The sequence below is a fragment of the Candidimonas sp. SYP-B2681 genome, from assembly GCF_003971065.1.
Classification (GTDB): domain Bacteria; phylum Pseudomonadota; class Gammaproteobacteria; order Burkholderiales; family Burkholderiaceae_B; genus Pollutimonas.
Genome location: NZ_RYDV01000004.1, coordinates 224,832 through 340,174, shown reverse-complemented (window position 1 = coordinate 340,174; position 115,343 = coordinate 224,832). Strand labels below are relative to the sequence as shown.

At 56.9% G+C, this 115,343-nt stretch carries 101 protein-coding genes (1 of these 101 only partly in view); 37 read left to right on the top strand and 64 right to left on the bottom strand.

Annotation, left to right across the window (positions count from 1 at the left end):
- Positions 1-455, bottom strand: partial view of a LysR substrate-binding domain-containing protein gene (locus tag EKL30_RS11065; RefSeq protein ID WP_126707278.1) — the start only. 460 nt of this gene lie to the left of the window's left edge; the window shows 455 of its 915 coding nt (coding positions 1-455); its start codon is at positions 453-455; its stop codon lies beyond the left edge, outside the window.
- A 103-nt stretch (positions 456-558) separates the two neighbouring features.
- Here EKL30_RS11065 and EKL30_RS11060 point away from each other — a divergent pair, with 103 nt between their 5' ends.
- Both EKL30_RS11060 and EKL30_RS11055 read left to right on the top strand, forming a co-directional pair.
- Positions 559-1,725 (top strand): mandelate racemase/muconate lactonizing enzyme family protein, encoded by a 1,167-nt coding sequence (locus EKL30_RS11060; RefSeq protein ID WP_126707277.1) that lies wholly within the window; start codon positions 559-561, stop codon positions 1,723-1,725.
- Between the two features lie 30 nt (positions 1,726-1,755).
- Complete coding sequence (locus EKL30_RS11055; RefSeq protein WP_126707276.1) at positions 1,756-2,730, top strand: tripartite tricarboxylate transporter substrate-binding protein; 975 nt, start codon at positions 1,756-1,758, stop codon at positions 2,728-2,730.
- Positions 2,731-3,039: 309 nt separating this feature from the next.
- Here the strand turns inward: EKL30_RS11055 and EKL30_RS11050 are convergent, their stop codons facing one another.
- Genes EKL30_RS11050 through EKL30_RS11020 form a run of 7 tightly spaced genes read right to left on the bottom strand, consistent with a single transcriptional unit; the run spans position 3,040 to position 9,522 of the window.
- Complete coding sequence (locus EKL30_RS11050) at positions 3,040-4,041, bottom strand: NADPH:quinone reductase (RefSeq protein WP_126707275.1); 1,002 nt, start codon at positions 4,039-4,041, stop codon at positions 3,040-3,042.
- Positions 4,038-4,808, bottom strand: coding sequence for a fumarylacetoacetate hydrolase family protein (locus EKL30_RS11045; RefSeq protein ID WP_126707274.1), 771 nt, complete (start codon positions 4,806-4,808; stop codon positions 4,038-4,040). The genes EKL30_RS11050 and EKL30_RS11045 overlap by 4 nt, the downstream gene beginning before the upstream one ends.
- Before the next feature lie 12 nt (positions 4,809-4,820).
- Positions 4,821-5,240 (bottom strand): nuclear transport factor 2 family protein, encoded by a 420-nt coding sequence (locus EKL30_RS11040; protein ID WP_126707273.1) that lies wholly within the window; start codon positions 5,238-5,240, stop codon positions 4,821-4,823.
- Positions 5,237-6,409: an alpha-hydroxy acid oxidase gene (locus tag EKL30_RS11035; protein ID WP_233583018.1), complete on the bottom strand. Its 1,173-nt coding sequence runs from the start codon at positions 6,407-6,409 to the stop codon at positions 5,237-5,239. The genes EKL30_RS11040 and EKL30_RS11035 overlap by 4 nt, the downstream gene beginning before the upstream one ends.
- A gap of 27 nt (positions 6,410-6,436) precedes the next feature.
- Positions 6,437-7,414, bottom strand: coding sequence for a tripartite tricarboxylate transporter substrate binding protein (locus EKL30_RS11030; RefSeq protein WP_126707271.1), 978 nt, complete (start codon positions 7,412-7,414; stop codon positions 6,437-6,439).
- Positions 7,415-7,470: 56 nt separating this feature from the next.
- Positions 7,471-8,346: a TauD/TfdA family dioxygenase gene (locus EKL30_RS11025; protein ID WP_126707270.1), complete on the bottom strand. Its 876-nt coding sequence runs from the start codon at positions 8,344-8,346 to the stop codon at positions 7,471-7,473.
- Between the two features lie 21 nt (positions 8,347-8,367).
- Entirely contained in the window at positions 8,368-9,522 is a 1,155-nt protein-coding gene (locus EKL30_RS11020; protein WP_126707269.1) for an iron-containing alcohol dehydrogenase family protein, read from the bottom strand.
- 115 nt (positions 9,523-9,637) lie between these two features.
- Between EKL30_RS11020 and EKL30_RS11015 the strand changes: the two genes are divergently transcribed.
- Positions 9,638-10,558 (top strand): LysR family transcriptional regulator, encoded by a 921-nt coding sequence (locus EKL30_RS11015; RefSeq protein WP_126707268.1) that lies wholly within the window; start codon positions 9,638-9,640, stop codon positions 10,556-10,558.
- 204 nt (positions 10,559-10,762) lie between these two features.
- Here EKL30_RS11015 and EKL30_RS11010 read toward each other — a convergent pair whose 3' ends face one another.
- From EKL30_RS11010 to EKL30_RS10975, 8 genes are read right to left on the bottom strand one after another with little or no spacing between them, the layout of a single operon-like run.
- Complete coding sequence (locus tag EKL30_RS11010; protein ID WP_126707267.1) at positions 10,763-11,737, bottom strand: ABC transporter ATP-binding protein; 975 nt, start codon at positions 11,735-11,737, stop codon at positions 10,763-10,765.
- Positions 11,734-12,732: an ABC transporter ATP-binding protein gene (locus EKL30_RS11005; RefSeq protein WP_126707266.1), complete on the bottom strand. Its 999-nt coding sequence runs from the start codon at positions 12,730-12,732 to the stop codon at positions 11,734-11,736. Before EKL30_RS11005 ends, EKL30_RS11010 begins: the two co-directional genes overlap by 4 nt.
- Before the next feature lie 2 nt (positions 12,733-12,734).
- Positions 12,735-13,598, bottom strand: coding sequence for an ABC transporter permease (locus EKL30_RS11000; protein WP_126707265.1), 864 nt, complete (start codon positions 13,596-13,598; stop codon positions 12,735-12,737).
- The gene (locus tag EKL30_RS10995; protein WP_126707264.1) at positions 13,595-14,536 is read right to left on the bottom strand and encodes an ABC transporter permease; all 942 of its coding nucleotides are present in this window, start codon (positions 14,534-14,536) and stop codon (positions 13,595-13,597) included. The genes EKL30_RS11000 and EKL30_RS10995 overlap by 4 nt, the downstream gene beginning before the upstream one ends.
- Positions 14,533-15,687, bottom strand: coding sequence for an FAD-binding oxidoreductase (locus EKL30_RS10990; RefSeq protein ID WP_126707263.1), 1,155 nt, complete (start codon positions 15,685-15,687; stop codon positions 14,533-14,535). Before EKL30_RS10990 ends, EKL30_RS10995 begins: the two co-directional genes overlap by 4 nt.
- Positions 15,684-17,084: an FAD/NAD(P)-binding oxidoreductase gene (locus EKL30_RS10985; RefSeq protein WP_126707262.1), complete on the bottom strand. Its 1,401-nt coding sequence runs from the start codon at positions 17,082-17,084 to the stop codon at positions 15,684-15,686. The genes EKL30_RS10990 and EKL30_RS10985 overlap by 4 nt, the downstream gene beginning before the upstream one ends.
- Complete coding sequence (locus EKL30_RS10980) at positions 17,081-17,377, bottom strand: (2Fe-2S)-binding protein (protein ID WP_126707261.1); 297 nt, start codon at positions 17,375-17,377, stop codon at positions 17,081-17,083. The genes EKL30_RS10985 and EKL30_RS10980 overlap by 4 nt, the downstream gene beginning before the upstream one ends.
- Positions 17,358-18,491, bottom strand: a complete 1,134-nt coding sequence (locus tag EKL30_RS10975) for an FAD-binding oxidoreductase (protein WP_126707260.1) — start codon at positions 18,489-18,491, stop codon at positions 17,358-17,360. Before EKL30_RS10975 ends, EKL30_RS10980 begins: the two co-directional genes overlap by 20 nt.
- A gap of 19 nt (positions 18,492-18,510) precedes the next feature.
- On the opposite strand from EKL30_RS10975, the gene EKL30_RS10970 reads away from it, so the two are divergent.
- On the top strand, positions 18,511-19,428 hold the full coding sequence (locus EKL30_RS10970) for a LysR substrate-binding domain-containing protein (protein ID WP_126707259.1): 918 nt from the start codon (positions 18,511-18,513) through the stop codon (positions 19,426-19,428).
- Between the two features lie 15 nt (positions 19,429-19,443).
- Here the strand turns inward: EKL30_RS10970 and EKL30_RS10965 are convergent, their stop codons facing one another.
- Positions 19,444-21,012, bottom strand: a complete 1,569-nt coding sequence (locus EKL30_RS10965) for an ABC transporter substrate-binding protein (RefSeq protein ID WP_126707258.1) — start codon at positions 21,010-21,012, stop codon at positions 19,444-19,446.
- 382 nt (positions 21,013-21,394) lie between these two features.
- On the opposite strand from EKL30_RS10965, the gene EKL30_RS10960 reads away from it, so the two are divergent.
- The gene (locus tag EKL30_RS10960; RefSeq protein WP_126707331.1) at positions 21,395-22,807 is read left to right on the top strand and encodes a 3-deoxy-D-arabino-heptulosonate 7-phosphate synthase; all 1,413 of its coding nucleotides are present in this window, start codon (positions 21,395-21,397) and stop codon (positions 22,805-22,807) included.
- A 76-nt stretch (positions 22,808-22,883) separates the two neighbouring features.
- Here the strand turns inward: EKL30_RS10960 and EKL30_RS10955 are convergent, their stop codons facing one another.
- The 7 genes from EKL30_RS10955 to tcuA form a co-directional block, all read right to left on the bottom strand.
- Positions 22,884-23,936, bottom strand: coding sequence for a substrate-binding domain-containing protein (locus EKL30_RS10955; protein WP_126707257.1), 1,053 nt, complete (start codon positions 23,934-23,936; stop codon positions 22,884-22,886).
- A gap of 69 nt (positions 23,937-24,005) precedes the next feature.
- Entirely contained in the window at positions 24,006-25,169 is a 1,164-nt protein-coding gene (locus EKL30_RS10950; protein WP_233583017.1) for an iron-containing alcohol dehydrogenase, read from the bottom strand.
- 23 nt (positions 25,170-25,192) lie between these two features.
- Positions 25,193-26,164, bottom strand: coding sequence for a tripartite tricarboxylate transporter substrate binding protein (locus tag EKL30_RS10945; protein WP_233583015.1), 972 nt, complete (start codon positions 26,162-26,164; stop codon positions 25,193-25,195).
- Between the two features lie 75 nt (positions 26,165-26,239).
- On the bottom strand, positions 26,240-27,232 hold the full coding sequence (locus EKL30_RS10940) for a tripartite tricarboxylate transporter substrate binding protein (protein ID WP_233583013.1): 993 nt from the start codon (positions 27,230-27,232) through the stop codon (positions 26,240-26,242).
- Positions 27,233-27,291: 59 nt separating this feature from the next.
- Positions 27,292-28,740, bottom strand: coding sequence for an aldehyde dehydrogenase family protein (locus EKL30_RS10935; protein ID WP_126707256.1), 1,449 nt, complete (start codon positions 28,738-28,740; stop codon positions 27,292-27,294).
- A gap of 407 nt (positions 28,741-29,147) precedes the next feature.
- Positions 29,148-30,296 carry a tricarballylate utilization 4Fe-4S protein TcuB gene (gene tcuB, locus EKL30_RS10930; protein ID WP_233583030.1) on the bottom strand — a complete coding sequence of 383 codons (1,149 nt, stop codon included), beginning with the start codon at positions 30,294-30,296 and terminating at the stop codon, positions 29,148-29,150.
- 64 nt (positions 30,297-30,360) lie between these two features.
- Positions 30,361-31,779 (bottom strand): FAD-dependent tricarballylate dehydrogenase TcuA, encoded by a 1,419-nt coding sequence (gene tcuA, locus EKL30_RS10925; RefSeq protein ID WP_126707326.1) that lies wholly within the window; start codon positions 31,777-31,779, stop codon positions 30,361-30,363.
- A gap of 191 nt (positions 31,780-31,970) precedes the next feature.
- Between tcuA and EKL30_RS10920 the strand changes: the two genes are divergently transcribed.
- Positions 31,971-32,696: a GntR family transcriptional regulator gene (locus EKL30_RS10920; RefSeq protein WP_126707255.1), complete on the top strand. Its 726-nt coding sequence runs from the start codon at positions 31,971-31,973 to the stop codon at positions 32,694-32,696.
- 28 nt (positions 32,697-32,724) lie between these two features.
- On the opposite strand, the gene EKL30_RS10915 is transcribed toward EKL30_RS10920, so the two are convergent.
- Positions 32,725-33,417: a GntR family transcriptional regulator gene (locus EKL30_RS10915; RefSeq protein ID WP_126707254.1), complete on the bottom strand. Its 693-nt coding sequence runs from the start codon at positions 33,415-33,417 to the stop codon at positions 32,725-32,727.
- A gap of 248 nt (positions 33,418-33,665) precedes the next feature.
- On the opposite strand from EKL30_RS10915, the gene EKL30_RS10910 reads away from it, so the two are divergent.
- Together EKL30_RS10910 and EKL30_RS10905 are read left to right on the top strand one after the other, a co-directional pair.
- A complete protein-coding gene (locus EKL30_RS10910; RefSeq protein WP_126707253.1) occupies positions 33,666-35,360 on the top strand; it encodes a thiamine pyrophosphate-binding protein in 1,695 nt (564 codons plus the stop codon).
- Between the two features lie 73 nt (positions 35,361-35,433).
- Positions 35,434-36,549, top strand: coding sequence for a PLP-dependent cysteine synthase family protein (locus tag EKL30_RS10905; protein WP_126707252.1), 1,116 nt, complete (start codon positions 35,434-35,436; stop codon positions 36,547-36,549).
- A gap of 339 nt (positions 36,550-36,888) precedes the next feature.
- On the opposite strand, the gene EKL30_RS10900 is transcribed toward EKL30_RS10905, so the two are convergent.
- The 4 genes from EKL30_RS10900 to yfcF form a co-directional block, all read right to left on the bottom strand.
- Positions 36,889-37,611: a TerC family protein gene (locus EKL30_RS10900; protein WP_126707251.1), complete on the bottom strand. Its 723-nt coding sequence runs from the start codon at positions 37,609-37,611 to the stop codon at positions 36,889-36,891.
- A 139-nt stretch (positions 37,612-37,750) separates the two neighbouring features.
- Positions 37,751-39,667: a diguanylate cyclase gene (locus EKL30_RS10895; protein ID WP_126707250.1), complete on the bottom strand. Its 1,917-nt coding sequence runs from the start codon at positions 39,665-39,667 to the stop codon at positions 37,751-37,753.
- Between the two features lie 88 nt (positions 39,668-39,755).
- Positions 39,756-40,439 (bottom strand): DNA-3-methyladenine glycosylase I, encoded by a 684-nt coding sequence (locus EKL30_RS10890; protein ID WP_126707249.1) that lies wholly within the window; start codon positions 40,437-40,439, stop codon positions 39,756-39,758.
- A gap of 85 nt (positions 40,440-40,524) precedes the next feature.
- Entirely contained in the window at positions 40,525-41,169 is a 645-nt protein-coding gene (yfcF, locus tag EKL30_RS10880) for a glutathione transferase (protein ID WP_126707248.1), read from the bottom strand.
- 226 nt (positions 41,170-41,395) lie between these two features.
- On the opposite strand from yfcF, the gene dinB reads away from it, so the two are divergent.
- The 3 genes from dinB to EKL30_RS10865 all read left to right on the top strand — a co-directional run bounded on the left by dinB (position 41,396) and on the right by EKL30_RS10865 (position 44,306).
- A complete protein-coding gene (gene dinB, locus EKL30_RS10875) occupies positions 41,396-42,574 on the top strand; it encodes a DNA polymerase IV (RefSeq protein ID WP_126707247.1) in 1,179 nt (392 codons plus the stop codon).
- Positions 42,575-42,833: 259 nt separating this feature from the next.
- Positions 42,834-43,643, top strand: a complete 810-nt coding sequence (locus tag EKL30_RS10870; protein WP_126707246.1) for a transporter substrate-binding domain-containing protein — start codon at positions 42,834-42,836, stop codon at positions 43,641-43,643.
- A gap of 3 nt (positions 43,644-43,646) precedes the next feature.
- Entirely contained in the window at positions 43,647-44,306 is a 660-nt protein-coding gene (locus EKL30_RS10865; protein ID WP_126707245.1) for an amino acid ABC transporter permease, read from the top strand.
- A gap of 9 nt (positions 44,307-44,315) precedes the next feature.
- Here the strand turns inward: EKL30_RS10865 and EKL30_RS10860 are convergent, their stop codons facing one another.
- On the bottom strand, positions 44,316-45,188 hold the full coding sequence (locus EKL30_RS10860; protein WP_126707244.1) for an MOSC domain-containing protein: 873 nt from the start codon (positions 45,186-45,188) through the stop codon (positions 44,316-44,318).
- A gap of 89 nt (positions 45,189-45,277) precedes the next feature.
- Between EKL30_RS10860 and EKL30_RS10855 the strand changes: the two genes are divergently transcribed.
- From EKL30_RS10855 to EKL30_RS10845, 3 genes are all read left to right on the top strand, one after another.
- Positions 45,278-46,162 carry an EamA family transporter gene (locus EKL30_RS10855; protein ID WP_126707243.1) on the top strand — a complete coding sequence of 295 codons (885 nt, stop codon included), beginning with the start codon at positions 45,278-45,280 and terminating at the stop codon, positions 46,160-46,162.
- A gap of 69 nt (positions 46,163-46,231) precedes the next feature.
- Positions 46,232-47,422, top strand: a complete 1,191-nt coding sequence (locus tag EKL30_RS10850; protein WP_126707242.1) for an acetylornithine transaminase — start codon at positions 46,232-46,234, stop codon at positions 47,420-47,422.
- 64 nt (positions 47,423-47,486) lie between these two features.
- The gene (locus EKL30_RS10845; RefSeq protein ID WP_126707241.1) at positions 47,487-48,194 is read left to right on the top strand and encodes a GntR family transcriptional regulator; all 708 of its coding nucleotides are present in this window, start codon (positions 47,487-47,489) and stop codon (positions 48,192-48,194) included.
- A gap of 58 nt (positions 48,195-48,252) precedes the next feature.
- Here the strand turns inward: EKL30_RS10845 and EKL30_RS10840 are convergent, their stop codons facing one another.
- The gene (locus EKL30_RS10840; protein WP_126707240.1) at positions 48,253-50,412 is read right to left on the bottom strand and encodes a malate synthase G; all 2,160 of its coding nucleotides are present in this window, start codon (positions 50,410-50,412) and stop codon (positions 48,253-48,255) included.
- Positions 50,413-50,739: 327 nt separating this feature from the next.
- Here EKL30_RS10840 and EKL30_RS10835 point away from each other — a divergent pair, with 327 nt between their 5' ends.
- Positions 50,740-51,027 (top strand): 4a-hydroxytetrahydrobiopterin dehydratase, encoded by a 288-nt coding sequence (locus EKL30_RS10835; protein ID WP_126707239.1) that lies wholly within the window; start codon positions 50,740-50,742, stop codon positions 51,025-51,027.
- A 15-nt stretch (positions 51,028-51,042) separates the two neighbouring features.
- Positions 51,043-51,774, top strand: a complete 732-nt coding sequence (locus tag EKL30_RS10830; protein ID WP_126707238.1) for an ABC transporter substrate-binding protein — start codon at positions 51,043-51,045, stop codon at positions 51,772-51,774.
- 27 nt (positions 51,775-51,801) lie between these two features.
- On the opposite strand, the gene EKL30_RS10825 is transcribed toward EKL30_RS10830, so the two are convergent.
- Positions 51,802-52,746, bottom strand: coding sequence for an AEC family transporter (locus tag EKL30_RS10825; protein WP_126707237.1), 945 nt, complete (start codon positions 52,744-52,746; stop codon positions 51,802-51,804).
- Between the two features lie 196 nt (positions 52,747-52,942).
- Here EKL30_RS10825 and EKL30_RS10820 point away from each other — a divergent pair, with 196 nt between their 5' ends.
- Together EKL30_RS10820 and EKL30_RS10815 are read left to right on the top strand one after the other, a co-directional pair.
- Positions 52,943-54,394: an AMP nucleosidase gene (locus EKL30_RS10820; protein WP_370246260.1), complete on the top strand. Its 1,452-nt coding sequence runs from the start codon at positions 52,943-52,945 to the stop codon at positions 54,392-54,394.
- Positions 54,395-54,404: 10 nt separating this feature from the next.
- Positions 54,405-54,899 (top strand): nucleoside 2-deoxyribosyltransferase, encoded by a 495-nt coding sequence (locus tag EKL30_RS10815; protein ID WP_126707235.1) that lies wholly within the window; start codon positions 54,405-54,407, stop codon positions 54,897-54,899.
- 25 nt (positions 54,900-54,924) lie between these two features.
- On the opposite strand, the gene EKL30_RS10810 is transcribed toward EKL30_RS10815, so the two are convergent.
- The 4 genes from EKL30_RS10810 to EKL30_RS10795 form a co-directional block, all read right to left on the bottom strand.
- Positions 54,925-55,956, bottom strand: coding sequence for a DctP family TRAP transporter solute-binding subunit (locus EKL30_RS10810; RefSeq protein ID WP_126707234.1), 1,032 nt, complete (start codon positions 55,954-55,956; stop codon positions 54,925-54,927).
- Positions 55,957-56,137: 181 nt separating this feature from the next.
- Positions 56,138-57,436, bottom strand: a complete 1,299-nt coding sequence (locus EKL30_RS10805; RefSeq protein ID WP_126707233.1) for a TRAP transporter large permease — start codon at positions 57,434-57,436, stop codon at positions 56,138-56,140.
- Entirely contained in the window at positions 57,433-57,963 is a 531-nt protein-coding gene (locus EKL30_RS10800) for a TRAP transporter small permease (protein ID WP_126707232.1), read from the bottom strand. Before EKL30_RS10800 ends, EKL30_RS10805 begins: the two co-directional genes overlap by 4 nt.
- A gap of 71 nt (positions 57,964-58,034) precedes the next feature.
- Positions 58,035-58,538: an SET domain-containing protein gene (locus EKL30_RS10795; protein WP_126707231.1), complete on the bottom strand. Its 504-nt coding sequence runs from the start codon at positions 58,536-58,538 to the stop codon at positions 58,035-58,037.
- 76 nt (positions 58,539-58,614) lie between these two features.
- On the opposite strand from EKL30_RS10795, the gene ilvB reads away from it, so the two are divergent.
- The 4 genes from ilvB to EKL30_RS10775 all read left to right on the top strand — a co-directional run bounded on the left by ilvB (position 58,615) and on the right by EKL30_RS10775 (position 63,389).
- Positions 58,615-60,360: a biosynthetic-type acetolactate synthase large subunit gene (gene ilvB / locus EKL30_RS10790; RefSeq protein ID WP_126707230.1), complete on the top strand. Its 1,746-nt coding sequence runs from the start codon at positions 58,615-58,617 to the stop codon at positions 60,358-60,360.
- A gap of 98 nt (positions 60,361-60,458) precedes the next feature.
- The gene (locus tag EKL30_RS10785) at positions 60,459-61,439 is read left to right on the top strand and encodes a TRAP transporter substrate-binding protein (protein ID WP_126707229.1); all 981 of its coding nucleotides are present in this window, start codon (positions 60,459-60,461) and stop codon (positions 61,437-61,439) included.
- Positions 61,440-61,560: 121 nt separating this feature from the next.
- Positions 61,561-62,055 (top strand): TRAP transporter small permease, encoded by a 495-nt coding sequence (locus tag EKL30_RS10780; protein ID WP_370246254.1) that lies wholly within the window; start codon positions 61,561-61,563, stop codon positions 62,053-62,055.
- 56 nt (positions 62,056-62,111) lie between these two features.
- Complete coding sequence (locus EKL30_RS10775; RefSeq protein WP_126707228.1) at positions 62,112-63,389, top strand: TRAP transporter large permease; 1,278 nt, start codon at positions 62,112-62,114, stop codon at positions 63,387-63,389.
- Between the two features lie 739 nt (positions 63,390-64,128).
- Here the strand turns inward: EKL30_RS10775 and EKL30_RS10770 are convergent.
- Positions 64,129-65,298, bottom strand: a complete 1,170-nt coding sequence (locus EKL30_RS10770; RefSeq protein ID WP_126707227.1) for a DSD1 family PLP-dependent enzyme — start codon at positions 65,296-65,298, stop codon at positions 64,129-64,131.
- A gap of 201 nt (positions 65,299-65,499) precedes the next feature.
- Here EKL30_RS10770 and EKL30_RS10765 point away from each other — a divergent pair, with 201 nt between their 5' ends.
- The 3 genes from EKL30_RS10765 (at position 65,500) to EKL30_RS10755 (ending at position 69,669) form a co-directional block, all read left to right on the top strand.
- Positions 65,500-65,961 (top strand): DUF494 family protein, encoded by a 462-nt coding sequence (locus EKL30_RS10765; protein WP_126707226.1) that lies wholly within the window; start codon positions 65,500-65,502, stop codon positions 65,959-65,961.
- 14 nt (positions 65,962-65,975) lie between these two features.
- Positions 65,976-66,839, top strand: a complete 864-nt coding sequence (gene gluQRS / locus EKL30_RS10760) for a tRNA glutamyl-Q(34) synthetase GluQRS (RefSeq protein WP_126707225.1) — start codon at positions 65,976-65,978, stop codon at positions 66,837-66,839.
- A 100-nt stretch (positions 66,840-66,939) separates the two neighbouring features.
- On the top strand, positions 66,940-69,669 hold the full coding sequence (locus EKL30_RS10755) for a DNA topoisomerase III (RefSeq protein ID WP_126707224.1): 2,730 nt from the start codon (positions 66,940-66,942) through the stop codon (positions 69,667-69,669).
- Positions 69,670-70,913: 1,244 nt separating this feature from the next.
- Here EKL30_RS10755 and EKL30_RS10750 read toward each other — a convergent pair.
- The 6 genes from EKL30_RS10750 to EKL30_RS10725 form a co-directional block, all read right to left on the bottom strand.
- Positions 70,914-72,932 (bottom strand): acetyl/propionyl/methylcrotonyl-CoA carboxylase subunit alpha, encoded by a 2,019-nt coding sequence (locus EKL30_RS10750; protein ID WP_126707223.1) that lies wholly within the window; start codon positions 72,930-72,932, stop codon positions 70,914-70,916.
- Between the two features lie 15 nt (positions 72,933-72,947).
- Positions 72,948-74,555, bottom strand: coding sequence for a carboxyl transferase domain-containing protein (locus EKL30_RS10745; RefSeq protein ID WP_126707222.1), 1,608 nt, complete (start codon positions 74,553-74,555; stop codon positions 72,948-72,950).
- A gap of 62 nt (positions 74,556-74,617) precedes the next feature.
- Complete coding sequence (locus EKL30_RS10740; protein WP_126707221.1) at positions 74,618-75,799, bottom strand: acetyl-CoA C-acetyltransferase; 1,182 nt, start codon at positions 75,797-75,799, stop codon at positions 74,618-74,620.
- A complete protein-coding gene (aceK, locus tag EKL30_RS10735) occupies positions 75,792-77,675 on the bottom strand; it encodes a bifunctional isocitrate dehydrogenase kinase/phosphatase (RefSeq protein ID WP_126707220.1) in 1,884 nt (627 codons plus the stop codon). The genes EKL30_RS10740 and aceK overlap by 8 nt, the downstream gene beginning before the upstream one ends.
- Positions 77,676-77,746: 71 nt before the next feature.
- The gene (locus EKL30_RS10730; RefSeq protein ID WP_126707219.1) at positions 77,747-78,925 is read right to left on the bottom strand and encodes an isovaleryl-CoA dehydrogenase; all 1,179 of its coding nucleotides are present in this window, start codon (positions 78,923-78,925) and stop codon (positions 77,747-77,749) included.
- A gap of 143 nt (positions 78,926-79,068) precedes the next feature.
- Positions 79,069-79,455, bottom strand: a complete 387-nt coding sequence (locus EKL30_RS10725) for a MerR family DNA-binding transcriptional regulator (RefSeq protein ID WP_126707218.1) — start codon at positions 79,453-79,455, stop codon at positions 79,069-79,071.
- 113 nt (positions 79,456-79,568) lie between these two features.
- On the opposite strand from EKL30_RS10725, the gene EKL30_RS10720 reads away from it, so the two are divergent.
- Complete coding sequence (locus tag EKL30_RS10720; protein WP_126707217.1) at positions 79,569-80,639, top strand: MBL fold metallo-hydrolase; 1,071 nt, start codon at positions 79,569-79,571, stop codon at positions 80,637-80,639.
- Positions 80,640-80,641: 2 nt separating this feature from the next.
- Here the strand turns inward: EKL30_RS10720 and EKL30_RS10715 are convergent, their stop codons facing one another.
- Positions 80,642-81,268: a LysE family translocator gene (locus EKL30_RS10715; protein ID WP_126707216.1), complete on the bottom strand. Its 627-nt coding sequence runs from the start codon at positions 81,266-81,268 to the stop codon at positions 80,642-80,644.
- A 173-nt stretch (positions 81,269-81,441) separates the two neighbouring features.
- Between EKL30_RS10715 and EKL30_RS10710 the strand changes: the two genes are divergently transcribed.
- On the top strand, positions 81,442-82,641 hold the full coding sequence (locus EKL30_RS10710) for a PLP-dependent aspartate aminotransferase family protein (RefSeq protein ID WP_126707215.1): 1,200 nt from the start codon (positions 81,442-81,444) through the stop codon (positions 82,639-82,641).
- A 77-nt stretch (positions 82,642-82,718) separates the two neighbouring features.
- On the opposite strand, the gene EKL30_RS10705 is transcribed toward EKL30_RS10710, so the two are convergent.
- The 4 genes from EKL30_RS10705 to EKL30_RS10690 form a co-directional block, all read right to left on the bottom strand.
- Positions 82,719-83,354, bottom strand: coding sequence for a thiol:disulfide interchange protein DsbA/DsbL (locus EKL30_RS10705; protein WP_126707214.1), 636 nt, complete (start codon positions 83,352-83,354; stop codon positions 82,719-82,721).
- A 109-nt stretch (positions 83,355-83,463) separates the two neighbouring features.
- Positions 83,464-84,159: an SPOR domain-containing protein gene (locus EKL30_RS10700; RefSeq protein WP_126707213.1), complete on the bottom strand. Its 696-nt coding sequence runs from the start codon at positions 84,157-84,159 to the stop codon at positions 83,464-83,466.
- A gap of 8 nt (positions 84,160-84,167) precedes the next feature.
- Positions 84,168-85,853, bottom strand: a complete 1,686-nt coding sequence (argS, locus tag EKL30_RS10695; RefSeq protein WP_126707212.1) for an arginine--tRNA ligase — start codon at positions 85,851-85,853, stop codon at positions 84,168-84,170.
- Positions 85,854-86,027: 174 nt separating this feature from the next.
- Complete coding sequence (locus EKL30_RS10690) at positions 86,028-89,783, bottom strand: phospholipase effector Tle1 domain-containing protein (protein ID WP_126707211.1); 3,756 nt, start codon at positions 89,781-89,783, stop codon at positions 86,028-86,030.
- A 97-nt stretch (positions 89,784-89,880) separates the two neighbouring features.
- Here EKL30_RS10690 and EKL30_RS10685 point away from each other — a divergent pair, with 97 nt between their 5' ends.
- Both EKL30_RS10685 and EKL30_RS10680 read left to right on the top strand, forming a co-directional pair.
- Entirely contained in the window at positions 89,881-90,225 is a 345-nt protein-coding gene (locus EKL30_RS10685; RefSeq protein ID WP_126707210.1) for a DUF1840 domain-containing protein, read from the top strand.
- 194 nt (positions 90,226-90,419) lie between these two features.
- Complete coding sequence (locus EKL30_RS10680; RefSeq protein WP_126707324.1) at positions 90,420-90,737, top strand: hypothetical protein; 318 nt, start codon at positions 90,420-90,422, stop codon at positions 90,735-90,737.
- Here the strand turns inward: EKL30_RS10680 and EKL30_RS10675 are convergent.
- From EKL30_RS10675 to EKL30_RS10655, 5 genes are read right to left on the bottom strand one after another with little or no spacing between them, the layout of a single operon-like run.
- A complete protein-coding gene (locus EKL30_RS10675; RefSeq protein ID WP_126707209.1) occupies positions 90,734-91,534 on the bottom strand; it encodes a carbohydrate ABC transporter permease in 801 nt (266 codons plus the stop codon). The two genes, EKL30_RS10680 and EKL30_RS10675, sit on opposite strands and share 4 nt — an antisense overlap.
- Positions 91,531-92,406, bottom strand: coding sequence for a carbohydrate ABC transporter permease (locus EKL30_RS10670; protein ID WP_126707208.1), 876 nt, complete (start codon positions 92,404-92,406; stop codon positions 91,531-91,533). The genes EKL30_RS10675 and EKL30_RS10670 overlap by 4 nt, the downstream gene beginning before the upstream one ends.
- 2 nt (positions 92,407-92,408) lie before the next feature.
- A complete protein-coding gene (locus tag EKL30_RS10665; protein ID WP_126707207.1) occupies positions 92,409-93,704 on the bottom strand; it encodes an ABC transporter substrate-binding protein in 1,296 nt (431 codons plus the stop codon).
- Between the two features lie 12 nt (positions 93,705-93,716).
- Positions 93,717-94,778: an ABC transporter ATP-binding protein gene (locus tag EKL30_RS10660; RefSeq protein WP_126707206.1), complete on the bottom strand. Its 1,062-nt coding sequence runs from the start codon at positions 94,776-94,778 to the stop codon at positions 93,717-93,719.
- A 2-nt stretch (positions 94,779-94,780) separates the two neighbouring features.
- Positions 94,781-95,572 carry a phosphodiesterase gene (locus EKL30_RS10655; RefSeq protein WP_126707323.1) on the bottom strand — a complete coding sequence of 264 codons (792 nt, stop codon included), beginning with the start codon at positions 95,570-95,572 and terminating at the stop codon, positions 94,781-94,783.
- Positions 95,573-96,313: 741 nt separating this feature from the next.
- On the opposite strand from EKL30_RS10655, the gene EKL30_RS10645 reads away from it, so the two are divergent.
- Positions 96,314-96,796 carry a hypothetical protein gene (locus EKL30_RS10645; RefSeq protein ID WP_126707204.1) on the top strand — a complete coding sequence of 161 codons (483 nt, stop codon included), beginning with the start codon at positions 96,314-96,316 and terminating at the stop codon, positions 96,794-96,796.
- On the opposite strand, the gene leuA is transcribed toward EKL30_RS10645, so the two are convergent.
- Both leuA and EKL30_RS10635 read right to left on the bottom strand, forming a co-directional pair.
- The gene (gene leuA, locus EKL30_RS10640) at positions 96,763-98,457 is read right to left on the bottom strand and encodes a 2-isopropylmalate synthase (protein WP_126707203.1); all 1,695 of its coding nucleotides are present in this window, start codon (positions 98,455-98,457) and stop codon (positions 96,763-96,765) included. The two genes, EKL30_RS10645 and leuA, sit on opposite strands and share 34 nt — an antisense overlap.
- A gap of 315 nt (positions 98,458-98,772) precedes the next feature.
- Entirely contained in the window at positions 98,773-99,321 is a 549-nt protein-coding gene (locus EKL30_RS10635; RefSeq protein WP_126707202.1) for a hypothetical protein, read from the bottom strand.
- 16 nt (positions 99,322-99,337) lie between these two features.
- On the opposite strand from EKL30_RS10635, the gene rpoN reads away from it, so the two are divergent.
- The 3 genes from rpoN (at position 99,338) to bfr (ending at position 101,915) form a co-directional block, all read left to right on the top strand.
- Positions 99,338-100,747 carry an RNA polymerase factor sigma-54 gene (gene rpoN, locus EKL30_RS10630; protein WP_126707201.1) on the top strand — a complete coding sequence of 470 codons (1,410 nt, stop codon included), beginning with the start codon at positions 99,338-99,340 and terminating at the stop codon, positions 100,745-100,747.
- 91 nt (positions 100,748-100,838) lie between these two features.
- Entirely contained in the window at positions 100,839-101,117 is a 279-nt protein-coding gene (locus tag EKL30_RS10625) for a bacterioferritin-associated ferredoxin (RefSeq protein WP_126707322.1), read from the top strand.
- Positions 101,118-101,435: 318 nt separating this feature from the next.
- Positions 101,436-101,915: a bacterioferritin gene (gene bfr, locus EKL30_RS10620; RefSeq protein ID WP_126707200.1), complete on the top strand. Its 480-nt coding sequence runs from the start codon at positions 101,436-101,438 to the stop codon at positions 101,913-101,915.
- Positions 101,916-101,964: 49 nt separating this feature from the next.
- On the opposite strand, the gene EKL30_RS10615 is transcribed toward bfr, so the two are convergent.
- The 4 genes from EKL30_RS10615 to EKL30_RS10600 all read right to left on the bottom strand — a co-directional run bounded on the left by EKL30_RS10615 (position 101,965) and on the right by EKL30_RS10600 (position 106,470).
- Complete coding sequence (locus EKL30_RS10615; RefSeq protein WP_126707199.1) at positions 101,965-102,615, bottom strand: hypothetical protein; 651 nt, start codon at positions 102,613-102,615, stop codon at positions 101,965-101,967.
- A 78-nt stretch (positions 102,616-102,693) separates the two neighbouring features.
- The gene (locus EKL30_RS10610) at positions 102,694-104,301 is read right to left on the bottom strand and encodes a peptide chain release factor 3 (RefSeq protein ID WP_126707198.1); all 1,608 of its coding nucleotides are present in this window, start codon (positions 104,299-104,301) and stop codon (positions 102,694-102,696) included.
- A gap of 66 nt (positions 104,302-104,367) precedes the next feature.
- On the bottom strand, positions 104,368-104,997 hold the full coding sequence (locus EKL30_RS10605; RefSeq protein WP_126707197.1) for a LysE family transporter: 630 nt from the start codon (positions 104,995-104,997) through the stop codon (positions 104,368-104,370).
- A 42-nt stretch (positions 104,998-105,039) separates the two neighbouring features.
- On the bottom strand, positions 105,040-106,470 hold the full coding sequence (locus EKL30_RS10600) for a DEAD/DEAH box helicase (protein WP_126707196.1): 1,431 nt from the start codon (positions 106,468-106,470) through the stop codon (positions 105,040-105,042).
- Between the two features lie 246 nt (positions 106,471-106,716).
- On the opposite strand from EKL30_RS10600, the gene EKL30_RS10595 reads away from it, so the two are divergent.
- From EKL30_RS10595 to EKL30_RS10585, 3 genes are all read left to right on the top strand, one after another.
- A complete protein-coding gene (locus tag EKL30_RS10595; RefSeq protein ID WP_126707195.1) occupies positions 106,717-107,331 on the top strand; it encodes a LemA family protein in 615 nt (204 codons plus the stop codon).
- A 60-nt stretch (positions 107,332-107,391) separates the two neighbouring features.
- Entirely contained in the window at positions 107,392-108,348 is a 957-nt protein-coding gene (locus EKL30_RS10590; RefSeq protein WP_233583012.1) for a YgcG family protein, read from the top strand.
- 77 nt (positions 108,349-108,425) lie between these two features.
- Positions 108,426-108,932 (top strand): TPM domain-containing protein, encoded by a 507-nt coding sequence (locus tag EKL30_RS10585; protein WP_126707194.1) that lies wholly within the window; start codon positions 108,426-108,428, stop codon positions 108,930-108,932.
- A 207-nt stretch (positions 108,933-109,139) separates the two neighbouring features.
- On the opposite strand, the gene EKL30_RS10580 is transcribed toward EKL30_RS10585, so the two are convergent.
- Together EKL30_RS10580 and EKL30_RS10575 are read right to left on the bottom strand one after the other, a co-directional pair.
- Positions 109,140-109,436, bottom strand: a complete 297-nt coding sequence (locus tag EKL30_RS10580) for a hypothetical protein (RefSeq protein WP_126707193.1) — start codon at positions 109,434-109,436, stop codon at positions 109,140-109,142.
- A gap of 109 nt (positions 109,437-109,545) precedes the next feature.
- Positions 109,546-111,252, bottom strand: coding sequence for a hypothetical protein (locus EKL30_RS10575; protein WP_126707192.1), 1,707 nt, complete (start codon positions 111,250-111,252; stop codon positions 109,546-109,548).
- Between the two features lie 303 nt (positions 111,253-111,555).
- Here EKL30_RS10575 and EKL30_RS10570 point away from each other — a divergent pair, with 303 nt between their 5' ends.
- The gene (locus tag EKL30_RS10570) at positions 111,556-111,981 is read left to right on the top strand and encodes a VOC family protein (protein WP_126707191.1); all 426 of its coding nucleotides are present in this window, start codon (positions 111,556-111,558) and stop codon (positions 111,979-111,981) included.
- Positions 111,982-112,362: 381 nt separating this feature from the next.
- Here EKL30_RS10570 and EKL30_RS10565 read toward each other — a convergent pair whose 3' ends face one another.
- From EKL30_RS10565 to EKL30_RS10555, 3 genes are all read right to left on the bottom strand, one after another.
- On the bottom strand, positions 112,363-112,914 hold the full coding sequence (locus EKL30_RS10565) for an NADPH-dependent FMN reductase (protein WP_126707190.1): 552 nt from the start codon (positions 112,912-112,914) through the stop codon (positions 112,363-112,365).
- Positions 112,915-113,218: 304 nt separating this feature from the next.
- A complete protein-coding gene (locus tag EKL30_RS10560) occupies positions 113,219-113,431 on the bottom strand; it encodes a hypothetical protein (RefSeq protein ID WP_126707189.1) in 213 nt (70 codons plus the stop codon).
- A 740-nt stretch (positions 113,432-114,171) separates the two neighbouring features.
- Positions 114,172-115,200, bottom strand: coding sequence for an IS110 family transposase (locus EKL30_RS10555; protein ID WP_126707188.1), 1,029 nt, complete (start codon positions 115,198-115,200; stop codon positions 114,172-114,174).
- Positions 115,201-115,343: the final 143 nt, after the last annotated feature.

Genomic DNA, 115,343 nt, shown 5'->3' with positions numbered 1-115,343 from the left:
ACATGCGGATGCGAGTGGCTTAGAACGAACTGCACCTTGCCTTGCAGCATGAGAGCTTCGCAACGTTGCAGCATATCCGAAACGCACTGTATGGCGCCTACGCTCACCCGAGGCTCTAGACTGCGCAGCCAGTTGGGCATAAAGGTGAAAGACAGCGTGTGTGTTGCCGCAAACCGCAACGTTGTCGATGACGATTCTTCTATAGTGCGTGCCTCTACGGGAAGGCGTGCGACTTGTGCCAGCAGGTCTTGCGCGACTTTACGAAACCATTCGCCCGTCTCGGTCAATGTGATCGGCTGCGTACTGCGGTCAAACAGGCTCGCTCCCAACCAATCCTCGAGTGCCCGGATACGTCTGCCAAACGCCGGCTGAGTCATATGGCGTAAGTCGGCAGCACGTGAGAAGTTTTTGGTCAATGCAAGCGCCAGGAAGTCTTCGAGCCAAGATATGTTCATGCCAGTGCTTTCAAAGCATAGAAGAAGAGAAAAATAGCATTGGCTCTAAATAGCAAGAAAGCCGACCATATCCAAACTCAACTGGAGAGTTTAGGAGCGGCAGATGAAGATCGTCAACATCATTGAAAAAACACTACCCATTAGTTCACCAATCCGAAATGCCTACATCGACTTTAGCAAAATGAACTTGAGTCTGGTAGCGGTTGTCACGGACGTCGTTCGCGACGGTAAACCCGTTATTGGATACGGATTCAACTCCAACGGGCGCTATGGTCAAGGCAAGCTGATGCGTGATCGCTTTATACCGCGCGTACTGGAAGCAGATCCCGCCACGCTGATTGATGCCAACGGCAATAACCTGGATCCACATAAGATTTGGGATGCCATGTTTACCAACGAAAAGCCGGGCGGACATGGCGAACGCTCCGTGGCGATAGGCACAATCGACATGGCGGTTTGGGATGCTGTAGCCAAGATAGAAGGGAAGCCACTATTCCAACTATTAGCCGACCGCTATGGCGACGGTCACGCTAACAAGAAGGTTTTTGTTTATGCCGCTGGTGGATACTACTATCCGGAGCAAGATCACAATAAGCTCAAAGACGAAATGCGCAGCTACATTGATCGTGGCTACAGTGTGGTCAAGAAGAAAATTGGTGGTGCTTCGCTTGAAGAGGATCTTCGCCGTATCGACTCGATTCTTAGCGTGCTGCAGGACGGCCAGAGACTCTGCGTAGATGCTAACGGACGCTTCGACCTTGACACCGCCATCGCCTATGCCAAAGCGCTATCGCAATACGATCTGTTCTGGTACGAAGAGCCAGGCGATCCGCTCGATTTTGAATTACAAGCAACTTTGCGTAGCTACTACAAGAACCCGATGGCCACCGGAGAAAACCTATTCTCCATGCAGGATGCCCGCAATCTCATTCGCTATGGTGGCATGCGTCCGGATCGTGACTGGCTGCAATTCGATTGTGCGCTTAGCTATGGGCTGGTCGAGTATCTGCGCACCCTCGACATGCTCAAAGAGCACGGCTGGTCCGCTAGCCGTTGTATCCCTCATGGAGGACATCAGATGTCCCTGAATATCGCCGCTGGACTCGGCCTGGGCGGTAATGAGTCCTACCCGGATCTGTTCCAGCCGTTTGGCGGCTTTCCTGATGGCGTGAAAGTCGAAAATAGCTACATCACCATGCCCGATTTACCAGGTATCGGTTTCGAGGGAAAGGCGGATTTGTATCGCGTGATGCAATCCCTTTCGGCATAGCGACTAAACAAATAACGAGGAGACAACATTATGAACATTCAAAAAATCATCCTGGCATTAGGGCTGGCCGGAATATCTATAGCCGCCCGAGCCGACTTTCCCGAAAAAGCCGTCACGCTGGTTGTACCGTTCGCCGCTGGAGGCCCCAGCGACAAAATTGCTCGTGACGTAGCCGAAGCACTGCGCAAACCCCTGGGGCAAGCGGTGATCGTCGAAAATACAACCGGGGCTGGGGGCACCATAGGCACCGCGAAAGTGGCGCGCGCGGCAGCAGACGGCTACACACTGCTCGTGCATCACATCGGCATGGCGACGGCGCCTGCCCTCTATAAAGAGCTCAGTTATACCGTGCCGGACGACTTCGAATTCCTGGGTTTGATCAATGAAGCGCCTTCCACCCTGATCGGCCGGCCCACCCTGGCCGCAAACAGCTTCGGCGAGCTCCGTAAGTGGATAATCGAGAACAACAACAAGGTTAATCTTGCCAATGCAGGTGTAGGATCGGCTTCACACCTTTGTGGCCTCATGCTGCAAAGCGCTTTGGGGGTCAACATGACTACCGTACCGTACAAGGGAACGGCACCGGCTATGATTGACCTGATGGGGGGACAGGTCGATCTCATGTGCGAGCAGGCCACCAACGCGGTGACACAGATCGAAGCGAAAAAGGTCAAGGCGTATGCTGTCACCAGCGCTCAACGCCTCAAACTCCCTTCGATGGCAGAGGTTCCTACCCTGGCAGAATCAGGTTTGGCTAATTTCAACGTAACGGTTTGGCATGGTCTTTACGCACCCCGCGGCACGCCTTCCGACGTCATTGCAAAACTAAACACTGCCCTTCGAAGTGCATTGAAAAATCCAGACCTTATACGGCGACAGGAAGCCCTGGGCTTGACCATAATCAACGACGAACGCTTAGAGCCTGCGGGACATAAAAAATACGTGACTGCAGAGATGGATCGCTGGGCGAAAGTGATCCGTGATTCGGGGCAGCAACCTAATTAAGAAGGGGCAGAACAGGCTGTCCGATTAACTGCACCCCAAAAACGTTGGATGTCGAACTTCTGGGGTGTAGTTCAGGTGTCCTTTATATTTCAAACCAATAGAGTGCTTCGATTGATTGCGTCGATACTGCTATCGATGAACATTTTTTTGCTAATCCAATCTGTGCTCAAACACTCCTTGAAACGCGTCACGCCCCTGCGTGGGCTCCCCCATGTTTCAAGCGGGCACGTAGGCGGCGGTGGTGCCACCGTCTACGCTATGACTCGGTGCGCGATCGGGTAAGCTGCGTAAGCAGCGACGTCCAACGGGCTATCGACGTTGCCCCGCATTACAGTTCACAGTTACGTTTCCGAATGTCGTCCCGCTTTCCACTGCTTGATGCGCAAAAGCGATATTGGCCAGCTCGAACTTTGGACCGATATGGTGTTGCAGAAGCCCGTCACGCAGCATCGCTTGTACTCCGTCCACCGCACGCGTCCGCTGTACAGTGGTGAGCTCATAGACAAGAAAGAAATGCAGTGACAAGGAGCGAGGCAGCCAGTGAGCATAGTTAACCGACACTAAACCGCGTTCATTGGAACCGTAGCAAACGAACTTGCCGTGCGGCGCCAGGACGTCCCGGTCTACCAGCGCGATGGTAGTGGACAAGTCCATATCGATAATGGCATCCACACCAGTACCGTTCGTCATCGACAATACACGGTCAGCGACCGGCTCGTCTTTATAGAGGATCGTCTCGCCCAGACCCGCATTATGCAAGAATGCCGCCTTCTCCTTTGATCCGACGGTAGTGATCACGCGGGCGCCCCGCGCGCGGGCCATTTGTGCCGCATAGAAACCGACACCTGAAGCACCGCCAATGACCAGTACCGTGCGGCCCGGCTCGAGTTCGGCAAGCTCTACGGCTCGATAAGCGGTCAACGCCGGAATGCCGAGGCATGCCCCTTCTTCAAAAGATACGTCCTCGTGCAAGAACACAGCCCGTGCCGCCGGCAAAACGACGTATTCCGCCGCCGTTCCATGTGGTCGATTGTATTGGGCGTTCCATACCCACACGCGTTCGCCCATCCGGTCGGGGTCCACGTCCGCGCCCACTTTATCGATGATCCCGGCGCCGTCACTATGAGGGATCACGAGATCCCAACGGACCGGCCGGCCGCCGGCCCGAGACTTGACGTCAGACGGGTTGACGCCTGAGCATGCAATCCGTACACGGACCTCGCCCAGACCTGGCTCAGGGATGGGCTGCGTCCCGACACGAAGCACATCGTCGGCTGGTCCGTTTCGCTCGTACCACGCGGCTTGCATCATGAGAGCTCCTGTTTAACAAAACGATTGCTCAACGTGCCGAGGCCCGTCAGGGACACGTCTACGCGGTCGCCCGGTTGCAGATTAGGGGAGCTGCCATCGGTCCCCATCCAGATGATGTCACCCGGATGCAATGTCAGGTATCCGCTCATTGTGCTAATGAACTCTTCAATTCCGAAAAGCATGTCCGCCGTTTCGAAGCAGGTGGTTTGGGCTCCGTTTACCGATACGACCGTCTGCATGGTCGATACATCAGCTTCGGTGGAAATCCAGGGGCCCATCGGTTTGAAGGTGTCCGAGTTCTTTGCACGCCAGAAGGTGCGATCCGATGCCTGCCAGTTGCGCTCGCTGACGTCGTTGCCAATGGTATAGCCCAGGATGCACTTCTTGACTTCGTCGACGGAAATGTTCCTCGCTTTCTTACCGATTACGACGACGAGCTCCCCTTCATAGTGGACACGCGTCGCATCGGCGGGAATGATCACGTCTTCGCCGTGAGCCAGCAGGGCATTATTGGCCCGATACCCCACGTCCGGTTTCTTCGGGATCGTCATGCCCTCGGTGCTGATGTGCTTGACATAATTCAAGCCCACGCAATAGAAGGTAGATGGAACGATGGGCACTTCGATTTTCACGTCTGCCAGTTGCAGCCGTGTTGCCGTCTTCTCATATCCGCCAAGTGGATCCCCATTCACCGCAGTGATCTTGTCTCCATCATCAAGAATTCCGTAGCTGATTTTTCCGTTCAAACTGTACCGAAGCCATCTCATCCTTTCGTCTCCTTAAGCGTTCAAAGCAAAAATAATGTCTTCACCGTTCAGCTCGGTGATCAGCCAGTGGCCCGCATCACGCTTCATTTTGATATGCATGTTGCGGATCGATTCGATCCCCGTCAACGGAGATGGCTTGCAGATTTCCACGCCAGGCTCATGCCGAACCACCAACATATAGCCGCGCATCGCGCAGCGTTCGGTTTCGTATTCATCGAACACCAGGTTGGTAATGATGTGTGCAATTTTCATCGTTGCCGACCGCTGCATTAACGCTGCGTGGACTGCTGACGGGCCTTCAAGTACTTTTCCCTGACGATGCCATACGGCATCCGACGCGAGCAGCGCCACCAAGGCGTCGTACCTCCGCTCATCCAGGTGACGAAAAAACAGCGTCACCTGATTCTCACACTGCTTCATATCGTGATTCATATCGCCGCTTCTTCTTTGCCACGGTTAGAGGTGGGCTGCGCCAAAACTGAAGAATCGATGTCAGCCAACGTTGGGGTCCCACACAGTTGCATCGTCCTTCTCAATTCATCACCCAATATGGCCAGCGCACGATCCACCCCGTGGTATCCTCCGCCAAGAACACCGAACAAGGTTGCGCGGCCTGATAGCACGCCGCTCGCCCCAAGTGCCAGAGCCTTGAATACATCGCTACCCCGGCGAATACCGCCATCGATCAACACAGGGACACGGTTGTTCACGGCGCGCACGATGCCCGGCAAGGCATCCAGCGTGGCCACGCCTGTATCCAGCTGCCGCCCGCCATGGTTGGACACGACCAACGCGTCGACGCCCACATCGAGAATGGCGTCGACGTCCAGTGGATTCACGATACCCTTGACGATCAGTTTCCGCGGCCAACGGTCACGCAGCGCGCGCAGCGCCGTCAGGTCGAATGCCGGGTCGTAATTCATGCCGGCCACGCCCTGCATCTTTGTCTTATCCGTTTGCAATGACGCCAAGCCCTGGAGACTCGGCATAAACGGGGGCTTTCGCAATAGCATGTCTAGCGACCAGAAGGGTTTCCTGACAAACTGCCCGATATTCTTGTACCCGAGCTTCATCGGGAAACTTAAACCGTTGAGCAGGTCTCGTTCCCGCTTGCCACCGACAGGAAGGTCTACAGTGATGACCAGGGCTTCGTAGCCCGCCGCCTCGGCGCGGTCTATGAGCGCGTTCAGGCGCGCCTTGTCTTGCAGGATATAGGCTTGAAACCACAGCCGCCCGGGCGCCTTATCGGCAATTTCCTCGATGGAGGCGGTCGCCGACGTTGAGAGCGTATAAGGTATGCCGTATTTAGCCGCTGCCTGAGCAAGCGCGACGTCGCCGCCACGCCAGCCGAAACCGACAGCTCCCGTCGGGGCAATCGCAATGGGCAACCCCATAGGCAAGCCGAATAATTGTGCTGACATATCCACGTGGGCAACGTTGCGCAGGACGCGTGGCGACAGCCGCACTCGCTGGAATGCATCGCAGTTGTCGGTCAGTGTCACCTCGTCTTCAGCGCCACCGTCATAAAAGTCAAACACGCCACGAGGCAGCCGTGATCGGGCTGCCTCGCGAAGGCGTTCGATGGAATAACAGTCATTCATGTTCGATCGCATAGTTTGCCAGTGATCTCATTCGGGTGTAACGTTACCGTTCTTGATCACCGCCGCCCACCGCTCCTTGTCAGCTACCAGGAACTTACGGAATTCTTCTGGCGAATCCCCAATAACTTGTGCCCCGAGCTGTTTGAGCTGCTCCTTTACTTCCGGCGAGGAAATCGCGGCTACCGCAGCCTTGTTTAGTTTCGCAACGATTTCCTGGGGGGTGCCTGCCGGAGCCAACATGCCGACAAAGGGGGCGCCTTCTTCAAAACCGGTCATCCCCGCGCTTTCCAGCGTAGGTACGCCCGGAAAATCCGGATGCGGTGCTTGAGTGCCTACCGCCAGTACACGAAGCCGCTTGTCCGCAACATAGTTGGCAATGCCAATGCTGGGATAGAACATGAACGAGATGCGTCCCGCGATCATTTCCTGCAATGCCGGACCATTGCCCTTGAACGGGACGTGAATCATTTCAATCCCAGCCTGCGTCGCAAGCATTTCAGCGGCCAAATGGGCCGATCCGCCAAATCCGGATGATCCGAATGTCAGTTTTTCCGGGTTTGCCTTGGCGTCCGCAATGAGGCTCTGCAGATCCTTGTATGGCGAATCATAATTAGTCACCACGACCATGGGCAGGCTGGCGAAATTGCTGACGGGCTCGAATACCTTCGTTGCGTCGTAGTTATAGCGATCCGGATACAGCAGGGGATTCACATTGAGCGTCAGTGAAGTCACTAGCACCTTATATCCATCGGGCGCAGAGTTCATGACATCGTTGGCCGCTATATGCGCACTGGCACCGGGCTTGTTTTCCACGACCACGGATTGGCCCAAGTGACTGCTCATGTGCTTGGCTACTACGCGCGCTATCACGTCGGTAGGGCCGCCGGCAGAGTAGCCAATGACCATGCGTACAGGTCGATCCGGAAAGTCGGCGGCGCTAGCGGCCCCAACCGTCAGGCATGCAATCGTAGCGGCGACGATCGCCAGGTTCTTTATTAGCTTCATTTCAATCTCCAGTATGAATTATGGTTTTATGTCTGTCGTTTTGGTCAAGCGGTGGGTCAGTACAGCTCAGGGAAATATTTGTCAGCCATGACCTGACAACGCTTGATCAGCCGGCGCTCATCCGGGCTGTAGTCCGCAACTGCATTGTGAATCGTGCCCATGTTGTCCCACATCAGCACGTCGCCTTCAGCCCACGGGTGGCGGTAGCGATACTTTTCCTGCGTCTGGTGTTCGAACAGGAATTGGAGAACCTCATTACTACGCGCTTCTGGCAGCTCATTGACGCGCATGGAATACCCAGGATTTGCGTATAGCACCTTACGACCAGTGATCGGGTGCGTCAGGAATATGGGATGCGAGACGGGTGGCTTCCGCTTACGCTGTTCTTCCGTCAAGGGCGGGCGGGAGCTGCCCTCCTTACGGCGCATCATCTCCCAGAATTTGTTGAAGTCATGCGTCACGGTCATGCCGTCGAGTTCAACCTTCAATCCTTCAGGGAGATCCTCGTAGGCAGCATGCATATTGCAGAAAGCCGTGTTTCCTAACGATTCGCCATCGCGGAAGGGGATCTTGATGCCATACAACACGTTGCTGAAGGCGATGGTTTTGCTGTAAGACATGTCCGTGTGCCAATCCTGGCCGGCGTCGCTCAACCCGATTGGCTGTCCGTTCTCTTTTATGTTCGAAAGAATCATGACTTCCGGATACTGCTCATCGTGGTACATGTTGGCAACGTTGATTTCCAGCTTGCCGAAATTCTCGGCGTAATCGCGCAGTTGCTTGGCTGTAAGCTCTTGATTTGGAAAGCTGACTACGCCATATTGCCCCAATGCCTGTTCGATCGCCTTGTAATTCTCGGCGCTCAATGGCTTCGACAGATCAATATCGTGAATTGTGGCGCCCAGTCCACTGACCTTTGGTTCTATTCTCATTAGCTGTTCCTCTATGGTGTATTACGCGGCTTGCCTAAGGATGGACAAGACCTGATCAGAATGGGTAACCGAGCGGGGATTGACGGCGAGCCCGCGCTCTTTCATTGTTTGTTCCGCAATGGCCGGCAAATCGTCTTGGGTGATGCCGACTTCCGACAGGGACGAGGGCAAGTCCAATCGCTGGATCACTGCTGCAACCCAGTCGGCAACGCTTAGGTGCCCTGTACCCGACACACTATTCAATACCACCAATGCAGGCGCAAGGTTTGCACTGGCGACCTGCTCATTGAACCGAAGCGCGTGTGGCAGGAGGATGGTGTTTACTTCGCCGTGCCCTACGTTGTGCCTGGCACCAATGACGTGACAGATCGCATGGTGCAAACACGTCCTGGCCATTGACAGCACAACTCCAGACAAATGTCCTGCCAGTAGAAGACGCCAGCGCTGCTCGTTCGGGCTCATGGACTCGTCGGTAAGCGCCTGGGCAAATAGTTCGACCGACTGGAGCGCAATGCCGTCAGAGAACAGCGATCTGTTTCTCGAGTACATGCCTTCAAAGCAGTGCGCCAAGCCGTTCATTGCGGTGTAGCGCATTAGCTTCAAGGGAATATCGCGGCTCAATTCCGGGTCGATCAGTACCGACGTACTGGCCAATTGCCTATTCCAGAAGAGCAGCTTGTGGTCGCCGTCCCGTACGCCGAATGAAGGTGTGACCTCTGCAGCTGAAGCGGTTGTCGGCAACGAAATGATCGGTAGCTTCGCACGAGTCCGTGAAGGAATTTCGACAGTTGAGGGAGGCGTGAACCGCGTTGCATGATCTGCCAGACAGCCGCCCTCGGAAAGCAACATTGACAGCGCTTTTGCTGAATCGGACACGCTGCCGCCCCCGATCGCGACGATGCTGTCACATCCGGAGTCGACGAGGTCCCTTGCCACCGATTCCACCCACTGCACGCTGCTGTGCGTCGGCACAGAAGTGAATATCCGGGTTTCCATGCCACTTAAGGTTTGACGCAGCGTGGCCCAAGCTTCTGAGGCTGCCATGCGCTCCTGCATCAAAACGACCGGAAGCGTGCTTCCCAATGCGTTCAGTTCGAGGCGCAAGGATTCAGCACAGCCGGCTCCAAAACGGACGTGCGTTCCAAACAGGTGGTAGTCGATGCTAGGTATGGTCATTTAAATTTGATGTGGATCAAGAATTAGGGCCATTCTATGGGGGTCGATTGCGGATGCATAGGGAAGGATGGCAAAATCACTGTTTCCTTTTCAAGAACAATAGGCGTAAGAAGGTATGAATACTGTCGAGTGTATAGAAGTGTTTGTGGAAGTCGCGAAAGGCCTCAGCTTTACGAAAGCGGCGGAACGGCTCGGCACCAGTCGGTCTGTCGTGACTAAGAAGATCGCGTGGCTTGAGAAAACTTTTGAAACCCAGCTATTACAGCGAAACACCAAGCGAGTGAGCCTTACGGAGAGCGGCGAAATTTTGCTGCGCAATGCCGACAGCGTGCCGCGAGCGATCAGTGAGTTGAAAGACTTGGTCCGCAGCTCGGTCCAGCGTCCTACTGGAAGAATTCGCGTGGGCTCGCCTCCGTCGTTCGGGGCGGTTCATTTGGCCCCTGCGATTCAGGCGTTCTTGGAGACCTATCCCGAGGTGCAGGTCACCTTGCAGCTGGATGATGGCCGAAGCGACCTGATCGCGGAAAACATGGACCTATCGGTGAGAATTGCGCCCCGTTTACGAGACACGAGTCAGATCGCCTACAAGATTGCGGTGGTGCCGCAAGTGCTGGTCGCTACGAAGGAATACCTTGAGCGGTTAGGTCGACCAATACACCCCGTCGATTTGAAGCGGCACAACTGCTTGCTGCATTCACTGAAAGCGCCAACGGGATCTTGGCACTTTACCGACGACAAGGGTGAGCTGCATACGGTTCAGACTAGCGGTTCGTTTAACTCAAACTTGGGCGAATCCTTACTGCACCTTGCGCAACGCCATTACGGCATCTCGATGCATCCGCGCTATATGGTTGAGGGGCTCATTGCGGATGGCCGCCTCAAGGTCGTGTTGCCTGACTATAAATGCCAAGGACTGGAAATTTACGCCATCGTACAGAGCAAGCGCTACCTGCCCTACAAGGTGCGCTTGTTCGTCGACCATTTACGGACGCATTTTCAGGATACAAACTGGGTGAGCCCGTCAGTCGGCACATAAACTGTCCCGCCAGGGCTTCATTTAGCGTCCGGATTTCCATGGTCGACGGCCCTAAGGCCCTAACAAGCCTAGCGATCCGGCCGCTTTTCTTGGGGGGCCTGAAGCAGTGCGTGCGACGGCGTCCGGGGGGTCAGCAACCGTTTTCTAAGTTCTTGGGATTTCAAGAAAAAAGCCGCCGCCCACTTTCAACGACTGGCTCATTGATCAAGGCTCTGCCACTGGAAAGAAACACGCTGCCTGCCTGTTTGCCTTTATATCGAGCAAGGCGGGCGCCGCAACCTTGCATTCCGGCTGCATACGTGCGCAGCGCGGATGGTAGGTGCAGCCAGAAGGTAAATTTGTGGGGGACGGAACTTCACCTACGATTCTGGACAGCTTGATGCGGGCCGCTGGATCGGGCACGGGGGAGGAGTCCCGAAGTACACGGCTGTATGGATGGAGCGGGGCGTCCAATACCTGCGCGGTAGGACCGCTTTCGATGATGCGGCCGAGATACATGACACAAACCTCGTCGCAAAAATGGCGAACGACGCCCAAGTCATGCGAGACGAACACGAACGACAGTTGCCTTTCGATTTTAAGGCGCTCGAGCAGTTGCAGGATTTGAGCCTGTACCGATACGTCTAGCGCGGATACCGGCTCGTCGGCGACGATCAGTTCGGGGTCGAGCACCAGGGCGCGCGCGATACCGATGCGCTGCCGCTGGCCCCCGGAGAACTCGTGGGGATAGCGATCCATGGCAGACTGCGGCAGGCCGACTTCGTCCAGCGTCTTGGTAATTTTCGCTTCAATGTCGGCTGGCTTGCCAAGGCGGTGTACCTGCAGCGGTTCGGCTAGCGTCTGCCGGACGGTGCGCCGTGGGTTCAGTGAGGCAAACGGGTCCTGAAACACGATTTGAATTCGCTGGCGCAGTTGCCGAAGCTGCGCTGCGTCGGCCTGACGCACGTCGATGCCGTTAAAGTGAATCGACCCCGAATCAGGTTCTATCAAGCGCAATAGCGTCCGCGCGACGGTGGATTTGCCGCAGCCGGATTCGCCTACCAGTCCAATGGACTGCCCTCGGGCGACGTCGAACGATACGTCATTGACGGCTCTGACGATTTGCTTGGGTGCGCCGAGCCAGCCGCCGCCGCTTTCGAAGCGTTTGACCAGGTTGCGTACTTGCAAGAGAGTATTCATGCGTGTCCTTCAGCTTGACGAGCCCGCACGAAGCAACGGACTTGTTGTTTGCTGCCGGGAAGTTCGGTCAAGGGTGGATGTTGGGTTTCACAGATCGGCTCGCGCAGTGCGCATCGTGCCGCAAAGGTGCAGCCTGTAGGCATGGCCGTAATGGCCGGTACGCTGCCCGGTATGGGGTCCAGGGTCGCCGCATTGGAATCGACGCGCGGCATGACGCGCAGCAAGGCTTCCGTATAGGGGTGAGCCGGACGCGCAAAGAGCGCGTTTACCTCGGCCAGTTCGACGACTTCACCGCCATACATGACGGCAACGCGGTCGGCTATCTGCGCCACAACGCCCAAGTTGTGCGTAATGAAGATCACCGACATGCCGTAGGCTTTCTTCAGATCGTCCAGCAAGGTCAGGATCTGCGCCTGTATCGTGACGTCCAGTGCGGTCGTCGGCTCGTCGGCCAGCAGTACCTTGGGCTTGCAAGCCAGCGCCATGGCGATCATCACGCGCTGGCGCATGCCGCCCGAGAATTGATGTGGGTAATCGTTGAAGCGCTTCGCCGCGCCCGGGATCTTGACTTCCTCCAGGACCTCTAGCGCAATTTTCCGCGCTTCGCTCCAGCTCAGCTTGCGATGCTGGCGCACCGCTTCTGCGATCTGGTCGCCGACGGTCATCGTCGGGTTCAGCGAGGTCATCGGCTCTTGGAAGATCATCGCGATGGCATCGCCGCGCAACCGGGACATCTGCTTCTCGGAAAGCTTGTAGAGATCATTGCCTTCCAGCAGCACCTCGCCGCCGCCATGGCGCGCACCGGTCTGAGGCATTAGGCGCAGTATCGACAAGGCGGTCACGCTCTTGCCGCTACCTGACTCGCCTACGATAGCCAGCGTTTCGTTTTTGTCGACGGACAGCGACACGTTCCGTATGGCCGCGTGCCACTTGCCGGCGATGCGGAATTCGGTGCTCAGGTTCCGAAGTTCGAGGGTAGGTGTGGTGGTTTGCATGCTTACTCCGAGCGAAGCTTGGGATCAATGGCATCCCTTAGAGCATCGCCAAGCAGATTTAAGGCCAGTACCGTGAGCAGAATGGCGAGGCTGGGGAAAACGGTTAGCCACCAGGCGTCCAGGATATTCTCGAAGCCTTCCCTTATCATGCTGCCCCAAGTCGCTGTGGGGGGCGGCACGCCCAGGCCGATGAAGCTGAGCGAGGCTTCGGTTCGGATCGCAGAAGCCATCCACAAGGAGCCCAGCACCACCACATCGGAGATCATGTTGGGCACGATGTGTATGCCCATTAAGCGCAGCGGGCCATAGCCCAGCGCCCGCCCCGCTTCGATAAAGTCGCGCTGCTTCATGGCGATGGTGGGGGCACGGGCTACCCGTACGAAGGGCGCGATTTCAGTGATGGCGATGGCGATGATGAGGTTTTCCAGGCTGGCACCGAGCATGGCTGCGATCATCAGTCCCAGTACCAGAGTAGGGAAGGACAGCAGTACGTCGACCAGTCCCATTACCAGGCGGTCGAACAGTCCGCCAATATAGCCGGCGAGTACGCCCAGGGAGGAGCCTATGGCCATCGCGATGAGGATGGCCACGAAGCCCACCAGCAGCGACACCCGCGTCCCATAGATCAGGCGCGAGAGCACATCGCGGCCATAGCTGTCGGTGCCCAGCCAAAATTCGGCGGAGGGCGGCTCGAGGCGATAGGCGATGTTTTGCTGCAAGGGATCGTGCGGGGCAAGCCAAGGCGCGAAAACGGCCGCGAACACAAGCAAAAGCAATAGTCCCAGACCCACCCAGGACAGGCGGTTCTTGCGCAATGCCAGCCATAGCGCATTGGGCCGTGGCGCAACGGAAACGATAGCACTCATTGGTATTTCACCCTTGGGTCGACCAGCCCGTAGATCAGGTCGGTTAGAAGATTGACGACAATCACGCAGGAGGCGAACACGATCATCAGCCCCTGCAGCAAGGTGTAGTCGCGCACATTTAGAGCGCCCAGGATCAGCTTGCCCAGGCCCGGCCGATTAAAAACAATTTCGGTCAATACCGAATTGCCGATAAGGGTGCCGAAGTACAGACCCACGACGGTCACAATCGGGATCAATGCATTTCGCAAGCCATGGCGCAAGATCAGCCGCATGGGCCGGATGCCCTTCGCGCGTGCGGTGCGAATATAGTCTTCGCCCATCACGCCCAGCATGGAAGAGCGCGTTACCCGCATGACATAGGCCATCATGATGAGGCCCAGGTTGAAAGCCGGCAGCGCCAGATTGCGCAATTGCGAGCCCCAGTCGTCCGCATTTGTCGAGCTAATGACGGGAAACCAGTTCAGCTGAATGGCAAAGACCAGCAGCATCAGGATGGCCGACACGAAGGCGGGAAAGGACAGGCCCGTCAAGGACAGCAGGCGCCCCAGATAATCCGGCCAAGCGTTGCGCCGTAGCGCCGCCCACACGCCCAAAGGCAAGCCGAAGATCGAACCGATCAGGATCGCCGCGGCGGTCAATTGCAAAGTCCAGGGAAGCACCTGTGCGACTTCGTGCAACACGCTCCTGCCTGTGGACATGGACACGCCGAAATCGCCAGTAAGTATATTGCCCAGGAAAGTCAGGTATTGCTGCAGCACAGGTTGATCCAGGCCCAGCTGTATGCGTAGCGCCGCCAGGGCTTCGGCGCTGGCCTGGTCGCCTAACATGACTGCCGCGGGATCTCCAGGCACTAGCCGCACAAGGATGAAGACCACGGTCAACATGGCCAGCAAGGTTGGAACGGCCAGCAGCAGCCGTTTAATGGCAAAACGCATCATGGGAATGGCTCCGTCAAAGTCTTTTTCGCCGTATCGGCGGCCATGAGCCGTTGAGCGCTAAGGTTTTCAATCCTGCGCGCGGTCGTACCGCGCACAATCAAGTCAGTCAGCGCAGCACCGACCACCGGGACTAACTGAAAGCCGTGGCCCGAAAACCCGAACGCATGGAAAACGCCTGGAGCGTTGGGGGACGCCCCCACCACAGGCAGCATATCGTCTGTTTTCGCTTCGAGTCCGGCCCAAACGCGGATAATCCGGATCGTACGCACACCGGGAAACAAATCGGTAGCCGCGCGCGCGCCCTTGGCGAGAATACGCATTCTAGCCGTCGATGTCTCTTTATCCAGATCGGGTATGCCTTGCAGCCCACCACCGATGACCAGCGTACCCTGGTCCGATTGCTTGAACGACAGCGACCGTCCCATGATCGACACCACCGGCTTGATGAAGGGCGACAGCCGCTCGCTGACCATCATCATGGACGATTTCGTGGCCAGCGGGATATCGTCGCCGACCATGGCCGCCACCCTGGCGGACCAGGCGCCAGCGGCGTTCACGATAACGGGGACGACCCATTCGTGCTGGTTGGTCTTCACCGCCCAGTCGCTGCCGCGACGCTCGATGCCGGTGACGCCGCACTGCTCTTTGATGACGACGCCTGCCGTTTCCGCGCTTTGTCGAAATGCGCGCAGCAAGCGATGCGGATCCGCCGCACCATCGCGTCGGGCAAGGGATGCGCCTACGCAATGGTGGCTGAGCGCGGGCAGCCAGCGGCGCAACTCGTCGGGGCCGATCAGCTCTTCGTGCGTGTAGCCGTCCTTGCGCAAGGTTGCCACGCGCGACGCGAGGCGATCCAGCGTAGCTGGGCTCTCGGCAACGCAGATCTGGCCGCTGGCTTGAAAGCCGCAGTTGTCGCCCACCAGCGCCTGTAAACCATGCCACATCTCCATGGATTCCAGAGACAGGTCCAGTTCTCCGCGGTCGCGGTTCAGGGTGCGTACCCCTGCGGCGGTCGCACCCGAGGCGTGGCGGCCAACCCAGGCCCGTTCAATCACGATCACGCGCTTACCGGCGCGCGCCAGATGCAGCGCTGCCGATAAACCGTGCAGACCGCCTCCGATGACGGCGACGTCGTAGATTTGGCCCGTCATGGCAGGTCGTCTCCGATATCCAGCGAAGCGAGCTCGCCGAGGGTCAAGGGTTTCAGTGGCGGTCGAATACGGTAGAAGCCCATCTCGCTGACGTCGCACTTCTGCTCTGCCGCCAGGATATGGGCGATGGTGTAGCCGCATTGACGACCTTGGCAAGGCCCCATGCCCGCCCGTGTGATTGACTTGATCTGATTCGGGCCCGGTTTACCGACTTTGGCTGCTGCCCGGATGTCGCCTGCCGTGAGCTCTTCGCAGCGGCACACGATGGTGTCGTCCGAGGGCTGGAACACGCGCCGATCCGGAGGATACATGGCGTCCAGCATGGGCCGGATAGCCAATTCTTTATTCAGCTTGCCGCGTAGGGGCAGGGCGAGGCGTTCGGCTTCCTGCGCGGTTATCTTGTTCAGGCGCAGCGCCACGCCTACCGCCGCGATCTCGCCGCGTAGTTGCGCCGCACGCGCGCCTCCAATGCCGGTGGCGTCGCCGGCCGCGAACACACCGGCCTGACTGGTTTGGCCCCAGGCGTCCACATTGGGCGCAAGGCATGCCTGGGCGGGTAGCCACGTATGAGTGCACTCCAGTGACTTCGTCATGTGTATGGATGGCACAACGCCTTCATGTACCAGCAACAGGCGGGCTGGCACGCGCTGCGTGGCGCCATCGCTGCTTTCATACACGACGTGGGTGAGCCGGCCTTCACCTTCCGCACGAAACTGGCGGATGCCACGGATGATAGGCACCTTGGCGGCCTGCAGGCCTTTGATCCATTGATATCCCTTACGCATGTCGCGCCAGCTTCCCATGGCCGCCAGGAAATGCGGCATGCCGCGCCGCCAGCTTCCCGCCGGCGCCGTGTCCAGCCAACCGGCGATCTTTCCGCCGGCCTTCAGCAACTGCGTCATGTACAGCAGTACCAGTGGCCCGCTGCCTGCGATCCAAACCGGATCCGTTGGAACCTGATGCGAAACCTTCAAGGTAATCTGCGCGGCGCCGACGGTCATCACGCCCGGCAAGGTCCAGCCCGGAAAGGGCGCCGGCCGCTCTTGCGCGCCTGTTGCCAGCAACACGTTGTCTGCCTGCACAATTTCGGCTTCCTGGGCTTGGCTCATGTAAATATGCCAGCCCGGCTCCAGCTGCCACACCTGCGTGTTTGGCTGGTAGTCGGCGCCGCAGCCCCTGAACTCTCGCGCCACGGCTTGTCCGGCGCGGTATTCGTCGCCCAGCAGCTTCCCGGTTTCTGTCTCGGCTACGGCTTCGACGGCGCGCCAGATTTGGCCCCCGGGTGCTGGTTGCTCATCCACGACCAGCACTTTCAATCCTAGGCCGGAAGCGCGAATAGCGGCGCTCATGCCGGCCGGGCCGGAGCCAATAATCGTCAAATCGTATTTGCGCGTCATGTTGTGATGCTCCGCTTGCCATGCTGGCGTTCGACCGTCATGCCGTCACGGACGGCAACCAGACAGGTCTGCGTCGATGCAACGCCATCCACCGTGGCAAGGCAATCAAAGCAGACACCCATCATGCAGTAGGGGGCGCGCGGATTGCCATGGACAGGCGTGCTGCGCGCAACAGGCGAATCCTGCCGCAATAAGACCGAGGCAACGGTTTCGCCCGGACTGGCTGTGACACGCTGGCCATCGATACTTAGGGTAAGCGCTTGCGCGCCGGGATCACTCAATTGATGAAACATCGAATCGCTCATGATGAAAAAAATTCAGACGGGGTTCCAGCTTGGCGTTGCGCAGGCAGCTCGCCAAAGGTCCCGCATGGAATGACGCCAAGGTGACGCCAGAGTGGCAAAGCGCAATCCACGCGCCAGGGTAGACGGCCGATTCCGCGTAAACCGGACAGCCATCAGGAGTCATGATGCGCAGGCAGGACCACTGGCGGATCAAACGGGCCGCGGCCAGATCGGGCAGCACCTGCAAGGCCTTTCGGCTCATCTGGGCCGCCGCCGCGGGCGTCGTGCTCAGGTCGAAGCCAACGTCCTCTTGAGTCAGGCCTATCATGACCGTTCCCTCCTGCGTCTGACGGATTCCACTCGCTGGCAGCGGCAGTAGCGGCGCTAGACGCTCGGTCACCATCAGCTGTCCGCGTTGCGGGCGCAAGGGCACGTCCAGCTCGACCATAGAACCCAAGGCGGACGAACTCAGCCCCGCCGCAATGACGATCTGCGCTGCATCGAACCGCTGATGATTGGCGTGTACTGAAAAGCCTCCCTTGCTCAAGGGGGATATGCGATCCACGGCATGGTTGCCCAGCAAGGTTCCCCCTCGCCGGACCAGGCCTTTCTGCAAAGCGGCCAGCAGGCGCAGTGGATTGACATGCCCGTCGGTGGCGCCGAAACTCGCCCCGCTGACGTCATCGCCCAGGCGCACACCGGGTAGCAGCTTTTGTAGAGCGCTGCGGTCCAGCATCTCCGTGCAGGGGGCGCGTTCTGGCATCTCTCCATGCCATTGCGATAGCCGTGCCTGGCGCGCTTCCCACTGCGATTCGCCCACGCAGAAATTAAGGCCACCCTTGCTTTCGTAATCCAGGCGTATGCCGGTCTCGTCCGTCAACCGGTTGGCGAAGAGCGGCCAAAGCTGGGCCGCTTCGTGGGATAGCCGTTGATACGCCGGGTTGCCATAACCCTTGCCTTGTACCCATACAAGACCGAAATTGGCTTTGGCGGCGCGAAAGTCGGTATCGCCGCCGTCCAGTACGAGCACCCGGGTATGATTGTTGGCCAAGCCGTAGGCGACGGCTGCGCCCACCATGCCACCGCCGATGACAATTACGTCATAAGATTCAGTTCTTGGCATGTTGATTTGATGGAAAAGTATGAACAAGTCGCTCAACCTTCGGCAGGTCGAGGCTTTCAAAGCGGTGATCGAACTGGGCACCGTCAGTCGCGCAGCGGATGCGCTGTTTGTATCGCAACCTGCTGTCAGCAAGCTCCTGAGCAAATTGGAAGAAGACACTGGCCTGAGCCTGTTCGACCGGGTGCGAGGAAAACTGGCGCCCACGAGTCATGGCATGCGCCTTTATGAAGAAGTCGACCGCGTGTTTACTGGCCTGCGCCAGCTTGAACAAGCGGTTGACTCGATACGGCGCGACGAGCAGCGGCAGCTGACGGTAGGCGTCATGCCCGCCTTGTCGGGCTCGTTCGTGCGCCGCGTCACCATGAATTTCATCAAAGCGCATCCCAACGTCCATGTGTCGATCCAGACCCGAGGCTCGCAATTTCTGGCCGACTGGATGGTGACAAGACAGATCGACGTCGCGTTGGTCGGCAGCCGAGTGGAGAACCCCTACATCGATCGGGAACCGCTGATTTCGTCGCCGTTGTTTTGCGCCATGCCGATGAACCATGCGCTGACCAAAAAACGCGTTATCCGCGCCTCGGACCTGGACGGCGTGCCCTTCGTGTCGTTTGCGACGGGCAGCCAGACCGACGAACTGGTCCAGAAAGCCTTCGACGCGGTGGGCGCGCGACTTAACCACGTGCTTGACACGGTGACTGCGCCCACGGTGTGCGAATTCGTCGCGGCCGGCATGGGCGTCTCGTTGATTCATCCGCTGTTCGCCGAAGGCACACAGGGTCGTATTGCGCTGCGCCGGTTCGATCCTGACATCTTCTTCAAGTTTCAGTTGTGCCGCATGCGGGCCTCCCGCAATGCCCGCCTCGTCGAGGCGTTCATGCACGAGGCCCGCGTAGTGGCACAAGAAGTGTCGGCTGAACTGCTTCATGGTCAATGACCGGGCCACTGCGGCTTATTTGGTCTTCACGGAGGTCTTCTCCGTGATCGGCGGCGCCAGGTTCAAAGAACCGTCCAGTTTGTAGCCGTAGTCCACGTGGCTGCCGTGGGCCCACACCTGCTTCAGACCGAAGAGGGGAATGCCGCATACGTCAGCGTGGATCTTGGCTTGTGCGTCTTTCCAGAGGGCCAACTGCTTGGCATTATCCGGCTCGACACGCGCGGCCCGTATGCTTTCATCGGCCACTGTGCAGTGCGAGAAGTTCGACATGGCAGTGGGCGATCCGATTGCCGCCGCTGAATCAAAGAACTCGGACAGGTAGGCGTCGGCGTTGGGAAAACGGGCCGCGCCATAGAACACGATGGCACTCTGATCCTGGCGGCTGCGCGCCTGATACGTCGCATGGTCCACTACCACCAGCTCCAGCTTGATGCCGGACTTGGCCAGCTGCGACTGCACGATTTCCATGATGGGCAGTTGGGCCGAAATATTCGACACGATGGACTTGATTTCGATGCCATTTGGGAAGCCTGCCTCGGCCAGCAAGGCCTTGGCGTGCCCGGCATCGTGCTTGTAGGCACCTGCGCTGCAATCGTGGCCTAGGTAGCCTTCAGGCACGATGGAACAACCTTTGGACGCCACATCCTTGCCCGCATAACGAATGATCTCGTCCACGTTGACCGCCTCGGCGATCGCCTGGCGTACCTTGACGTTGTCCAGTGGCTTGATATTACGGTTCAGATGCAGAATCCGAAATTCAGCCGGTTCGAAAATGTCGACATTCACATCCCGCTTGCGGGCGCGCTCCACCCAGCGCTGTTCGCGCTTGCCTTGGATGATGTCGATTTCCTTCGAGGAAAAGGCCAGATCCCGAGCGCTGTCGGAAGGAATCATGCGGTAGGTGATGCCGGCGAGTTTCGGCTTGCCGCGGTGGTACTCGTCATTGGCATCCAGCCGCACATATTGCTGCGTCACATGCTCGCCAAAGGCGAAGGGGCCCGTACCGATGGGCGAAGCGCCGAACTTGGTACCTAGCTTCTCGGCCGCCGCCTTGCTGACAATATTCCCGCCGTGATAATCCGACACCCGTCCAAGGAAACCCGAGTCCGTATACTTGAGCGTCACCCGCACCGTGTAATCATCAACGGCTTCAAATTTCTCGACGCCAGCAAAGCTTGCGGCGAAGCTGGAGCGTTTCGGATCTGCAGCTCGCTCCAGAGAATAGACCACGTCTTCGGCCTTGACCTCGCCGTAGCCCCCATGAAACTTGACGCCTTTGCGCAGCTTGAACGTCCAGACGGTGCTGTCTTTCGACGCTTCCCAGCTTTCGGCCAGATCAGCCTCCAGTTTCGTGGGATCGGCGCTGCCCGGCGCAAAGCGAACGAGACCATCGAACATTTGGCTGGCGACGCCCTTGTCGGCTGTGGAGGTGGCGCGATGCGGGTCGAGCGTGGCGTTGTCGGACGCGCCCGAGCTGATTCGCAGCATGGGCCGTTCAGTGCCCTGTGCGTAGACGGAAGAAGACACGCTCGCGCTTAAGGCCAGCACGGCGGACGATACGATAGACAGCGTTTTTAGTTTCATGGTTGCCCCTGGTTTTAATGTGGCTGTAACGAGGGCAATCCTAGGATCTTCATCAAGTAACGTCAAAGTCCTTTATGGAACCATCGTATTCCTAAAGGTTATGGACTGGAGAAAGAAGGGATGGTCTCCTAGGACCCTCTCTTAACAGATGCGGGTTTCTACCTACGATCAGTGTTTACATAGAGTCGGGTTTACCCCAAGGGGCCAAACCGGCGATTCGTCCCGCTTACGGCGAATTACGGATGCCGGGCAAACGAGTTAGGACAACCCGCGGCGATGTTCCTGCAAGGATTTTGGGAACAATACTATTATTGCCAATCTAGGCTCGGCACAGCGCCATGCCATGACGCGCAGTTCGATTTCCAATGTATCCACTATGTTTATGTCCCTGCTGCCGCCTTCATCTTTCCTCGACAAGGTATTGAGCGTCGTCGCTCGACGTTATCGCTTGCCGGAGATCGCTGCCGAATTTTCTCAGACCCAAAACGCCGGCTCCGCGACGACGCTGGCCATCGCCATCGAGCAGGCGCGCCGGGCAACGGTTCGCGGCGAAGTGCCGGACGCTAAACTGAAGCGCCATTTCATCGACGCGTTGGCGCAGATGATTCATGAGGCAATGCGCGCCGAGGTCGGAGACCCCGCCTTTCAGGCCATGGTGCTCCGCCACCGGGCTGCGCACGTTCGTGAGTACGCTTCGCTGTCCCAGCGCGCAGATCAAGATCGCCGTTCGGTTCATGCGGCCGTTAATGCATTCGCTCATCCGGGCAAGCAGCAGCGAATCCCTCTAGGTAGACAACGCGATGCATTGGCTCAATTGCATACCTGCGCTTCCAGGGCGTCCTGGTCAGAGCTTTTCGATACCGCGCAACGCTTGTCGCTGATGCCTGAAATCAAGAACGAATCGGCATTTTTACTTGATTTGACGCGGCTCCTGGATAGTCCCGCATTGGAGCGCCTGCGGCGTCTCGACGTCTTGGGTTCGGACGAAATTGTGCGTCAGTATCAATCTCTGTGGGACGCGCAAGGCCCTCGTTCAGGAAGCCGTACAGCCCTTGCGCAAGGCGCTGCCTCGCAACAGCGTGGAGCAGCAGTCGAAGCGTTGGCCACGCAGGCGCTCGAGGCGCTGGCGTGGCGGCTTAACGAAGAAGAGGGTGCGGCGGCGATATACCGCGTCGTGACCTCGATGCGCGTGCCGGCCTCAATACCTGGCAGTTTCGATCGCGCCAAAAGCGAGTGGGACGTGGTGCTGCTAAGGCGGGCGTCGACCGATGACGCAATGGCAGAATGGGACGTTTGTTTGCTTGTCGAAGCGAAGGCCTCCGTGGATGCCGCGACGACCGATCTATCGCGGCTGCTGAGAGGGTTACGCCTGCTTGCGCATGCCGAGGAGACGCTCGCTTATCCTTTTGAAACCAAGCAGGGAATAGTGCGCCTGCGCGGTGCATCACTAAGGGCGTTAACCGCCGATAAGACGAATTTAACGCGGGCGGTTCTCTATTGCTCTGATGCGCCTGCCGAAGCGGCTCCGCGTCTGCTAAGCGCGGCCAGCCGAATGCAACTTTTGTCCGCGCAGGCCAGTGTGGAATTCGCCAGTACGCTGGCGTCGAAGCAACATGCCGATGCTCAAGACCTGGAGCCTGTTTGGCATGAGTTGTTGGAATCGCCACGGTGGGGTTCTGTGCTTCACCAATACGCGATACAGCACCAGGTACGTGAATTGATGGTTCATACTGAAGACCTGCTGGCGGCGATCAACGGCACCGCTGGGGCAGTGCGAGATGACGTACGATCTTGAACGAGATCGAATTTTCCCGACGCGCCTCGTGTTTCTCAACAGGGCGGCTGAAAGCCGGCTTCTTTGATGAAATCGCCTAGCTGCGAGGCGGAGAGCACGATTGCCGCAACACGAACTCGGTGGGTATTTCTATCCGTATGGGTTCTACCGGCGTCTCGCGCGCGATTCTGCGCAATAGCTGCAACGCTGCCTCGCGTCCTAGCGCGTAGGGGTCATAACGAATCACACTGATTGCAGGGGTCGCCAGCCGCGCCAGTTCGGTATCGTTTGAGGTAATCAGCGATATATCGCCTGGGATGTCCAGGCCCTTCATGCGCACGGCTTCAAGAACACCGCTTAATAGGTGCATGCCTGATGAGATGATGGCAGTGGGTCGCTTGCTCATTCCCAAGAGTACCTGCGTTTCCCTGAACCCATATTCGGTGGCAAAGCTGTCCAGGCGCAACAGCTCGCGATCTACCGGTACGCCGGCATGCTGATGTGCTTGCAGGAAACCGCTGAGCCGGTCGCGCCCGACGCGGTTGGTCTTGCCGCCGCTGATCATGGCGATACGGCGATGGCCCAGACTTAATAAGTATTCCGTGGCCTGGCGCGTGCCGTTGAAGTGGTCGGCACCGACCGTATCGATGGGTAGGGCGAGTTCACGTTCGATCAGCACGACAGGAAAGCGCGCAGCCTTTATGGTCTGCAGCATGTCGGCATCGGACTCTTCCTCTACCGTGAATAACAAGCCGTCGGCGCGACGTCGTGTGAACAGCTTGACCAACGCCACTTCGCGTTCAGGCTGACTGTTGCTGCTGGCCACCACGAGCATGTAGCCTTTGTCGGACAAGGCGTCCTCCGCCCCTTTTACCATCGAGGAATACAGGGGGTTGCGAATGTCGGAGAAGATGAAGCCGATCATGCGGGCAGAGACGCCGCGCATTCCTTGCGCGGCGGCGTTCGGTGTCCAGCCCAATTCCGAAATGGCCTTTAAGACTTTGCTGCGCACTTCTTCGGTGACCGATGGCGCGTCGTTAACGACGCGCGAAACCGTACCGATTGCGACGCCTGCTACGCGAGCCACGTCATGAACGGTGACCCTTTTGATTTTTTTCGTCGCGGTCAGGGTTTGTTCTTTGAGGGCCATGTATTCGCTTTTTTATCGTCTAAGGGCCGATCCACACTTTGCTACTTGCGGAGATCGGCCGCCTGAATATCAAAAAGCTTTTTGAAAGAGCGCCAGGAAGTCGCGAGTGGTGGTGTGCCGGGGATTCCACCGATTGTAGTTGGCTTGTGTGCACAGTGCAGCCATTTCCTCGAACTTGGCTGGGTCGACGCCCACGTCCCTAAGTTGGCCAGGAATTTCCAGATCGGTGCACAGCGCCTTGATGGCGGCTATGCTGCTATGGGCAGCATCGAGTGTCGGCATGCCTTGCACGTGCTGGCCCATGGCTTGTGCGACCCGTGCAAACTTGGCGGGATTCGCTGGCAAGTTAAAAGCCGCCACATGTGGCAGGCAAACCGCGTTGGATAAGCCGTGCGACAAATGAAAGTAAGCCCCCACAAAACGCGCCATGCAGTGAACATTGCCCAGGCCCGTCTGGCCAAAGGTGATGCCAGCCAGTGCCGAGCCGCAAAGCATATTCAGGCCGGCTTCCAGATTGTCGCGATTCGCCACGAATTGCCGAATATTGGCTGCGATCAGTTCTATGGCTTGCAAATTGATGGCGTCGGTGATCAGGTTGGACTGTCGGGAAATATAGGACTCGAATGCGTGCACAAACGCATCCATGCCCGAGTGGGCTGCAACATGTGCCGGAACGGTGCGCAGTGCCAGGGGATCCAGAATGGCGATGTCAGCTGGATTAAGCGCTGCATGCCGGATCGACATTTTCAGGTTTTTTTCGGTATCGGTAATGACACAAGAGCCTGAAACTTCGGAGCCGGTTCCAGCGGTTGTAGGGATGGCGATCAATGGTAGAGGCGGAGTCGTAAACTTCTCGATTCCCTCGTAGTCATGAATGCGCCCGCCGTTTGTCGCGAGAATGCCCACTGCTTTTGCCACGTCCATGGCGCTGCCGCCGCCGATGGCCAGTATCACGGTGGCCTTACTGGCCTGGCATACGGCGAACGCCTTTTCCACGGTGTGGGCGCTTGGATCGGGCTCGATCTCGGTATAGGTGCTGATCGTTACGTTGTGGTTTAGCAGAACCGCTTTGACGCGGGCGTAAAAATCACTTCCTTCTAATGCCGCATCGAGGACGATGAAGATCCGTTCGCACCGATACTGGCGTATCGCATCGGCAATTTTTTCATGGGCGCCGATACCCATATAGATACGGGTCGGACAGAAGAAAGTGGTGACGTCGGTAAGTTGCATGGGGGTTCTCGCGGGCTGGAGTGTCAGTTTTGGGCTATGGCCGAGCTTGAAACCAGATCAGTCCAACGAGTGCTTTCTTCAGCGACGAACTTTTTGAATTCGGCTGGCGGAGTGCCACCGGGTTCTGCTGCCATGCCTGCGAGTATTTTCTGCATGGCAGGGTTCTTCATGCTGTTGACCACCGCTGCGTGTATTTTTGCTTCCACTTCTGGCGGCAGACCCTTAGGCCCGGCAAGGCTATACCAGGTAGTCATGGCATAGCCAGGTACGCCGGCTTCGTCAAGTGTAGGCAAATCGGGGAACGCTGATGCGCGCTTGAGCGTGGTCACGCCCAATGCCTTGACGTTGCCGCCGGCCATCTGGGCAGCGGCCGATCCGGCGGAATCCAGGGCAAACGCCAGACGCCCGCCGATCAAGTCGCTCATCATGGGCGACGCACCCTTGTAGGGTATGTGTTCAGCATCGATTTTCGCCGACGATTTCAGCAACTCGCCGGACAAGTGTTGTGTGCTTCCGATACCAGCAGAGCCGTAATTGACCTCACCAGGCCGTTGCTTGATGTATTCGAGCAGCTCGGCGACCGAATTTACCGGGAGCGATTTATTGACGATAAGGACATTCGGTACATGGGCTACGCTGGTAATCGAGTCGAGGTCATTCTGGAAGTTGTAGCTTAGGCCTTTGTATAGTGCGGCTGCCGCGGCATGGCCGACATTGGCGAGCAATAGCGTGTACCCGTCAGCGGCGGATCGTGCCACATAGGCTGCGCCCAAGGTGCCACCGGCGCCAGGCTTGTTTTCGACAACCACAGGCTGGCCCAACTCGTTTTGCAGTTGATGAGCCACCGCGCGTGCCACGAGATCGGTGGTGCCGCCAGGAGTAAACGGAGCCACTAATGTGATGGGCTTGGAGGGCCATTCGGCCGCCAATGCTGGCTGCCCTGCGAGGCCCAATACAGCCAGCACGCCGGCTCCTAGTTTCATGAGTGTCAACATCTCTGGTATTTCCTTTTTCTGGTTTTCTGACGAGTTAGGTAGTTTGATTTGCCCGGAATTCGGGTGGTTCAGTGGTCAATCCAGCGCGATGTTCAAGCCGCTTACCAGCGGGCGCCAGCGCTCAATTTCGTCCTGCAGTAACTTGGCTGCGCCGTCCGGAGTCTGATGATCTGTCGCGGGCATTTCGATACCCGACGCGGCAAGCCGTTCTGCGACGGCCGGATCACGCAGAGCGGATTGCAAGGCTTGACCCAGCCTTGCGACCTTGTCCTTAGGCGTTGCACTGGGCGCGAGCACCATATTCCAGATGTCGTAGTGCAGATTGGAATAGCTAGACTCGCCGGCTGCCGGCACATCGGGCAGGGCCTTGATACGCGTTGCCCGTAGCACAGCAATACCGCGGGCCTTGCCAGCTTGAATGGCGGAAACGGACGTCGTGCTGCTGTCGACCATGTAGTCGATATGGCCGGCCATGACGTCGGTCAGTGCCTGACCGGCGCCGCGATAGTTAACGATCTCGACCTTCTCGCCCAGGGCCGAATTCAATATCAGTGCGCCTAGGAATGAGCCTGAGCCCACGCCCGCAGACCCTGCGTTCATTTGCGCGGAATGAGTCTTCAGGTACGTGGCGAATTCATCCAGACCGTTGGCGGAGAGATCTGGGCGAGCACTGACTATTTGCGGCGCATCCCCTACCGAGCCGATAGGCGTGAAGTCCCGAAGGACGTCAAATGGGAGTTTCTTATATAAGGAAACATTGGCGGCGAGCGTGCCAACGTTGCCGATAAGTAAAGTGTAGCCATCGCCTGGTGCACGGGCTGCGCGCGACGATCCCACGGTGCCACCGGCTCCGGGCGCATTTTCGACAATGACCGTTTGGCCAAGCTCGCGCGACATGCCGTCGGCAATAACACGGGCCAACACATCAGTTGGTCCGCCGGCGGCAAACGGTACGATCATGGTTAGTGCGCGGTCGGGGTAGGCGGCCGCGGCGGACGTGCCGACTATCGAACCGAACATGCAGATGCCTGCCAGCATGGCGACGCGCCGCAAATTGGATGTGAACAAATTTTGTCTCCTGATTGGACTCGGAACATAACGTTCAGAGCCCGTATTGTTGTTAGAAATTAAGGGTTGAAAGTAATCAGCCGTTCTTCGGTCATTTCCCGCATGGCATGCCATGGGCCTTCTTTGCCGAAGCCGCTGTCTTTGACTCCACCAAACGGCATAACGTCGGATCGCGCGCTTGAGGTTTCATTGATTTGTATCGTCCCGAAGCGCAGACTGCGGGCGGCTTTCAGGCAACGGTCGATATTTTGGCTGAACACGCCCGCAGAGAGTCCGAACGGTGTCGAGTTGGCTCCGGCGATCGCCTCGTCGAAATTATCGAACGGACGGATCGACACCAACGGCGCAAAGGCTTCCTTGCACCAGGCGCTGCCTTCATCGGGCACATCAACCAATACAGCAGGCGTCAGAACCGATTTGTTGCGCTGGCCGCCACACAACACCCGGGCGCCCTGAGCGCGAGCTTCTTGTACCCAGCTCTCGGCGCGGATGGCGGCCGCTTCAGTGATCAATGGACCGATCCGAGAGGCGGGATCGCGCGGTTCGCCTGCGGTCAGAGTGCCTGCGAATTCGACCAGACGTGCAGCAACTTCCTCGGCAATACTGCGTTCGACATACAGGCGCTGGACCGAAGTACACACCTGACCGGCTTTTCGGAATGTTGCGTTCGCAATTTTTGGAATGGCGCGATCCAGATCCGTATCGGCACACACAATCGTGCTTGCAATGCTGCCCAGTTCCATTTGTGTACGGCGCAAACCGGCGGACTGCTGAATGATGCGTCCGACCCGAGTACTGCCGGTAAAGGTGTAAAACGCGACGTCCTGCTCTTCGAGCAACCACGCACCTACTGTGTCGCCTTCGCCCTGCAGCACAGCTAAAAAGGCAGGGGGCATTCCGGCCTCGAGCAACACTTCGGCCAATAGCGCTGAGGTCAGCGGCGTGTAGGCCGAGGGCTTGAGCACGACGGAGTTACCTGCCGCATAGGCGGGTGCCACTTTATGCAGAACGGTATTCAAAGGCGAGTTAAAGGGCGTTATCGCGCACACGACGCCGATGGGAAAGCGCATCGTGAAACCAATCCGATTGTGCGCTCCGGGACTCGCGGCGAAGGGCACGATGTCGCCGGTCAAGCGAGTGGCTTCTTCGGCCGATAGATTCAAGGTGATGATGGCGCGATCCAGTTCTCCGTTGGCATCTGACGTCACGAATCCGGCTTCGGCGACCATTGCCCCTACGAAGCGAGCGCGGTGTTGTTCAAGCAGACGGCCGGCCTCGCGCAGCACGACCCCTCGTTCATGGGGCGGGGGCGCTCCACGGTCTACGGCAGCTTTCGCAATCTGAACGGCCGTGGTAACCATTTTTCGATCGGCTGCTGCCACATCAGCCACTTTTTCACCAGAGAATTTATCAAGAACCGCAAATTGTTCGGATGATTGAATCCATTCCCCATTGATCAGACACCCGTCAGGTGCCATCCATTCATTATGAAACGTTATTTTTGTCATGCGAGAAATAGCTCCGATAAATCTTTGAGTAAACTGAGGTGGCTTCAGAGTGGCGTTTAGGCCCAAAGGTGGCAGTATACCTAGCTGTTCTGCCAGCCGCAATCCCGTAGGCTTACTTTTTGCGGTTGTGGTTCAACGGAATGTTGCATATCTCCCCCGTCAATATATCCCTAAATTTACACGCAAATGGAAACGTTTCATTTGATGCCGGAGGGTAAAGTAGGGTTCCGTTCTTTCGAATGTCGAAAGTCGCGCGAGGGTGGCGGACAAGGGAAAGGGTGCATGCGCTGCATGCCGGCACCATTGAGATCGGATATCTCTGGTTGCGCCGCCGTGCATAAAAAAGGAGCCAGCTATTGCTGGCTCCGAGACGCTTGAGGATTTTTAGAACTGAAAGCTTGACGCTTTTAGTCGGAACCCAACTTCACCTTTAGGGGTTGCCGCTTTTCGATTGCCCATTTAAGCAAGGCGGCGCTGCGATATATGCCGTGGGCAAATTTTCCGTAGGGCATGGTCAGGAACAGGGCCATCACCACACCAAGATGAAGCGCCAGAAGCAGACCCATATAGCGGGTATCGCGTAGAACGAGTAGTGCCAGACCCGTTAGGCTGATCAGGAAAAGCAGGACGATAAAGCCTCGGTCCATGGGCTTTTGCGCGTCATCACCATGTTCGGGATGACGAGTGAAGTTCAACCACAATAAGCCCGCCGGGCCTATCAGTAGGCCGATCCCACCCAGAGTCCCCAGAATCACCGGCAAGCTGGTCCAGGCATAGGGCGCCGGCAATCCCAGCAGATAGTGATAAAGCGTTGCCACGCTGGTCGCAGCGAAGCACAACATGAATCCGTAGAACGTGAAGTGATGAAACCGGCGCCGCCACAGGGTGAAGGCATCATCTTCGTTATTGCAGCCCTTTCCATGACCGCCATCCAGGTACCGCAGCCGCAGGACGTCTTTTGTCGTTTCTATGACGGCTGGGCCCGATGCCTTTCCGGGCGAGACCTGCCGCCAGAAGCCGGAAACACCGATTCCCAGCGCAAGGACGGAAAATCCGAAGACGGCGCCAAACATAAGCACCAGCATATTGTGCGGAAAGATTGCATAGAAATCGCCCGCGAGCGGCTCGTGCAGCAAGCTGCCCGTCATGGCGACGGCGAGAATCAAGAAGAGGGCGATTGCGGCTGCCATCGCGAGGGATACGGCCAAGCCGTTACGCTTGTATAGCGCGCCCAAGGTGGGCGGCCATGCGTAGTCGGTGTAAGTTTGTACACGCACTTTCGCCATGACTTTGGGAACGTTGACATTAAATTCGTGTGGCGCGGCATACTGACAGGCATGCAGACAATCGCCACAGTTGTGGCACAAGTTCGCCATATAGTTGATGTCGGCCTTGCCGAATTCCAGACGCCGCGTCATCGCCGGGAATACGGCACAGAATCCTTCACAATAGCGACAAGCGTTGCAGATCTGCAAGATGCGCGCCGCTTCGGCTTCATCGGCCGAGAGCAACGCCAGCGCGGGCGATACGCCACCGCAAGCAGCGCCGTCACCCATCACGAGCTCGGCGGATTCTGTTATGTGACCAGAAGCCAAGGATTTGGCTTCGCTCATTAATTTATCAAGCGACATCCCGCTTGCCTCCTTTAAGCATGTTGTGCTGTTTGGCAGCCGCCGCGGCGCGATCGCCGGCGATACGCCCAAACACGGTTCCAATAGACATCCCTACACCCGCGGTGTAGCCCTGGCCGAGCACGTTGCCGGCCATCATTTCCCCTGCCACAAACAGGTTCTCGCTAGGCTCGCCGTCGAAATGTACCGCCGCATCTTCGTTGACCTTCAAGCCCAGATACGTAAACGTGATGCCGGGTCGTAGCGCATAGCCGTAATAGGGCGCGGTATCCAGCGGACGGGCCCAGTGTGTCTTGGGCACATCAAGGCCTTCGGTATGGCAATCGTCCAGCACGGTGTGATCAAACGACCCGACGCGGCAGGCAGCGTTATATTCGCTCACCGTGCGGGTAAAGGTATCGACGTCCAGACCTAGTTTGGACGCCAGTTCGGACAGCGAATTGGCTTGCGTCCCGGGAAACACTGGCGGCATGAAATTGCCCACCGATTTGGCATCGATAATGGAATAGGCGATCTGGTTTGGCTGATGCGCCACTAAACGGCCCCATATCGCGTATCGTTTCGGCCAGAAATCTTCGCCTTCGTCATAGAAACGTTCGGCCGTGTTATTGACGACAATGCCGAGCGATACGCAATCGATTCGAGTACAGATGCCGCCGTCGTATAAAGGTGCGCGAGCGTCGATCGCTACGCAGTGCGACTGCGAAGGGTCGCCGATTACGTCGGCACCGGCATCGATCATATGGCGCAGAAGCACGCCACGATTGAATTTAGTACCGCGTATCAGGAAGTTGTCGGCGGGCCATTCACCGCGCTCGTTCTGGCCCCAAGCCTCGCGCAACCATTCGCGATTCGATTCGAAGCCGCCGGCGGCCATGACGCAGGCGCGAGCCTCGATGCGCTCGCCACCGATGCGGGCAGCGACAAATTTGCCGTCGACCAGTTCAATGGAGTCCACAGGTGCGTTATAGCGGATCTCGACACCGAGCTGTTGGGCGCTGCGATAGTAAGCGTTGACCAGCGCCTTTCCGCCGCCCATGAAGAACGCATTCGTTCTGGCGACATGTAGCGTGCCTGATAAGGGATTTTGGAAATTGACACCGTGCTTGCGCATCCAGTCGCGACAGGACGATGTTGCGCGTATCACCATGCGCGCCAGCTTTTCGTTTGTGATGCCGCCCGTGACCTTAAGCAGATCTTGCCAATATTCTTCTTCGGAATAGGCGTCTACCAAGACATCTTGAGGTGCATCATGCATGCAGCGCAAATTTCGCGTGTGAGAGGAGTTTCCCCCTCGCCACTCGGGTGGCGCGGATTCCAGCATCAATACGCTTGCACCTGCTTCTTTTGCCGTCAACGCGGCGCATAAAGCGGCATTGCCGCCGCCAATTACCAGTACGTCGTACACCGGAGAACCTTGCCCCACGTTTGCTCCTTTTCTCTTCAACACGCCCGGAAGGGCTTATGAATGCTGCTGTATACAAAAGTATACCATCGCATTTCATCCTGCGTTAAAATGATTAATCGAGGATACTGGCCATAGTGAAGCGCTACATTTGGTGCTTCGCCCTATATCTTTTCTTTAGGCCAGCAACACACATGACATCAGGTACCACTGAAGCCCAAGTCCTTCGAGGCGTATCGCGCAGCGATCAGGCTTATCAATTCATTGTCGATGGAATCGAGGCCGGACGATTGGCGCCCGGCACGCGTTTGCGCGAAATTGAACTGGCGGAAACCATGGGTCTGAGCCGAACACCCATACGTGAAGCGCTGAGCAGATTGCAGGTCGAAGGCCTGGCTGTGAACGATTCAGCACGCGGGCTGGTGGTGACCGAGCTTGACTATTCCATGACCAGCGAGCTCTACACGATGCGCGAGGTGCTTGAAGGTACGGCCGCCAGACTGGCGGCGCGCCATGCGTCGGATGTTGAAATCGATTTTTTGAATGAGATCAATCAGCGCGATGCGCTGCTGACCAAGCCCGAAGACCTGGCGGCGAACAACCGGCTATTTCACGGCACGCTTTATCGCTGCGCCCATAACCGTTATTTATTGAAGACCCTGAATTCGTTGCAAGAATCGATGATGCTGTTGGGTCGGACTACCTTGGCCGCCCCCGGACGCGCCGAGAGTTCTCGCGCCGAGCACCAGGCAATCGTCGATGCGTTGTCCCGGCGCGACCCGGAAGCGGCCGAATTGGCGGCTCGCGCACATATTATTTCGGCCTATCGGATCCGCTTAGACAGCATCTTTAATGCACCTGGGGTACCTGCGGCTCAGGACCAGGCTGCTCCTATACCTGGCGTTGCGGAAAATCTTTGACGCTGCCTAGGGGCCTGTGCAGACTGCATCATAAGTAGATGCGAGCCAGGCCTTGGGTGATCGAGGCAACGATACGCTCGCGCCTGCTGCCAATATGCTGAGTCAAAACGGCTTGTGCGCTTTCCTGATCTCGCTTTATCAGCGCGTCAACGATCTGCGAATGCTCTTGTTGCGTGGATTCCCGACCCACATTTTCCATGTCGATCCAGCGGATGAAGCGCAGTCTTTCATTCAGGCTGATCAACATGCGCTTGAGTTCTGCATTGCGCGCCATGTCGGCAATTCGCAAATGGAATCCTTCATCCAGTTCGACCAGTTTCTCGCTCGAGGCGGTCGCCGGAGTGGCCATGCTGGCTGTTAGAAATTCGGAAATATCCTGAAGCTGCTGTTCCGACGCTCGTTCGAAGGCCAGTCGTAGGCATTCGCGTTCAATTGCCATGCGGGCCTCGTACAAATCGGCCATTTCCTGGATATCCAGCGGCTTGCGTACGTAGCCTCGGGTGGATTCCATCAGCAGGCCTTCGCTGGCGAGCCGCGTCAGTGCCTCTCGTACGGGCGTGCGGCTGACGCCGAACTGCGCTGCAAGTTCCAGTTCATTCAGGCGCTCGCCGGGCTTCATCTGATAAGAGATCGCCATGTTTCGTAGCGCGGTGAACACATCGGCGCCCCGGCCGCGTTGACTTGGCTTGGCATCCGGCTTGGTTGATTTGGAACTCGACATTTATCTTTCTGTATACCTAAAAACATACTTAATGAAACGCCATTTTGCGGCCGGCGTCAATTCACGCTGGGGCTCCGCAGGCTGAAATCAGACGCGCAGCATATGGCGGGTTTTCTAAGTATATAGTTATGTATACTTAAATAAATTCGCCGGTCAGCGGATAAGCGTGGCGCACGCGAATCGCAAGCTGACTAAATCAATGTCATGGTCAATGACGAGTCTGTCAGTTTGCCCCCAAAGGAGATGTGATGAGCAAAATAAATGGCGCGGATGCGTTAGTCCGCATGCTGCAATTAAATGGCGTAAAGCATATTTTTGGCCTGTGTGGCGATACCAGTTTGCCGTTTTACGATGCGTTGGCGCGTCTGGATCATGGCATCGATCATATACTCGCTCGCGACGAGCGCAGCGCTGGTTATATGGCAGACGCCTATGCGCGCGTCACGAACAAAGTGGGCGTCTGCGAAGGCCCCAGCGGTGGCGGCGCCACCTATTTGTTACCCGGCCTTGTCGAAGCCAACGAATCGTCAATCGCCGTTCTGGGGATTACGACAGACGTGTCCGTGACTTCACGCGGCAAATTTCCTTTGACGGAACTGGACCAGCAAGCGTTATATCGTCCGCTGACCAAGTGGAATACCACGGTCAATCGTGTTGAAGAAATCCCTGATGCCGTGCGTGGCGCCTTCCGTGCAATGACCACTGGCAAGCCGGGCGCTGCGCACATATGCCTGCCTTACGATGTACAGAAGCAGCAGATCGACGCTGCATCCGTATGGGCGCAAGAAGGCCACGATACCTTCCCGGCAATGCGCAGCGCTCCGAATGGCGACGATATCGAGAAGGCGGCCGCCAAGCTGGTCGCCTCGAAAGCGCCAGTTATTGTGTGTGGCGGCGGCGTCGTGTTATCGGGCGCCTGCGAAGCGCTTGATGTTTTGGCGACCAGTTTGAATGCGCCGGTCTGCACCACGATCAGCGGCAAAGGCAGCCTCGCCGATACCCACCCTTTGAATGCGGGCGTAATCGGGGCCAATGGCGGAACGGACGCAACGCGTGCCGTTGTCGCGGGGGCCGACCTGGTATTGTTTATCGGATGCCGCGCAGGGTCCACGACAACCGAACACTGGCGCTTTCCATCACGCGACATCCCTATCTTGCATATTGACGCGGATCCTATGGTGATCGGCACGAACTATAAGACCGATGTTGCCATGGTCGGCGATGCCTTGCTGGCCCTGACACTGCTCAATCAAGCCGTGTCGGATCGCATTGACCAGCGTCCGTCAGCGGTGGCCGACGGACGGGCCATTACGCACACAGCGCGTAGCGCCAAGCAAAAGGCACTATTGGCGCTGGCATCCGAGCTGACTACCCCGATTAAACCGGAGCGCGTGCTGGATGCCCTGAACCGCTTGTTGCCGGATCATGCCGTGGTGGTGGCCGATCCCGGAACGCCGTGTCCTTATTTCTCTGCATACTTTAATTCCAGCAGGCCTGGCCGCCACTTTATTACCAATCGTGCTCACGGCGCGCTGGGTTTCTCGCTGTCCGCAGGTATCGGCGCCTCGTTCGGCCGGCCCGACGCAGTGGTCGTTTCCGTAATGGGCGATGGAAGTTTCGGCTTCACCTGCGGTGAACTCGAAACGCTGGTACGCCGCAATATTCCATTGAAAATGATTGTTTTTTCGAACAGCGTCTTCGGCTGGATTAAAGCGAGTCAGCAAGAAGGCTACGAGCAGCGCTATTTTTCGGTCGACTTCAGCCGCACCGACCATGCCAAAGTGGCAGAGGCGTTCGGCGTCAAATCCTGGACCGTTTCTGATCCTGCCGATGTCGATACCGCCATCAAGGCGGCGCTGGCTCACGACGGTCCGGCGCTTGTCGATGTAATTTCCCAAGAACTTCAGGATACGGCCGTGCCGGTCAGTCAATGGATGGGATAAGCAGGGGCAATGTCGTGAGCCGTCTAATCGGCAATAATTGGTACTGCCTCGACATTTTTTGGACATGGAAACGATGACACAGCAGAAGTGGGTCCAGCAAGCCGTATCGAAGATAGAAGCCGATTTCAATCGTTCGGCCGATACCCACCTGATTCCCGTGCCTCTACCGGCCTATCCGGGGGTTCAGCTGTATTTGAAGGACGAATCCAGCCATCCCACCGGTAGCCTGAAGCATCGGCTGGCTCGTTCGCTATTCCTGTATGCGCTGTGCAATGGTTGGCTGAACGAGCACAGTACTGTGATCGAGGCGTCATCCGGTTCGACTGCGGTGTCCGAGGCCTATTTTGCCCGCCTTATAGGCCTGCCTTTTGTGGCCGTCATACCGCGTAGCACCTCGGTCGAAAAGATTGCCGCAATCGAGTTCTATGGCGGACACTGCCATTTGGTCGATAAGTCGCACGAAATTTACGGTGAGTCCGAGCGACTTGCACGTGAGCTGGGCGGCCATTACATGGACCAGTTCACCTATGCGGAACGGGCGACCGATTGGCGCAGCAATAACAACATCGCCGAATCGATTTTTAATCAGATGCGGCAAGAGCAGCACCCCATACCGGCATGGGTGGTCTGCAGCTGTGGAACGGGCGGAACGACCGCCACGATAGGTCGATATATACGCTACCGCGGCTACGATACCCGCGTTTGCGTGGCGGATCCCGAGAACTCGGTATTCTTTGATGCTTATGCATCGGGCGATGTCAACCTATCCCACGAGCAAGGCTCGCGCATCGAAGGCATCGGGCGCCCGCGCGTTGAAAAATCGTTCATTCCCAGCGTGATCGACTGCATGGTGAAGGTGCCCGATCTTGCTTCACTTGCGGCCCTGCGATATTTGCACAACAGCCTGGGGCGGCGCAGTGGAGGCTCGACTGGCACCAACTTTATCGCTGTCCTGCATTTAGCCCGACAAATGCATGAGGCAGGCCAGACGGGGTCGATTGTCACCATCTTGTGCGATAGTGGAGAGCGCTATATGGGAACCTACTACGACGACGCGTGGTTGCAATCGCAACAGCTAGATATCGCGCCGGCGCTGGAAGCCTTGACCGCATGCGCCGACCGGGGAGACGCCATGCCGTGGCAGCTGGCCGAAAGCATGCGCAGCACCAACGCCTTTACGCACCGGTAGTTCATCTCTCGTCTGTTCTCGCCCATCGCCGCTAAGGTTAATGATAATCATCCGCAATTAGTGGTAAATTCTAGCCCTACCGGGGTTGGCATGACGCTGGCCCGAGCCACCGTGGAGCGGCAGGTACTCAACTACGTCATCGATGGCATTGATCGACATCAAGCTACATGGCAGGGCGCTCGCGTTTGCAGATACGCTGCAGGCGTTAACCAGCAAGGCACATGATTACGGGCATGCTGTACGAAGACAGCATGCCCGTTACTTTCACGCGTTATTGATCAGCTTACCGAAATCGGTGAAACCGACGAGGCCCTTCCTACGGGGCAAGGCCTGTTCTTCTTAAGCGGCTTTTTGCGCTTCCTCCATCGCAACGGTTTTGCGGCTTGCAAACCATTTGCCGATCAGTACAACCGATATCGCTCCGCCAATTTCGGTGGCCAATTTGACGGTGGACGACACTTCATGGCCAAGTTGGTTGACAACGAAGACGTCGGTGACCAACATGCCGCCAGCGATCCATCCGAGCAACGCTGCTCCGATCGTAACCACGATGGGGAAGCGATCGATAAGCTTAAGCACCAGTGTGCTACCCCAAATGATGATAGGTACACTGATCACCAGACCGAAGATGACATAGCCAAGCTGGTGATCGGAATGGGTATTCTGGGCCGCGCCCGCAATCGCGATAACGTTATCCAGGCTCATGACGAAATCGGCAATCAGTATGGTTTTAACCGCTGCCATGACCGAGCCGCTTGCCTTGATGCCGTCGTGGTGACTGTCTTCGGGTATCAGCAATTTGGCACCGATCCAGAACAACAACAGGCCGCCTACAATTTTAATGAAGGGAATGGAAAGCAATGTCAGCGCAAAGGCGATCAGGACGACGCGCAGGATAATCGCCCCGGCCGTGCCCCACAGTATCCCTTTGACCCGCTGTTTTGGCTCGAGATTACGGCAAGCCAGGGCGATCACTACAGCGTTATCGCCCCCTAACAAAATGTCGATCATGATGATCTGAAACAATGCTCCCCAGTGAAGCATTTCAAAAAACTCTACCATCCTTCCTCCGCTTGCCTGCCCAAAGGCAGGAAAAATATATCCGAACGCGCGCCACTTTTAGGCGCAAGTAAGGGGGAATTGTAATTCAGCTTTTTGTAAGCTCGGCGTAATCCGCCATTTTTTTTGATAAAAATACTCGCTAAAGCGATGACAACGCAGTACAGACCTTGTTTCGCCCGGAATGCTTGGCTTCATACAGCGCTGTATCGGCACGTTTCAGCAAGACATTGAGATCATCGTCATGGTCTGCCAGCGTGGTGACCCCAAGCGATATCGTATAAACGAGCTGGGTACCCGGTTTCGGCGACACGTGGGCATTGCTGATGGCGATTCGTACGCGTTCGGCAACCTCGACTGCCGCCTCCAGCCCGGTTTCTGGCAGAAGGATAGCGAATTCTTCGCCGCCCATTCGACCCACAAGGTCGACATCGCGAAGTACTTCTAGAACAGTTCTGCTGATGGTCTGTAGAACCACATCGCCTACTGGATGTCCATGGTTGTCGTTAATTCTTTTGAAATGATCAACGTCGAACGCCACTAACGACAAGGGTCGTTTATAGCGCCGCGCCCGGGCCAGTTCGGTGGCGCCCATTTCCATGAAGTGGCGCCGGTTGGCAAGGCCAGTCAGAAAGTCTTGTTCGGCCTGCTCCTTCAATCGGCTCATGTGCTGGATATGTTCAGTCACGTCGCGCCCAATGCAAATGATTTCCGTGATCTTGCCATGCGCATCGCGTAGCGCCTCTGCGGTCCAGTCCATGCTGCGCACGCCATCCGTGGTGTATTCGCGGAGACGACCCGATGTTGCGTAGGGCGGATGGAACAGCTTTTCAAAGTGCTCATAGACCAGAGATCTATCTTCCGGAATGACATTTTCCCAGTAGTATCGCGTGCGCACGTCGTCTGGCTCCAGCCCATATAGCCGGCGGTAGGCGGGGTTGATATAGGTATGCAGGCCGTCGCCATTCAGTTTCATCACTACATCCTTGGTGTTCTCGACGATGAGCCGGTAGTTTTCTTCACTGGCGCTCAAGGCGGTAATGACCTGCGCTTCTTTACGGTCGAACTGCCGTTGCTTGCGCTGATAGGCGTAAAGGCTGAATATCGTGACCAGCGATATGAGCCCAAAAAGGCCGGATTGCAATATTGCGCTTGCCCTCCAGGAACGAAATACATGATCCAGTGGCCGACCGACGGCGACAGCGAGAGATTGATCCATATTGAGAGCAGACGGCCGGACGGTACGCTGTGCCGTCATCTGGGTATCGCCATTGAGCCCGTCAGCCGGCGTCAGTTCGGGGGCCGACAGGCCGCTGTGCTGGTGACTTACCAATGAGGCTTCGAATGCGGACAGTCTGATATCGATCGGTTCGTTTTCATGGTTGGGCATGCTGGCGAAAACTTTGCCGCTTTGGTGGACAAGCGACGTCCACATATCGTCGGTGTAAAGCACTGAGCGCATCAGCGTCTCGAAATACTGGGTATTTAATGTGGCGAACACCACCCCCTCGAATTTGCCATCTGACGCCAGCGCCGCGCGCGTGAGGTTGATTGCACTGGCACTTAATACGCTTCTGAATGGGGCGGAAACATACAGGGTCAGCTTATTTGGGTGTTGCTTTGCCGTGCGAAAGTAATTGCGATGGCTTAGGTTGTTGCCGAGATTGCCGATATTGTTCGACGCGATCAAGATCCCGTCGGCATCGAGGATGCCAATGGTGCGTATCCCGGGCATGGCGTTGGCCATGGCGTTGATAAAGCTGACGTGGGTGTTTCTGTCATACGAGCCTTTCCAGACCGAGAGATCCTTAAGCAACGATTCGAGTACCCGGTTTGCCGTGGCCAGCTGCAACTCCATATTTTCGGCAATGATCCGCGCCTGCGTTGAAAGCCTTTCCCGTTCGCGGGTTGCGGTTCGCTGGTAATCAAGGTAAAGGTTGACGCCAATGGCCCCGCCCAGGAAAACCAAGGCCAACGCCACTGCCATCCACTGAGCCAAGATGCGGTTTCGCGACCTTCGCGGTGCTGGGGCATGGTCTTGCAAGGAAGCAGCGGGCATTTTTGCAGGGTACCGATGATTGGACCCTTGCGGGCGAAGAAGCGTCAGTCAGTACAGTCGGATGCGTGACAATCAGGTCGAATATAGGCTATTTGCCCGTATTCGTAAATCTGCGCGAACTTGCTGAAACGGACGAAAGGGGCTCGTAGCGATGGCAGTCGGTCGTGTGATCCATGATGCAGCCAATTGCCTGCAAGTATGAATAACAGATCGTCGGACCAACAAAATTGAAGCCCGCCTTTTTCAACGTGCGGCTCATGACTTCGGCCTCTGGGGCCACGACCGGGACGTCAGTGTGCTGCCGGTTATGGTTGATTTTTGGCGCGCCGTCGACGAAAGACCAGATCAGTTCGACAGGGTCATTCAGTTGCAGCCACGCTTTGGCATTCTGCCTTGATGAGTTCAATTTCAGGCGATTGCGGATGATGCCGGGGTCCTGCATAAGCTGGTCGATGTAGCCGTCGTCCATGGCGGCGACCTTCTCGGGATCAAAATCGAACAGGACTTCGCGAAAGCGGGGACGTTTCTTTAGTACTGTGATCCAGGAAAGCCCTGCCTGAAAACCTTCGAGCAGCAGCATTTCAAAAAGGTGCCGAGGATCGCGCGAAGGTACACCCCACTCAGTATCGTGATAGGCGATATAGACCGGGTCGTCAGTACACCAGCTGCATCGCTTGACCAAGGAGTTTGTCAATTTAACCGCCGCAGCCGCCGCAGCAGCTTCTGCCTTCTGCCTTCGGCCTTCAGCGCCTGCATGAGTGTGCTGGCGCATTGTTCGCCTTTGAGGCCAGCGAGTTTGAGCATTCCGATTTGCATTGTTTTTTTCCAGGTAAAGGCATAAGTAAGAAAGATGTCTGTTAAATAGATCTTATGCCTCTGGCAAGGGACCACCAGTCCTGAATGTAAGGTTGTGCGCTTTGTCGGTCGACGTATCGCTGAATTTTTGGCGCAACGGGATCACCATTAGCGCACAGACGGTTCAACATGACGTAAAGGTCCACATCCGCGATGCTCCAGGCGCCAAAAAGGAAATTGGCGTCTTCATCGATTAGCGTGTCTGCCACGTGCAAAAGCTTGGCCGCCGCCTGCTGCCCCGCCGTCGACAATGGCTGCGGATTCTTATGGCTATAGATGACCGTAGTGGGCCGCTCTTCACGCAAAGCACCCATGTCGCTGCGGACCCAGGCCTGGATCTGCCGCGCGCGCGCCCGTTGTTGCAGGTCAGACGGGAATACCGTTTTAAATTCGGGGTAGGGGTACGCTTCTTCCAGATATTCAATGATCGCCGAAGACTCCGAAAGCGAAAATTCGCCAGCGACCAGGGCGGGAATTCGGGACGTCATTGAAAGCCGAGCAAAGTCTTCGGTCAAATTCTCACCCGTATCAAGGTCGACAGTCTTAACTTCAAAGGGCAAGCCTTTCTCGTGCAAAGCCGCATAGACCGACAGGACGTAAGGGCTGGAAAACGCGCTATTGCTATATAACACCAGGTCGTGGCTCATGACTATTCCTGTAGAGCAGAATGAAACCGGATCAGGCACTGCGTCGGAGCCGCCCCAACGTCACGCCATGACAGTCAGAAGAGTGTAGATAGAAATACGCTGCAGCGATAGCGCCTACTAAGCGGTCAGTTGGCGGGAGTCGATTGCTCTTGCAGTGCTGCGGTGCACGAAAACCGTGGAGACAGGGTGCTCTATAATCTGCTGTGTATTTATACAGCCGACCGCCATGGACCCATCGTTATCCGTTTCTGCCGCACAGCGTCGTATCGCGCATCTGGATATGGATGCCTTCTACGCATCGGTCGAGCTTTTGCGCTACCCAGAGTTGCGCGGCTTGCCTGTCGTGATTGGCGGTCGTAACGACACGCAGCCCCGAACCATGCCGGACGGCACCCGTGTGTTTTCCCGTTTGCGCGGGTACACCGGTCGGGGCGTTATCACCACATCTACCTACGAAGCACGTGCCCTCGGTGTGTTTTCCGCAATGGGCTTGATGAAGGCCGCCCAGCTTGCGCCGGCAGCTATCCTGTTACCCGTTGATTTCACTGCCTACCGCCAGTATTCGCGCCTGTTCAAGGCGGCGGTAGCCAGCGTGGCATCATGTATCGAAGATCGTGGCATTGACGAAATCTACATAGACCTCAGCGATTCCGAAGAAGATACGTTGCCACTGGCACAAAGAATCAAGGACGCTGTGACCGGTGCCACGGGCCTCTCCTGCTCCATTGGTATTTCGCCAAACAAGCTGTTGTCGAAGATTGCGTCTGACCTTGATAAACCGAATGGCCTGACGATTATTGGTCCGGGCGATCTGCAGAGACGCATCTGGCCGCTGCCGGTGGGCAAAGTCAACGGCATCGGCCCCAAGGCGCAAGCACGGCTGGCGAACTTGAACATCTTCACCATTGCGCATCTGGCCGCCGCGCCACCGGATCTGTTGCAGCAGCATTTCGGCCTTAGCTACGCGCGTTGGTTGATCGATGTTGCTTTGGGTCATGATGAACGTCGCGTCGTTACGTTTTCCGAACCGAAATCCATTAGCCGGGAAACGACCTTCGAACGCGACTTGCACGTGCAACGGGATCGGGCCGCATTGTCCGAAGTCTTTGTGCGCTTATGCAGCCAGCTCGAAGCAGACCTTCGCCGCAAGGGTTATGTCGGGCGTACCATAGGTATCAAGCTGCGTTTTAACAATTTCCGAACCGTGACGCGCGATATCACTCTGCCGGCTCATACGGCCGATGCGGCGCAGATTCACCGGGCGGCGGGCCAATGCCTGAAGCGCATATCGCTCGACCACAAGATACGATTGCTCGGTGTGCGCATTAGTAGTTTGCGAACGAGCAGCGATGATGGCACCGAGGCTTTGATGCTGCAGGAACCTCGCCAGCTCACACTTTATTGAGCCGCTCCAGGCTTTTACATCGGGCCGGTGCCAGCGTTGATTCTTACATTTTCTCCACGTGTTAACGATACGTCAGCTTAATAACGGAATACCGCGTTTTGCAATTGATATATTACTTTTGGTGATGTATAAGTAACTTTCCTATCGTTATAAATCGGTGGAAAGCTTGATAGGATGATGGCGCCGGGCGGATAATCAGAAGCACATAACCCCGCGCCAGCCCGTCTATTAATCTGCTCGCTCTTTCAGGTAGAAAATAATGAAACTCTCTCGTGTTATGCGCGGCGCGCTCGCCGCTGGTGTAACGGCATTCGCCGCTTTGGTCGTGGGCGGCGCCCACGCTGCCGACCTGCTTGATACGGTGAAAGAACGCGGTACCTTGATCGTCGGAGTCGAAGGCACCTATCCACCATTTAATTTTGTCGATACCAAAACCCAACAGCTGGATGGCTTCGATATCGACGTATCCAAGCTTCTTGCCGATAAATTGGGCGTAAAGGTCCAGTTCGTAAAGACCGAATGGAGCGGTATTCTGGCGGGCCTAAGCTCCGGCAAGTTCGACGTTATTGTGAATCAGGTGGGCATCACACCCGAGCGCCAGAAGACGTTTGATTTTTCCATACCTTACGTGGCGTCTAGTCCACAACTGATTCTGCGCAAAAATGACGACAGCCCGTACAAAAGTTTCTCGGACCTGAAGGGCAAGAAACTGGGCGTTTCCCAAGGTAGCAACTACGAAGCGCTGGCGAAGGCTCAGAAAGGGGTGGAAGTAAAAAGCTACCCAGGCGCCCCCGAATATCTGTCGGATCTGGTCAACCGGCGGGTCGACGCGGCGCTTAACGACCAGCTAATGACCGCTTATCTGATCAAGACTTCGAATGTTCCCATCAAGGGTGGCGCCATCGTGGGCGAGCCGGCATTTAATGGCATACCTTTCAGAAAGGACAATCCCAAGTTCAAGGCAGCAGTCGACAAGGCGCTAGAGGACGCATTTAAAAACGGCGAGTTCGCCAAAATTTCAGACAAATGGTTTGGTATCGATGTCAGCAAGGTTCAAAAGCCCGCATAAACAATGAACTTAATCGAACTGCTGGCACTGGCTGCTCCCATCTTATTGAAGGGAACGGGCTACACATTAGTCTTTGCCTTTGCTGCCATGTTCGGTGGATTGCTGGTAGGTTTCGTACTGGCCGTTGCGCGCATCCTGCCCAGCCGATGGTGCCGTGTGCCGGCGACGCTTTATGTCAGCATGATGCGAGGCACCCCCTTGCTGGTGCAAGTCTTCATTATTTATTATGGGCTGCCCAGCATTGGCATTTCATTTGAGCCCTTGACCGCAGGCGTGCTGGCCTTGAGCCTGAATGCCGGTGCCTATATCTCTGAAAGCTTGCGTGGTGCCATTTTGGGGATTTCACGTGGCCAGTGGTCGGCTGGATACAGCCTTGGGCTGACCTATCGTCAAAATCTGTACTACGTGGTGATGCCCCAGGCCTTGCGCCTGGCAGTGCCATCCATGAGCAACACCCTGATCAGTTTGATCAAAGACACCTCGCTGGTGTCGGTCATCACGGTTACTGAACTGTTGCTGGCCACCAAAGACGTCATCGCCACAACGTTCCAGCCGCTGCCACTGTATCTGGCTGCCGCCGGCATTTACTGGGTATTAAGTTTGTGCCTCGAGCACGTGCAGCGTCGCCTGGAGCGACATTTCGGCCGCGCCCAGGCGGCCTGAGCAAAACAGTTAAATGCTTAGGTCGACGTCGACCGGGTCGCCGGCACGGAGGTAAGTGCCCATGCTGGCGCCAGACACCACGGCATTGACCCCAAACAACACACCCTCGGGGAACCGGCGCTTCGCAGCCAGCGTAAAGCCGGGCTCCGCGGCGGCTACGGCCGTGGATTGATCGATATTGGGAATCGGGCACCGTGCGCACCGCTTTACCAGGCCAAAAACCAACTTTCCTATACGCAGGCTGGCGATGTAGTCCTCTTCGTAAGCGTCCAGGCCCTGCAGCACGATATTGGGTCGGAAACGGTTCATAGGGACCGCAGCTTCGCCTTTGGTCTGTAATTGACGGTTCAGTTCGTCCAGCGAGCCCTGGTTTGCCACCAGAAATGGGAAACCATCGGCAAAACCAAACTGATGGCGGGCCGGAAAGTCGGGCGCGCGTTCCTGATTTTCGCGGCGCCATGCATTCACGTGCTGCGGGCTGGCGATACGCTCGGCTAAAGGATGCACTCGCAATAGGCGGCAGGGGGTACCAAGGAATTCAGTAAGCCATTGTGCGACCTCGTCGCCTTCATCCTGGCCCGATGTGTCGCTGCTCCAGATGCGTACGGAAACAGGGGGCGTAGGGACAGTGTCGGTCGTCGCGCTTATGGATATTTGCCCCATGCCTGGAGCGGTCAACGTTAACGTGTCGTTCGCTACAGCCGGCTGGATCAGCGCCATTCTGGGGAGTTGGCGTTGAGTCAGGAAGACGCCCTGCCGGTTTACGATTACCCATTGCCGGTCCTGGCTCAAGCCGGCTTCGGATACGCCGATCTCGCCATGAGTAAGGCCGGCGCATGATTTGACCGGGTAGCTATGCAAACTGAGAATGGTGATAGTCATGATCGTATCGCTAAGAGTGCCTGCCCGAATCGGGATACATCAGGCGCATAATAGCTCCTTCGCGAGAATTGTCGTTGAAGGGTTCATTTATGCCTGTGAAAGACTGGCTGGCTGCCATGGTGGTCATCATTGCCTGGGGTTTGAATTTTGTCGTCATCAAGCAGGGCCTGACCGAGATTCCGCCATTGCTGCTGGGCGCCCTGCGTTTTTCTCTGGTGGCTATTCCCGCCGTCTTCTTCATCAAGCGACCCGCCTTGCCGTGGCGCACCATCATCTTGTATGGCGCAACCATCAGTCTGGGCCAGTTTGTATTTCTTTTTACCGCCATGTATGTGGGTATGCCCGCCGGGCTGGCCTCGCTGGTGCTCCAGGCGCAGGCTTTCTTCACCGTCTTGATGGCCGCCCTTTTTCTTGGCGAGCGGGTTCGTCCTCATAATGTGATTGGGATTGCCATAGGGGTTCTGGGGCTGGCGTTTATCGCGCAGGGTGCGACGCCCGGCAGTGTGCCGGTGCTGGGTCTAGTGCTGACCTTGCTGGCTGCCCTGAGCTGGGCAGCGGGAAATATCGTGACAAAAGGCACTGGTAGCATCGATATGCTGGCCCTGGTGGTATGGGGGGCGCTCGTTCCCCCACTGCCTTTTTTCTTGTTGTCGTGGATATTTGAAGGTCCTGCAAGAATACAAGCCAGTCTCAATGATGTGACCTATGTCGGCGTGCTGGCCGTCTTTTATCTCGCAATTGTTGCAACGATAGTCGGCTACGTACTTTGGGGCCGCTTGTTAAGTAACCATCCCGCCAGTAAAGTTGCACCCCTCAGCCTTTTGGTGCCTGTCGTCGGCTTGCTGTCCTCCGCGTGGTTTCTAAACGAGCGCCTAGAGCCGGTTCAATGGCTGGGAGGCGTGGTGGTCATGCTAGGCTTGACCATTAACGTGTTCGGCTTACAGGTATGGAAGCGCTGGCGCCCTGCAAGTTAGACGACTGCGTTAAAATTTGCGCTTCGCAGCATTTACTGCGATCCCTTCTTTTAAATACAGGATGCCAACATGAAATTTGATCGGTCGGGTGTGAACGCGCTAATGGAAATCACTTCGCGTCCCGAGCTGGTGTTTGTACGTGGGCAGGGCTCATGGCTGGAAGACCATAATGGCAAGCGCTACCTGGACTTCATCCAGGGGTGGGCGGTCAACTGTCTGGGTCACTGTCCGCCGGATGTCGTCGAGGCCATCAACGAGCAGTCCACCCTCCTGATCAACCCTTCTCCTGCGTTTTATAATGTGCCCTCGATGGAGCTCGCCAAACGCTTGACGGGTGCTTCATGTTTTGATCGCGTCTTTTTTGCCAATAGCGGCGCGGAAGCCAACGAAGGCGCCATCAAACTGGCACGGAAATGGGGCCGCCTGAATCGCAAGGGCGCCTTCAAGATCATCACATTCGACCATAGCTTTCACGGCCGCACATTGGCGACGATGTCGGCATCGGGCAAGCCGGGTTGGGACAAAATATTCGCGCCGCAAGTGGATGGCTTTCCGAAGGCCCATCTTAATGATCTGGAATCCGTTCGGGCCCTGATCGACGACCAGACCGTTGCCATCATGCTGGAACCTGTTCAAGGCGAAGCCGGCGTCATTCCGGCAAGTCCGGAATTCATGCAGGCACTGCGCGCGCTGGCCGACCAACATGGCCTGCTGCTGATTGTCGATGAAGTGCAAACCGGCATGGGTCGTACTGGCAAGCTGTTTGCCTACGAACACTCAGGCATCACGCCGGACATCATGACGCTGGGCAAGGGCATAGGGGCCGGGGTTCCCTTGGCCGCCTTGTGCGCACGCGAAAGCGTGTCCTGCTTCGATCACGGCGACCAGGGCGGCACCTATAACGGTAATCCCCTCATGACCGCCGCAGGCGTTGCTGTCTTTGACGCCTTGACGGCCGACGGCTTTATGGAATCTGTCAACGTCCGCTCCACTCAATTGTCCGAAGGCTTGCTGGCTCTGTCGGCAAAATGGGGAATGAAGGGCGAACGAGGCCAGGGCCTGTTGCGCGCCCTGATTCTCGATCGCGACGATGGTGCGGCGATCGTCGAAACCGCCAGAGACTGGGCGCCGGAAGGCATGCTGTTAAACGCCCCCAGACCCAATCTGTTGCGCTTTATGCCGGCCCTGAATGTGACGGCTGAAGAGGTCGAACTGATGCTTGAACGCTTGGACGAAGTGATAAGCCAGGTTCGCCGCTGACCAAAGCATATTACGGACGCCGTTGCGGCGCTGCACACAGCGCGTCAGCGGCGGCGGAAAGCTTATGAATCCACAGGCCCAAGCCATGAAGCCGCAAATAGAGCTGGACCGCGGTCGCCATGCGGCGCCGCAGCTGTATGAACTGCTCAGGGCCCAGATCGTGTCCCTTGAACTTCTGCCGGGCGCACCCCTGTCGCGCGTGCAGTTATCGGGGGAATTCAACGTCAGCCAGACCCCGGTGCGCGAGGCGCTGCTAAAGTTAACGGAAGAACGGCTGGTCGATGTATTTCCGCAGGCCGCGACCCGGGTCAGTTTGATTGACATCCGCTTTGCCCAAGAGACGCATTTTCTGCGACGCGCAATCGAGCTTGAAATAGTGCGCGAACTGGCGCTCGCTGACGCTGCGGGCCTGGTCATCGAACTAAAGTCGTTGCTGCAGCAACAAGAGTTATTGCGCGATAAGCCTGACCTCGATGGCTTTACCGAAGCCGACCAGGCCTTTCATCGTTGCATGTACAGAGCAGTGGGCAGGGAAGCCCTATGGACACTGGTGCGCAGCCGTAGTGGCCATATCGACCGTTTGCGCCGGCTTCATTTGCCGGCCAGCGGCAAGCTTGACCGCATTGTTAACGACCACCGCCGGATTATTGCCGCCATAGAAAGCGGCAACGCCGCCGATGCCCAGGATAGTCTGCGCAATCATCTTTCGGGAACGCTGGAATACGCAGAACAGATACGTCTGGAACACCCGCAATACTTCACCGGCCCTTAAGCTGGCCGGCATCGGAAGGCGTGATCAACGTGTTGATACGTTGATCACGCTTTTTTTACTAGCCCGCTTTGACCACCTGGCGCCACTTGTGCAACAAGGGCTCGGTATAGCCATTGGGCTGTTCCAGACCTTTGAATACCAGGTCGCAGGCGGCCTGATAGGCGGCCGACGTTTCAAAGTCGCCGGCCATGGGACGGTAGGCCGGGTCGCCGGCGTTCTGGCTATCGACGACCGCGGCCATACGCTGCATGGTTTCGGTTACCTGGTCTTTACTGACAATATTGTGGCGCAGCCAGTTTGCCATGTGCTGGCTGGAAATCCGCAAGGTGGCGCGGTCTTCCATCAGGCCCACGTTGTGGATATCGGGCACCTTCGAACAACCGATGCCCTGATCGATCCAGCGCACGACGTAGCCAAGAATGCCCTGTGCATTGTTGTCGAGTTCTTCCTGGATTTCCTGCGCCGACCAGTTGGTGTCGGTTGCCACGGGTACGGTAAGGATCTTGTCGAGCAATGGCTCGCTTTTGCCTTCCATACCGCGCTGGATTTCCTGCACATCGACTTGATGGTAGTGCAGGGCGTGCAGCGTGGCTGCTGTAGGCGACGGTACCCACGCAGTGTTGCCGCCGGCCTTAAGGTGGCCGATTTTCTGGACCAGCATGTCGGCCATGAGGTCGGGCATGGCCCACATTCCCTTGCCGATCTGGGCTTGTCCACGCAGACCGCATTCCAAGCCTACCTGCACGTTATTTCGCTCGTAAGCGTCGATCCATACACTGCGTTTCATGTCGCCTTTGCGCACCATGGGACCTGCCTCCATCGAGGTGTGCATTTCGTCGCCGGTGCGATCCAGGAAGCCGGTGTTGATGAAGGCAACCCGTTCGTGAGCTTGGGCGATGCAGGCCTTCAGGTTGGTGCTGGTGCGCCGCTCTTCATCCATGATGCCCATTTTCAGCGTGTTGGGCGCCAGGCCCAGCAGCGCTTCTGTGCGAGCGAACAGTTTGCTGGCAAAGGCCACTTCGGCCGGGCCATGCATTTTCGGCTTAACAATGTAGATGGAACCGGCACGCGAGTTTCCGCCCCTTTGAAGGTCGTGCATGGCAATTAGCGACGTAAAGACCGCGTCGAGTATGCCTTCGTGTACTTCTTGGCCTTGCTCGTCGAGGACGGCCGGGTTGGTCATAAGATGGCCGACGTTGCGGATCAGCATGAGCGAGCGGCCATGGAGCTTGCGGGTCTCGCCCTTGGTATCGGTGTAGCTGCGGTCGGGATTCAAGCGGCGAGTGAAGGTTTTGCCGCCTTTGGAAACCTCTTCGACCAGGGTGCCGTTCATGAGACCTAGCCAGTTGCGGTAGGCCGTGACTTTATCTTGGGCATCGACCGCAGCGATGGAATCTTCGCAGTCCATGATGGTGGTCAGTGCGGATTCCATCAACACGTCTTTGATGCCGGCTTTGTCTTGTGCGCCGATGGGATGGGACTTGTCGATTTGTATTTCGAAGTGTAGGCCGTTGTGCTGGAACACCAGGGCTTGCGGAGCCGAGGGCTCGCCGCGATACCCCAGAAACAGTTCTGGTTGTGCCAGGCTGGTTTGCTGGCCGCCTTCGAGGCTTATTTGCAGCTTGCCTTGGTCGACAACGTAAGCCGTGGCGTCGCTATGCCAGCCTTGCGCCAGCGGGATGCTTTCGTCCAGAAACCGGCGGGCAAAGGCGATGACCTTGGTGCCGCGCTGCGGGTTGTAGCCCCCGGCACGGGTAGCGCCGTCGGCTTCCGAAATAGCATCGGTGCCGTACAGGGCATCGTAAAGACTGCCCCAGCGCGCGTTAGCCGCATTCAGGGCATAACGGGCGTTCGTGATGGGCACCACCAACTGAGGCCCAGCTTGCTGGGTAATTTCAACGTCAACCTTACTGGTCTTGATTTGGACGCTGGCTGGAACCTCTTGCAAATACCCGATCTGGCGCAAGAAGGCCTGGTAGGCGGCGTGGTCGGCAACGGGGCCGGGATTCTGGCGATACCAGTTGTCGAGTTCCCCTTGCAAGCGGTCGCGCTCGGCCAGAAGTTGCCGGTTTTCGGGGGCCAGGTCGTGAACGAGTTTATCGAACCCAGACCAGAACGCATCGGAAGCGACGCCGGTGCCGGGCAATGCGTCACGCTCGACAAATTGGTGAAGTTCGGTAGCAACTTTCAGCCGCTTGCATGCTGTTCTATTGGTCATGGCAGGTCCTGGTAAGGTTAAGCAAAAAAATGGAATGAGCTTCGCTCCGGCCAGACATCGATGCCGTCGTGTATAGGCTTTGTAACCTGGAGCGAGTAGACTGTGATTAGGGCGCGCACCTATTATGGCCTGTAGCGTACAAGGACTCAACAACACCCAAAGTCAAATGACTTGATACTTAAAGTACCAAATCATTATTGAATAGCGCCTGATTGGATGTTTAGAGGTACTTGTTGTTGTCAAGGGATATGCCGGATACCATGCTGAATCGGGCCGCCCTGAACTATGTGTTTTCCTTATTGGCCTATCCATGACAAAGGACAGATCATGAAAAACCAAGTGAAACTGATCGGCGCGCCCTCGGCATTGCTGCTGTTGGAAGGCTGGTCGGCTACGGCTGGGCGCGACGCCATCCATAAAAGCTTCATCTTCAAGAACTTCAACGAGGCCTTTGGCTTCATGACTTGCGTCGCCATGCAAGCAGAAAAGCTCGATCATCACCCCGAATGGACCAACGTTTATAACCGGGTAAGCGTGACCCTTACTACCCACGATGCCAAGGGCGTTACTGAACGTGATGTCGCCCTGGCCTTGTTCATGGACCAACTCGAGTAAGTATTCAGGATTCGCATGCAAAAAATCAAAAGTAAAACGGCAATTGACGATCTGGCGCCTCATGGCACATTACGTGTTGCTATTAATTTTGGTAACCCGGTCATTGCGCAGGCGCATCCACAGACTCGGGTGCCTATGGGCGTCTCGGCCGATCTCGCCAACGAACTGGCGCGCCGGCTAGACGTGCCTGTGAAATTTATTACCTACGACGGTGCCGGCAAAGTGTTCGCCGACGCCGAAAGCAATGCATGGGACATCGCGTTCATGGCGATCGATCCGCTGCGGGCCGAGAAACTTTTGTTCACAAAGCCCTACGTCGAAATCGAGGGCACCTATCTGGTTCGCCACGATTCTGCCTTGCAAACGGTGGAACAGCTGGACCAGCCGGGCATGCGCATCGCCGTGGGCAAGGGCGCCGCCTATGATCTGTTCTTAAGCCGCAGCCTGCAACATGCGCAGATCGTACGCGCTGACACGTCCGCCGCCGCCATCGAGCTATTTATCGATCAGGCGCTGGATGCGGCCGCCGGTGTCAGGCAACCTCTGGAAGCGTATGCGGCTCGCAACGGCGCGCTGCGCGTCATCGATGGGCGCTTTACGGCAATCGAGCAGGCCATGGCTACGCCCAAAGGGCGCAAGGCTGGGCTTGAATATCTGCAAGACTTTATCAAGGATATGAAATCCAGCGGCTTTGTGGCCGCGGCGCTCGAACGTAGCGGTCAGTCCGACGCCACCGTGGCACCTTAGGCGCTAGTACTGCGATAGCGGGAGGGCTTAGCGTATGGCGGGCTCCCCTATCCAGGCGACCAGTCCAGAAACCGTTACTAACGACAATACCGTCGAGATCAATATAGCGCGCGACGTTACCGCCGGCTCACGCTCATAAAGCTTGGCCAGCATGAAGGGGCCTGTGCCTACAGGCAGGGCGGCCAGCAAGACGGCAGTAGCGGCCCACAGCGGCGGCATATCGAACACCCAGCGCACCAGCACGAAAGCGACCATGGGGTGCAGAAAGAGCTTGAGCAGCACAATCCGCCAGACAGCACCATGGTGTTCGGCGGGCTCGCCCTGCGCAAGGAACAGCCCTATGGTGACCAGTGCGCATGGGCTCGCTGCGGCTCCCAGCAACGTCGTAAACTGGACCACAGCATACGGCAGGGGCAGTTGCGTGGCGGCTACCGCCAGCCCAAGCACGGGCGCGGCAACCAGTGGGTTCTTCAGCAAAGACAGTGCGACTTTGCGCGTAGTTTTTAGCAGGCTGCGCGACCCTAGCAGGTCGATTTCTATCAACACAATGGAAAACGCAAACAAGACACAGGCGGTCAGTAGGGTTGCAATGATCACAGCGGGCAAGCTGTCGGGCCCAAACACCATCAGGCACAACGGTATGCCCATGAAACCAGCATTCGAGTAAGACGCTGCCAGCCCCTCTATGCTTGCATCGGCAAGGCGTCCGCGCCGGCGGCGGTCCAGTGCATACGAGACACCGAATACTGCGGCTATCGCCAGCCCTGAAGCCGCCACGTAGCCGGGCTGGTTGATTTGTTCCCATGTGATTTGTGCCATGGCCTGAAACAACAGGGCTGGCAGCGCCATCCAGACCACAAATTTGTTTAGGCTGTCAACGGCGCTCGGGCCTAGAAGCCGCCTGCGCCCGCTGACGTAGCCGATCAAAATCAACGCAAAGAGCGGAAATACAGCATTGATGATGACGCTCACGGAGAATCCAGAAGGGGAGTTGATTCGGATGTGGCGTATTAAAGCAAAAAATTGTGATGGACGTTAGGTATTATCGTGAATGGGGCCCGTCTTGGGAATCTCGTGGCATAGTGCGTTTCTATACTGTTATTTTGTTTGGTGGCCATACATGTTTGATAATTCGAATTCCGGCTCTCCGACCCTTTTACCCCCGGTGATGCCGTTTATGGGCTACATGGATGCACGCGCGGCGGTCGAACGTCTGGTCGAAATCTACGCCAGGAACACCGCCTTTATCCGTGATGCGTTTGCTGAATACGCCAAGGGAAATTTCACGCGCCGGCAGCGTGTGCGCGCCTACTACCCCGCCATACGCATCAAGGTCGACACCTATCAGGGGGTGGACAGCCGTCTGTCGTATGGCCACGTGGTAGAGCCGGGCACCTACATGACAACCATTACGCAGCCCGGGCTGTATTTTGACTATTTGCTTGAACAATTGGGTCTGTTGATCAAGAACCATGGCGTCCCGATAGAAATCGGCGAATCCGACATGCCCATACCGCTGCACTTTTCCTTTGTCGATGGGCAATACGTTGAAGGGGTGTACTCGGACAACGTGGGGGATTCCTTACGCGACCATTTCGATGTGCCCGATCTGGCGGTTACCGACGACGCCATTGTCAACGGAACTTGGCACGGAAGGCCAGGTGAACCCTTGCCTTTGGCGCCTTTTACTGCGCCGCGCGTCGACTTTTCACTGCATCGCTTGCAACACTACACCGCCACGGCACCAAAGCATTTTCAGAATTTCGTTCTGTTTACCAACTACCAGTTTTACATCGACGAATTTTGTCAGTGGGCCAAAGAAACACTCGCCTCGGGCGAAGGCGGCTACACCGCATTGGTCGAGCCCGGCAACATCATTACCGGTCCTGGGCCCGATGCGGAACGGTCGGGACTGCCGCTAAGCCGCATACCGCAAATGCCCTCGTATCATCTGGTGCGCGACAAGCATATGGGTATTACCTTGATCAACATTGGAATTGGCCCCTCCAACGCCAAGACAATTACCGACCACGTAGCCGTGCTGCGCCCGTCGGCATGGCTTATGCTTGGCCATTGCGCTGGTCTGCGCACCACCCAGCGCCTGGGTGACTATGTGCTGGCCCATGGCTACGTGCGCCAGGATCACGTGCTGGATGACGACTTGCCCAGTTGGGTTCCAGTTCCACCCTTGGCGGAAATACAAGTTGCACTGGAACAGGCGGTGGCCGAGGTCGCAGGCCTGTCGGGATGGGAGCTGAAAAAAATTATGCGCACAGGTACGGTAGCCACCATCGACAATCGCAATTGGGAATTGCGCGACCACCGCGAACCGGTACAACGCTTATCGCAATCGCGTGCCATTGCCCTGGACATGGAGTCCGCCACCATCGCGGCCAACGGCTTTCGATTTCGGGTGCCCTATGGCACCTTGCTCTGCGTATCCGACAAGCCGCTGCACGGTGAATTGAAATTGCCCGGAATGGCAAGCGATTTTTATCGCACACAGGTCAACCAGCATCTGCATATCGGAATCCGCGCGCTGGAAAACTTGCGCGACATGCCGCGCGAACGATTGCATTCGCGCAAACTGCGCAGCTTCATTGAAACGGCCTTCAAGTAGGGGATACGCCATGAAAAAGATCTATCTGGCGGGGTTTGATGTATTTCGCCCGGATGCACAGCAATACGGCGAACAACTGAAAACCCTTTGTGAAAAATATGGCTTCCAAGGTCTCTATCCCCTCGATAATTCTCCGCCCCGCAACCTGACATCCCTGGATCTGGCGCGCTGGATATACCGGTCCAATATCGCGCTCATCGAACAGTCCGACATTCTTATGGCCAACATGAACGCCTTTCGGGGCGCCGAGCCCGATTCCGGTACTGTCTTCGAGGTAGGGTATGCGACGGCCCTGAACAAGTCGGTGTGGGTTTATACCGACCAGGAACGGTCATTGGTGGCACAGCATGCCGTGCATAAGGCGCCGGGTACACGAAGCTATGTCGATAACCAGGGCTACACGGTAGAGGATTTTGGTTTGAATCTGAACTTGATGATCGCCTGCAGTGCCCACGTTATCGTGGGCTCTGCAGAAGACTGTTTACAACACATAGATTCGATGTAGCCGGCCCGCCGGGCCGGCACAACGATTACTTCTTGCGATTGGCGATATCTTTCTGAGCCTGCGACACCAGGTCTTCGCCTATGGTTTTCTTCCACTTTTCGAAAACGGGTGTGGTCACTTTTACGAAAGCATCGTGCTGAGCCGGCGTCAGGCTGGTAACGGTAACGCCATGGCTTTCAATGTCTTTAAGCATGGACGGGTCTTCTGGTGTGACACCTTTGCGGGCAATGATAATTTGCTGTTTGCCAGCATCGACGGCGGCTTCACGCACGATCTTGCGGTCGGCTTCGGTCCACGATTCCCAAACTTGCTTATTGACCACAAACACCAGCGGGTCGGCCACATAATTCCACAGGGTGAGCTGTTTTTGGGCGACGTCATACAATTTGGCGCCCGCATAGATTGACAGCGGGTTCTCCTGCCCGTCCACCGCGCCGGTAGCGAGTGCCGGCTGCGCATCGGCCCAGCTCATCTGAGTAGGATTGGCGCCCAGGGCGGTGAATGTGTCGATATACAAGGGCGAGCCCACCACACGCAGTTTCAAGCCTTTGAGGTCTTCTGGCGTTTTGATGGCATGTTTGGAGTTGCTGAGCTGACGGTAGCCGTTTTCGCCCCAGGCAAGTGGCAGCACCCCGGCTTTCTCGATGTCCTTGAATAAGGCCTTGCCCACTTCGCCATGGATCAACGCATCGATGGCCGCATAGTCAGGCATCAGGAAGGGCAATGAAAACAGGTTGAGCTGTTTAACCTGAGGAGACCAATTGATGGTCGATCCGATTGCCATGTCGATCAGGCCTTGGCGAATAGCGGTGAACTCACGCGTTTGGTCGCCCTGAACAAGCGAGGTGCCGGGATAAATCTTGATGTTGATGCGGCCGTCGGTGCGTTCACGCACCAGCTTGGACCAGATTTCAGCGCCCTGGCCCCACGGGAAGGTAGTGCCTACGACGATGGACAGTTTGTATTCGGATTTGTAATTAGCCGCGTAGGCAGTGGAAGTAGCAGCAAGGGCGGCTACCGAACAGGCGATGGCGCCGAACAGTGCACGAATTTTCATGGGTATTCCTCTTCACAAGTTAAGACAGCAGTGGAACAACGATTCACAACAAAAATTCTTGGAAATGGCCGGGCACATTGCGCCACAGCGTCTCTTTTTTCCAGATCGAAGGGCAAGCACAGGCTTCACTGGCGTAAGGCAAGCGAAGTCGGCAAAACGCGCCTTTCATCTGGAAAGGGAATCAATAACCCAGATAACGCGGCAGCCATAGAGCCAGTTCGGGAAAAACGATGACCAACACCAGCACCATGAACATCGAGATCAGCAACCAGATCACCCATCGCACGGTGCTCTCCATCGGGACTTTGGCGATGCGGCAGGAAACCATCAGGTTGACCGCAAGCGGTGGCGTAAATTGCCCCAGTGCGACCTTCAGCGTCAGCAGGACACCAAACCATACTGGATCCCAGTTATAGGCATTGGCGATTGGCATCAGCAGCGGCACGAAGATCAGGAAAATGGAAATCCCATCCAGAAACATGCCGAGTGTCATCAGCAACAACACCAGTAGCGATAACACGCCGTATTCGCCCAGGCCCGAGTTCACGATTGCTTTGGTGATCGGGTCGATAACGCTGAGCGTTGAGAGCGCCCAGGCGAAGATGCCCGCCAGGGTCACGACAAGCATGATCACCGCCGACAGCTCGGCGGCCTCTCGCAGGATCAGAAACAAATCGCGGACTTTAATCGTGCGGTGTATGCACATTCCGACAAAAAGTCCGTAAAACACCGCCACGACCGCCGCTTCTGTGGGGGTGAACCAGCCCATGCGCATTCCGCCCAGGATCAGCACCGGCGCAATCAGGCCCCATGTCGCATCCAGCAGGCTGGGCCAGAATGGCGGGCGCGGCAGGCTGCTTTCCAACATGCCCATATTGTGGCGCCGCGATAGCCAGACGGCCGGAATGATCAGCGCGATTCCGGCCAGGATGCCAGGGATCATGCCGGCAGCGAACAAGGCGGGCACCGATGCTTGCGGGACCAGAATCGAATAGACGATGAAGGCGATCGACGGCGGGATAAGAATGTCGGTAGAGGCACCGGCCGCAACGATGCTGGCCGAGAATGGCTTGGGGTAGCCAGCCTTGGTCATGGCGCTGATCATGACGGCGCCGACCGCCGCTGCGCAGGCTGGGCCGGAGCCCGAGATTCCGCCCAGGAACATAGCGACGGCAATAGCGACTAAAGGCAGCATGCCGGGGCCGCGACCCACGATCGCGATCGCGAAATTGACCAGCCGGCTGGCAACACCGGAGCGATCGAATATGGATCCCACCAACACGAACATCGGAATGGCCAGCAGCGGGTACTTGGCCAGGCCGGCATAGAAGTTCTGCGGCACCGCCAGCAGACCAAACCATTGAGTGTCCAGATTTGACAGCACAATGGCCAGGGTGCCCGAGACGCCCAGGGCTACGCCCACCGGTACGCCAATGACCATCAGCAGCACAAAGACGATAAACAGCAAGGTGACGATCATTGCTCGCCCCGCAGCAGGCGGCGCAACATACCCAGCATGCGCAGCGAAATGGCAATCGCAAATACCGGCATCCAGAGGGTGTACCACCAATTGGGTACGCCAATGGCGGGCGAGGTATCGCCCCAGGTGTAGTCATCCAGGGCCATGCGGGCCGACAACACAGCAAGCAAAATGAAAAACAAGAGAACGACCACGCTGCTAATGATCGCCAGTTTGCGTCGCCGTTGGGGCGGTCCACCGTCTGCAAAGATTTCGATGCGTATATGCTGATTGCGCACGAACGCAGTAGACCCCGCGGTCATTGTCAGGACGATAAGCAGGAAGACCGAAATTTCTTCAGTCCAGGCAAAGGAGTTGTTGGTCAGGTAGCGCACCAATACGTTAGCAAAGGTTATTAGTGCCAGACCGCCCAGGATAATGACCGAAAACCAGTCCTCGACTCTTAGGGGGACCTTGACTGGTGGATCGGGGATCTCGGGAATGATCGGTTCGACAGCGTCGTCGAGGCGTGCTTCGGGTAATGCCATTTGTCTCCAACCGGTACGACGTACTTTTTTTCTATGAATCTATTTTTCGGAGTCGAATAATAGCCGACATCCTAACCCGTGGCCGTCTTTTTGGTAGTTCGGGGTTTCCCGCGTTTTGGCAGCGCCAGCATCGTCCCCCGGCAGGCATCCGTACCGCACAGGCATTTGTATTGTTCCTTCAGCTTTTTGGTAATGCGTCCTTCCATGATCAGGCCATAGTCATAGAAGAGCTCTTCACCGGCCGGGATGTCGCGTAGCGCGACAATATGCACGCGTTTTCCGCCACTACCTTCCTGAGCCTGGCAATTGGGGCCGCAGGAGTGATTGATCCAGCGCGCATCGTTACCGCGGTTCCCTCCATCGATGACCTTGCCACTGCTGAGTGAAAAAAAGAAAGTGTGAAATGGGTCGTCGGCATTGACGGGATGCAAGTCATCGGCCTGTTCCGGGGTGATACGCTTGCCGCCGTATTCGAGAATTCGGGTGCCGGCCGGTATATCGCGCGCGGCGAAGACTCCGGTGCCATGCAAGGTGGATTGCTTAACGATATGCCAGGGTTTGGATGGTTGGGTCATGTGCGCGTTTTGGGCGGGGGCTTAAAAGGAATAAACTGCTGCAGTATCCACATCTTATGCAATTAAAACAAACTCTGTGAACACTTCCTCTGATTCAGCCAGCCGAAATGGCGCCCAAGCCCTCCTGCAGACCCTGATCGCCCACGGCGTGGATACCATTTTTGGTTATCCCGGCGGCGCGGTGCTGCCCCTGTACGACGCCCTGTATTCCGAACCACGAATCCGCCACGTACTCGTCAGGCATGAGCAGGGTGCTGTTCACGCTGCCGAAGGCTACGCGCGATCCACCGGCAAGCCGGGCGTAGTGGTCGTGACCTCCGGCCCGGGCATGGCCAACACCACGTCGGGACTGCTGGACGCCATGTGCGATTCGATTCCAATACTGTGCATCAGTGGCCAAGTGGCGACAAGTGCCATCGGTACTGATGCTTTCCAGGAGTGCGATGCCATCGGTATTTCGCGCCCAGTCACGAAATGGAATGCCCAGATACGCCGTACGGAGGACGTGGCCGCCATGGCCTCCAAGGCTTATAACCTGACAACTTCAGGTCGTCCAGGAGCGGTTTTGCTCGATTTCCCCAAAGACATACAGATTGGCCTGGTGCCACCCGAGCCGCCTGCTGCCGAAACCCCCGCGCTGGCCGAGGTAGAAACCCATAGTCCGTCACTCGAGGCCGCCATCAAACGGGCGGCCGCGCTTATTGCCAACGCTAAGCGTCCGGTCTTTTATGGCGGCGGAGGCCTGGTGAATTCAGGCTTGGACGCCTGCCATACCTTCGCCAGCCTGGTTCAAGATATGGCGGCGCCTTGCACCCTTACCTTGATGGGGCTGGGCGCCTTTCCGGCCGACGATCCTCTGTTCCTTGGCATGCTCGGTATGCACGGAACGCTGGAAGCCAATCTGGCGATGCATCATGCGGACTTGATCGTCTGCGTGGGCGCGCGCTTTGATGATCGAATAACAGGACGCCTGTCGGATTTCTGCCCACACGCCAGCAAGATTCATCTGGATATCGACCCGGCGTCCATCAACAAGGTCGTGCGTGCCGACGTTGCGATGGTGGGCGACTGTTATCCCTTGCTGCGTGCCTTGCGCCGCGAACTGGCGCAGATCGAACTTGCGCCCCAGCGGCTGGATGCATGGTGGCAGCGTATTGCCGTGTGGCGCGCGCAGGACTGCCTGAAGGTTACGCCCTCAAGCGAACATATCTTGCCCCAGCATCTGATGCAGCGGGTAGACCATTTGCTAAGCGGCCAGGACGCCATCATTTCGACCGACGTTGGCCAGCACCAGATGTGGGCGGCCCAGTACATCAAATTCAACCGTCCTAATCGCTGGTTGACGTCAGGGGGCGCCGGAACCATGGGTTACGGCTTGCCTGCAGCCATTGGGGCTCAAATTGCCCATCCCGATAAGCCGGTGGTGTGTATCAGCGGCGACGCGTCGGTGCTGATGAATATTCAGGAATTAGCGACTGCGACCCAGCATAGGGCGCCTGTGAAGGTAGTGCTGTGCAATAACGGCCATATGGGCATGGTCAGGCAATGGCAAGAACTGATACACGGCGGGCGTTACAGCCACAGTTATAACGCGTCGCTCCCCGATTTCGTGGCGTTGGCCAAGGCATTTGGCTGGGGCGCAGCGCGCGTCGAAGATCCCGCCGATCTGGATGCGGCCCTCGCCGAATGTTTGGCCTACGACGGTCCGTACTTCCTGGATGTGGTGGTGTTGGCACAAGAGAACTGCTTCCCGATGATGCCGGCCGGTTATGGTCATCAGCAGGTGATGCTGTCGGAAGATACCTGGTACGTCGAGGATTGACCTTAGCTTAAAGAGCGTAAACCCCAATACACTTGCGCCGGTGGTTGTAGTACAACCACCGATTGGTTCAAACTAACAAAACAAGTGTCAGGGACAAAATGCGTAAAAACTGGTTCTCAAAATGCATGCTTGCCGTTTCGATGGCAAGCATTTTTTCTGCTGGCCCGGCAATGGCCGAAAAGACGTTGAAAATGGCCTATGCCTTGTCAACCAATTCGCACTATGGTGCAGGCGCCGATGCATTCTCCAAGGCGCTTGATGGCACTGCCAAGGGTCAGTTTAAGGTTCAGCAGTTTCCCAACAGTGCTCTGGGCGGCGAGCGCGAGGTAATCGAAGGCCTGCAACTGGGCACAATTGATGTCGCAATTGTCTCAACCGGGGCAACCTTGAATTTCGTGCCGAAAACCGGGGTGTTCGACATTCCCTTCTTGTTTCGCGACTTGAGCCATGCCCGCAAGGTATTGGACGGCGACATCGGCCAGCAAATGCTGGCTGAATTCCCCAAGCGTGGCCTGGTAGCCTTGGCCTGGGGCGAACAGGGTTTCCGTCAGCTTACCAATAACGTACGCGCTGTTGCCAAGCCGGAAGACGCCAAGGGTCTGAAAATTCGTACCACCGAAAATCCCATCCATATTGCCGCATTCCGGCATTTGGGCGTGCTGGCGACCCCCATGGCTTGGCCCGAAGTAGCCACGGCTCTGCAGCAGGGCACCATCGATGGTCAGGAAAACCCGCTATCGGTCATTGTGTCCGCCAAGCTGCCCCAGTTGCAGAAGTTTCTGTCTTTGACGGCGCACGTCTATGGGCCGGCATTGGTACTGATGTCGCCCAATGTTTACGATGGCCTGTCTGATGCCGACAAGGCGAAATTCAAGGCTGCCGGCCACGATGCCGCCATTGCCATGCGCAACTACGTCGATGCGGTCGAGAAAAGCGGCCTTGAAGAAGTCAAAAAACAGGGCATGCAGGTCAATACCGTCGACCATGCGGCCTTTGTCAAAGCCGTTGAGCCGGTCTATCCGCAGTATTACAAGCAGTTCGGCAAAGACTTCGTGGAATCCATCCGCAGCACCCAGTAATCGGGCGCCTTTGCTATAGCGGCTTCAAGGGGCTGGCGCCGGCGTCAGCCCCTATTGATTGTGTCTTTCATTAGCTTCAGCATTTCTGCAAACGCGCCCTCAGAAACAAACAGGACAAATCGTGCAAATTTTTCGCATCATGGACCGCACTTTATTCCGGTTTATATCGCTTGTGACGCAGTTATTGATTCTTTCGGCGGTGGCCGCGGCTTTCTATCAGGTTATTGCCCGCTTCGTGCTTGAATCACCCGCCGACTGGAGCGAGGCGTGGACTCGGGCCTCGCTCATCTGGACGGTGATGTTGGGCGTGGCACTGGCGTTTCGTCAGGGCGCCATGCTTAGCGTGGAAATGCTCCACAGCATGCTCGGAAAGCGCAACAAGCGCTGGCTTGAGCATCTTATCTTGCTCATCTGCGTGGGTTTTCTGGGCTTCATGGCGTGGGTGGGCGGGCAAATGGCCTGGCGTGTGCGCTTCCAGACCATGCCCAGCTTCGACGTTTCTATTTCGTGGGTGTATATCGCAATTCCCATCGGAATGACGTTGGCAATACTGGCCGTTATCGCTTATTGGGCCGAAGGCCCGCGCCAAGCTATTGTGGACGATACCGTTCTTTGATCGCCTTGATCGTTAGCTAATAATTAACAAAGCCCCCAAATACGTCAGGTGAATGAATGTCGCAGTTAATGGTTGTATCGATGTTGCTGTTTTTCGCGCTGTCCGTCCCGGTGGCGGTGTCCATCGGGCTGGGCAGCATGCTGGGTATTGCCTTTGACGGCCAGATGACATGGCTTGTTGTGGCCCAGCAAATTTATGCTTCGCTCGACAAATACCCCTTGGTCGCCGTGCCTTTCTTTATTCTGGCGGGCAACCTCATGGAGGCTGGCGGTATTTCCGAGCGCATGGTGACCTTCGCAAAAAGCGTGGTTGGCGGCTTTCAGGGCGGCCTCGCGTGCACGTGCGTGCTGACCTGCATGATTTTCGCGGCAGTGGCCGGCTCGAGCGTGGCCACCACCTTTGCGGTGGGCGCCATTCTGATACCGGCCATGGTCAAGCATGGTTATCCCAAGCCCTTTGCCGCGTCTCTGCAGGCCTCGGCGGCTGAACTGGGCGTTATTATTCCGCCCTCGATTCCCATGATTCTGTTCGCTGTGGCAACGGATACGTCGGTGGGCGAGTTGTTTATTGCAGGCGTCGGGCCGGGCATTTTGATCGGCCTGGCCTTGATGCTTTACGTCTGGATATACGCGCGCAAGCATGGCTATGGCAAGAACGACGGCGATGGCCGCCTGGACTTGTGGCCGGCCTTCAAACAAGCTTGGCTTGCGCTACTGATGCCTGGAATTATCCTGGGTGGTATCTATGGCGGAATCTTCACCCCTACTGAAGCCTCGGCTGTCGCGGTCGTTTATGCGTTGGTGGTGGGCATATTCGTCTATCGACGGATAACCTTCGCAAATCTTTCCAAAACGCTGCATCGTTCGGTGATATCGACGGCGGTCATTATGTTTGTGATCGCCAACGCAGGGGTCTTCGGGTTCTTGCTGAATCGGGCAGGAATTCCTGCTGCATTGGGCGAGTGGCTGGGCGAGATTTTCAGCAACAAATACACTTTCCTGCTGGGGGTCAATGCTGCGCTGTTCGTGATCGGAATGTTCATCGAGACGTCGGCATCGATTGTGGTCCTGGCTCCGTTGCTGCTTCCGGTGGCCATCCACTTCGGTGTGGATCCAGCCCATTTCGGCATCATCATGGTGGTGAATCTGGCATTGGGTATGGTGACTCCACCATTCGGTGTCAACCTGTTTGCAGCATGCGCTGTGGCGAATTTATCGATCGAGCGCCTGATACGGCCGTTACTGCCGTTTGTCGCAGTGGTGGTGGCGTGTTTGATGGTGATCACGTATGTGCCGGAGATTTCGCTGTATTTCAAGGAACTGGTATACGGGTAGGGGGAGGCCGAGCCTCTGTGTCTTTTTGAATGCTGTTACGCACGGGTTCTTTGTTCCACGGATTCTTTGTTCCTTTAGACGGTGCAGTGGGTCAGGGCAGGTCCGGCTCAAGATCGCTGCGGTCCCTGCGGGACTACCCGCGAATGGGCCTGGATCACGGCGGGCGAGAACTCGTGGGGCCAACAGTCCATCGGACTGTTGGCAAGCGTCCCACTCGAACAGGCTCGCCCTTGAACCCGTGATACAGGCCCATTCGCGGCGCGCTCAACCTTTCGCCAAACCTGCCCTGACCCACTGCACCTCAAATAGGTAACTTTGGACCGCAACGCATGACATGGAAGCCAAGGTGTCTGAAGGCGGGGCCGGGCGGGCGAGGTTTGCGTGCGCCGTGCCAATGCTGCGGATTGTGGGTGCAAGGCCGCGCATGTTTGAACGGCGAGCTTACGGACAGCCGGGGGCTGTCCGTTGCCGTGAGTTCGCGGCCGCCCCAAGCCGCAGCGTTGGCTCGGGAAGTCATGGCATAGCCATGACCGCAACGCATCGAGCACGTCCGGCCCCGCCTACAGACACCGGTTAATGAACAACGGCCGCCTCGGTATACAGATTCCGGGTCTAAGGAGCGACAGCCTTGGTATACGTACACCAGCGGCTCACGGCGGGTCCGGCCCGAAATGGATGCATCCCTACGGAACTACGCGCACCTGAACCTATCCGGCCGCCGCCGCGGCCGTGGACACCGTTATCGGCTTAATCCGCGGGCACTAATAGGCCATATCGCTTCAACGTGATGCCCCCGTATCGCCACAACGCAGTCGTGCAGATTGAAGGTCGGATCGCAATGGCCGGGAATCATACGCAAATGCGTGCCGAGTTCTGGACGGTGGCGCCGGCTGCTGGCCAACAATATGGAATGCTCGTCATGCACCCCCACGCAACGCAAACCTTCGCGGTCGGCCACTTGCGGCGCCCCGCTTTCAGCGCTGGTAGACTTCAGGCCCAGATCAACCACTGCGCGGTCGGGCGTTGGTGTGCTCATTACTGTGCCCAGTAAGAAAAGGCTGTGCCGGAACGAAAGGGCTTCGCCCCAATCAATGGCCGCGTAGTCCGAGTCCATAAATGCATAAGATCCCGCCTGGATCTCGGTGAAGACACCGCTTGCGACATCGAAGGCCGCCGTACCGGTTCCGCCGCCGCTGACGACCGCGCAATCGATGCTGGCCGCGTAAAACGCGTCGAGGTATTGCCGAATCTGGCGCACGGTCTTGTCGGCGGCCTTCTGGCGCTGATCCCACGAACGCTTGTGTTGGATCCCACCATGATAGGCCTGCACCCCCGCAAAGCTCACATGAGGCAGCTTACGTATCAGATGAACCAAAGCAATGGCCTCTTCGGGGGTCTGGACGCCGCAACGCTTTTGGCCGACATCAAGCTCGATCAGCACGCGTACGTTTGCGTCATGCTCGACCATCATGGCAGACAGCGCTTCGAGCGCCTTGGGGTTATCGACACACACGATCATATGGGCCTGTTTGGCCAGGCGCGCGAGCAGCGCCAGCTTGCCGGAACCGACGATCTCGTTACTGATCAGGATATCGCGCACGCCCGCAGCCACAAAAGGAACCGCCTCCGAAACCTTCTGGCAGCAAATTCCCACTGCACCCAGTGCAATTTGCCTTAAGGCGATTTCGGGGCATTTGTGGGCTTTTGCATGCGGACGCAAGGCCACGCCATGCCTTTCTGCCAACACCTGCATGGTCCGAAGATTATCTTCAAACACATCCAGATCAAGAATAAGGCTGGGTGTGTCAATGGCGCTGATTGAATCGCCGGGCCGTGCAATCGGTGGAATAGCGACTTTTTCGATTTTTTGCGGCTCTGAATCAAGGACCGCCTGTTTTACGTCTTCCATGTACCACCCCCAACATCGAATGAAGCTGCGGTTTATGTATTAACCTAGCCAGAGGGCCAGGCGTCGGTTTGCAACAACGGCCCGATTTGCCCGAGATGACAAATCAGCGTACAGTCATCATTAACTTTACCGGTTAAGCTTTTATCTACTCACTGACTTCGCAAACGCAAAGACTTTCGCAAACGGCAACCGGAATCGCATATGTTCGATATATTGGTTTATTTGTTCGAAACTTACTATACACCGCAAGCATGTCCCGAGGCTGATGTCCTTGCGCATAAGTTAGCTGCCGTGGGCTTCGAAGACGAAGACATCAACGATGCCTTGGGCTGGTTGCACGGATTGGCTCAAACGACGGAAGAATGCGGTCAACTGGCCAAAAATCCGGCCGGCGACAGCAAACGCATTTATACCAGCTACGAATATCAAACGCTCGGAACCGAGGCCATAGGTTTTATTACCTTCCTCGAAAACTCCGACGTGCTGCCATCGGCCCTGCGGGAAATCCTTATCGATCGGGCTCAGGCAACCACCGAGTCTCCGATTTCTCTTGAAAAAATCAAAATTATCGCCTTGATGGTTCTCTGGAGCCAAGAGGCCGAAGTTGATCATTTGGTATTTGAAGAGCTGCTGGCCGACGATCCTGCGCGGTTATCGCACTAGGCGGATTCTGCCGGATGGCACTTGACACGCAAGGCAGTAGGCGGCCCTATACGGGCCGCTTTGCGCCCAGCCCAACAGGGCCTTTGCATGACGGTTCCCTCCTGGCGGCCATGGGCAGCTTCCTGGACGCCCGAGCGCATGGCGGAAAGTGGCTACTACGCATCGAAGACATCGATACGCAGCGCGTGGTGCCAGGCGCCGACCGGATCATCATGGGGCAGCTACATGCCTTGGGCATGCATTGGGATCAGGCGCCCGTCTGGCAATCGCAGCGGCTGAAGCTGTATCAAAATGCATTTGACCACCTGCTGGCGCGGCAATTGGTATATGGTTGCGCCTGTACTCGCCAGGAACTTCCGTTGGGTGCTTATCCGGGCACATGCCGTAACGGCATTCCGGCGGGTCGTGAGGCACGCGCTTGGCGATTCAAGGTGCCCGCAGGTCTGGAAACTTTTGAGGACCGCTGGCAGGGCGCGCAGCACCAAGATGTGGCTGCCGAGGTGGGCGACTTCATAATCAAACGTGCCGATGGTATATGGGCTTACCAGATGGCGGTGGTAATCGACGATGGCGATCAGCGCATTACCGACATCGTGCGCGGTACCGATCTACTTGACTCGACAGCGCGGCAACAGGTGTTGGCCCGCCACCTTGGTATTATCTACCCACGGGTAATGCATGTTCCTTTGCTGCTGGACGATTCCGGCCGGAAGTTATCGAAACAGAACCATGCAACCGCGCTAGACCTTGCGAATCCGGTGCGAACGCTGAACAAGGCGTGGCAGGCATTAGGATTCAACGCGATGCCCGAAACCGACTTGAAGTCCTTCTGGTACAGCGCTCAAGCACAGTGGGCCCGTCGATTTAGTGTATTGTGACGCCGGCAAGGGGTGTTTTTATTACACTCGACTTGCATAGTGCGATTCTCACCTCGTATGATCCGCGCTATTGCTGCTGAAACGCAGTTACTGGAAACTCATGAATAAAACGCTGATTATTGCCGAGAAACCCTCGGTAGCTTTAGATATTTCGCGCGCCCTAGGAGGCTTCACTCGGGAAGGCGATTACTTTGAAAGCGAGCATTATGTGCTGGCTTCCAGCATTGGGCATTTGCTCAGCCTGGTCGCGCCTAATGATCCCGTGCGCGGTAAATGGAGCTTTGCTCATTTGCCGGTCATCCCTCCTCAATTTGAACTCGGGCCCACCGACAAAAGATCCGCTGAACGCCTAAAGCTATTGGTGAAACTGCTCAAACGCAAAGACGTTGCCGCCGTTATCAATGCCTGCGACGCGGGACGTGAAGGTGAGTTGATTTTCCGCTACATCGTGCAGTATTCAGGGATCAAAAAACCTGTTACGCGGCTGTGGCTAAGGTCCATGACGCAAGCGGCGATTCGCGAAGCGTTCGATAATCTGCGTGACGACGAAACCATGAAACCGCTGGAAGCAGCGGCTCGCTCGCGTGCTGAAGCCGACTGGCTGGTCGGCATCAACGGCACGCGCGCCATGACGGCTTTCAATAGCAAAGATGGCGGCTTCTTCAAAACGCCAGTAGGGCGGGTCCAGACGCCTACGCTGGCTATCGTGGCTGAACGCGAAGAACGTATCCGCAAATTCATATCGCGTGATTACTGGGAAGTGCATGCCACCTTTGTCGCTGCTGCGGGAATTTACACCGGTCGCTGGTTCGATCCAAAATTCGTCAAAGACGAACGGGATCCCGAGCGCCGTGACTCGCGTCTATGGTCGCAGACTGCTGCACAAACCATCGTCACGGCTTGTCGCGACAAGCCTGGCCGGGTAAGCGAAGAATCCAAGCCTTCCACACAAATTTCACCAGCCCTGTTTGACCTCACCTCGCTGCAACGCGAGGCGAACTCTCGCTTCGGTTTCTCAGCCAAGACTACATTGGGGCTGGCCCAAACTCTGTACGAACGGCATAAGGCGCTGACTTATCCTCGTACCGACTCGCGCTATCTGCCTGAAGACTATATACAAACCGTTCAGCAGACCATGCAGGCGTTGTCTGAAGGCGGTTCGTCGGCTGCAGCCAACGTACGCCCGTTCGCCGAAACCGTAGTCAAGCAAAATTGGGTCAAGCCCAATCGCCGCATTTTCGACAATAAAAAGGTATCGGATCACTTTGCCATTATCCCGACGCTGCAAATACCGCGCGAACTGAGTGACGCCGAAAGCAAGATCTATGACCTGATCACCAAGCGCTTTCTGGCGGTATTTTTCCCCGCCGCCGAATTTCGCCTGACCACCCGAATTACCGAAGTGTCTGGGCACCAATTCAAAACGGAAGGCAAGGTACTGGTATCGCCGGGATGGCTCGCCATTTATGGCAGGGAAGCCCAGGGCGACGACACAAACCTGGTGGCGGTCTCCGAGGGCGAAAAGGTCAGCACCGAAGATATCGAAGCTAAAGCGCTCGCGACTAAACCGCCTGCACGTTTCAACGAAGCAACGTTGCTCTCGGCCATGGAAGGCGCGGGCAAGTTGATCGACGACGAAGCCTTGCGCGAAGCCATGTCCGAACGTGGGCTGGGTACTCCAGCGACTCGTGCCGCCATTATTGAAGGCTTGCTTAACGAAGGCTATTTACGTCGCGAAGGCCGCGACCTGATTCCCAGCGCCAAAGCGCGCCAGCTTATGACCCTGCTTTCCGGCTTGGGCGTGAACGAGCTGACATCGCCAGAACTGACAGGCGAGTGGGAGCATCGTCTGAAACAAATCGAGCAACGCGAACTGGATCGCGATGAATTCATGCGCGAGATTGCGCAAATGACCCAAGTCATCGTCAAGCGCGCCAAAGAATACGAACGCGATACGGTGCCCGGCGACTATGCGACCTTAAGCACGCCTTGCCCGAAATGCGGCGCAGTCGTAAAGGAAAACTACCGGCGGTATGCGTGCACGAGTTGCGATTTTTCGATTGGCAAGCACCCTGGTGGCCGCACGTTCGAGATTCCCGAGGTCGAGGAATTGCTCAGAGAGCGCCAGCTGGGCCCGCTGCCTGGCTTCATCAGCAAAATGGGGCGCCCATTTGCCGCGTTGTTACGTATTACCGATGAGTTCAAGCTGGAGTTCGACTTTGGTCAAAAGGACGACGAAGACACCGAACCGGTAGATTTCTCGGCGCATACATCGCTGGGCAATTGTCCGAAGTGCGCAAGCCAGGTGTTTGATTACGGAATGAACTATGTGTGCGAGAAGTCGACGGGTCCTGAAAAGTCCTGCGATTTCCGTACGGGTAAGATGATTTTGCAGCAGGAGATTTCGCCTGAGCAGATTCAGAAGCTGCTCAATACCGGAAAGACGGATCTACTTGAGGGGTTTGTGTCGAGTCGCACGAATCGCAAGTTCAAGGCATATTTGGCCAAGCAGGAAGACGGCAAGATAGGTTTTGAGTTCGAGCCTCGGCCCGAAAAGCCTGGACGGAAGACGGCAGCGAAGACGGCGTCCAAAACGGCCAGCAAGACCGCGAGCAAAACGGCGACAAAGACTGCTGCCAAGTCGGCGGTGAAGAAGGCCGTAGCCAAGAAAGCTGTGAAGAAAGTGGTCAGCAAGGCGGTGACAAAAGTGGCGGCGAAGACCGCAACGAAGACTGCGGTGAAAAAGGCGGTGAGCAAGGCCGCAGTGAAGAAAGCGGTAAAGGCAGCGGCCGTGTCAGTGGGTGTGGATGATGAGGATCCTCCGTTCTAACTAGCGACTCAATCTGCTGTTTTGGCATGATTCCAAGGAAGGCTGTCTGTGAAGATGGCCTTTCTTCGTTTTGGGTTTGTTTGTGTCTCAGAATGACCTATGTTGCCCGCCCGGCCCCGGTTACAGGGACTTTAGCTTCCATGGCATGCGGGAACGTTTACACCTTTCGGTAAGCTTTTGTTCTTGAGCAGTTGCGCTGTTTTTGACGTCGGGTCGTCAGTTCCTTAAGTCGGCTCGTTCGTTCTTCGGAGCGATCGTCGCTTCTTAAATCGGCTCTTTTGTTCTTCGGACGGATCGTGGTTTCTTACGTCGGTGCAGCGGGTCGCAGGAGGCAGGGACGAAAGATCGCTGCGGTCCCGCTTCGCAGGACTGCCCGGCCAACCGCGCTGGCTCGGGGCGGGCCCGAACTCGCCATCGCCAGGCCTGAGGCCTGTGCTTTTGGCTCAAACAGGCGGGCCCTTTTTTCCCCGACCCAGCACGGTTGCCCGGCGCGCTCAAACTTTCGTCCTAGCCTCCTGCGACCCGCTGCACCTTGGACGTGAATGTGATTGGACCGATCTTGGTTCTGTGGCTAGGTTAGCGCTGCATCGGGCTAGCGTGAGTCTAGTGTGCCTAGGTATTCTGGCATGTGAGCTATCTGGGTATTTATAGCGAGTGGCTAGATGCCAATGGGGCAATGTGGAATGCGGCTACGTAGCGATGCGGCCAGGGAGGTCCACCTTGCGTCGGTGTGGCTACCGTTTCCCGACGCTATGGCCACGTAGCACTTTGCACGGCGGCCAGCGTATCCGCCGGTCGCACCAAATACCTGTCTGCCCGCCCATATCGTGCATCGATGCCAATCGAATCCCCTTAGCCGTGGTGCCTGGGGCTGGGTAAGCGATTTTTTCGCCCGCCGCATTACCGGGCCATTGCGGGGATTCAAGGCTGTGCTGTCTGAGCGACGCGGACAGGCCAATGGACTGTCCGCGTCGCGAGTTCGCAGCCGCCCCGCAATGGATCGGTAATGCGGGCAGCGCTGGCGAAGCCAGGGCCGGGCGAATCTAGCGCACCCAGCCCCAGTCACGACGGCTCTTAAGAAACCCGAGAACGAACAGACCGAAGAACAAAGACCGAAGAACAAAGACCGAAGAACAAAGACCGAAGAACAAAGACCGAAGAACAATGACCGAAGAACAATGACCGAGGAACAAACAGACCCAAGAACGCCGACAAAATCCAGGCCACGCCCGCACCGTACCCCCTTAGTCAGCAATGGAAATCAACTCCGCCCCATCACTCACTTGATCGCCAACACCGAAATAAAGCTCCTCAATCGTACCGTCCGCGGGCGCATAAATCGTGTGCTCCATCTTCATGGCCTCCATCACCAGCAACGCATCTCCACTCTTCACCTTATCGCCCGCTTTCACCGAAATGGAAATAATCTTGCCCGGCATCGGCGCAGTCAAACCGCCACCATGTTGCGCCGAATCATCCACCGAATGGGCCACCGCATCGTGCACCTGGAACACCCGCAGACCATCATCGGCAAACACATGCACATCCTCGCCGTGCAGCACAACACTGGCCGAAGCATCAGCATTACCCAAACGGATGCGCACCCGAAACTGCCGGGTCGGCAGCGTATCGGCCCGCCAGCTAAACGAATGACTCTCGCCGTTGTGAGAGCATGACCATTGATCGCCATTGCGTCTGACTTGCACCTCTTGCAGCTCATCCTGTTCCAGCAAACCGAAAGCCTGCACATAACGGCCGTTAATACGCCAGCCATCCGCCTGTGCCCACGGGTCTACATGCATCGTGGTTTCACGAGCCGCCGACTGCGTCAGCCCCTGCTTAGCCAGCAACGCCGCCACCGCCAGCGCCAGCGTGCTGAAAGGCGCCTGTGCTGCAGGCGGAAACAAACTATCGTACTGCCGGTCTATCAGGCCGGTATCCAGGTCCGCACTGGCAAATGCCGGGTCCAGCATCAGGCGGCGCAGGAAAGCGATATTGGTTTGCACCCCTACGCTTTGAATTTCACCCAGGGCCTGCACCATACGGGCCCTCGCTTGGTCGCGGTCGGCGCCACGCACGATGAGCTTGGCGATCATCGGGTCGTAAAAAGGGGTGATGGTGTCACCCGCCTGCACGCCGCCGTCCACCCGGATATCGCCGTTCTGAAAGCTGGAGTGCGGCGGAAAATTGAGCGTCGTCAACGCCCCGATGGAAGGTAAAAAGCCCTTGTCAGGGTTCTCCGCATAAATACGCGCTTCAATGGCATGGCCCGTAATCGTGAGCTCGTCCTGGGTCATGGGCAGCGCCTCGCCCGCTGCGACACGCAATTGCCATTCCACCAGATCGTGGCCGGTAATCATTTCGGTCACCGGGTGCTCTACCTGCAGTCGTGTATTCATTTCCATGAAATAGAAACGACCGTCGGGCTCGACGATGAATTCGACGGTACCGGCGCCTTCATAACCGACCGCACGTGCGGCCGCGACGGCCGCTTCTCCCATGGCCCGCCGCCGCGCTTCAGTCATGCCGGGTGCCGGCGCTTCTTCGATGACTTTCTGGTGCCGGCGTTGTACCGAGCAATCGCGCTCGAATAAATAGACGCAATTGCCGTGGGTATCGGCAAACACCTGAATCTCGATATGGCGCGGTTTCTTCAGATAACGTTCGATCAGTACTTTGTCGTCGCCAAAGCTGCTCGCCGCCTCGCGCTGGCAGGAAGCCAGGGCTTCGGCAAAGGCGGCGCTGCTTTCCACGATGCGCATGCCCTTGCCGCCACCACCCGCACTGGCCTTGATCAGTACTGGGTAGCCGATTGCATCGGCCTGGGCTTGTAGAAATTGCGGATCTTGATTGTCGCCGTGGTAGCCCGGTACCAGAGGTACGCCGGCTTTTTCCATGAGCGTTTTCGCCGCTGATTTGCTCCCCATGGCGGCAATGGCACTGACCGGCGGCCCAACGAAAACAATACCGGCATCGGCACAAGCCTGGGCGAATCCTTCGTTTTCCGAAAGGAATCCATAGCCCGGGTGTATGGCCTGGGCGCCAGTTTTCAATGCCGCCGCGATAATGACGTCTCCGCGAAGGTAACTGGCGCGCGGCTCGGAGCCTCCGATATGCACCGCGGTGTCGCAAGCGGCGACATGGCGCGAGCCGGCATCGGCGTCGGAATATACGGCGACCGTGCGCAGGCCCATGCGATGAGCGCTGGCGGCCACGCGGCATGCGATCTCGCCGCGATTGGCAATCAGTAAGGTGGTGAACAAATCGACTCCTTGGGATTACATGCGGAACACGCCGAAACGTGTGTCCTCGATTGGGGCATTAAGCGCGGCAGACAGGCCCAGGGCCAGTACCCGGCGGGTATCGGCGGGCATGATGATGCCGTCGTCCCACAACCGTGCCGTAGCATAGTAGGGGTGGCCTTCTTTTTCGTACTGATCCCGGATCGGGGCCTTGAATTCTTCTTCTTCGGTTTTGCTCCAGGTGCCGCCCTTGGCTTCGATGCCATCGCGCCGCACAGTCGCCAGCACGCTGGCCGCCTGCTCGCCGCCCATGACCGAAATGCGTGCGTTAGGCCAAAGGAACAATAGTCGCGGGCCGAATGCGCGGCCGCACATGCCATAGTTGCCGGCCCCGAATGAGCCGCCGATGAGTATGGTGAATTTGGGTACCGACGCCGTGGATACGGCCGTGACCATTTTGGCGCCATGGCGCGCTATGCCTTCGTTTTCGTATTTGCGGCCGACCATGAAGCCAGTGATGTTTTGCAGGAAGACGAGCGGTATTTTTCGCTGGCAACACAGCTCGATGAAGTGTGTGCCTTTTTGTGCCGCTTCCGAAAACAGGACGCCGTTGTTGGCGATGATGCCCACGGGCATGCCGTGAATATGGGCGAACCCTGTAATCAGCGTGGTACCGAAGCGTGCCTTGAATTCGTCGAACTCGGATCCGTCGACGATGCGGGCTATGACTTCACGCACGTCGTAAGGCTTACGGGTGTCGTTGGGAATGATGCCGTTCAGTTCCTGAGGGTCGTAAAGGGGTTCGGCGAACGCCTTGCGCCGTAGTTGAACGGGCTTTTGACGATTCAGCCTGGCCACGGCATTGCGTGCCAGATAAAGCGCATGCAGGTCGTTGTTGGCAAGGTGGTCGGCGACTCCGGACAGGCGTGTATGAACGTCGCCCCCGCCCAAATCTTCGGCGCTGACCACTTCGCCGGTTGCCGCCTTGACCAGCGGTGGGCCGGCCAGGAAGATAGTGCCCTGATCTTTCACGATGATGGATTCATCGCTCATGGCGGGGACATAGGCGCCGCCAGCGGTGCAAGAGCCCATCACGACAGCGATCTGGCCTATGCCTTGAGACGACATGACAGCCTGGTTATAGAAGATGCGGCCGAAATGGTCGCGGTCGGGAAATACTTCATCCTGATTGGGCAGATTGGCGCCGCCCGAATCGACCAGATAGATGCAGGGCAGCTTGTTTTGCTGCGCAATTTCCTGGGCCCGCAAGTGTTTCTTGACCGTAAGGGGATAGTAGGTTCCGCCTTTCACCGTCGCGTCGTTGCAGACTATCATGCATTCAGTACCGGCAACGCGCCCGATGCCGGTGATTAGGCCCGCACCCGGAGCGGCATTGTCGTATACGTTATACGCCGCTAAAGGCGACAGTTCCAGGAAAGGTGTGCCCGGATCCAGCAGCCGTTCTACCCGGTCACGTGGCAGCAGTTTGCCGCGGGCAAGGTGCTTGGCACGGGCGGTCTCGTTGCCGCCCAAGGCGGTTTGCGTCAGTTGTTCTTGCAGGTTGTCGACCTGTTCCTGCATAGCGCGGGCGTTGTCGACAAACGCTTGTGACCTCGGATTGATCCGGGATTCGATGACGGGCATTGCTTGCTGTTCCTAAAAAATCAAAGAAGGCGCGGCGATATATGCCGCGCCCCTCAACCGCATCAGACCATTTCAATAGCCATGGCAACCGCTTCGCCACCGCCAATGCACAAGGACGCCACGCCGCGTTTGCCGCCGGTTTTGCGCAGGGCGCCGATTAGAGTCGTCAGCAGGCGCGCACCGGATGCACCGATTGGGTGACCCAATGCCGTGGCGCCGCCGTGAATGTTGACCTTGTCGTGCGACAACTTCAGGTCGCTCATGGCCGCCATGGTGACGACGGCGAACGCTTCGTTGATCTCGTACAGGTCGACGTCGTCAGCGGTCCAGCCGGTTTTATCAAACAGCTTTTGAATCGCGCCAACAGGCGCGGTGGTGAACCAGCCGGGTTCCTGGGAGTGCTGGCTGTGGCCGACTATGCGGGCCAATGGCGTGGCGCCAAGCTTCTGGGCGGTCGATTCGCGCATCAGCACCATGGCCGCAGCGCCGTCCGAAATAGACGAAGAATTGGCCGCTGTCACCGTTCCGTCTTTCTTGAATGCCGGCTTGAGCGTCGGGATTTTTTCCGGCATGGCTTTGGTCGGACCTTCGTCGGTGTCGATGACCGTGTCGCCCTTGCGCCCGGCAACCGTAACGGGAGTGATTTCCCATTTAAAGCTGCCGTCTTCGTTGGCGGCCCGTGCCCGGCGCAGGGATTCCATCGAGAACGCGTCTTGTTGTTCGCGGGTAAAGGAGTATTTCGAGGCGCAGTCTTCGGCAAATACGCCCATGGCAGTGCCGCGTTGATAGGCGTCTTCCAGGCCATCCAGGGCCATGTGGTCGTATACGTTGGAATGACCGTAACGATAGCCCTCGCGCCCTTTCAAAAGCAGATACGGCGCATTGCTCATGCTTTCCTGGCCGCCTGCGACGACGACGTCGGCGCTGCCTGCCAAGATGATGTCATGGCCAAGCATAGCGGCTTTCAGGCCCGAGCCGCAGACTTTGTGTATGGTCGTGCAAGCCACGCCCAATGGCAGGCCGGCGCCCAGCGCGGCCTGACGCGCCGGAGCTTGGCCTTGTCCAGCCTGCAGCACGTTGCCCATAATGACTTCATTGACGGCGTCGCCCTGGATGCCTGCCCGTTCGATGGCGGCCTTGATCACAATGGAGCCGAGCTCGTGGGCAGCGAGGCCGGAAAGGCTGCCCATCATACCGCCCATGGGGGTACGTGCAACCGAGACTATAACGATAGGGTCAGACATGATTTGCTCCTGAGGGGTGCGAAAAATAAAGGGGATTTAAAGGGCCGCTTAGGTCCAAGTATTGGAGTCGCCTTTCGCGGTCGTAAGGGAAAATATCTTCTATGCGGCCTTGCGCGACACGCTCGCGGCATGCGCACCACCAGTCGGCATCGAGCAGGTCGGCATGGTGTTTCAGGAAAGCCGCCCGGACGCGGATGTCGCCCAGCAAGAAGTATCGAAACTCTTCGGGGAACACATCGTGCGGGCCCACGGGATACCAGGGCTCGTTCGATAGCTCGGCCTCTTCATTGGGTGCCGCGGGGATGTGCCGAAAATTCATTTCGGTCATGTGCTGGATTTCATCGTAATCGTAGAAAACCACCCGGCCAAGTCGTGTCACGCCGAAGTTTTTAAACAGCATGTCGCCGGGGAATATATTGGCGGCGGCCAATTCGCGTATCGCCTCGCCATACCCTTTCACGGCGGTTTCCAGGGCGGCGTCCGAGACTCGCGCCAGGTAGATGTTGAGTGGTGTCATGCGCCGTTCTATATACACATGGCGCAAGACAATGCTGTCGTCGGTTTCCTCGAGCAGGCTGGGTACCTGGTCACGTAGTTCAGCAAGTAGATTCTCTGAAAACCGCGCACGGGGCAGGGCCACTTGGGAATATTCCCAGGTGTCGGCCATACGGCCTACGCGGTCGTGCTTTTTAACCAGTTGGTACTTGCGTCGCACGGTAGTGTGGTCCATGCCTTCTTTGGCAATGCGATCGCGTATTAGCTTGAAAACATAAGGGTACGACGGTAGGGTGAATACGGTCATGACCATGCCATGGATGCCGGGCGCGATATCGAAGGCGTCGTGCGAATGCGCCAAATGATGCAGGAAGTCGCGGTAAAACAGGGTCTTGCCCTGTTTTTGCAATCCTATGGTGGTGTAGATTTCGGCCTTCGGTTTGCGGGGCAGTAACGACGTCAGGAATTGCACATAGGCCGCGGGGGTTTCCATGTCGACCAGGAAATAAGCGCGAGTGAAGCTGAACAGCGTGCTCAGGTCGTCGGAGGTGTGCAATAAGGCATCCAGCTGGATCTGACCCGAAGGGGTATGCAGCAGAGCGATGGCAAACGGATAGATCGTGCCCTGATTCACGAGCCGGCCTACCGCATACGCGCCCTTGTTTCTGAAAAACAGGGAGTTCAGCATGTGGATCTGGCAGTCTGGGGCCAGGCGCGGCCCGGCGCCACTGGGAATGGTCCGTCGTAGTTGCCTGATGGCCATGCGTGCGACGTTGCGGGCATCGGCGGGCAGGTCGGAAAAGGGGGCGGCCAGTCCGAAATCGGCCATCATGTTAATTAGCGATTTCTCGAGGCGCTGCTTGGCCGGGTAATAGACGCGGTAAGAGGGCAGCTTGCTGTCCAGGTAGTCTGTGGCGATGGCCGGCCGGACAAACAGGAAGTCGTTGTGAAAGTAATCGCGGTGCAAAATTTTGCACGACACCGAATTGAAGAATGTCTCGGCGCATTCCGGTTGCCGGTGGCCAGCAAGAAGGGCGACGAATTCCATCTTGACGGTTTGCCAGAAGTCCAGTTGTGCCGGCGTCAGGCTCTGTTGCGCCGAAGCGCCGCTTGGGCTGGCCACACTGTCTTTCAGTGCTGCGTTCAGCACCGTGGTGCATTCATGCACGCGTGTGTCGTAGTACTCGATACGCTCGCGCGACAGCTGCTGTATGTCGCGCCAGTGTCCCGACTCGAACAGCGATTTGGCGCGTTGCGCCCCATAGCGGAACAACGCGTAATGACGATCAAATCCATCGAGTATGGTCTGCGCAACGGCCTGGGGAGATATCCCGGGCCGCGCCACCTGCTCGATGCGTTGATGGTCTCCGTCAAACATCATGCCTTACCTTCTTGCGTGCCTGTACAGGCGCTACACCCCCGGGCAGTGGGGCCGTCAGTGCCAGGATGAACTTATGCGGTTTCGTTGAACAGTTCACGACCGATCAACATGCGGCGGATTTCGCTGGTGCCAGCGCCGATTTCGTAGAGCTTGGCATCGCGCCACAAACGACCCGTGGGATAATCATTAATGTAACCGTTCCCGCCCAATATCTGTATCCCTTCGCCGGCCATCCAGGTGGCTTTTTCAGCGCAATACAGGATCACGGCGGCGCAATCCTTGCGCACTTCGCGCGCATGGCCATTGCCCAGCTTGTCGAGGTTTTTTCCCACTGCATAGCAGAATGCACGGCTGGCTTGCAAGGTGGTGTAAAGGTCGGCAACTTTGCCCTGAATCAGCTGAAATTCACCTATCGATTGGCCGAATTGCTTGCGGTCGTGAATATAGGGCACGACGACGTCCATGACGGCTTGCATGATGCCTAGCGGCCCGCCTGCCAGCACGGCACGCTCGTAATCCAGACCGCTCATTAGTACCTTCGCCCCGCCATTGAGTTCGCCCAAGATGTTTTCTTCTGGCACTTCGCAGTCGTGGAACACCAGTTCACCGGTATGGCTGCCCCGCATGCCAAGCTTGTCCAGTTTTTGCGCCACCGAAAAACCCTTGTAGCCTTTTTCGATGATAAAAGCAGTAATGCCGCGCTGCTTGGCGGCCGGGTCGGTCTTGGCATAGACGACCAGTGTGTCGGCATCAGGGCCGTTCGTGATCCACATCTTGGTGCCGTTAAGCACATAGCGGTCGCCGTGCTTTTCGGCGCGCAGTTTCATGCTGACGACGTCGGACCCTGCGCCGGATTCGCTCATGGCCAATGCACCCACATGTTCGCCCGACACCAGCTTGGGAAGGTATTTCTGCTTCTGTTGATTTGTACCGTTGCGGTGTATTTGGTTGACGCACAGATTTGAATGAGCGCCATACGACAGGGCAATGGACGCACTGGCGCGCGAGATTTCTTCCATGGCGATCATGTGCGCCAGATATCCCATATTCGAGCCGCCATATTCTTCGCTGACGGTCATTCCCAGAAGTCCCAAATCACCAAATTTGCGCCATAAATCCATTGGAAACTGATCGCTGCGATCGACCTCGGCAGCGCGGGGCGCGATTTCCGCTTGCGCGAAGTCACGAACTGCATCACGCAGCATGTCCAGGTCGGAACCCAGGTCAAAATTCAAGCCGGGAATATTCATTTTGTCTCCAATGACGGATCTGACGGTTCAGCGTGCGACAGGAATGTTGACCAGTTTGGCACGGTGATGGGAAAGCTGTATTTATATTACGTTTACGTAAACGTCAACTACAAGGGTTTTCCCTTGTTTTGATCATTACCGGTCTATATTCCTTGGCGCTGTGCAAGAAGCTTTTCGCAATTGGCTTGTTGGCGCTGAATTTCATGCAGGGTCTCGTCGATATCTTTACGCTGCTGTTCCATCATGGCCCGGTGCTTTTCCAGCACAGTCATATAGTGACGCAATTGTGCCGTGGTGTCTCCCGGCCCGTCGTACATATCGATCAAGCTAAGGATTTCGGCTAATTGCAGTCCCAGCCGCTTGCCGCGTAGGGCCAGTTTCAGGCGAGTACGATCACGGGGGCCATAGACGCGGTTGCGTCCGTCTCTGCTGGGGCTGACAATGCCTTGATCTTCGTAGAAGCGAATGGTGCGCGGCGTGATGGCGAATTCCTGCGCGAGCTCGGAGATAGTCCAGGTGGGATCGGTCATGAAGATGGCCTATTGGCAGTTTACGTTAACGTAAACTATGATGCCATAATACGTTGATCAGGCATACTGCGTCAGGACGAACTTGGATCGCGCCCGGCGAGCGGAGACTTTGTATGAACCCAAACGAACAAAAATTAACCTACCCATGGGCTGACGTTTTGCCCGAACCGGGCCATGCGCATGTCGTCGCCGATGGCGTACGCTGGATACGCATGCCCCTGCCGTTTGCGTTGGATCACATCAACTTGTGGTTGCTGCGTGATCAGATCGATGGTCGCGAAGGCTGGACCGTCGTCGATTGCGGCGTGTCGCGCGATGACGTTAAGGCGCTGTGGGAAGACGTGTTCGTTAACGCGCTGGACGGCTTGCCTGTATTGCGCGTGATCGTCACACATATGCACCCTGACCATGTCGGTCTGGCTTACTGGCTATGCGAAAAATGGAATGCGCCCTTATGGATGACCATGACCGATTACGCCGTAGCTCGATTGTGGTCACGGCCCGCTGTCAACGGCAGCGCAGCCGGAGGGCCTAACGGCCAGTCGGCCGTCGAGCACTTCACACGCCATGGGCTCAATAACCCAGAAGCTCAGGAAAAAATTCGTCAGCGGTCGAACTATTACCCCAGCCTTGTGCCTGATGTCCCTGCCCGATTCAATCGAATGATGCAGGGCGATCGCATTCTGATCGGCGGGCGTTACTGGCGCGTTATCGTCGGCTATGGCCATGCACCGGAACACGCTTCCCTGTATTGCGATACCTTGCAAGTACTGATCTCGGGCGATATGGTTTTGCCGCGCATTTCCACCAATATCAGCGTGTTCGACTTCGAGCCCGAGTCCAATCCTTTGCCGCTGTACTTGAATTCGCTGCGCGGCTACGACGAACTCGCAGAAGACACCTTGGTGCTGCCTTCACACGGTCGCCCCTTCAAAGGCTTGCACGAGCGCATTGCGCAGCAGCATCAACATCATGCGGAACGCCTGGCAGAGGTGCTGGACGCCTGCACCGACCCTAAGAGCACAACCGATATCCTGCCGGTGATGTTCAAACGCCAGCTGGATCTTCATCAGCTGACGTTCGCCATGGGCGAAGCGCTGGCGCATTTGCATGCCTTGTTTTTCGACGGCTTGCTCGAACGCAGTGTTGGTACGGATGGGGTCATACGGTTCAAGCGCAAGTAACGTTATCGGTTAACGAAGGCCAGCTTTAACGCCAAGCCCAGGAATACGACGCCAGCTGTGCGGTTTAGTACCAGCTGCGCTGTCTGTGAACGCTGTACGCGCTCGCCCAAGAACCCGGAAAACAGGGCGATTGCGCCAAAAACCAGCAAGGTGGCGAGCATGAAAAGACCGCCCAGGCTTAGGGTTTGCAGCGCTACCGAGCCCCGTGCGGGCGAGGTGAATTGCGGTAAAAAGGCCAGGAAAAAAAGCGACACCTTGGGGTTGGTCAAATTCATAACGATGCCGCGACGGTAAAGTTGCATCTTGCTTTGTCGCGCGGGCTTTTCGGCATCTGCCGCCGTGGCGCTGGTGCGAAAAGCACCCCAGGCCAGATACACCAGATAGGCGGCGCCGGCAAGCTTCAATACTGTGAAAGCAGTCTCAGACGCCGCAAAAACGGCGGCCAGGCCAACCGCCACAGCAATGGTATGACCGACCAACCCGGTGCACAGCCCCAAAACGACCAGCATGCCGCAAGCCCGCCCCCACAAGGCCGATTGCATCAAGACAAACAAATTATCCGGCCCAGGCGTCAGGGCCAGCAGTATGGCGATGCCAAAAAAGGAGAGAGCCACTTCAAATGTCAGCATGGTGGGATCTTTGTTAAAGCGGTTTAAGTACAACAGGCATTATGCGCGTTGTCCGCAACAATTCGACGCCGTATCCTTTATTATCAAGCTTGCACGGTGCCGTGTCCGGCTCCGAAACGGTCTTGATCGATGTGGTCCACATTGCTGGCAACCTTCAATTTTTAACACGAACTATGGCTAAAACTGCTTCTGCACATCTGGATACCCTGCTGCAACATACCGGCGTGGCAGAGTTCGACTCCGCCCGTGGGTCGGCACCGGTTGCCTTGCCCTCCATGCGTACAAGCACCGTACGTTTCCAGAACCTTGACGCCCTGGAACGGGCGCAGGCCAGTAAAGCACAAGGCGACCGCAGTGTTACCTACGGCCGCGCAGGCATGGACACCCATGCCGCATTGGAAGAAGTCTTCTGCGAGCTCGAAGCCGCCGAAAGAGCATTCCTCGCACCATCCGGTCTGTCCGCTATTACCCTGGCTTTCTTCAGTGTTCTAAGCACTCAGGATCACGTGCTGGTGGCGGATTGCGCGTATGGCCCTGTGCGATACCTGGATAAGATTGTCCTGGGCCGAATGGGTGTCCAGGTTAGCTACAGTCGCGCAACCCCAGCCGCGCTTGAATCGCAGCTTCGCCCCAATACCAAGATGCTCTATGTCGAGTCGCCCGGGTCTTTGCTTTTCGAAATGCTCGATATCCCGGCGCTGGCCGAATTTGCAAAGAAGCACGACTTGATCCTTGCTGTCGACAATACGTGGGGGTCCGGTTATATATATCGCCCTCTGGAATTGGGGGCCGACATTTCCGTGGTGGCGGGTACGAAGTATGTGGCCGGTCATTCCGACCTGATGCTCGGGGCCGTCATGGCTAAAGACCCCGCCCTGATACAACGCATCAACGAGACGCACTACGCCATGGGGTATTCCATCAGCGCCGACGACGCCTGGCTGGCAATTCGGGGGGCGCGCACCTTGCCTATTCGAATGCGCCAAAGCGCCCAGAATGCCCTGGAAATCTGTGAATTTTTAAGTTCATGCCCTGACGTCGCGCGCATTTATCACCCCGCCTGGCCGGCCGACTCAGGCCACGCGCTGTGGCGTCGCGATTGCACTGGCTCCAATGGCATGCTCTCGGTCGAGCTCAAATTTACCCATGCCGCCGCTCGCCGCTTTGTCGACGCTCTTACGCTCTTCGGCATTGGATTTTCGTGGGGTGGCTTCGAAAGCCTGGTGCAGTTGGTCGACCACGGATCGTTGAAGCTTCACGGCTACTGGACACCTAATGCCCACGCCGTGGTTCGCCTGCACATAGGGCTGGAATCGCCCCAAGACCTGATTGCGGATATTAGCCAGGCGCTGGACCAGGCGGCCGCTATCTAAACGGTGCCAAGCGCCGCCTGACAATTGTCGGGCGGGCCTCAAGCCGCGCCCGAGGCGCCGCCAGGCGTAACGTTTATCTATTTTTTATTTACCATTTCAACCAGCTTCTGGGCCTGTGTGATGGTGGCTTCGTAACTGTTGGTCATGGTCGGCGAGGTAACGTACTTGCCGCCCACTGCAACGGTTGGCGTACCTTCAACGTTATAGGCTTTGGCCAGTTCGTCGGCACGCATGATTTTCGATTTCACGCCGAACGAATTAAAGACGTCTTCAAAGGCCTTGCGATCCACGCCTTTGCTGACAACCCAGTCTGTAATCGCCTTTGCATCGTAAATACGTTTGCGTTCGGTGTGAATGGCCTTGAAGACTTCGCCATGCAAATCAAGGCGATTCAGGCTTTCCAGCGAATAGTACAGTTTTTGCAGGTCGGCCATACTGGCATTGAAGGCCACCGGCACCGGCTTGAATACCACGTTTTCGGGTAGCGTCTTCGCCCAGGTCTGGATCATCGGTTCAATGGTATTGCAGTGCGAGCAGCTGTAGGCAAAGAACTCGAGCACTTCGATTTTTCCGGCCGTATCCGAGGGTTGAGCCGGTTCGATCGTTGCGTATTGACCTTTGGCGGTCTGGGCTTGAGTCGCGGGGACGAACAGCATCCCCGAACCGATAGCGACGAAAGCGAAAGTGCGTAGAAGCAGGTTTTTAAGCGACATATTGGTTTCCAGAACAATTCAAAAACAAATAAGACTGGCCCAGACGGTTTAAGTTCAGGCCCGCGATGGTTACGTGCAAATCGCTGCACCACAGACGGAGGCCGCCATCTTACTGGCGAATCACCGACGAGGCGATCTTTTCTTCACCGAGGCGAGCACGTGAGCGGTTCATTTCGTCGATGCCCTTGAACGGGCCGACCCGAACGCGATTGATCGTTGCGCCATTGACCTGCGCCTTTTGCACCTGTGCAGATAAGCCCATTAGCAATATGCGCGCCTTGACGGCCTCGGCGTCGCTCTCGGAACGAAATGCGCCTGCCTGCAGATAATAGGTGGTCTGGCTGCTTGCCGCGGGGGCCGACTTTGGCGCAGCGGCGGGCGCTTCCGTTCCCGGAGCGGATTTGGTGGGGACAGCCGCCTTTTGAGCTTGCTCGGGCTTGCCCAGGCTGGCGATTAGGTTTCCAAGGTCGTCCGGTGCTGCCGGCTTGGACGGGGCTTCGGTACCGGGCGCGGGCATGCCAGGCAGCGGCACGGGTGCCGTAGCGGTAGGCCCACTGGGGCTGACGCCGGCCGCACCGTTCTTGCCATACAAACCAATGTTAGGGTCGGGTGCGTCGCGCACATCGGGTAAAAGCGTTTGGGCGGGGTCTCGGCTGGCTTTATCCACGAAAGGCATGGGTACTTTGGTGACAAAAAGCGCCACGGCCACGGCGGCGGCCAATCCAAAGATCAGGCCTATCAACACCCCAAACAAGGTGCTGCCGCCCGACTTCGAGCTAGAGGTTTTGCGACTATTGCGGGCCATGGGGTGAATTACATCCTTTCGGGGGCGGATACGCCCAGTAGTTCAAGACCGCTGGCGATAACTTGCCGGGTGGCTTGGGCCAGGCGCAGGCGGGCAAGCTTGAGCTCGATATCGTCTACCAGCACACGTTCGGCGTTGTACCACGCATGGAAGTCTGCAGCGCAATCGCGCAGCCAGAAAGCCAGATGATGCGGCGCCAGTTCCTGAGCAGCCAGCGCCAGCGTATTCGGATATTCGGCCAGGCGCTGCATGAGGGCAAATTCCGTGGGGGCGAGCAGCTTGTCTATGGGCGCGGTCGGGACCTGGTCTGCCAGTGCCGACGACTGCGCCAGCATTGAACAAATGCGGGCGTGTGCGTACTGGATATAGTACACCGGGTTTTCCTCGCTTTTGGACAGCGCGAGGTCTATGTCGAAGACGAATTCCGAGTCGGCACGCCGCTGACTGAGGAAGAACCGCACCGCATCCTGACCGACCCAGTCGATCAGGTCGCGCATGGTGACGTAGCTGCCGGCGCGCTTTGAAATTTTCACTTCAGCGCCTTCACGGACCACCTTGACCATCTTGTGCAGGACGTATGCCGGAAAATCTTTGGGAATGCCCATTTCCAGCGCTTGTAGCCCCGCGCGGACGCGGGCAATCGTGCCATGGTGGTCGGTGCCCTGAATGTTGATGGCGTGATGGAAGCCGCGCTCCCATTTCGTGACATGGTAGGCCACGTCCGGAACGAAATACGTGTAGCCGCCTTCCGATTTGCGCATGACACGATCTTTGTCGTCGCCGGTACCCAGCTCGGTGGTTCGCAGCCATAGCGCGCCTTCGCTCTCGTAGGTATGGCCCGCTGCTATCAGTGCTTGCACGGTTTTTTCGACACGCCCGCTGGTGTATAGCGAGCTTTCCAGATAGTAATTGTCGAATTTCAGCCCGAACGCCTGGAGATCGAGATCTTGTTCGCGGCGCAAATAGGCGACGGCGAACATGCGGATATCGTCCAGGCTGTCCAGGTTGGTGGTGGCCGTGACCGATGTGCCATCAGTCGCTTGAACGGTTGCCCCCGCCTGGAAGTCGCGGGCAATATCCATAATGTAGTCGCCCTTGTAACCGTCTTCGGGGAAGTCGGACGCATCGGGTTCTATACCTTTGGCTCGGGCTTGCACGCTGATCGCCAGATTGTCGATCTGGTTGCCGGCATCGTTGTAATAGAACTCGCGGGTGACGTCATAACCCTGGGCCGTAAACAGGCGGCACATCGAATCGCCCAGCGCCGCCTGGCGGGAATGTCCTACATGCAGGGGACCTGTCGGGTTGGCCGATACAAATTCCACCATCACTTTCTCGCCGGTGGCGGGGCGATGGCCGAATTGCGTTCCTTCTTGCTGTACGTCGTGCAGAACGGCCTGGCGTGCGGCCGTCGATAGGCGGAAATTAATGAAACCCGGTCCGGCAATTTCCGTCGAACTAAGTAGCTGTTGCGAGGCGGGATCGGCCAACAGCGCATCGACGATTTGTTGCGCCAGTTCACGCGGGTTGCGCTTGGCCGGTTTGGCCAGCTGCATGGCAATATTGCACGCCATATCGCCATGCGCGGCGACTTTCGGTCGTTCAAGCAGGACAGTGGGCGTCGCCTCGGGCAGAATTTTGCCGACAGCGGCCTGTATCAGGGAGGTGAGTTGTTGTTGTTGCCCAGGAAGCATAAGACGAATCAATAGTCGAAAAGAGTGGTGCGAAGCCCATAGTGGGCATGGTCGGACGCCATGATCAGCGCCATAAGACGCAAACGCCGGGAAGGGGTAAATGATAGCGTGATTTCCCCTTGCATGGGCCAGGCATGGCCGGGGATAAGCTAGTGGGCACGGCCTGCTGGCGGTTTACGAGGGCATTGCGCGCCACCCCAGTTCGTTATGCAACCAGGCCGCGTAGCCGCTCATGTCTACCATGCCGACTTCTGCGCCGTCGACGCTACGCCAGTTATCGTGCCGCTCGATCAGGCTCTCGGTTTGCTGGCGGCGGCTGCGTCCCAGCTGTAAGTGATCATCTTGATAGTTGTACAGCAACGCGCCCCCGGCTTCGTGGATACTGCGGTCGCCGTCCTGCACGTAGCGCAGCAATGGGGAGCGCTCATCATGCAGAATGGGATTGGTCACCTCACGATCGGCTGCGGGCAACGCATCAAAGCGCAAAGAGGCGGCCCTTGCCTGCCATAGCATCCAGTTAAGTGCAACGTCAGCCAAGTCGCCCGCGGCGTCCGGCCGGTCCGAGGCATCGGCAAGAACGCCGCCGCCGATATCGCCATGCGCGCCTATAAAGGGCGCTTCGACGATATTGTCGCCCCGCGTGTCCGCTGCGCTTGTCAACGGAAATAGCCAGCGGTGCTCATGCAGCGCCACAGCGTGGGCCACCCACTCCCATGCCGGCGCGATCGTGAGGTCGTAATTGGCATTTTGCGATCCCGCCAAGCCGAACTGCGCCACGGTGTCGAAAAGGCCCATGAAGCGTAAATCTACGCATGCCGTGATCAGCCCGCGTAGCCTGTCGGTATACGAGAAAAACCCCTGGTTGACATGCTGGTTCACCAGATTGGCAAAATGCCGGGCCAACGCGGCGCCGCGGGAATAGCCGATGATGTCAATAGGAATATGGTCGTTCGGGCTCGGGCCTTCTTGCAGGGATGTCAGCAATGACTGCCACTGGGTTTCTACGATACGCGAGGCTTGCCAGGCGGTGACGGCGTCCCAATCCATTTGCGACGGATTGCCCGGGCCCGCGTGGTAGAAGACAGGTCCATCTTGATAGGTCTGGCTTAGCTTCCATACATTGGTCAGGTTCTGGGGGGCATTGCGCGTGCCATCGAAGGCAAACAGAAGCAGCCCCAGGGGGTCGACATAGCGCTTGGGCTGCTGCCTGGCGTAACCCAGCGCCTGGTTCAGTGGCACCGGCCCCAGCGGGTCCGGCTCGAGGTAGTCGCCAGACTGCGGCAGATAAGTGCGCAATACGTTGTCGTGCCAACCTGTGGCGGTGTCGAAGACCTGCCCAGGTAATCGAAGGTCGAAGGACAGATCGCCTGCTACGTGTTCGGCCTGTCCGGTGGGCGAGTAGCGAGCCAGCCAGCGTATGTTGCGCGAGGCGTCCGTCACAAGGCGGGGCGCGCCCGTGAGGTCGGCGTGCACCGCATAAAGCTGGAAGCCCGACGTAGCGCCAGCGGTGTAATCGATGATGCCGACGGGAACATGATGGGCGTAGATATAGCGGCGGCTGATACCGGGACTGGTTGAACCGATCTGGCTGAGACCGTCGAGGCTGGCGAAATCTTCCAGATTGCCTTTTTGGCGCTCGGCGCTTTCATGCGATTCGGCAACCACTTTGTTGTTAAGGTAGAAATAGTCTGTGCGGGCCTGTTTGCTGTGCCGGCTAATCCGGTGGCCAAAGGCGTTATGCGAATATCTTGCAACGTTTTCACCCTGCCGCTGAACGCCTGTCAGCCGACGGTTCGGGCCATAACGGAGCGTCGTGTTGTCAATCGCTAAAGGAAGTCCGGAGGGGTCGCGGCGCAGCGCAGGCTTGCTTGTGACGCCGTTTCTGCGGCTCGCGGCAAGCGCGCCGTCGGGGTTCCAGGCATACCAATATGTGTCGCGCGTGGCGTTACCGGTGTTTTGCGTTACAGCATCGTTCTGCGCGCCAATAAGCCTCGCCTTGTCGTCGTACGCGTAGCTCCAGAGCTCGCTGTGCGTGCTTGACGCATGGGATTGCCGCTCGAATTGCAGCCGCCCCTGCTGATCGTAATCATGGTGCTGAGTCCAAATGGGCCGGGCTCCATCGCTAAGGGTCAGTTCTTGCGCCTGCCCCTGCCGCCCCAGCAGGGTCTGTGCATGCAGGCCATTCCCGTAGCGGTAGCCGGCCAGGCCTGCAACGGTGTCGATGACCGTATGAATGCGACCTTGCGGATCGTGCCAGCTTACGCCGTGCAGCCGCGTATCGATGCCCCAACGGTAGTTCAGGCTTCCGCCTTCCGGTAAATGGTGGCGTACCAGACGGTGCTGGCTATCGTATTCGAACGATTCGGCGTAGGCCATTAAGCGATCTGTAAAGGGCGATCTGCGCGTGACTCGACGGCTGACCAGGCGGTTGTCGTCGTCGTATTGTCGCGATTCTGTTTCGTTGGGATGGGCGACTTGCACCAGCAATTTGCCGCGCCAACGTAGGACGGTTTCTTCTTCGCCGCGCGCATTTCTTTCGACCAGCCGAACGGGCCTTCCTTGCACGTCGTAGTGATAGTCAACCTGGTCGCCATTGGCAAAAACGCGATGAACCGGCAAGGGTCCTGGCTTGTAAGTAATTCGCTCGGTGCCCGTCGTGCTGGAACTCCACGAAGCTCGGTAGCCATTGGAATGGTAGCGCAAGACCAAACCTGGCCAACCGTCGGTTGTAGGCTCAAGCTGGCGTATCGCCCCGCTGGCGTCGCGTTGGATCAACGTGTTGTTGATTTCAATCAGGCGGCCTTGCGGGTCATAGCTGGCGCGGCTGCCCGGGGCGGCGCAGGTTGCGCATCCGGGCCCATCGACGCGGGTCAAGACATGGCGCCCAGCCTTGATGGCCGTTTCAAATGTGGTTTGTTGCCCGCCATTGTTCTTTATTACCGTAAGACCAGCTTGTGCTGGCGTGGCCGGCCGCACATACTGCAGCGAAATTTCTTCGGTCGAACCGAGGCGGCGGCTGGCCGAAGCAAGTACGGCGCGCCCTTGTCGGTCGTAGGCCCACCGGCTGATGCGTTGCTTTTGCTGCTGGTCGGCCGAGGCGACTTCGATGCCAGTCAAAGCGTTGTGATTGCCAGCCTGAAGTTCTGGTTCGTACAGGTAGTGGCGTTGCATGCCATCAGGCCGAATCAGCGTGATCAATTGCAGACGTTCAGGCCTTTCTTCAAGATGGGCACGGTAGTGGTATTGGAATCTTCCGAACGGCGAGTCGATGTGTTCAAGATAGGCCTTGCCGTCAACAATTCGGTACGCAAAGGAAAGGCTATGGCTTTGGCGATTGCTTACCTTTGCGATGGCCCCGGCGAGCGGCCCCGCTTGAACGTGACGTTCAATATCGAGCTGCAGATGCGGTCCGGCAAGAAGCCGTACCAGGAGGCCGCTGGTGTCGAACCATAATTCCCGGCCATTGGGCCAGGCCCAGACCCAGTGCTTCCCATTGAAGCGTAGCGTGCCGTGGGAATTGGGCACGGGCTGGTTTTGCGCAGACGCGAAATGGACGCGGCTGCCGTCAGCCTGGGCAATCTGCCAACTGCCGCCGGCGTGATGCAGCCTGGTGTCATACGAAAGGGTCCAGCCGGTGCCAAGAATTGAAGCGCGCCCGTCCAGGCCGTTATAGTGGCGCACAATTTCAATGCCAGGTAGATTTGGATTGGCGGGAAGGTCGGTTTCGAGTTGATATTTGTTTCCGGTGGCGACATTGATCGGATTGCCCGCAGCAAGGCTCAATCCGGGCTCGGGCGGCGCAGCGACGGCCATACCGCCGCTGGAACAGGGCTGGCCAAGCGGCGAGGGCCCGCAGGTGCCGGCCTGCTGGGCAAAGGCGGAAAACGGCATGGCGCACAAAAGCAGCATGACTGGCAATATTCGCAACATGGCGGCTCTTCCAGGGACTGAACCCTTCCATGTTGCCGCTTGGCAGCGCGCACAAGATAGAGTAGTGTATGAATGTGTCTACTGAGGGAAACCGAATATGCTAGTTGTCTTTCACTCTAAAGCCGCTGCCGAAGTGCTGATGTTTTCGAAACACGCGCTGCCCATACTTAAGGCCGCCGGCAAGCCTTACACCGATACGCTGCCTGAACGCGGCGTCATCACCCGCGACCAGCTCGACGCCGCGATCAAGGGTATAGAGCATGCGATTGCGGCGGACACCGAGTCCGAGTTTTCTGACGACAACGACGATAACGACACTAAAGAACACCCCATAGCACAGCCGGTAAGCTTCCGTCGACGGGCATTTCCTTTGTTGGCAATGCTGCGGCTTTCGCGTCAGGAAGACGCCGACGTGATATGGGAGCCGGCCCCAATCTGGTGATTTCATTTCGGATCGAAGCTGACGTGTAAGTTCCGCTTGCCTTACGCCAGTAAGGTCTGCCCGCGGCATTCACGCTTGATTCGGGAACGAAATAAGCCCAAGCCGCAATGTCATTTGACCGACATTCAAAACCGGGGCAATTGCGTACGCTGTTTGCGACTATTGTCCTGAATGTGATGAGCCCTGGAGCCGGTATGCGCAGTGTGGTGACGATTATTTTTAATCCGCGGCAACGCGTCGAACTCGCCGTCGACGTCGAACCCGGTGGTGCTGGCTCGGTGGCGGCACGGGAGTGGTTCGAAACAGCCTGGTCACGCCTGGGTTGCGAGCCATTGCGCGCCAGCGGAAAGGTCTTGATGCTGGACAAAATCCTGGGTGTTGCCGACGCCCTGGGTTATCTGGAATTGTCGAAATATGGCGACCTCGCGCAAGAGTTCGCCACGATGGCTGCCATGGCTCTTGAAAAGCCGTTGATTACGGTCGACTTACCGGGCTTGTCGGTGGGCTATTAGCGTATCCCGGCGCGCATGAACGACTGCACGAACTGCCGCTGGAATAACAAGAAGGCCACCAATAAAGGCGCCGCACTCAACAGTGTGGCGGCTGTAATGATGGACCAATCTATGCCCTGATCGGTCGACGCAAAAACCTGCAGGCCGACGGTCAGGGGTCGCGATTCCACCGAGTTGGTAATGATCAGCGGCCACAGAAAGTTATTCCAGTGATAGCTTACGGATACCAGGCCGTAGGCCACATAAATAGGCCGCGCCAGGGGCACATAAACCTTCATCAGAATCTGCCAGCGGCTGGCGCCTTCCACCCGCGCAGCCTCTTCGAGCTCACGAGGTACGGTCTTGAAGGTTTGGCGCAGAAGAAATATGCCGAAGGCCGAAGCAAAGTACGGCAGCCCCACGGCAAAAATGGTGTCGCGTACGCCCAGCCAGGACATCAGGCGATAATTTTCCACAATCAGCACGTCAGGCATGATCATCAGCTGCAGCAGGACCAGCATGAAGACGAAGTCACGTCCCTTGAATTCGAATCGTGCGAAGGCGTAGGCGGCGAGAGTCGACAGTATGAATTGCGCTACCAGCACCATGGTGACCAGGATGAAGGTATTTAGAAAATACCGGGCGAATGGAGCCGCGTTCCAGGCAGCCACAAAATTTTCCAGCGTAAGCGGCGCTGTCAGGTCAAAGTGGGTAGCGTAGGCCGAAGGATGGAAGGCGGCCCACACGGTGTAAGCAAGCGGCAGAAACCACACTATGCCGAGCAGCCAGGCGCCTATCGTATCGAGTTTATGTGTCATTGGTAATGTGTCCGGCGGTCTAGCCAGCGGAACTTCAGGAAGGCGGTCAGGGCCAATATCAGTAGCAAGACAACGGAAAGCGTTGCTGCATATGACGTGTCCCAGTAACTGAAGCCCGTTTCATAGATATAGAACAGCAACAGGGTGCTGGCGTTGTCCGGCCCGCCCTTGGTCATGACAAGCACATGATCGACCAGGCGGAAAGCATTGATCAAGGCATTGATCAATACAAAGAGCGTGGTCGGCATAAGCAGCGGCACCAATATGCGCCAGAAGTATTGCCAGCGCGACGCCCCTTCCAGCAGTGCCGCTTCGCGCAACGATGGCGAGATTTGCTGGAGCGCAGCTAGATAAAAAATCATGAAGAAGCCTGCTTCTTTCCAGATCGTTACCAGCATCAGGGCAGGCAGAGCCGTCGATTTATTGCCTAGCCAGTTCAAGCCCGGCAAGTTAAAGAAATGGGCAATTTGGTCAACCAGACCATATTGCGGGGTGTAAAAAAAGAGCCAGATGTTGGCTACCGCCACCATAGGCAAGATGGTAGGGGTGAAGTAGGCCATGCGCAAAAAACTGCGTCCCGCCAATTGGCGGTTCACCCATAGGGCCATAATCAATGCAATCGCCACCGACACAGGGATGGTGACGACGGCGTAGAGCAGGTTGTTCCACAATGCTTGCCAGAACACCGGATCATCGCGCATCGCCGCGTAGTTATCGATGCCCACGAATACTGCCGGGCGGTTGGCCTTGGGCGTGGAAAAGAAGCTGTGCCAGAGGGTGGCCAGGGCCGGATAGTGGGTAAAGGCGGCAAGTAAGACTAAGGCTGGCAGCAGAAGCAGCCAGCCGTAGACCGCGTTAAGCGATACTTTCATGCTTATTTATACGAGCGCAACAAACGGGTAGCCTCGCGCTGTGCATCTTTCATCGCCTGATCCGGTGTTTTGGCGTTGGTCAGGACCGCTTGAATATTGTCGTTGAGCAGCTTGGTGACGCGCTGATTATCATGCGTCGAGAACTCGGCCACACTGACTTCCAGCTGGTCACGCGCCACCGCGGCTGCCGGGACTTCCTTGACATACTTTTTCATTGGCTCGGTTTCCCATGCTGCCGGGCTTACCGCGACATAGCCGGTATCAATGCTCCATGCGGCAGCATTTTCTGGGCTGGTCATCCACTTCACGAACGAGTAAGCGGCTTTTTGCTGTTCGGGTGTGGCCGATTTGAACAGGTAGAAGTTACCGCCGCCAGTTGGGCTACCCCCACGCTTGGCTTTGGGCATTGGCGCCACGCCAAAGTCGAATTTGGCGTTCTTCAAAATGTTGGTCAGGTTGCCTGTGGTAGTCCACATCATGGCTGTCTTGCCCACCAAAAAGTCTTTGGGCGTGGTGCCCCAGTCTATGGTGCCAGTGGGCATGACCTTGTGCTTGTAGGCCAGATCGTGCCAATACTGCAAGGATTCGATAACGGCTGGCTTGTCCAGGTAGACTTCGTTTCCAGCTTCATTCATTAGCATGGCGTCGTTAGGAGTCGTCAACGCCTGGAACAGCCAGTATGCAAAGCTGCCGCCCGACGGGATCTCGATGCCCCACTGCGTTACTTGCCCAGCACTGTCCTTCTTGGTCAGTTTCTGTGCATGGGTGACCAGCTCGTCCCAGCTTGCCGGAGGGGTATTGGGGTCCAGGCCGGCGGCTTTGAACAAGTCCTTGTTGTAGTACATCACGATGGTGGAGCGCTGAAATGGGATGCCCCAGGTCTTGCCGCCGGTTTGGCTGTTCGCCATGAAGCCTTTGTAGAAGCCGCCAAGCCACTTCTTGTCCGAATCCGACTGCACCAGCGGATCAAACGGAACGACAGCGCCTTCGTCGATCAGGGTGAACATGTCGGTGGACAGCAGGACGGCCAATTGCGGGGCGTTGCCGCCTTTATGGGCGGTCAGCGCCTTGGCGACTGAGTCCTGGTAAGAACCTGCGTATACGGACTTGATCTTGATGTCGGGATGGCTTTGCTCGAACTTTTCCACCATGCCGTCGACAATCTTGGTGATGGGGCCCCCGACTGCGACGGGGTAATAGAATTCAATCTCGACCGGCTTGGCTTGCGACCAGGCCGGAGCGGCGCAAAAAGCACCGGCAAGTCCGACTGCAAGGGCTTTTAACAGAGTACGTCGCATGGTGTTTTCCTATCAAGAAATAGAGGGCGTGCGCGGCAGCGCTTTACCCGAGGCGTCAAAAAAATGTTGTTGGCCAGAATTCCAATGCAGCTTGATCTGGTCTCCCGGATTGGCGCGCACATGGCCGGCCGCCCGAACAGCAATACCGGTGTTCTGGCCGACTTTGCAAATAACGATGGAGTCCGCGCCGAAGTATTCGACGGTTTCTACGAGTGCACCAACGTTTCCACTGGCATTGATGGCGATGTGTTCCGGTCGCAGTCCCAGCTTGACGGCACCGCTTGGAATATTGCTAATGGCCGTGCCGCCGCAGCCAGAGATCTGCTGGGTCCGGGGATCCAGCGCCAGCAGGTTCATGGGCGGGGTGCCGATGAAACGCGCTGAAAATTCTGACACCGGATTGGCATAAAGCATGTCGGGGGTATCGTTCTGTTCAATTTTTCCGCCATTCAGCAGTACCACCCGGTCCGCCATGCTCATGGCCTCGGTCTGATCGTGTGTGACGTACACCATGGTGATGCCCAAGGTCTGCTGCAGCGCACGTATCTCGCGGCGCATTTCATGGCGTAATTGCGCGTCGAGGTTGGATAAGGGTTCGTCCATGAGGCACACCGGTGCCTCGGAAATGACAGCGCGGCCCAATGCCACCCGTTGCTGCTGACCGCCCGATAACTGCGAAGGCTTGCGCTCCAGCAATTTTTCCAGGCCCAGCAGGCTGGCTACGTGCTTAAGGCGGGGCTCACGCTCGGCGGCCGGTTCCTTGCGGACTTTGAGGCCGAATAATATGTTTTCCTTCACCGACAGATGCGGGAACAACGCATACGACTGAAACACCATGGAAATCTTGCGCTTTGATGGCGGCAGTTCGGTGACATCGTTGCCTCCGATATGAATGCGCCCTGAAGTCGGATCATCCAGTCCGGCGATCATCCTGAGCGTGGTCGATTTGCCGCAACCGGAGGGCCCCAGCAAAACGGTAAAGGTTCCCGCGTCCACCGTGAAGCTGACCCGGTCGACCGCGGGCGGCGCGTCGCCATACTGCTTGCAAATAGTATCCAGAGAAATAGAAGACATAGTTAAAAAGGGTAGGGCCCTGGAAAGTCGCCAATAACGGCATGATGCGTCACCAGCCCGCTGGCACCGTAATGATGCAAGTGATAGCCCGGCGGCTCAAAATTGAAGTGAAGTTCGGCGGGGTCAGCCAGATCCAGCACGATTTGATGTGCTGTGCCCGGGCAGGTTGACGCTATGGTGTTTCCTACTCGACACACAATCGTGCGATGCAGATGGCCGCATAACACGCGTTCGATATTTCGATACGGAGCAATGATGTCGACGAAGGCCTCGCGTCCCTTGAGCAAACCCAGCTCGTCCATCAGCTTGATGCCGGTCTCGAATGGCGGGTGGTGCATCAGGATTAGCGTTGGACGATCTGTCTGCTGTGCCAGGGTATCGGCCAGCCACTTCAACCGGTCCGCACAAAGCTCGCCATGACCATGCATGGGAACCGTCGTATCCAACGCCACAATGCGCAATGGCCAGGACTCGGCGGTATATTGAATAAACGGCGTACCGGTATCGAGGTAGCTGTGGTCGTCAAATACGGCGCGCAGGTTTTCGACGCTGTCATGGTTGCCCGGAATGACCAGATACGGAATGTGCAGTGCGTCCAGCAGTGGCTTCAGAATTAGATACTCTTGCTTCGTGCCCCGCTCGGCAAGATCCCCGGTGACTACGACCAAGTCTGGACGCGGATTCAGGGCATTCAAGGCTGCTACGCATTGCGCGAGGTGTCGGTCGGGTTTGATCAGATCTTTGTTTTTGCCTTCGCTCTGAATATGCAGGTCGCTGATTTGAGCAATTAACATGGTTTGTCCCCCTTGAGTCATGGTGTGACCGCGTTGTTCGCTACTCAAAAGCCCCTCCGGTATTCGTCTTTGTATGAAAACGATTTCATATTAGACATGAAGTGTTGCATCTTGATTACAGTGTTTTCCCTATGCCTGGTTTTATGGGAAGATTGGATGGTTTCTTATGACGTGGGGCCGCTGCGGTGGCTCGGCTTACGGTCCGCGTGATCGGTTCGGCGCCCTGCGCGCCGAACGCCGCATCGCCTTGCTCGTCCGCCCCTACGGGCTCCCTTCGCCTACGGCTCGCTCGACCCCGAACGTCCCTTCAGCCGATCCACCGCAGCGGCCCCACTGCAGAAGGTCAGCGCTTCCCATCTTCGCGCCGTATTGTGTGCCAGGCATTTTTGCGTGGTGGCCGGAGAAACAAAACATTTGTCAGGGCCGCCCAAATAGCGATCCCCTGCGGATCGCTATTTGGGCATTCACGCCCCGGATGTTGGAGGATGTTTTGTTGCTCGCGATGGCGCCGATAGGGTCCGCGCTTTGGCTTGACCAAGCGCCTTGTCATAGGTCGGTTCAGAGACCGCATTGCCAATGATGCTGCCGGCCTGTGCACCTTGGCCTATTCGCGTCGCGCTGTCCAGCCGCGTCGTCCCGGGGTTCGGTGGAGCGAGATAGCTCAGTACCCACACAAAAAGATCTAAATCCCTTCGCTCGACCCATCCCGACGCCATGCGCGTCCCGGCAGGCGGGACGCGCATGGCGAGCGTACTCGTTCTTTTCAATAAATCGGTGTGCCGGCAAGAAGGCCAAGGACGCAATCCGTCCCCGCGTCCTTCCACTATTCAGGGATGCAGTTGTGGAGTGGGTGGTGGGGGCAGGCGGGCCTTTCGGGGCCGAGCAAGCCGTACGCGAAGGGAGCCCGCAGGGGCGGACGAGCAAGGCGATGCGGAGTTCGGCGCGCGGGGCGCCGAACCGGTCACGCTGGCCCGGCTGGCCCCACCACCCACTCCACAACGTCTACAGAAAGACGGGAAGGTTCTGCAGGTATCTGATTCGCAGAACTACTGCATATTGAATGTCTACAGAAAGAAAGGAAACACTCTGCAGTCATTCGATCCGTATCCACGTAAACACACAGAAGCCACAAAGGTAGCGGAAAGAAACGCCAAGCAGCGTATCAATCCGCATGAACCTAGCTACGAAAACTACGCAGACGCCACCGCATCAGCCCGCACATGAACCGAATGACGATTCACAGCCCCCAAGATCGCCAGGAACGACGCCGTCACAATATCCCCATGGATGCCAACCCCAAAACCGGTAGCAGAATCACCCACCCGCAGCTCAACATAACAAGCCGCACGCGTATCCGTACCCATGCCAATGGCGTGCTCGTGATAATCCATAATTCGGACCCCAGCATCCAGCGCATCAACAAACGCTGAAATCGCACCGTCGCCATGGCCTACCAGATTGCGAACCTCGCCGTCGTCTTCCACCTCAACCTCGATCGAAAACTGCTGACCGCTCTGAGCCTTCGGATTCCCCGTAATACGGTGGCGTATCAGCTTCAGCGGTTTATCGCGGTCCAGATACTCTTCGCTGAACACGTCAAACACCTTGGCCGCCGTCACCTCCGCGCCCGTTTCATCGGTAACCCGCTGAATCGCGCGGCTAAACTCGATTTGCAGGCGGCGCGGCAATACCAGCCCGTGCTCTTGCTCGAGCAAATACGATACGCCGCCCTTGCCCGACTGGCTGTTGACGCGGATGACTGCATCGTAGTTGCGTCCCAGATCGGCTGGATCGATCGGCAAATACGGCACTTCCCACAATGCGTCGGGTTGCTGTTGGGCAAAGCCTTTCTTGATGGCATCCTGGTGCGAGCCCGAGAATGCCGTAAAGACCAAGTCGCCAGCATAAGGATGGCGCGGATGTACCGGCAACTGATTGCAGTATTCGACGCAGCGGCGCACTTCATCGATGTCGGAGAAGTCCAGGCCCGGGTGTATGCCCTGGGTATAGAGGTTCAGCGCCAGGGTGACCAAGTCTACGTTGCCTGTGCGTTCGCCACTGCCAAACAAACAGCCTTCGATGCGGTCGGCCCCTGCCATTACGGATAATTCAGCGGCGGCGACAGCGGTGCCCCGGTCATTGTGCGGATGCACGCTAAGGACAATGCAATCGCGCTGGTTCAGGTTGTTATGCATCCATTCGACCTGGTCCGCGTACATATTGGGTGTAGTGGTCTCGATCGTGGCCGGCAGATTGAAAATGATCTTTGATTCCGGCGTCGGCTGCCACACCTCGGTAACGGCATTACATACTTCCAATGCAAACTCGGGCTCGGTGGTGCTGAATACTTCTGGAGAGTACTCATAGCGCCAGGAAGTCTCGGGATGTTCGCTCATGCATTGCTTCACCAGGCGCGTACCTTCCAGTGCGATCTCTTTGACTTCGTCCTTGCTCATGTTGAAGACGATTTTTCGGAACGCCGGGGCGCACGCGTTGTACAGGTGGACGACGGCCTGCTTGGCGCCTGCGGCTGACTCGACGGTACGTCGGATCAAATCCTCGCGAGCCTGTGTCAGTACGATAATCGTCACGTCGTCTGGAATTCGGTCTTCTTCAACCAGCTTGCGCACGAAATCGAAGTCGGTCTGCGACGCCGATGGAAAACCCACTTCGATTTCCTTGAAGCCGATTTTTACCAGTTGCTCGAAAAAGCGCAATTTGCGCTCAACGCTCATGGGTTCGATCAACGATTGGTTGCCATCGCGCAGATCGGTGCTCATCCAGATAGGGGGATGAGTAATGGTCTTGCTTGGCCACGTGCGCTCGGAAAAGTCACGCGCGAACGGCACGAACGGACGGTATTTGTCTGAAGGATTGGAAATCATGGGACACCTGTTTGATATGGATAGTATCTGACGCAATCACCGGAGCATCTGGGACAAAGCTCTTGGGTACACAATAACGGTGATATGGAAAATGTGGCTGAAACTGGGCTGCCGAACTGCCACGAGACGCTAGGTCCGGCAACCGATCGGTAGTAGCAGCGATAGCGCGAGCGACGACAAGAGAATGCGCGAAGGATCGCGTAGAACACGTAACGCCGATCCGGCAGCGCGGCTGCGGGATACGGTGTTATGAGGAAAAGCGTGTTCGGTCGTCATAGGTGATAGTCAACCATATTTTCAACAAATAGGCAACTTTTATTGATCCGACGCGGGGATCACAGGCACGTCGATCAATACCGAATGGCGTCGCGCAAGGGTGATTTTGGCGGCCCGGCCGCTGCGCAATTCGTGCACCGCCCGTTGCAGATCGCCTACGGTAATGGGGTTACGACGGTCGTGCCATGCCCACCGCAAGACTTCCAGCGCCGGCTCGGACAAGTTCCGCGATAGCATCGCGATGGTGTCTTCGCTGACATGCCTCATGCGTGCACGTTGCTGAATGCTTTGTACAAACCCATACAAAAAATAAGCAATAATAAGGGTGCACAGCGCCACGATCGCCCACCAGAAAAACGGGTTGTATTGTTTAATCAGCGCAATGGTTTGCACACCGAGCGCATGTAGACCGCTATAGTCGAGATCTCGGCCGAAGGCAACAAGCCGGTTCAGCAGTTGATACCAAACGAGGGCCACCAAGATGACAACCACGACGCACAAGATTTTTTGCGTGGCGGTCAGCTTTAGTAAAGTATTGCGTAACAACGAAATGTCTTGGCGGGTGGGCTGTTGAGTATTTGCTTTCATATAACTTATTTTAACTATGCAATCGCGTCAGTCATTAGAACTTCGGCAGAATCAGCAGCTGGCCTTGACGCCTCAGCTGCAGCAATCGATACGATTGTTGCAGTTATCGGCTCAAGAGCTGGAGCTGGAACTGGCTCAGGCCCTGCTTGATAATCCTATGCTCGAGGACGAGGAAGAGTATGACATCGATGTTGTCGATACGGTAGCCGACGAGGCCCAGGAACAGGACGAACGTTGGCCGCTTTTAAGTTCTGCCAACCGTGCCAGCAATAATAGTGCTGACGACGAACAAGCGCGCCCTGAATCTGCGCTAACCGAAACTTTGCAAGACCATCTGTTGCAACAGTTGCATGTCACGCATGCGCCGCCGCGCGACTGCGCTCTGATCACCTTGTTGATCGACGAACTCGATCAAAACGGTTATTTGCCCACTTCGTTGGACGATATTCTCGAATACCTTCCGGTGGAACTCGACGTTGACATCGACGAACTACAAACGGCCCTGCGTTTGCTGCAGTCCTTCGATCCGCCTGGTGTGGCGGCGCGATCATTGTCTGAATGCCTTTGTCTGCAGTTGAATCACTTACAAGCGGTTGCCGAAACGCCGCTGCCTGCAGACATTGTCGCGTGCGCCACGCAAATTGCGCGGGATCATTTAGGCATTCTGGCCTCGGGAAATTTGAACCGTCTACGAGATGCGCTGTCATGCACCCAGCATACCTTGCGTGCAGCCCATACTTTGTTGCTGCAGCTGGAGCCCAGGCCGGCCCGCAATTGGGCCATTGCTACGGCCGATTACGTGACACCGGATGTGTTGATTCGCAAAGTAAAAAGCCGATGGCAGGCTAGTCTGAATCCTGCCGTCGTGCCGAAATTGCGAATCAATGCAGTCTATGAAAGCCTGCTGGCAAAGGCTCCAGTGGCTCCCGCGATGCAGGGGCAACTGCAGCAGGCGCATGGGTTTATTAAAAGCACGAATCAGCGTTTTGTCACCATTATGCGGGTCACACAGGCGATTGTGGATCGCCAGCAAGACTATTTCGAGCATGGGGTTCGCGCGATGCGGCCGTTGCTATTGCGAGACATTGCGCAAGAACTCGAACTGCACGAATCGACCATTTCACGCGCCACGCGCCAGAAATTTTTGCAGTCGCCATGGGGCGTTATCGAGCTGAAGCGTTTTTTCGGCGCGGCGTTGCAAACCGACGACGGGGAGACAACCTCCGCCACAGCGGTGCGTTCGCTAATCCTTAAGCTCGTAGGGGAAGAATCCAGCAAGAAACCTTTGTCGGACAGCCAGATTGCCATTCGCCTGGCTGAGCAGGGGGTGGTTATTGCGCGGCGTACCGTTGCCAAATACCGCGAGGCGGCCGGTATCGAACCCGCTATTTTACGGAAAGCCCGGGCGGCACTGGAAACCCCTTAATCGGAAGGGTAATGAAGCGATCTATCGCGATCGCGTAAAAATTTGTTAGCCTGGATTGATTTTTATTCGATCCTGGATGATAATTATTCTCATGTTCATTTGTATCTGCAATGCGATCACAGAGCGCCAGGTTCAGTCGGCTGTGGCCGATGGCGCCATCACTATGTCCGATTTGCAAGCTCGGCTTGGGGTCGCGACAAGTTGCGGCTGTTGCGCCGAGACCGCCGAAGAATATTTGCCCGGTGGTCGGTATGCCGGCCAGGCGACCGTTCGCCAGGAAGCCGGTACGCCCGTATTGAATGCCGCGAATGATTCCGGCTTGGTGACGATAGTCGAAACGATGGTTGCAGTATCGGTTCGGCGCGCCTGATTCGCCAGATAACCATCTAGCGGATCCTCCTGCTTATCCCACTATTTCCCCCAACGCGGCATTCTGCCGCGGTTCATGGCTGCGTCCCTGTAAAGAATTGTCCAATGTGGGCCCAAGCGCACTGGAAAGTCGGTGTCGCGTAATTCTGCAGCAAGGTGGTGGACGAAAACTCCGCTTTCAAAATACCCTGGTAAAGCTGAAAATATCGGACCGGCATGGTAGCCTTATACGCCAACATATGGTGCCTGCGGTACCTAGACACCCAGGCGCCCGCTATCGGTACTGCTATCGATCTTCACCTTGCTCAGGAGTATGGACATGAAAGGCGACAAAACCGTTATTCAGTATTTGAATGCGCAGCTTAAAAATGAACTTACCGCAATCAACCAGTATTTTCTACATGCCCGCATGTTGGATCACTGGGGTCTGAATAAATTGGGCAAGCATGAATACGACGAGTCAATTGGGGAAATGAAGCACGCCGATCGCTTGATGGAGCGGATTTTCATGCTGGATGGTCTGCCTAATCTGCAAGATTTGCACAAGCTCTTGATAGGTGAGAACGTTCCTGAGATTTTGTCCTGTGATCACCGGCTGGAAAGCGGCGCGCAGGAAACGGTGAAGGAAGCCATCGCCTATTGCGAATCGGTTCGTGATTACGTGTCGCGCGATTTGTTTCAGGACATCCTGAACGATACTGAAGAGCACATCGATTGGCTGGAAACCCAAATGGAGCTGGTACAAAAAGTGGGGCTGCAAAATTACCTGCAATCCCAAATGGGCGAATTAAGCGACTGATCGCGCTGTGCGCGGCGCCCCCATGCACGACGTATCGTAGGGGCGTCCCTTAGAAACTTTTTGCCGGGCAGTCGCGTGTGCGTCCCCAGGCGTTATTGGGTTCGCAATACTTATTGCGTGCGGCCCACGCGCAGCTAGGGCGATCAAAGAAGCTTTGAGCACTACAGGCTTGCAAGTCCTGGCGCAGGCTGGCTTGCCATGCTGGATTGCTAGGAGCAGCAGCGGGCTGCGGTTCTGGAGCGGGCGGCGGCGGTGCCACTTCGATGGGCTGTAAGCCTTGCTGGGCAACGTTGTAGCCGTTGTCACCGAGTCCCAAGTCGCCGACGTCGGCAATCCCATGAAACCCTTGATTCCCCGAAGCGGCAATTTGCACGGCCTCGTCCATGGTGATGGTTGTGGTGGCAAGCGCTATCGTAGAATTTGACTTGGTTTCGTCCAGTGATTTCGCAGGTATCTCCCAGGCGATTTGAGGCGTTTCGCTCGGCACGCCGAGCTGACCGTTCATGAGAGGCTGGGGCGGCTGCGCCACATAGGGCAGACCATTGGCGTCAAGCACTGGTACGGTTGAGAGCTCGGGGGGTTCCTCGATGACCGGTGCCACCGGGCCGTGCGCGACGAGCCAGTCGCCTAATCGAATCCCACCCCAGGCTGAAGCACCTGCGGCTACTAGTAGTATTACAAAGATGAAACGCCAGGACATTATTACCCTCTGTCTGGGAAAGGAAGCCCGGTAAATAAGCTGGACACTTTGGAAAAACGTATAAGGCTGACTGAGCGCTTATGCATTTTGTCCAAAGACCTGGCCACCGTGCTCGCGCATGGCATGGAATTCCACACCGGGATACAGTTCTTGCGCTACCCGCAATTGAGCTGGCGAACTTGCCAAGAAAGCAACGGCATCGACAACATCATAGGCGATGTTTGCCGCGTTGGCATCCATGAATTTTCGCAAGATTTTAGGGTCCGAGGCTGTAATCCAACGTGCCATGTTGTAACGCGATGGCATTAGCCGGGCGTCTACCCCATACTCTGTTTTCAGCCTGTGGGCGACGACTTCGAACTGAAGTTGTCCCACGGCGCCTAGCAGCAACGAGCCGCCGGCTGCTTCTGGGCGGAAAACCTGAATCGCACCTTCTTCACCCAATTGGGTCAAGCCGACCCGCAATTGCTTGGTACGCATGGGATCTTTGACTTCGACTGCCTGGAAAAGTTCGGGTGCGAAAAAGGGGAGCCCGGTGAACTGAAGGGTTTCGCCTTCCGTCAGCACATCACCCAGTTGCAGGACGCCGTGGTTCGGGATGCCGATCACGTCACCGGCATAGGCCTCATCCAACAGCTCTCGCCGCTGTGACAGGAAAGAAACGACGTTGTTCGGGCGCATTTCTTTGCCAGTGCGCGATACTTTCAGGCGCATGCCCCGATCGAAGCGACCGGAGCTCACGCGTACGAAAGCCACGCGGTCCCGATGGGCCGGATCCATATTGGCCTGTACTTTGAATACGACACCGCTGAATTTTGGCTCGTCGGGTTTGACTTCACGTTGCAAGGCCATGCGTGCGCCAGGTCTCGGAGCAAGGTCTACCAAGGCATCCAGAACTTCCTGGACGCCGAAGTTATTGATGGCGGAGCCAAAGAATACGGGTGTCTGTCTGCCAGCGAGAAATTCTGCCGCGTCAAAGGCCGGCGCGGCGGCATTGATAAGTTCGATCTCTTCATTGGCCTTGACGAAAGCATCGCCAAAGCGCTCTGCGATGATCGGATTGTCCAGCCCGTCGATCAGATCATCGTGGTCGGCCCGGCGCTCTTGCCCGGCGCGGAAAACGCGCATGCGATTCCTGCGGATATCGAAGACGCCGCCAAACGAACGACCCATGCCGACCGGCCATGAAAAGGGGACAGCGTCCATGCCCAAGTGCCCCTCGATCTCGGACAGGAGGTTTAGCGGCTCCTGTACTTCGCGGTCGAGCTTGTTGATGAACGTAATAATGGGCGTGTTTCGTGCCCGGCATACTTGCAGCAGGCGTATCGTTTGCGGTTCGACGCCATTGGCAGCGTCGATGACCATTAGCGCGGCATCGACCGCAGTCAGCACCCGATAGGTATCTTCAGAGAAATCCTGGTGTCCCGGGGTATCGAGCAGGTTGATTACGCAGTCGCGATATTCCATCTGCATGACCGAGGAGGCCACGGAAATTCCCCGTTGTTTCTCAATTTCCATCCAGTCTGACGAGGCATGACGACTGGCTTTACGCGCTTTCACGCTTCCGGCAATCTGGATCGCCCCTGCGAACAGCAGGAGTTTTTCTGTCAGGGTGGTTTTGCCCGCGTCAGGGTGGGAAATAATGGCAAATGTGCGTCGCCGCGCGACTTCTTGGGAAATGCTCATAGTTTTATTTTAGCGTCTGTTATCACAGGAGCCGGAAACGGGCCGCCATGACGTGCAGCACAGGATTCACTTATGATGACTGAACGAGGCCAGCACCGTGCCGGCCAATATGAATAGAGCACCAAATGTACGATTGACCCAGCGAATGTGCCGGGGACTGCGCAATAGCCGCAATATGCGGGAAGCCAGGGTGGTGTAGCAACCCATGGCAACCAGATCGGTAAAGCACAGCGTCGCCGCTATTACAACATACTGGATTGCCAAGGGCTGCGACAAATCCAGGAATTGCGGGACTACTGCCAGCAAGAATACCGAACCTTTGGGATTGGTGATATTGATCAGGAGCCCGCGCAGAATCAGTTCACGGATAGTAGAGCGAGTGGCTTGACTGGATTCGACCGCGACCGGAGCGGCATCGGTGCGAAACTGTTTGTAGCCCAGATAAATCAGGTAGGCCACGCCCAACCACTTCACTACCGCAAATGCCACTTCCGACGCGGCGAGCAGGGCGCCGAGCCCTACCGCGACCACGATGAACTGTATCAAAATACCCAGGATCAGCCCGACTGTCGTCCAGTAACCGCGTCGAAAGCCATACTTTAGTCCCGAGGCCATGGCTGAAATGGCGCCAGGGCCGGGCGAAAACGAAATCGCCCACGATGCGGCAAAGAAAGCGAGCCAGGTAGATAAGGACATGAAGTTCAGCCAGCCAGAATGGGATTGGCGAAATAATACGCCTTATTTTCCCAAGAGAGCCGGGCGTTGTCCGCCTGTGGTCCGGCTTGGGGCGCTGCGATGGCGTGGCTGGCCTGCCGAAGACGGGGCGCCCGCAGGTCGTGCGGATGCCGCAGGTCGGCCAGCACCGCCTTCAGGACGGGGGCTGGGTGCGCGGCGAGAATCACCGGAGCGTCCCGCGGGCCGGGCGCCAGCGCCATTGCTGCCGGTTTTGCGAGGTGCGTTCGAGCGGCGGTGCACGCGGTCGTCGTCGGCACGTACATGTGCCGGTTCGGCCTTGACCATATCGGCCGACCAGCCTGCAATGGTGGTGCGCTCGATAGGCCGTTTGATGACTTTCTCGATGGCGGTCAGTAGCTTGATTTCAGTGCGGTCGACCAAGGACAAGGCGGAACCTTCACTGCCGGCACGGCCTGTGCGGCCGATGCGATGCACGTAGTCTTCGGGGACGTTGGGCAGTTCGAAATTGACGACATGCGGCAATTGGTCGATATCGATACCGCGGGCGGCGATATCGGTCGCCACCAGAACAGCCACCTTGCCGTCCTTGAAACCAGCCAGTGCGCGGGTGCGTGCAGCCTGGCTCTTGTTGCCGTGTATCGCGGCAGCAGCCAGACCGTCCTTGACGAGTTTCTCAGCCAGGCGATTGGCGCCATGCTTGGTTCGCGTGAAGACAAGAACCTGGTGCCAGCCGCTTTCGCGGATGATGTAGCTGAGCAGGTCGCGTTTGTGCGACTGTTCGGTCATGACCATCGTCTGCGTGACGAGCTCGGAAGCCGTGTTGCGGGTGGCAACCGAGATCTCGATAGGATTGTTCAGCACACCCTTGGACAATTCGCGGATTTCATCCGAGAACGTCGCCGAGAACAGCAGATTTTGACGGTTGCGTGGCAGCAGCGAAATAATGCGGCGAATATCGCGAATGAAACCCATGTCCAGCATGCGGTCGGCTTCGTCCAGGACCAGTATCTCTACAGCAGACAAGTCCACTGTTTTTTGTTGCGCATGGTCCAGCAGGCGGCCAGGGGTGGCGACCAGTATGTCCAGCGGCTTGCGCAAGGCGTTGATTTGCGGATTAATGTTAACGCCGCCGAACATCACCATGGATCGGATCGACGTGTGCTGGCTATAAGCGCGCACGGATTCTTCGACCTGGGCTGTTAATTCGCGGGTTGGGGTCAAAATCAGCACACGTGGCTGACCTGCCTTGCGGGTTTGTGCCGGCGTTTGCAGCAGACGATGCAGGATGGGCAGCGTAAAACCCGCGGTTTTGCCAGTGCCTGTTTGTGCAGCAGCCAAAAGGTCTCCACCCAACATGACTTGCGGGATGGCTTTTGCCTGGATAGGGGTGGGATGTACGTAGCCAGTATCTGTAATGGCACGCAAAAGGGGTTCCGCCAGCCCTAAGGAGGCAAATGTAATTTCGGTATTCAAGAATTAACTCCAGCGACAGCCCATCGCTCGAGTTGAGAGATACCAATCTAGGCAGACGATAAAAGAAATTGAGAGCAAAAAGCTCAGGCAAGGCAAGAATAGCTTTGCAAGACACGTGTTGACTGGTGCGACACGTAATCTAGCATTATATCGCAGATGCCCGCGCTTTGGAAGATCGGTTCCTGATTCAACGCCATTGCGGTAATTTGCGGTAAATTGAGCATTATTATTTTTCCCGGGTTTGCCATGATAAAACGTCTACTGTTACTTGTTCTTCTTCCTTGCCTTTCAGTAGTGTTGGCCGGCTGCGGGTATAACGATATCCAGCGCCTGGACGAGCAAGTGAAGACCGCGTGGTCTCAAACCTTGAATCAGTACGAGCGCCGTGCCGAGCTCGTACCTAAACTGGTCAACTCAGTGAATGCCTACATGGTCAATGAACGGGCTGTCCTGACGCAGGTCACAGAAGCTCGAGCAAAGGTGGGCAGTATTCAGATAAATGCCAACGATCTTGAAAACCCGGAATTGATGGCGCGCTTCAACGAAGCGCAGGGGCAATTGACTTCGGCGCTGTCGCGACTGATCGCGGTATCGGAAAATTATCCGCAACTGAAAAGCGATGGCCTTTTTCGTGACCTGATGACGCAGCTGGAAGGAACCGAGAATCGCATCGCCACCGAACGCGGGCGCTATGTCCAGGCCGTGCAAGAGTACAACCTTATCGTGCGCCAATTCCCCACCCTGATCACGGCCAAGATTTTCGGCTATCGCACCATCGAAAATTACGGCGTGGCCAAGCAAGACCAAATCACCAAAGACCCAGAGGTCAAGTTCTCCTTGCCCGAACCCGCTAAATCGTAAAGCCATTGGGCCGGGCCGGCACAGTGCCCGGCGTCAGATAGCTGGTTAATAGGACTAGGGATGAACGCTGCTACATATGTTGGTCTATACGGTGATAAGGGCTGGGGCTCAAACTCCAGCCTCGTCCGGATGTTGGGGACGATTTTCCTCGCCATCGTATTTGGGTTATTGATGCCGCCGCCTGCATTGGCGGTTTCAGCCCCGGTGCCAGCGCTAACCAATTGGGTTACCGACAAAACCGGAACGCTCGATTCAAATACTCGAAGCCATTTAAGCCAGATCCTGGCGGATCTCGAGAAACGCAAGGGCGCACAAATTGCCGTCCTGATTGTTCCCACGACGGGCGAAGACACTATCGAAAGTTATGCCCGGCGGGTCTTTGACCAGTGGCGTCTGGGACGCAAAAAGGTGGATGATGGCATTCTGTTTGTGGTCGCAAAAGACGATCGGCATCTGCGCATCGAAGTCGGATATGGCTTGGAAGGCGCCGTGCCCGATCTGCTCGCCGGCCGGATTATTCGTGAACAGGTCACCCCCCGCTTCAAGCAAAACGACTACGCCGGTGGCATTACCGCAGGGGTGGAAAGCCTGGCAAAGCTGGTCGATGGTGAGCCATTGCCTGCGCCGGTCGCCAGCAACAGCGCCGATAGCATTGACGAATCACCAGCGATCATGCTGCTCCCGCTGGCCGTCATGACCTTCTTTATGCCCGCTGCTTTCGCGGCCTTTGCGGTCGGCGTCTTCGTTTTTCTTATGTTCGGCAGTTTTGGCTACAGTCTGCTGGCGGCGCTCGTTGCTTTCATATTAAGCAGCATAGGTCGCAAATTCGGTGCGGGTGGCCGTAGCAGTTCGGCCCGAGCGTCGCGGCGCGGCGGCGCAATCGGCGGATTGGGGGGCGGATTTGGCGGCGGCTTCGGTGGAGGTTTTGGCGGCGGCGGCGGCGGTGGTGGTGGTATGGGCGGCATGGGTGGCGGGGGAGGAGGCAGCGGTGGCGGCGGGGCCTCCGGCAGCTGGTGAACGCTCGTCGCACGATTAACCCATAGCAAAATAGCCTGCGCTGAGCGCTAAATTTAAGATCGGAATAAGGAGCAGCTGTGCGTCAAGTCGGGGCAAAGTGGAAACAAGTTACCGGTTGGGCCAGTATCGAGGGTCAATGGTTGCGTCGCAAGCACTTCTCCTCGGATGTACTGGCGCAAATTGCCGAACGAATCAAGAAAGGTGAACTTGATCACACCGGTGAGCTAATGGTTGCCATAGAAGCCATTAGCCCGCCCCACGAACGCAATAGTCACTTGCGGGCATTGGAAGTGTTCGGGCGTCTTCGGGTATGGGATACGCCCTTGAATACTGGGGTGCTGTTGTATTTGGCGCTGGATAAACATCGTATCGAGATCATCGCCGATCGTGCCGTGGCCGCTCCGGATGAGTTATGGGTCCAGGTCTGTGATCAGTTGCAGGCTCGCCTGCACCATAAAGATTACGCGGGCGGCATTCTGGCAGCGATCGACAGTATCGAGGCCATACTGCGTACTCGTTGCCCGCCTTTACCGGAAGGCCAGGCCCACACCAACGATTTGCCAGATGAGCTGGTGTTGATGTAAAGGGATTAAAACGCGGCTGGCGCGAGGCTGTCCGAAATTGTGCGTTCGTTCAGGGGTTTGGTCGTTTCGGGTCTATTGTTCTTGGATCTGCTCGCTCTCGGGTTTCTTAAGAGCCGTCGTGCCTGGGGCTGGGTGCGCTAGATTCGCCCGGCCCTGGCTTCGCCAGTGCTGCCCGCATCACCGGGCCATTGCGGGGCGCCCGCGAACTCACAGCGCGGACAGTCCCCCAGACTGTCCGCAAGCGTGCTGTTCAGACAACGCGGCCTTGTACCCCCGCAATGGCCCGGCAATGCGGCGGGCGAAAAAATCGCTTACCCAGCCCCAGGCACGACGGCTCAAGAACATGGATTGGCATCGACGCATGGTATTGGCGGGGCGATAGGTATTGGGTGGAGTGGGAGGATACGGTGGCGGCGGTGCCGGGTACTTCATGGCCGTGGCGTCCGGAAGTGGTAGCCATAGCGATCCAAGGTCGGCCTTATCGCTACGTCGCCTAACGGCCATGAAGCGTCATTCGTCTTGGGCACGGATCTGACACTCCGATGTCGGATTCGAATCAGTTACCAGCCGCTCGCGTACCGACAATGCAAGTCACATCATCGGCCTTATCGGGTCATCGCTTCGGGGGAAGGACTTCGTCGATCACAATCGGCGGGATGGAGGACTCTTTTATCCTTGCTTCGAATTCACGTAGCGTAGCGAACTTCGGGAAATTCTCGACGGCCTTAGTTACAAGCCTCCGACAGGCCGGTTCGTCACCGGTCGCGCGACGCAACTCGGCAACAAAAAGCGTTAAGGCAGCACCGAAAAATGGCCCAAAGTTGTGCGAATTCTTGTGGTGCCGCTGCTTCATATACTCCACGAGTAACTTCTCGCTTTCGTCGGCTGGCCAGTTCGGGTTCTCCTCGGCGAACATGTGGGCCAACAAAGACTCGATTGAAGGCGAAAAGTAATCCACATGATATGCGAGTAGAAACTTGTGCAGGTATTCATGGGACTCTACGGGACAGCTAGTTCCAACGATATAGTACAAAGCGAGCATCGGAAGACGGTCGCGCGGTTTCTTCGTATCCCGCACAAGCTGTTCTATTTTTTTTAAGACTTGTCGCATGTCGGTCGAAAGAGGGACTCCCGTCAGCCAAGCGTTTGCGAACATAGAAAGATATCCATTCAAGTAGAGACGTGCATCTTTCACCGTATAAGACTGTCCGTTCGTGATCCACATGACCGGCGACATTTGCATGGTAAGTCGCCCGGGTACTTCTGGCCAGAAATCATAGATATCACGGTCAACGTTCTCGGATCGATTTACAAATTCACAAATAACGCTGCGGGCGACGCGCGCAAGCCCCTGAATTGTTAGCGTCGGCTTTCCATCAACGACCAACAGGTCGTTATGAGTCGGAATACCTTTCAGGTTCGGCGGAAGGGGCGCCAGAGTGTGAACGTGCTTTGATCTCAAGTCATAGGCGATCTTTAGCGCAGTGTCTAAGTCGCCTTTCCCAGCTGCATCTTGTTGTTCAGCTGCCTCGCCACGGTAAAAGCTTGAGGGGAGGTGATCGTGAACGAACTCTCGGAAACGCCTGCCAGCAGCTACGTGTTCTATGGCAAGTACCGCACAGCGCAATTTCTCGGAGATATCCTGCGGAGCGCCCGTTAGAGCATCATTGATCAACATTCTTTTATCTTGTGCATAGTCGTTCCAGCTAGGCTCGAACTCGTCAAATTGCTGTGCCAAAGATTCAATCGATGCGACCAAGAGTGTATATGACAGCTCTAAATCGTCCGCAAGGCGATGCACGGCTGTGACATAGCGTTGTATTGCGCGCATTGCTCCAGAGTACCTTGCTCTGCTGGCTCCAATCAATTTCTCGATGAACGTTTGCGTCCAAACAATTTGCGCTTCGGCTATGGCGATCTCGGTATCAAAGGTATGTCGAAGGTATTGCTTTGGTAGAGCGGCCATTCCGAGAGCCGGTCGTTGCGCGAACAGCAGCCGTTGAGCAAGGTACTGATCCGGGGTGACGATAGCTTTGAAGCAGAAAGACAGGAGTGCCGCGAAGTCTTCAATGAGAGAATCACCACTAGTTGCGACTTGTTCTCCAGAATACGGGCCGCCGGGGAGTTTAGGTAATCGTTCAATGACTTCACAGCTTACAGTGCGCAGATCGCCAGATGGCTTGACGGGAAGGATCGTGCCCACTCGGGTTGTAATCGTCAGATTAGGGAAAAATCCGCAGTTCGTGTAGAGAGACGCGCGGTGAGAAGTCTCCCATCGTTCATCGGTCGTGAAGAATTTCCCGCTACTGATTTGAAGCATAAAGGTTGCTCACAAAAGTACACCGTTAAAGGACGTAACACATACTCTGCTTTGCGAGCCAGCTGCGGTTTGCGATCCGAGTTACACGTGTGGATTTTACGTCCTCAATTTTAATGGCAAGCCGGCAATTTAGCGTCCGCGGCTCCAGACTGGCGTCCGGCCAACCCAAACCGGAGGTCCGCTGTACCTTGGAAGCCGCCGCATAGGTCGCGCTCGGTTGACGGGCCGAAGCGGGTCGCATGACGCCACTTGTGATAGATTTCTTCGACCAAGGTCAATGAAGCCTCCAACGGAGTCAGTCACATGAAACCACGAATCACTGTCATCACCATCGGCGTTGACAATCTTGACGTGTCGCTGCGCTTCTATCGCGATGGGCTAGGTTTCCCCACTGAGGGTATCGTAGGTAAAGAGTACGAGCATGGAGCTGTTGTATTTATTAATCTTCAACCTGGTCTTCGCCTTGCGCTCTGGCCAAGATCGAGCATCTCCCATGACACAGGGCTCGCAGCAGGTGTCGCCAATCCGACCGAAATGACTCTAGGTCACAACGTATCCTCAAAAGCCGAGGTTGATGAAGTCATGTCCAGAGCGGCCTCGGCGGGAGCTGTCATCGTCAAACCAGCACATGACACATTCTGGGGCGGGTACTCGGGTTACTTCCAGGATCCGGACGGACATCTATGGGAAACTGTATGGAACCCGCAGTGGTCTGAGGCATCAGCCTGACAGGCAGCAATGGGTCGGAAACGGACAATGGCTCGGGAGCGCTACCTGCCATCAGCGGTCATCGACCGTCGTTTCTGCCCTCACTTCAAACCGGGCATCGACGCCGATTTACGGCCTTCATTGGTGTCCGGTACATTGACCATAATGTAGACACGACCCGGAAAGGATTCGCCGAAAAGACAAAAGCTCACGCGCGACAAACTCTGTCCCCACTAATATGCATGTCCGGGCGCAAGCGTCCCCTGATAACGGTTAAGCGTCTCAATGGAGGTTCTGGTTGACGATACGTACGACCAGCAACATCACCGGTGCCTCGATGAGCACGCTCACGGTAACTTGCACTGAAGTCCCTATGCAATGATGGCGTTGTGCGGGCCGAAATCAAGGTTTCGCGAAGACGGCAAAGCCCTGTACAAACTCGGCCAGTCGGGCACGAGTCGCTTCGTCCCGGAGGGTGCCATCCGCATCAAACATCTGATTCGCCCGAGATACCAGCAGACGGCCGCCCAGCCAGTGACGCGTGCCCAGGGTCCTTAATACAGGCAACCATGCGGTTTGCGACAGAATAGTGCCGAATCCACCCGGTGACGCCCCAATCACGGCGAAGGGGCGACCGCCGAAAACTCGTGCGATATCGCTGCTGGGCCGTGACAACCAGTCCATCGCGTTCTTGAATACCCCTGGGATGCCGTTGTTGTACTCCGGCGTACACAGCAATACACCGTCGCTGGCAATCACCCGTTCCTTTAACTGGACCACAGCGGCAGGTAGGCCCTCGCGCTGCTCGACGTCACCGTCATAGAGCGGAATGCCGTGTAGGGTAGCGGTGTCGAATTGGATGCCGGGCCCAGCCAACGACTGCGCGGCATGCATTAGCGCCGTGTTGAACGACTGCGCCCGCAAACTACCGGATATGCCGAGAATCTTGATCATATATGTCGTGTCCGAAAATATTCCGTCATGCCGGGGCCTCGCAAGACAGCCGGGCCGACTCATACCCGGGAAGGACATATTATGTGCTCCAGATAGGCGCGGCGTAGACCGGGAATTGTGAGGCTATGTATCCTATCGGCTTGGATGCATGAAATTCCGAGTCCAATGAAAAGCGTCGATTACCAATGAGTTTGGAGTCCGTTTTTATTTCCGAATCAAAGACTTACCGCGTTGCCTTCACATACTGCTTACGGCAGCTATGGGTGGCAAACGGAGGAAAAGTCGTACGCAATGGCTTATTTACTCATTCCAATTTGGGCTTGCTCCGCTTGCTGAACACGTCAATAGCAAGCGGTATCGTGGTGAGTACGCCCACTCCCACCAGGGTCCAACCGATGGCTTTTCTCTGTTCGGGCTCCAGCCTGTCGGCTAGCAAGAGAGCAATGCCCGCTCCGAGAAGTCCTCGCGTTCCTGCAATCAAACCGATTTCAGGAAGTGTCAATTCTGCCTTGATCATGTCTTCTTCCTCGCAATGCGCATAGGTAATGGCGCACTTTCAGAGTAGACCATGAACGAAAAAAAAACCACTTCACGAGCGCGTTCCGGGCCCTTTCGACATACATGGGGCGGCGGCCGGCCTAGTCGGTAGGCTGCGCGCGAGTTGGTCGGGGCGCGACACAATCGCATGCAGCGCCGGATTTCCCACAGCAGCGCGCACGTACTAATTGTTAAGGTGGCAGGTTCCAACCTGGATGTTCCATTTACTTAGGCTACTAAACCCAGGCGTAGCCCAACCCAGCGCTAACCCTGCCACACGACCAATATCGGTCCAATCCAATCGAAGTCGAAGATGCGGCGGGTCGCGGGAGGCTGGGACGAAAGTTTGAGCAAGCCGGACTAGCGGTCTGGATCGGGGAGAAAAGGGGCCGTTTGTTTAAGCCAGAAGCACAGGCCTCAGGCCTGGCGATGGCGAGTTCGTACATGGACGCCCCTTGTTTGCCAAGCATTCAATTCTTGATGACTCGAAGGTAATGATTGCACCCGTACATCCGGACTTTGGTTGCAGCCTTTGTGCTGCTGTCCCTGATGGATTTTGCTGGTTGGCGCCCAATCGGCCCCGCGCACTGAAGGTGCCGAGAACTCGGCGGGCTTGGCCAACCACGGTCTGACCTGTTTTGTCATCAATTCATGATCGCCTGAGCAATCGCTGGAAGGGCTCCTAACTTTTCAGTTGCTAACAACAATCGGCCGAGTGGATTATGAGACGTTCGGCTCGTAATCCACTCGGAACTCACGGCCGTGGGCCAGCAAGGCCCAAATAACCCGGGCATTCTTGTTGGCCAGCGCCACAACCGCAACATTTGTATTGCGCCGCTGTAGCAGCGTGTTCAGCCACCCATCAGCCCGGGTTTTCCGTTGGGCATGGGCAACCACGGCCCGTGCCCCATGGATCAGTAGCGATCGCAAATAGGAGTCACCGCGTTTACTTATGCCCAGCAGGACCGGCTTGCCACCGCTGGAGTGCTGTTTAGGCACCAAGCCCAACCAAGCTGCAACCTGCCTGCCATTGTGGAAATTCTTGGCATCGCCGATCGAGGCGACCAACGCGCTGGCGGTGATCGGTCCAATGCCAGGGACCTTCTCTAACTTACGGCTCATCGGATTGGCACGGTGCCAGGCCGTGATCTGGACTTCTAGTTCATGCACATGTTGATCCAGCGCCTTTAACTGATCCAGCAAACGTTCCATTAAGAGGCGAAATGTGCCGGTTAATTCATCCGACGCGTCTTCCATGAGTTGGGGCACCCGCTTGGCCACGTGGTGGATGCCTTGAGGCAGGACCAGGCCAAATTCGGCCAGCAATCCCCGAATCTGATTGGCTTGCGTGGTGCGCGCCCGGACAAACCCTTGACATGCCCGGTGCAGGGCCAGAACCGATTGCTGATCGACCGTCTTGATCGCCACGAATCGCATGTTGGGTCGTGCTACAGCTTCGCAGATCGCCTCGGCATCGGCCACGTCGTTCTTATTGGTCTTGACATAGGGCTTGACGAACTGAGGCGCCATCAAGCGTACCGTGTGCCCCATGGCCTGCAGTTTGCGGCCCCAATGGTGGGCGCCGCCGCAAGCCTCCATCCCGATCAAGCACGGCTCCAGCTGGATAAAGAAGTTCGCGACGTGGTCGCGCTTGAGCTGTTTCTTAAGCACGGTCTTGCCGTGCGCATCAACGCCGTGAACTTGAAATACATTCTTTGCCAAGTCGATGCCAATGGTTGTAATCTTCATGGTAGACGCTCCTCTCGGTTCAAGTGGTCGAAACAACACCTCCACTTTGGCACATTGATGCCGTTACGAGTAGGGGCGTCCATTCCATTGGCCCCGCCCCGAGCCAGAGCGGTGGGCCGGGCAGTCCGGCGAAGCGCGGACCG

Coding starts and splice junctions, on each gene's coding strand:
- EKL30_RS10890 (WP_126707249.1), bottom strand. CDS start 40,439: ATGCGCCAGCACACTCATGCAGGCGCTGAAGGCCGAAGGCAGAAGGCA.
- EKL30_RS10765 (WP_126707226.1), top strand. CDS start 65,500: ATGTTCGATATATTGGTTTATTTGTTCGAAACTTACTATACACCGCAA.
- EKL30_RS10700 (WP_126707213.1), bottom strand. CDS start 84,159: ATGGCCCGCAATAGTCGCAAAACCTCTAGCTCGAAGTCGGGCGGCAGC.
- EKL30_RS10820 (WP_370246260.1), top strand. CDS start 52,943: ATGCCGTTTATGGGCTACATGGATGCACGCGCGGCGGTCGAACGTCTG.
- EKL30_RS10615 (WP_126707199.1), bottom strand. CDS start 102,615: ATGTCCTGGCGTTTCATCTTTGTAATACTACTAGTAGCCGCAGGTGCT.
- EKL30_RS10595 (WP_126707195.1), top strand. CDS start 106,717: ATGATAAAACGTCTACTGTTACTTGTTCTTCTTCCTTGCCTTTCAGTA.
- EKL30_RS10575 (WP_126707192.1), bottom strand. CDS start 111,252: ATGCTTCAAATCAGTAGCGGGAAATTCTTCACGACCGATGAACGATGG.
- EKL30_RS10955 (WP_126707257.1), bottom strand. CDS start 23,936: ATGGCCCTCAAAGAACAAACCCTGACCGCGACGAAAAAAATCAAAAGG.
- EKL30_RS10710 (WP_126707215.1), top strand. CDS start 81,442: ATGGCTAAAACTGCTTCTGCACATCTGGATACCCTGCTGCAACATACC.
- EKL30_RS10850 (WP_126707242.1), top strand. CDS start 46,232: ATGAAATTTGATCGGTCGGGTGTGAACGCGCTAATGGAAATCACTTCG.
- EKL30_RS11050 (WP_126707275.1), bottom strand. CDS start 4,041: ATGATGCAAGCCGCGTGGTACGAGCGAAACGGACCAGCCGACGATGTG.
- EKL30_RS10975 (WP_126707260.1), bottom strand. CDS start 18,491: ATGCCAAGAACTGAATCTTATGACGTAATTGTCATCGGCGGTGGCATG.
- EKL30_RS10815 (WP_126707235.1), top strand. CDS start 54,405: ATGAAAAAGATCTATCTGGCGGGGTTTGATGTATTTCGCCCGGATGCA.
- EKL30_RS10835 (WP_126707239.1), top strand. CDS start 50,740: ATGAAAAACCAAGTGAAACTGATCGGCGCGCCCTCGGCATTGCTGCTG.
- EKL30_RS11035 (WP_233583018.1), bottom strand. CDS start 6,409: ATGAATGACTGTTATTCCATCGAACGCCTTCGCGAGGCAGCCCGATCA.
- EKL30_RS10965 (WP_126707258.1), bottom strand. CDS start 21,012: ATGAAACTAAAAACGCTGTCTATCGTATCGTCCGCCGTGCTGGCCTTA.
- EKL30_RS10990 (WP_126707263.1), bottom strand. CDS start 15,687: ATGACGGGCCAAATCTACGACGTCGCCGTCATCGGAGGCGGTCTGCAC.
- EKL30_RS10740 (WP_126707221.1), bottom strand. CDS start 75,799: ATGTCTGACCCTATCGTTATAGTCTCGGTTGCACGTACCCCCATGGGC.
- rpoN (WP_126707201.1), top strand. CDS start 99,338: ATGCAATCGCGTCAGTCATTAGAACTTCGGCAGAATCAGCAGCTGGCC.
- EKL30_RS10830 (WP_126707238.1), top strand. CDS start 51,043: ATGCAAAAAATCAAAAGTAAAACGGCAATTGACGATCTGGCGCCTCAT.
- bfr (WP_126707200.1), top strand. CDS start 101,436: ATGAAAGGCGACAAAACCGTTATTCAGTATTTGAATGCGCAGCTTAAA.
- dinB (WP_126707247.1), top strand. CDS start 41,396: ATGGACCCATCGTTATCCGTTTCTGCCGCACAGCGTCGTATCGCGCAT.
- EKL30_RS10770 (WP_126707227.1), bottom strand. CDS start 65,298: ATGGAAGACGTAAAACAGGCGGTCCTTGATTCAGAGCCGCAAAAAATC.
- EKL30_RS10670 (WP_126707208.1), bottom strand. CDS start 92,406: ATGAAAGTATCGCTTAACGCGGTCTACGGCTGGCTGCTTCTGCTGCCA.
- EKL30_RS10775 (WP_126707228.1), top strand. CDS start 62,112: ATGTCGCAGTTAATGGTTGTATCGATGTTGCTGTTTTTCGCGCTGTCC.
- EKL30_RS10950 (WP_233583017.1), bottom strand. CDS start 25,169: ATGCAACTTACCGACGTCACCACTTTCTTCTGTCCGACCCGTATCTAT.
- EKL30_RS10755 (WP_126707224.1), top strand. CDS start 66,940: ATGAATAAAACGCTGATTATTGCCGAGAAACCCTCGGTAGCTTTAGAT.
- gluQRS (WP_126707225.1), top strand. CDS start 65,976: ATGGCACTTGACACGCAAGGCAGTAGGCGGCCCTATACGGGCCGCTTT.
- EKL30_RS10805 (WP_126707233.1), bottom strand. CDS start 57,436: ATGATCGTCACCTTGCTGTTTATCGTCTTTGTGCTGCTGATGGTCATT.
- EKL30_RS10920 (WP_126707255.1), top strand. CDS start 31,971: ATGACATCAGGTACCACTGAAGCCCAAGTCCTTCGAGGCGTATCGCGC.
- EKL30_RS10590 (WP_233583012.1), top strand. CDS start 107,392: ATGAACGCTGCTACATATGTTGGTCTATACGGTGATAAGGGCTGGGGC.
- EKL30_RS11015 (WP_126707268.1), top strand. CDS start 9,638: ATGAATACTGTCGAGTGTATAGAAGTGTTTGTGGAAGTCGCGAAAGGC.
- EKL30_RS10840 (WP_126707240.1), bottom strand. CDS start 50,412: ATGACCAATAGAACAGCATGCAAGCGGCTGAAAGTTGCTACCGAACTT.
- EKL30_RS10680 (WP_126707324.1), top strand. CDS start 90,420: ATGCGCAGTGTGGTGACGATTATTTTTAATCCGCGGCAACGCGTCGAA.
- EKL30_RS10900 (WP_126707251.1), bottom strand. CDS start 37,611: ATGGTAGAGTTTTTTGAAATGCTTCACTGGGGAGCATTGTTTCAGATC.
- EKL30_RS10810 (WP_126707234.1), bottom strand. CDS start 55,956: ATGAAAATTCGTGCACTGTTCGGCGCCATCGCCTGTTCGGTAGCCGCC.
- EKL30_RS10855 (WP_126707243.1), top strand. CDS start 45,278: ATGCCTGTGAAAGACTGGCTGGCTGCCATGGTGGTCATCATTGCCTGG.
- EKL30_RS10605 (WP_126707197.1), bottom strand. CDS start 104,997: ATGTCCTTATCTACCTGGCTCGCTTTCTTTGCCGCATCGTGGGCGATT.
- EKL30_RS10705 (WP_126707214.1), bottom strand. CDS start 83,354: ATGTCGCTTAAAAACCTGCTTCTACGCACTTTCGCTTTCGTCGCTATC.
- argS (WP_126707212.1), bottom strand. CDS start 85,853: ATGCTTCCTGGGCAACAACAACAACTCACCTCCCTGATACAGGCCGCT.
- EKL30_RS10675 (WP_126707209.1), bottom strand. CDS start 91,534: ATGACACATAAACTCGATACGATAGGCGCCTGGCTGCTCGGCATAGTG.
- leuA (WP_126707203.1), bottom strand. CDS start 98,457: ATGATTTCCAATCCTTCAGACAAATACCGTCCGTTCGTGCCGTTCGCG.
- aceK (WP_126707220.1), bottom strand. CDS start 77,675: ATGATGTTTGACGGAGACCATCAACGCATCGAGCAGGTGGCGCGGCCC.
- EKL30_RS10935 (WP_126707256.1), bottom strand. CDS start 28,740: ATGACAAAAATAACGTTTCATAATGAATGGATGGCACCTGACGGGTGT.
- EKL30_RS10970 (WP_126707259.1), top strand. CDS start 18,511: ATGAACAAGTCGCTCAACCTTCGGCAGGTCGAGGCTTTCAAAGCGGTG.
- EKL30_RS10915 (WP_126707254.1), bottom strand. CDS start 33,417: ATGTCGAGTTCCAAATCAACCAAGCCGGATGCCAAGCCAAGTCAACGC.
- EKL30_RS10635 (WP_126707202.1), bottom strand. CDS start 99,321: ATGAAAGCAAATACTCAACAGCCCACCCGCCAAGACATTTCGTTGTTA.
- EKL30_RS10865 (WP_126707245.1), top strand. CDS start 43,647: ATGAACTTAATCGAACTGCTGGCACTGGCTGCTCCCATCTTATTGAAG.
- EKL30_RS11055 (WP_126707276.1), top strand. CDS start 1,756: ATGAACATTCAAAAAATCATCCTGGCATTAGGGCTGGCCGGAATATCT.
- EKL30_RS10895 (WP_126707250.1), bottom strand. CDS start 39,667: ATGCCCGCTGCTTCCTTGCAAGACCATGCCCCAGCACCGCGAAGGTCG.
- EKL30_RS11045 (WP_126707274.1), bottom strand. CDS start 4,808: ATGAGATGGCTTCGGTACAGTTTGAACGGAAAAATCAGCTACGGAATT.
- EKL30_RS10800 (WP_126707232.1), bottom strand. CDS start 57,963: ATGGCATTACCCGAAGCACGCCTCGACGACGCTGTCGAACCGATCATT.
- EKL30_RS10570 (WP_126707191.1), top strand. CDS start 111,556: ATGAAACCACGAATCACTGTCATCACCATCGGCGTTGACAATCTTGAC.
- EKL30_RS10985 (WP_126707262.1), bottom strand. CDS start 17,084: ATGACGCGCAAATACGATTTGACGATTATTGGCTCCGGCCCGGCCGGC.
- EKL30_RS10905 (WP_126707252.1), top strand. CDS start 35,434: ATGACACAGCAGAAGTGGGTCCAGCAAGCCGTATCGAAGATAGAAGCC.
- EKL30_RS11020 (WP_126707269.1), bottom strand. CDS start 9,522: ATGACCATACCTAGCATCGACTACCACCTGTTTGGAACGCACGTCCGT.
- EKL30_RS10845 (WP_126707241.1), top strand. CDS start 47,487: ATGAATCCACAGGCCCAAGCCATGAAGCCGCAAATAGAGCTGGACCGC.
- EKL30_RS10655 (WP_126707323.1), bottom strand. CDS start 95,572: ATGTTAATTGCTCAAATCAGCGACCTGCATATTCAGAGCGAAGGCAAA.
- EKL30_RS11030 (WP_126707271.1), bottom strand. CDS start 7,414: ATGAAGCTAATAAAGAACCTGGCGATCGTCGCCGCTACGATTGCATGC.
- EKL30_RS10785 (WP_126707229.1), top strand. CDS start 60,459: ATGCGTAAAAACTGGTTCTCAAAATGCATGCTTGCCGTTTCGATGGCA.
- EKL30_RS10870 (WP_126707246.1), top strand. CDS start 42,834: ATGAAACTCTCTCGTGTTATGCGCGGCGCGCTCGCCGCTGGTGTAACG.
- EKL30_RS11000 (WP_126707265.1), bottom strand. CDS start 13,598: ATGAGTGCTATCGTTTCCGTTGCGCCACGGCCCAATGCGCTATGGCTG.
- EKL30_RS10690 (WP_126707211.1), bottom strand. CDS start 89,783: ATGTTGCGAATATTGCCAGTCATGCTGCTTTTGTGCGCCATGCCGTTT.
- EKL30_RS10730 (WP_126707219.1), bottom strand. CDS start 78,925: ATGAATATTCCCGGCTTGAATTTTGACCTGGGTTCCGACCTGGACATG.
- EKL30_RS11025 (WP_126707270.1), bottom strand. CDS start 8,346: ATGAGAATAGAACCAAAGGTCAGTGGACTGGGCGCCACAATTCACGAT.
- yfcF (WP_126707248.1), bottom strand. CDS start 41,169: ATGAGCCACGACCTGGTGTTATATAGCAATAGCGCGTTTTCCAGCCCT.
- EKL30_RS10720 (WP_126707217.1), top strand. CDS start 79,569: ATGAACCCAAACGAACAAAAATTAACCTACCCATGGGCTGACGTTTTG.
- EKL30_RS10860 (WP_126707244.1), bottom strand. CDS start 45,188: ATGACTATCACCATTCTCAGTTTGCATAGCTACCCGGTCAAATCATGC.
- EKL30_RS11005 (WP_126707266.1), bottom strand. CDS start 12,732: ATGCAAACCACCACACCTACCCTCGAACTTCGGAACCTGAGCACCGAA.
- EKL30_RS10795 (WP_126707231.1), bottom strand. CDS start 58,538: ATGACCCAACCATCCAAACCCTGGCATATCGTTAAGCAATCCACCTTG.
- EKL30_RS10660 (WP_126707206.1), bottom strand. CDS start 94,778: ATGTCTTCTATTTCTCTGGATACTATTTGCAAGCAGTATGGCGACGCG.
- EKL30_RS10685 (WP_126707210.1), top strand. CDS start 89,881: ATGCTAGTTGTCTTTCACTCTAAAGCCGCTGCCGAAGTGCTGATGTTT.
- EKL30_RS10995 (WP_126707264.1), bottom strand. CDS start 14,536: ATGATGCGTTTTGCCATTAAACGGCTGCTGCTGGCCGTTCCAACCTTG.
- EKL30_RS10960 (WP_126707331.1), top strand. CDS start 21,395: ATGTCCCTGCTGCCGCCTTCATCTTTCCTCGACAAGGTATTGAGCGTC.
- EKL30_RS10580 (WP_126707193.1), bottom strand. CDS start 109,436: ATGGCCGTTAGGCGACGTAGCGATAAGGCCGACCTTGGATCGCTATGG.
- EKL30_RS10625 (WP_126707322.1), top strand. CDS start 100,839: ATGTTCATTTGTATCTGCAATGCGATCACAGAGCGCCAGGTTCAGTCG.
- EKL30_RS11040 (WP_126707273.1), bottom strand. CDS start 5,240: ATGAATCACGATATGAAGCAGTGTGAGAATCAGGTGACGCTGTTTTTT.
- EKL30_RS10665 (WP_126707207.1), bottom strand. CDS start 93,704: ATGCGACGTACTCTGTTAAAAGCCCTTGCAGTCGGACTTGCCGGTGCT.
- EKL30_RS10715 (WP_126707216.1), bottom strand. CDS start 81,268: ATGCTGACATTTGAAGTGGCTCTCTCCTTTTTTGGCATCGCCATACTG.
- EKL30_RS10745 (WP_126707222.1), bottom strand. CDS start 74,555: ATGCCCGTCATCGAATCCCGGATCAATCCGAGGTCACAAGCGTTTGTC.
- EKL30_RS10980 (WP_126707261.1), bottom strand. CDS start 17,377: ATGTTTCATCAATTGAGTGATCCCGGCGCGCAAGCGCTTACCCTAAGT.
- EKL30_RS10910 (WP_126707253.1), top strand. CDS start 33,666: ATGAGCAAAATAAATGGCGCGGATGCGTTAGTCCGCATGCTGCAATTA.
- EKL30_RS11010 (WP_126707267.1), bottom strand. CDS start 11,737: ATGAATACTCTCTTGCAAGTACGCAACCTGGTCAAACGCTTCGAAAGC.
- EKL30_RS10645 (WP_126707204.1), top strand. CDS start 96,314: ATGGCGAGCGTACTCGTTCTTTTCAATAAATCGGTGTGCCGGCAAGAA.
- EKL30_RS10560 (WP_126707189.1), bottom strand. CDS start 113,431: ATGATCAAGGCAGAATTGACACTTCCTGAAATCGGTTTGATTGCAGGA.
- EKL30_RS11060 (WP_126707277.1), top strand. CDS start 559: ATGAAGATCGTCAACATCATTGAAAAAACACTACCCATTAGTTCACCA.
- EKL30_RS10565 (WP_126707190.1), bottom strand. CDS start 112,914: ATGATCAAGATTCTCGGCATATCCGGTAGTTTGCGGGCGCAGTCGTTC.
- tcuB (WP_233583030.1), bottom strand. CDS start 30,296: ATGGGTGACGGCGCTGCTTGCGGTGGCGTATCGCCCGCGCTGGCGTTG.
- EKL30_RS10610 (WP_126707198.1), bottom strand. CDS start 104,301: ATGAGCATTTCCCAAGAAGTCGCGCGGCGACGCACATTTGCCATTATT.
- EKL30_RS10725 (WP_126707218.1), bottom strand. CDS start 79,455: ATGACCGATCCCACCTGGACTATCTCCGAGCTCGCGCAGGAATTCGCC.
- EKL30_RS10555 (WP_126707188.1), bottom strand. CDS start 115,200: ATGAAGATTACAACCATTGGCATCGACTTGGCAAAGAATGTATTTCAA.
- EKL30_RS10945 (WP_233583015.1), bottom strand. CDS start 26,164: ATGTTGACACTCATGAAACTAGGAGCCGGCGTGCTGGCTGTATTGGGC.